The organism is Kribbella sp. NBC_01510, from assembly GCF_045040325.1.
In the GTDB taxonomy this organism is placed as follows: Bacteria; Actinomycetota; Actinomycetes; order Propionibacteriales; family Kribbellaceae; genus Kribbella.
The window spans coordinates 5,428,500-5,543,842 of record NZ_CP109418.1 but is presented as its reverse complement, the minus strand read 5'-3'; the positions used below and the strand labels follow the sequence as shown (position 1 = coordinate 5,543,842).

The 115,343-nt window shown below is 69.2% G+C and carries 91 protein-coding genes, 1 tRNA gene and 1 other RNA gene (2 of these 93 cut by a window edge); 41 read left to right on the top strand and 52 right to left on the bottom strand.

Annotated elements, in window-relative coordinates; translation table 11 throughout:
• Positions 1 to 941, bottom strand: the 5' portion of a protein-coding gene (locus OG558_RS27795; RefSeq protein WP_405065639.1) for a DUF418 domain-containing protein. 235 nt of this gene lie to the left of the window's left edge; 941 of the gene's 1,176 nt are visible here — the first part of the coding sequence; its start codon is at positions 939 to 941; the stop codon falls past the left edge of the window.
• A 639-nt stretch (positions 942 to 1,580) separates the two neighbouring features.
• Here OG558_RS27795 and OG558_RS27790 point away from each other — a divergent pair.
• The 3 genes from OG558_RS27790 (at position 1,581) to panB (ending at position 6,110) form a co-directional block, all read left to right on the top strand.
• Positions 1,581 to 2,102 (top strand): AAA family ATPase, encoded by a 522-nt coding sequence (locus OG558_RS27790; protein ID WP_405065638.1) that lies wholly within the window; start codon positions 1,581 to 1,583, stop codon positions 2,100 to 2,102.
• A gap of 28 nt (positions 2,103 to 2,130) precedes the next feature.
• Positions 2,131 to 3,903 (top strand): NAD+ synthase, encoded by a 1,773-nt coding sequence (locus tag OG558_RS27785; protein ID WP_405065637.1) that lies wholly within the window; start codon positions 2,131 to 2,133, stop codon positions 3,901 to 3,903.
• A 185-nt stretch (positions 3,904 to 4,088) separates the two neighbouring features.
• A complete protein-coding gene (gene panB, locus OG558_RS27780; RefSeq protein ID WP_405065636.1) occupies positions 4,089 to 6,110 on the top strand; it encodes a 3-methyl-2-oxobutanoate hydroxymethyltransferase in 2,022 nt (673 codons plus the stop codon).
• Here the strand turns inward: panB and OG558_RS27775 are convergent.
• Both OG558_RS27775 and OG558_RS27770 read right to left on the bottom strand, forming a co-directional pair.
• Positions 6,107 to 6,847 (bottom strand): class I SAM-dependent methyltransferase, encoded by a 741-nt coding sequence (locus OG558_RS27775; RefSeq protein ID WP_405065635.1) that lies wholly within the window; start codon positions 6,845 to 6,847, stop codon positions 6,107 to 6,109. The two genes, panB and OG558_RS27775, sit on opposite strands and share 4 nt — an antisense overlap.
• Positions 6,848 to 6,857: 10 nt before the next feature.
• Positions 6,858 to 7,442: a TetR/AcrR family transcriptional regulator gene (locus tag OG558_RS27770; RefSeq protein ID WP_405065634.1), complete on the bottom strand. Its 585-nt coding sequence runs from the start codon at positions 7,440 to 7,442 to the stop codon at positions 6,858 to 6,860.
• Between the two features lie 58 nt (positions 7,443 to 7,500).
• On the opposite strand from OG558_RS27770, the gene pdhA reads away from it, so the two are divergent.
• From pdhA to OG558_RS27755, 3 genes are read left to right on the top strand one after another with little or no spacing between them, the layout of a single operon-like run.
• Positions 7,501 to 8,562, top strand: coding sequence for a pyruvate dehydrogenase (acetyl-transferring) E1 component subunit alpha (gene pdhA / locus OG558_RS27765; RefSeq protein WP_405065633.1), 1,062 nt, complete (start codon positions 7,501 to 7,503; stop codon positions 8,560 to 8,562).
• Between the two features lie 5 nt (positions 8,563 to 8,567).
• Entirely contained in the window at positions 8,568 to 9,569 is a 1,002-nt protein-coding gene (locus tag OG558_RS27760; RefSeq protein ID WP_405072225.1) for an alpha-ketoacid dehydrogenase subunit beta, read from the top strand.
• The gene (locus tag OG558_RS27755) at positions 9,566 to 10,963 is read left to right on the top strand and encodes a dihydrolipoamide acetyltransferase family protein (protein ID WP_405065632.1); all 1,398 of its coding nucleotides are present in this window, start codon (positions 9,566 to 9,568) and stop codon (positions 10,961 to 10,963) included. The genes OG558_RS27760 and OG558_RS27755 overlap by 4 nt, the downstream gene beginning before the upstream one ends.
• Before the next feature lie 213 nt (positions 10,964 to 11,176).
• Here OG558_RS27755 and OG558_RS27750 read toward each other — a convergent pair whose 3' ends face one another.
• Complete coding sequence (locus OG558_RS27750; RefSeq protein WP_405065631.1) at positions 11,177 to 12,076, bottom strand: aldo/keto reductase; 900 nt, start codon at positions 12,074 to 12,076, stop codon at positions 11,177 to 11,179.
• 90 nt (positions 12,077 to 12,166) lie between these two features.
• Here OG558_RS27750 and OG558_RS27745 point away from each other — a divergent pair, with 90 nt between their 5' ends.
• Positions 12,167 to 12,664 (top strand): NUDIX domain-containing protein, encoded by a 498-nt coding sequence (locus OG558_RS27745; protein WP_329475534.1) that lies wholly within the window; start codon positions 12,167 to 12,169, stop codon positions 12,662 to 12,664.
• 138 nt (positions 12,665 to 12,802) lie between these two features.
• On the opposite strand, the gene OG558_RS27740 is transcribed toward OG558_RS27745, so the two are convergent.
• Positions 12,803 to 13,549 carry a helical backbone metal receptor gene (locus OG558_RS27740; protein ID WP_405065630.1) on the bottom strand — a complete coding sequence of 249 codons (747 nt, stop codon included), beginning with the start codon at positions 13,547 to 13,549 and terminating at the stop codon, positions 12,803 to 12,805.
• Between the two features lie 295 nt (positions 13,550 to 13,844).
• On the opposite strand from OG558_RS27740, the gene OG558_RS27735 reads away from it, so the two are divergent.
• Positions 13,845 to 14,429, top strand: coding sequence for a histone H1-like repetitive region-containing protein (locus OG558_RS27735; RefSeq protein WP_329475532.1), 585 nt, complete (start codon positions 13,845 to 13,847; stop codon positions 14,427 to 14,429).
• Positions 14,430 to 14,554: 125 nt separating this feature from the next.
• Here OG558_RS27735 and OG558_RS27730 read toward each other — a convergent pair whose 3' ends face one another.
• On the bottom strand, positions 14,555 to 14,743 hold the full coding sequence (locus OG558_RS27730) for a hypothetical protein (protein WP_328522093.1): 189 nt from the start codon (positions 14,741 to 14,743) through the stop codon (positions 14,555 to 14,557).
• A 53-nt stretch (positions 14,744 to 14,796) separates the two neighbouring features.
• Here OG558_RS27730 and map point away from each other — a divergent pair, with 53 nt between their 5' ends.
• Positions 14,797 to 15,645 (top strand): type I methionyl aminopeptidase, encoded by an 849-nt coding sequence (gene map / locus OG558_RS27725; RefSeq protein WP_328522094.1) that lies wholly within the window; start codon positions 14,797 to 14,799, stop codon positions 15,643 to 15,645.
• A gap of 174 nt (positions 15,646 to 15,819) precedes the next feature.
• On the opposite strand, the gene OG558_RS27720 is transcribed toward map, so the two are convergent.
• Positions 15,820 to 17,298: a S10 family peptidase gene (locus OG558_RS27720; protein WP_405065629.1), complete on the bottom strand. Its 1,479-nt coding sequence runs from the start codon at positions 17,296 to 17,298 to the stop codon at positions 15,820 to 15,822.
• Between the two features lie 44 nt (positions 17,299 to 17,342).
• Between OG558_RS27720 and OG558_RS27715 the strand changes: the two genes are divergently transcribed.
• On the top strand, positions 17,343 to 17,705 hold the full coding sequence (locus tag OG558_RS27715; protein ID WP_405065628.1) for a DUF952 domain-containing protein: 363 nt from the start codon (positions 17,343 to 17,345) through the stop codon (positions 17,703 to 17,705).
• 9 nt (positions 17,706 to 17,714) lie between these two features.
• An RNA gene (rnpB, locus tag OG558_RS27710) (RNase P RNA component class A) lies at positions 17,715 to 18,113 on the top strand.
• Positions 18,114 to 18,273: 160 nt separating this feature from the next.
• Here the strand turns inward: rnpB and OG558_RS27705 are convergent.
• Positions 18,274 to 19,008 carry a DUF899 domain-containing protein gene (locus OG558_RS27705; protein ID WP_405065627.1) on the bottom strand — a complete coding sequence of 245 codons (735 nt, stop codon included), beginning with the start codon at positions 19,006 to 19,008 and terminating at the stop codon, positions 18,274 to 18,276.
• Between the two features lie 117 nt (positions 19,009 to 19,125).
• On the opposite strand from OG558_RS27705, the gene OG558_RS27700 reads away from it, so the two are divergent.
• Positions 19,126 to 20,283 carry an alpha/beta hydrolase family protein gene (locus tag OG558_RS27700; RefSeq protein ID WP_405065626.1) on the top strand — a complete coding sequence of 386 codons (1,158 nt, stop codon included), beginning with the start codon at positions 19,126 to 19,128 and terminating at the stop codon, positions 20,281 to 20,283.
• A 51-nt stretch (positions 20,284 to 20,334) separates the two neighbouring features.
• On the opposite strand, the gene OG558_RS27695 is transcribed toward OG558_RS27700, so the two are convergent.
• Positions 20,335 to 20,820 carry a GNAT family N-acetyltransferase gene (locus OG558_RS27695; protein ID WP_405065625.1) on the bottom strand — a complete coding sequence of 162 codons (486 nt, stop codon included), beginning with the start codon at positions 20,818 to 20,820 and terminating at the stop codon, positions 20,335 to 20,337.
• Positions 20,821 to 20,871: 51 nt separating this feature from the next.
• Between OG558_RS27695 and OG558_RS27690 the strand changes: the two genes are divergently transcribed.
• Positions 20,872 to 21,441: a TetR/AcrR family transcriptional regulator gene (locus tag OG558_RS27690; protein WP_405065624.1), complete on the top strand. Its 570-nt coding sequence runs from the start codon at positions 20,872 to 20,874 to the stop codon at positions 21,439 to 21,441.
• Between the two features lie 49 nt (positions 21,442 to 21,490).
• Here the strand turns inward: OG558_RS27690 and OG558_RS27685 are convergent, their stop codons facing one another.
• The 5 genes from OG558_RS27685 to OG558_RS27665 are packed head-to-tail and all read right to left on the bottom strand — an operon-like array spanning position 21,491 to position 27,650.
• A complete protein-coding gene (locus OG558_RS27685; protein WP_405065623.1) occupies positions 21,491 to 22,924 on the bottom strand; it encodes an RNB domain-containing ribonuclease in 1,434 nt (477 codons plus the stop codon).
• Between the two features lie 35 nt (positions 22,925 to 22,959).
• Entirely contained in the window at positions 22,960 to 24,087 is a 1,128-nt protein-coding gene (locus OG558_RS27680; RefSeq protein WP_405065622.1) for a bifunctional RNase H/acid phosphatase, read from the bottom strand.
• Positions 24,084 to 24,860 carry a zinc ribbon domain-containing protein gene (locus tag OG558_RS27675; protein ID WP_405065621.1) on the bottom strand — a complete coding sequence of 259 codons (777 nt, stop codon included), beginning with the start codon at positions 24,858 to 24,860 and terminating at the stop codon, positions 24,084 to 24,086. The genes OG558_RS27680 and OG558_RS27675 overlap by 4 nt, the downstream gene beginning before the upstream one ends.
• Positions 24,861 to 24,869: 9 nt before the next feature.
• Positions 24,870 to 26,003 (bottom strand): Nif3-like dinuclear metal center hexameric protein, encoded by a 1,134-nt coding sequence (locus tag OG558_RS27670; RefSeq protein ID WP_405065620.1) that lies wholly within the window; start codon positions 26,001 to 26,003, stop codon positions 24,870 to 24,872.
• Between the two features lie 18 nt (positions 26,004 to 26,021).
• Positions 26,022 to 27,650 carry a glycoside hydrolase family 13 protein gene (locus tag OG558_RS27665; protein WP_405065619.1) on the bottom strand — a complete coding sequence of 543 codons (1,629 nt, stop codon included), beginning with the start codon at positions 27,648 to 27,650 and terminating at the stop codon, positions 26,022 to 26,024.
• A 111-nt stretch (positions 27,651 to 27,761) separates the two neighbouring features.
• On the opposite strand from OG558_RS27665, the gene OG558_RS27660 reads away from it, so the two are divergent.
• Entirely contained in the window at positions 27,762 to 28,976 is a 1,215-nt protein-coding gene (locus tag OG558_RS27660) for an ROK family transcriptional regulator (RefSeq protein WP_405065618.1), read from the top strand.
• Positions 28,977 to 29,931: 955 nt separating this feature from the next.
• Here the strand turns inward: OG558_RS27660 and nagZ are convergent.
• Positions 29,932 to 31,449, bottom strand: coding sequence for a beta-N-acetylhexosaminidase (gene nagZ / locus OG558_RS27655; RefSeq protein WP_405065617.1), 1,518 nt, complete (start codon positions 31,447 to 31,449; stop codon positions 29,932 to 29,934).
• A gap of 230 nt (positions 31,450 to 31,679) precedes the next feature.
• Between nagZ and OG558_RS27650 the strand changes: the two genes are divergently transcribed.
• From OG558_RS27650 to OG558_RS27640, 3 genes are read left to right on the top strand one after another with little or no spacing between them, the layout of a single operon-like run.
• The gene (locus tag OG558_RS27650) at positions 31,680 to 36,020 is read left to right on the top strand and encodes an NEW3 domain-containing protein (RefSeq protein ID WP_405065616.1); all 4,341 of its coding nucleotides are present in this window, start codon (positions 31,680 to 31,682) and stop codon (positions 36,018 to 36,020) included.
• Positions 36,017 to 36,697 (top strand): hypothetical protein, encoded by a 681-nt coding sequence (locus OG558_RS27645; protein ID WP_405065615.1) that lies wholly within the window; start codon positions 36,017 to 36,019, stop codon positions 36,695 to 36,697. The genes OG558_RS27650 and OG558_RS27645 overlap by 4 nt, the downstream gene beginning before the upstream one ends.
• Before the next feature lie 10 nt (positions 36,698 to 36,707).
• Positions 36,708 to 37,637: an ROK family protein gene (locus tag OG558_RS27640; protein ID WP_405065614.1), complete on the top strand. Its 930-nt coding sequence runs from the start codon at positions 36,708 to 36,710 to the stop codon at positions 37,635 to 37,637.
• A gap of 586 nt (positions 37,638 to 38,223) precedes the next feature.
• On the opposite strand, the gene OG558_RS27635 is transcribed toward OG558_RS27640, so the two are convergent.
• Positions 38,224 to 38,475, bottom strand: coding sequence for a hypothetical protein (locus tag OG558_RS27635; protein ID WP_405065613.1), 252 nt, complete (start codon positions 38,473 to 38,475; stop codon positions 38,224 to 38,226).
• A 358-nt stretch (positions 38,476 to 38,833) separates the two neighbouring features.
• The gene (locus tag OG558_RS27630) at positions 38,834 to 49,648 is read right to left on the bottom strand and encodes an amino acid adenylation domain-containing protein (RefSeq protein ID WP_405065612.1); all 10,815 of its coding nucleotides are present in this window, start codon (positions 49,646 to 49,648) and stop codon (positions 38,834 to 38,836) included.
• Between the two features lie 378 nt (positions 49,649 to 50,026).
• Here OG558_RS27630 and OG558_RS27625 point away from each other — a divergent pair, with 378 nt between their 5' ends.
• On the top strand, positions 50,027 to 51,514 hold the full coding sequence (locus OG558_RS27625; protein WP_405065611.1) for a carboxylesterase/lipase family protein: 1,488 nt from the start codon (positions 50,027 to 50,029) through the stop codon (positions 51,512 to 51,514).
• Here the strand turns inward: OG558_RS27625 and OG558_RS27620 are convergent.
• The 3 genes from OG558_RS27620 to OG558_RS27610 all read right to left on the bottom strand — a co-directional run bounded on the left by OG558_RS27620 (position 51,494) and on the right by OG558_RS27610 (position 53,661).
• Entirely contained in the window at positions 51,494 to 51,724 is a 231-nt protein-coding gene (locus OG558_RS27620) for a hypothetical protein (protein ID WP_405065610.1), read from the bottom strand. The genes OG558_RS27625 and OG558_RS27620 overlap by 21 nt on opposite strands.
• 153 nt (positions 51,725 to 51,877) lie before the next feature.
• A complete protein-coding gene (locus OG558_RS27615) occupies positions 51,878 to 53,464 on the bottom strand; it encodes a hypothetical protein (protein WP_405065609.1) in 1,587 nt (528 codons plus the stop codon).
• Entirely contained in the window at positions 53,461 to 53,661 is a 201-nt protein-coding gene (locus tag OG558_RS27610; RefSeq protein WP_405065608.1) for a hypothetical protein, read from the bottom strand. The genes OG558_RS27615 and OG558_RS27610 overlap by 4 nt, the downstream gene beginning before the upstream one ends.
• 205 nt (positions 53,662 to 53,866) lie before the next feature.
• On the opposite strand from OG558_RS27610, the gene OG558_RS27605 reads away from it, so the two are divergent.
• Positions 53,867 to 53,943: transfer RNA gene (locus OG558_RS27605), tRNA-Val, on the top strand.
• Between the two features lie 114 nt (positions 53,944 to 54,057).
• Here OG558_RS27605 and OG558_RS27600 read toward each other — a convergent pair.
• Together OG558_RS27600 and OG558_RS27595 are read right to left on the bottom strand one after the other, a co-directional pair.
• Positions 54,058 to 54,522, bottom strand: coding sequence for a peroxiredoxin (locus OG558_RS27600; protein ID WP_405065607.1), 465 nt, complete (start codon positions 54,520 to 54,522; stop codon positions 54,058 to 54,060).
• A 1-nt stretch (position 54,523) separates the two neighbouring features.
• A complete protein-coding gene (locus OG558_RS27595; protein ID WP_329475512.1) occupies positions 54,524 to 54,967 on the bottom strand; it encodes a DUF3052 domain-containing protein in 444 nt (147 codons plus the stop codon).
• 296 nt (positions 54,968 to 55,263) lie between these two features.
• Here OG558_RS27595 and aceE point away from each other — a divergent pair, with 296 nt between their 5' ends.
• The 5 genes from aceE to OG558_RS27570 all read left to right on the top strand — a co-directional run bounded on the left by aceE (position 55,264) and on the right by OG558_RS27570 (position 61,767).
• Positions 55,264 to 57,993: a pyruvate dehydrogenase (acetyl-transferring), homodimeric type gene (gene aceE / locus OG558_RS27590; RefSeq protein ID WP_405072223.1), complete on the top strand. Its 2,730-nt coding sequence runs from the start codon at positions 55,264 to 55,266 to the stop codon at positions 57,991 to 57,993.
• A 106-nt stretch (positions 57,994 to 58,099) separates the two neighbouring features.
• Positions 58,100 to 58,621, top strand: coding sequence for a GNAT family N-acetyltransferase (locus OG558_RS27585; protein WP_405065606.1), 522 nt, complete (start codon positions 58,100 to 58,102; stop codon positions 58,619 to 58,621).
• 104 nt (positions 58,622 to 58,725) lie between these two features.
• Positions 58,726 to 59,031: a hypothetical protein gene (locus OG558_RS27580; RefSeq protein WP_329475510.1), complete on the top strand. Its 306-nt coding sequence runs from the start codon at positions 58,726 to 58,728 to the stop codon at positions 59,029 to 59,031.
• Positions 59,028 to 60,113 carry a flavin-containing monooxygenase gene (locus OG558_RS27575; protein WP_405065605.1) on the top strand — a complete coding sequence of 362 codons (1,086 nt, stop codon included), beginning with the start codon at positions 59,028 to 59,030 and terminating at the stop codon, positions 60,111 to 60,113. Before OG558_RS27580 ends, OG558_RS27575 begins: the two co-directional genes overlap by 4 nt.
• A gap of 34 nt (positions 60,114 to 60,147) precedes the next feature.
• Positions 60,148 to 61,767 carry a LuxR C-terminal-related transcriptional regulator gene (locus OG558_RS27570; protein ID WP_405065604.1) on the top strand — a complete coding sequence of 540 codons (1,620 nt, stop codon included), beginning with the start codon at positions 60,148 to 60,150 and terminating at the stop codon, positions 61,765 to 61,767.
• A 512-nt stretch (positions 61,768 to 62,279) separates the two neighbouring features.
• On the opposite strand, the gene OG558_RS27565 is transcribed toward OG558_RS27570, so the two are convergent.
• A complete protein-coding gene (locus OG558_RS27565; protein WP_405065603.1) occupies positions 62,280 to 63,317 on the bottom strand; it encodes an alpha/beta hydrolase in 1,038 nt (345 codons plus the stop codon).
• A 60-nt stretch (positions 63,318 to 63,377) separates the two neighbouring features.
• Between OG558_RS27565 and OG558_RS27560 the strand changes: the two genes are divergently transcribed.
• Positions 63,378 to 63,908: a MarR family transcriptional regulator gene (locus OG558_RS27560; protein WP_329475506.1), complete on the top strand. Its 531-nt coding sequence runs from the start codon at positions 63,378 to 63,380 to the stop codon at positions 63,906 to 63,908.
• 73 nt (positions 63,909 to 63,981) lie between these two features.
• On the top strand, positions 63,982 to 64,515 hold the full coding sequence (locus OG558_RS27555; RefSeq protein WP_405065602.1) for a hypothetical protein: 534 nt from the start codon (positions 63,982 to 63,984) through the stop codon (positions 64,513 to 64,515).
• On the opposite strand, the gene OG558_RS27550 is transcribed toward OG558_RS27555, so the two are convergent.
• Positions 64,481 to 65,491 (bottom strand): pirin family protein, encoded by a 1,011-nt coding sequence (locus tag OG558_RS27550; protein ID WP_405065601.1) that lies wholly within the window; start codon positions 65,489 to 65,491, stop codon positions 64,481 to 64,483. The two genes, OG558_RS27555 and OG558_RS27550, sit on opposite strands and share 35 nt — an antisense overlap.
• Positions 65,488 to 66,531 (bottom strand): PHP domain-containing protein, encoded by a 1,044-nt coding sequence (locus OG558_RS27545; protein WP_405065600.1) that lies wholly within the window; start codon positions 66,529 to 66,531, stop codon positions 65,488 to 65,490. The genes OG558_RS27550 and OG558_RS27545 overlap by 4 nt, the downstream gene beginning before the upstream one ends.
• 128 nt (positions 66,532 to 66,659) lie before the next feature.
• On the opposite strand from OG558_RS27545, the gene OG558_RS27540 reads away from it, so the two are divergent.
• The 6 genes from OG558_RS27540 (at position 66,660) to OG558_RS27515 (ending at position 73,435) form a co-directional block, all read left to right on the top strand.
• The gene (locus tag OG558_RS27540; RefSeq protein WP_329475502.1) at positions 66,660 to 67,859 is read left to right on the top strand and encodes a helix-turn-helix domain-containing protein; all 1,200 of its coding nucleotides are present in this window, start codon (positions 66,660 to 66,662) and stop codon (positions 67,857 to 67,859) included.
• A gap of 78 nt (positions 67,860 to 67,937) precedes the next feature.
• The gene (locus OG558_RS27535; RefSeq protein WP_405065599.1) at positions 67,938 to 69,131 is read left to right on the top strand and encodes an acyltransferase domain-containing protein; all 1,194 of its coding nucleotides are present in this window, start codon (positions 67,938 to 67,940) and stop codon (positions 69,129 to 69,131) included.
• 118 nt (positions 69,132 to 69,249) lie between these two features.
• Positions 69,250 to 70,245 (top strand): beta-ketoacyl-ACP synthase III, encoded by a 996-nt coding sequence (locus tag OG558_RS27530; protein ID WP_405065598.1) that lies wholly within the window; start codon positions 69,250 to 69,252, stop codon positions 70,243 to 70,245.
• A gap of 78 nt (positions 70,246 to 70,323) precedes the next feature.
• The gene (locus tag OG558_RS27525; RefSeq protein ID WP_130446978.1) at positions 70,324 to 70,572 is read left to right on the top strand and encodes an acyl carrier protein; all 249 of its coding nucleotides are present in this window, start codon (positions 70,324 to 70,326) and stop codon (positions 70,570 to 70,572) included.
• Positions 70,573 to 70,686: 114 nt separating this feature from the next.
• On the top strand, positions 70,687 to 71,922 hold the full coding sequence (gene fabF / locus OG558_RS27520) for a beta-ketoacyl-ACP synthase II (protein ID WP_329475499.1): 1,236 nt from the start codon (positions 70,687 to 70,689) through the stop codon (positions 71,920 to 71,922).
• A gap of 73 nt (positions 71,923 to 71,995) precedes the next feature.
• Positions 71,996 to 73,435, top strand: a complete 1,440-nt coding sequence (locus OG558_RS27515) for a carboxyl transferase domain-containing protein (protein WP_405065597.1) — start codon at positions 71,996 to 71,998, stop codon at positions 73,433 to 73,435.
• 65 nt (positions 73,436 to 73,500) lie between these two features.
• Here OG558_RS27515 and OG558_RS27510 read toward each other — a convergent pair whose 3' ends face one another.
• The 5 genes from OG558_RS27510 to OG558_RS27490 all read right to left on the bottom strand — a co-directional run bounded on the left by OG558_RS27510 (position 73,501) and on the right by OG558_RS27490 (position 78,370).
• Positions 73,501 to 74,208 carry a hypothetical protein gene (locus tag OG558_RS27510; RefSeq protein ID WP_405065596.1) on the bottom strand — a complete coding sequence of 236 codons (708 nt, stop codon included), beginning with the start codon at positions 74,206 to 74,208 and terminating at the stop codon, positions 73,501 to 73,503.
• A gap of 255 nt (positions 74,209 to 74,463) precedes the next feature.
• Positions 74,464 to 74,961, bottom strand: a complete 498-nt coding sequence (locus tag OG558_RS27505) for a DUF3145 domain-containing protein (RefSeq protein WP_329475496.1) — start codon at positions 74,959 to 74,961, stop codon at positions 74,464 to 74,466.
• A 265-nt stretch (positions 74,962 to 75,226) separates the two neighbouring features.
• The gene (locus OG558_RS27500; protein ID WP_329475495.1) at positions 75,227 to 76,180 is read right to left on the bottom strand and encodes a VWA domain-containing protein; all 954 of its coding nucleotides are present in this window, start codon (positions 76,178 to 76,180) and stop codon (positions 75,227 to 75,229) included.
• A complete protein-coding gene (locus OG558_RS27495; RefSeq protein WP_329475494.1) occupies positions 76,180 to 77,142 on the bottom strand; it encodes a DUF58 domain-containing protein in 963 nt (320 codons plus the stop codon). The genes OG558_RS27500 and OG558_RS27495 overlap by 1 nt, the downstream gene beginning before the upstream one ends.
• A 193-nt stretch (positions 77,143 to 77,335) precedes the next feature.
• Positions 77,336 to 78,370 carry an AAA family ATPase gene (locus tag OG558_RS27490; RefSeq protein WP_405065595.1) on the bottom strand — a complete coding sequence of 345 codons (1,035 nt, stop codon included), beginning with the start codon at positions 78,368 to 78,370 and terminating at the stop codon, positions 77,336 to 77,338.
• A gap of 458 nt (positions 78,371 to 78,828) precedes the next feature.
• Between OG558_RS27490 and OG558_RS27485 the strand changes: the two genes are divergently transcribed.
• The gene (locus OG558_RS27485) at positions 78,829 to 79,692 is read left to right on the top strand and encodes a hypothetical protein (protein WP_405065594.1); all 864 of its coding nucleotides are present in this window, start codon (positions 78,829 to 78,831) and stop codon (positions 79,690 to 79,692) included.
• Here OG558_RS27485 and OG558_RS27480 read toward each other — a convergent pair.
• From OG558_RS27480 to OG558_RS27460, 5 genes are all read right to left on the bottom strand, one after another.
• A complete protein-coding gene (locus OG558_RS27480; protein WP_405065593.1) occupies positions 79,689 to 80,471 on the bottom strand; it encodes an aldo/keto reductase in 783 nt (260 codons plus the stop codon). The genes OG558_RS27485 and OG558_RS27480 overlap by 4 nt on opposite strands.
• Positions 80,472 to 80,647: 176 nt before the next feature.
• The gene (locus OG558_RS27475) at positions 80,648 to 82,237 is read right to left on the bottom strand and encodes a CocE/NonD family hydrolase (RefSeq protein ID WP_405065592.1); all 1,590 of its coding nucleotides are present in this window, start codon (positions 82,235 to 82,237) and stop codon (positions 80,648 to 80,650) included.
• A gap of 57 nt (positions 82,238 to 82,294) precedes the next feature.
• Positions 82,295 to 83,230, bottom strand: a complete 936-nt coding sequence (locus tag OG558_RS27470) for an oxidoreductase (RefSeq protein WP_405065591.1) — start codon at positions 83,228 to 83,230, stop codon at positions 82,295 to 82,297.
• 37 nt (positions 83,231 to 83,267) lie between these two features.
• Complete coding sequence (locus OG558_RS27465) at positions 83,268 to 84,731, bottom strand: M36 family metallopeptidase (protein WP_405065590.1); 1,464 nt, start codon at positions 84,729 to 84,731, stop codon at positions 83,268 to 83,270.
• 232 nt (positions 84,732 to 84,963) lie between these two features.
• On the bottom strand, positions 84,964 to 85,419 hold the full coding sequence (locus tag OG558_RS27460) for an Lrp/AsnC family transcriptional regulator (protein WP_329475486.1): 456 nt from the start codon (positions 85,417 to 85,419) through the stop codon (positions 84,964 to 84,966).
• Positions 85,420 to 85,505: 86 nt separating this feature from the next.
• On the opposite strand from OG558_RS27460, the gene OG558_RS27455 reads away from it, so the two are divergent.
• Together OG558_RS27455 and OG558_RS27450 are read left to right on the top strand one after the other, a co-directional pair.
• On the top strand, positions 85,506 to 86,048 hold the full coding sequence (locus OG558_RS27455) for an RBBP9/YdeN family alpha/beta hydrolase (RefSeq protein WP_405065589.1): 543 nt from the start codon (positions 85,506 to 85,508) through the stop codon (positions 86,046 to 86,048).
• Positions 86,049 to 86,111: 63 nt separating this feature from the next.
• Positions 86,112 to 87,215 (top strand): winged helix DNA-binding domain-containing protein, encoded by a 1,104-nt coding sequence (locus tag OG558_RS27450; RefSeq protein ID WP_405065588.1) that lies wholly within the window; start codon positions 86,112 to 86,114, stop codon positions 87,213 to 87,215.
• Positions 87,216 to 87,302: 87 nt separating this feature from the next.
• On the opposite strand, the gene OG558_RS27445 is transcribed toward OG558_RS27450, so the two are convergent.
• The 8 genes from OG558_RS27445 to OG558_RS27410 form a co-directional block, all read right to left on the bottom strand.
• Complete coding sequence (locus OG558_RS27445; protein ID WP_405065587.1) at positions 87,303 to 88,130, bottom strand: M48 family metalloprotease; 828 nt, start codon at positions 88,128 to 88,130, stop codon at positions 87,303 to 87,305.
• Between the two features lie 291 nt (positions 88,131 to 88,421).
• Entirely contained in the window at positions 88,422 to 89,567 is a 1,146-nt protein-coding gene (locus tag OG558_RS27440; protein ID WP_405065586.1) for a hypothetical protein, read from the bottom strand.
• 15 nt (positions 89,568 to 89,582) lie between these two features.
• On the bottom strand, positions 89,583 to 90,368 hold the full coding sequence (locus OG558_RS27435) for a hypothetical protein (RefSeq protein ID WP_405065585.1): 786 nt from the start codon (positions 90,366 to 90,368) through the stop codon (positions 89,583 to 89,585).
• Between the two features lie 156 nt (positions 90,369 to 90,524).
• The gene (locus tag OG558_RS27430; RefSeq protein WP_405065584.1) at positions 90,525 to 92,522 is read right to left on the bottom strand and encodes a hypothetical protein; all 1,998 of its coding nucleotides are present in this window, start codon (positions 92,520 to 92,522) and stop codon (positions 90,525 to 90,527) included.
• The gene (locus OG558_RS27425; RefSeq protein ID WP_405065583.1) at positions 92,519 to 95,692 is read right to left on the bottom strand and encodes an ATP-binding protein; all 3,174 of its coding nucleotides are present in this window, start codon (positions 95,690 to 95,692) and stop codon (positions 92,519 to 92,521) included. The genes OG558_RS27430 and OG558_RS27425 overlap by 4 nt, the downstream gene beginning before the upstream one ends.
• A complete protein-coding gene (locus OG558_RS27420) occupies positions 95,689 to 96,252 on the bottom strand; it encodes a hypothetical protein (protein ID WP_328522146.1) in 564 nt (187 codons plus the stop codon). Before OG558_RS27420 ends, OG558_RS27425 begins: the two co-directional genes overlap by 4 nt.
• Positions 96,253 to 96,540 carry a hypothetical protein gene (locus OG558_RS27415; RefSeq protein WP_329475477.1) on the bottom strand — a complete coding sequence of 96 codons (288 nt, stop codon included), beginning with the start codon at positions 96,538 to 96,540 and terminating at the stop codon, positions 96,253 to 96,255.
• Positions 96,541 to 96,589: 49 nt separating this feature from the next.
• Positions 96,590 to 97,504 carry a conjugal transfer protein gene (locus OG558_RS27410; protein WP_405065582.1) on the bottom strand — a complete coding sequence of 305 codons (915 nt, stop codon included), beginning with the start codon at positions 97,502 to 97,504 and terminating at the stop codon, positions 96,590 to 96,592.
• Positions 97,505 to 98,294: 790 nt separating this feature from the next.
• Here OG558_RS27410 and OG558_RS27405 point away from each other — a divergent pair.
• A complete protein-coding gene (locus OG558_RS27405) occupies positions 98,295 to 99,170 on the top strand; it encodes an aldo/keto reductase (RefSeq protein WP_405065581.1) in 876 nt (291 codons plus the stop codon).
• 148 nt (positions 99,171 to 99,318) lie between these two features.
• Positions 99,319 to 99,708 carry a thioredoxin gene (gene trxA / locus OG558_RS27400; RefSeq protein WP_405065580.1) on the top strand — a complete coding sequence of 130 codons (390 nt, stop codon included), beginning with the start codon at positions 99,319 to 99,321 and terminating at the stop codon, positions 99,706 to 99,708.
• A gap of 10 nt (positions 99,709 to 99,718) precedes the next feature.
• Here the strand turns inward: trxA and OG558_RS27395 are convergent, their stop codons facing one another.
• The 3 genes from OG558_RS27395 to OG558_RS27385 form a co-directional block, all read right to left on the bottom strand.
• Positions 99,719 to 100,453: a hypothetical protein gene (locus OG558_RS27395; protein WP_405065579.1), complete on the bottom strand. Its 735-nt coding sequence runs from the start codon at positions 100,451 to 100,453 to the stop codon at positions 99,719 to 99,721.
• A gap of 307 nt (positions 100,454 to 100,760) precedes the next feature.
• The gene (locus OG558_RS27390; RefSeq protein WP_405065578.1) at positions 100,761 to 101,162 is read right to left on the bottom strand and encodes a VOC family protein; all 402 of its coding nucleotides are present in this window, start codon (positions 101,160 to 101,162) and stop codon (positions 100,761 to 100,763) included.
• A 269-nt stretch (positions 101,163 to 101,431) separates the two neighbouring features.
• Positions 101,432 to 102,697 (bottom strand): NAD(P)/FAD-dependent oxidoreductase, encoded by a 1,266-nt coding sequence (locus tag OG558_RS27385; protein WP_405065577.1) that lies wholly within the window; start codon positions 102,695 to 102,697, stop codon positions 101,432 to 101,434.
• Positions 102,698 to 102,787: 90 nt separating this feature from the next.
• Between OG558_RS27385 and OG558_RS27380 the strand changes: the two genes are divergently transcribed.
• Positions 102,788 to 104,335 (top strand): helix-turn-helix domain-containing protein, encoded by a 1,548-nt coding sequence (locus OG558_RS27380; RefSeq protein ID WP_405065576.1) that lies wholly within the window; start codon positions 102,788 to 102,790, stop codon positions 104,333 to 104,335.
• A gap of 294 nt (positions 104,336 to 104,629) precedes the next feature.
• Here the strand turns inward: OG558_RS27380 and OG558_RS27375 are convergent, their stop codons facing one another.
• From OG558_RS27375 to OG558_RS27365, 3 genes are read right to left on the bottom strand one after another with little or no spacing between them, the layout of a single operon-like run.
• Positions 104,630 to 105,727 (bottom strand): NAD(P)/FAD-dependent oxidoreductase, encoded by a 1,098-nt coding sequence (locus tag OG558_RS27375; protein WP_405065575.1) that lies wholly within the window; start codon positions 105,725 to 105,727, stop codon positions 104,630 to 104,632.
• A gap of 55 nt (positions 105,728 to 105,782) precedes the next feature.
• Positions 105,783 to 106,301 carry an isoprenylcysteine carboxyl methyltransferase family protein gene (locus tag OG558_RS27370; protein WP_405065574.1) on the bottom strand — a complete coding sequence of 173 codons (519 nt, stop codon included), beginning with the start codon at positions 106,299 to 106,301 and terminating at the stop codon, positions 105,783 to 105,785.
• Positions 106,301 to 107,347 (bottom strand): type III polyketide synthase, encoded by a 1,047-nt coding sequence (locus OG558_RS27365; protein WP_405065573.1) that lies wholly within the window; start codon positions 107,345 to 107,347, stop codon positions 106,301 to 106,303. The genes OG558_RS27370 and OG558_RS27365 overlap by 1 nt, the downstream gene beginning before the upstream one ends.
• 18 nt (positions 107,348 to 107,365) lie before the next feature.
• On the opposite strand from OG558_RS27365, the gene OG558_RS27360 reads away from it, so the two are divergent.
• Positions 107,366 to 108,178 (top strand): UbiA family prenyltransferase, encoded by an 813-nt coding sequence (locus OG558_RS27360; RefSeq protein WP_405065572.1) that lies wholly within the window; start codon positions 107,366 to 107,368, stop codon positions 108,176 to 108,178.
• On the opposite strand, the gene OG558_RS27355 is transcribed toward OG558_RS27360, so the two are convergent.
• A complete protein-coding gene (locus OG558_RS27355) occupies positions 108,175 to 109,047 on the bottom strand; it encodes a LysR substrate-binding domain-containing protein (RefSeq protein WP_405065571.1) in 873 nt (290 codons plus the stop codon). The genes OG558_RS27360 and OG558_RS27355 overlap by 4 nt on opposite strands.
• Positions 109,048 to 109,171: 124 nt before the next feature.
• On the opposite strand from OG558_RS27355, the gene OG558_RS27350 reads away from it, so the two are divergent.
• Entirely contained in the window at positions 109,172 to 110,695 is a 1,524-nt protein-coding gene (locus OG558_RS27350) for an MFS transporter (protein ID WP_405065570.1), read from the top strand.
• Positions 110,696 to 110,751: 56 nt separating this feature from the next.
• On the opposite strand, the gene OG558_RS27345 is transcribed toward OG558_RS27350, so the two are convergent.
• Entirely contained in the window at positions 110,752 to 112,317 is a 1,566-nt protein-coding gene (locus OG558_RS27345) for a N,N-dimethylformamidase beta subunit family domain-containing protein (RefSeq protein WP_405065569.1), read from the bottom strand.
• A 132-nt stretch (positions 112,318 to 112,449) separates the two neighbouring features.
• Positions 112,450 to 113,997: a lysyl oxidase family protein gene (locus OG558_RS27340; RefSeq protein ID WP_405072222.1), complete on the bottom strand. Its 1,548-nt coding sequence runs from the start codon at positions 113,995 to 113,997 to the stop codon at positions 112,450 to 112,452.
• Between the two features lie 173 nt (positions 113,998 to 114,170).
• Between OG558_RS27340 and OG558_RS27335 the strand changes: the two genes are divergently transcribed.
• A protein-coding gene (locus OG558_RS27335) for a fibronectin type III domain-containing protein (protein WP_405065568.1) crosses the window boundary here: on the top strand, positions 114,171 to 115,343 show its 5' portion. 879 nt of this gene lie beyond the right edge of the window; 1,173 of the gene's 2,052 nt are visible here — the first part of the coding sequence; the start codon lies at positions 114,171 to 114,173; the stop codon falls past the right edge of the window.

Genomic DNA, 115,343 nt, shown 5'->3' with positions numbered 1-115,343 from the left:
TGGGACAGATAACAGGTCAGCGAGCGCTGGCCGACGGCGGCGATCGCCAGGGTGATCGGACCTTGGCGATCGTTCAGCCGCAGCGCGATCAGGACGATCAGGGCGGCGTACCCGAAACCGCCGAAGACACCAGATGCGTCGTGCAGCGGACCGAGGATATTCAGCGCGTGGTCGCTCGGCTGGTCGATCACTCCGCCGACGACCAGCGACACCGGCAGGGCGCCGGCCACCGCGATGGTGAGGCCGACGACCGCGGTCGTGGTCAGCAGGGTGAGGTGCTCGGCGGGACGCTCGAGGATGCGCCGCCGGCCGGCCCAGAGCCCGATCAGGAACGGGGTGACGAACCCGATCCATCCGAGCCCGGCGATGAACGGCTGCACGACGATCCGGTCGCCGAACTGGCCGATGAAGTCCGGCGGCAGCATCGAGGGATCCGCCGCGTCGGAGGCGGTCGCCATCGAGTCGTCACTCGGGAGCGCGGTGAGCACGAGCACGAACGCGGCCACGATGAACAGCCAGCGGTCCTTCCAGCGCAGTGCCCAGACCCCGAGGAAGAGGAGTACGCCGTACGCCGCGAGGATGTCGCCGATGTAGAGCAGCATCGCGTGCAGGAACCCGAGCACCACCAACACCAGACTCCGCCGCCACAGCAGCTTGCGGATCCCCCACCACTCGGTCCCCGCATCCCGCTGCCGCCGCACGATCTGTGCCACGCCGTACCCGAACAACACCCCGAACATCGGAAACGCCCGCCCATCCACGAACGTCGAGATCCCCATCCCCACGACGCCAGCCTCGACCGGAAACCCCCCGAACACCCGGTCGCCGTAGATGAAGTAGTGCGAGTTGGCCAACGCAATGAACAGCAACATGAACCCCCGAGCCAGATCCGGCCCCAAGGCCCGCTCACTCAACCCGGTCGGTCCACCCTGAACGCTCATACCAGCGAGTCAAAGCCGCGCGGCCCCGCTCTCGCATCCGCCGAAAGTCCCCGGGCGGCGAACCTTGGTCGCTGGTGCCACGTCAATAACCGGCTCTTCTGCTGGATGTGTGGGCGAAGTGAGCGAGGTCGGCTGATGTGCAAGCTCGACAGGACGTGTCGGTCCGGGGTGGTGGTCAGGCGAGCCATTCACGCCTGACCTCGCCCGGCCCGGGGCGGACACCTCCTGTCGACCTTGCACACCCGCCGACCCGCCCACGACCGGAACGCGTTGCGTACCTCAGGATCTGATGCCTGCCTTGACGATGTGTACTTCGCCCACACATCCAGCAGGAGAGCCGCATAACCGTTGGGCAATCCACCGGACCGCGCCGACCACTGCACCAGCCACGCCGACATCCCGCAGCGCCGCAGCCCACACCATCGCGATCGGTCACTTTGTGCACGAGATCCGCACGGCGACTGCCTCGGCGTACGCATCTGGTGCACAAAGTCGCCCCGTGACCGGCGAGCGGAGTGGGGGGAGGATATCTGCCCGATTCAGAACACAGCCCGATTCGGGAGGGAAAGCCTCCCCGGTCCAGAGGAACCAGGGACGACGACAGAGGCGACCTTCAGGTGCGTCGCTAGATTCGTCGGCATGGGAAGCGTCATCGCGTTCACCGGGTTGCCCGGCACCGGAAAGTCGACCCTGGCCGAGGCCCTCGCCACCGAGACCGGCGTTCCCGCTTTTGCCGGCGACTGGTTGCTGGGAGCGCTCAAGCCGCACGGCGTGCCGACCGGGCTCAGCCGGCCGACCTTCCTTGCGATGTACTACGACCTGCTGGAGGCGTTGATCAAACGACAACTGATGCTCGGACAGTCCGCGATCGTGGACGGTCTCATCGACGATCTGGTCGCGGAGCGCTGGCAGAAGACGGCGGCGGAGTACGACGCTCGGCTCGACGTGATCATGTGCGTTTGTACTGACGAGGTGGAGCATCGGCGGCGGCTGGAGGGCCGCACGCGGGGCATCCCCGGATGGCACGAGGTCGGCTGGGATCACGTTGAGCGGATGCGCGTGGAGTTCCCGGTCCTGACCCATGAACACCTGACCGTGGACGCGCTGGATCCGGTCGACGGGAACCTGCGACTCGTCCGCAAGTACATCTCACGTGGGTAAGAGCCGGGGGAACCAGTAATGTGCTCCCGTGCCTCAGCTTCGGGTAGCTCTTGCTCAGCTCAATGTGACCGTGGGTGACATTGACGGGAACGCGGACAAGATCGTCGCGTGGACCCGTAACGCTGTCGAGCGCGGTGCCCACGTCGTGGCCTTCCCGGAGCTCGGGCTGACCGGCTACCCGGTGGAGGACCTGGCGCTGCGGGCGTCGTTCGTGGACGCGTCGCAGGCGCGGATCCACGACCTCGCCCAGCGGCTGGCCGACGAAGGGCTCGGCGACATCGTGGTGGTCTGCGGCTACCTCGACCGCGCCGGCGGTACGGCGATGGGCATCGACCGGCTCGGCCGCCCCAAGGGCTCCCCGACGAACTCGGCCGCGGTGATCCACCAGGGCCGGGTCGTGACCAGCGCGGTCAAGCACCACCTGCCGAACTACGGCGTCTTCGACGAGTTCCGGCACTTCGTCCCCGGCAACACCCTGCAGGTGATCCGGATCCACGGCATCGACGTCGCCCTGGTCATCTGCGAGGACCTGTGGCAGGACGGCGGCCCGGTCGCCGTCACCAAGGCCGCCGGCGCCGGTCTGCTGCTCGTCGTCAACAGCTCGCCGTACGAGGCGAACAAGGACGACGTCCGCGGTGACCTGGTCCGCCGCCGCGCCCGCGAGGCCGGCTGCTCGCTCGCCTACGTCAACCTGGTCGGCGGCCAGGACGAGCTGGTCTTCGACGGCGACTCGCTGATCGCCGACGCCGAGGGCAGCGTCTTCGCCCGCGCCCCGCAGTTCGAGCAGGGCAGCATGGTCGTCGACCTCGACCTCCCGGCCGCATCAGGTACGCCGTCCGGCACGCACGAAGGCATCGAGATCGTCCACACCGTCCTGCACGAGGACGCCCTCGAGCCGTACGAGCCGATGGACTCGGCCGTCGCGCCGCGGCTGTCCGACGAGGCCGAGATGTACGGCGCGATCGTCACCGGCCTGCGCGACTACGTCCAGAAGAACGGCTTCAAGTCCGTCCTGCTCGGACTCTCGGGCGGCATCGACTCGTCGCTGGTCGCGGCGATCGCGTGTGACGCGATCGGCCCCGAGCACGTGTTCGGCATCTCCAACCCGAGCGTCTACTCCAGTGACCACTCCAAGGACGATGCCGCCGATCTGGCGGCCCGCACCGGCCTCAACTACCGCGTCGTACCGATCCAGCCGATGGTGCAGCCGTTCCTCGACACGCTGGGCCTGACCGGCCTGGCCGAGGAGAACCTGCAGGCCCGGGTCCGGGCGGTCGTCTGGATGGGCCTGTCGAACGCCGACGGCCACCTTGTGCTTGCCTGCGGCAACAAATCCGAGCTGTCCGTCGGCTACTCGACCATCTACGGCGACGCGGTCGGCGGCTACGCACCGCTCAAGGACGTCCCGAAGACGCTGGTCTGGCGGCTGGCGAAGTGGCGGAACCAAGACGCGATAGACCGCGGCCAGCAGCCGCCGATCCCGGCGAACTCGATCGCCAAGCCGCCGTCGGCCGAGTTGCGCCCGGGACAGCAGGACACCGACTCACTGCCGCCGTACGATCTGCTCGACGACATGCTGGACGACTACGTCGAGCAGGACCGTGGCAGTGCCGAGCTGGTCGCCGCCGGGTTCGACACCGAGCTGGTCACGAAGGTGATCCAGCTGGTCGACCGGGCGGAGTACAAGCGCCGGCAGTATCCACCAGGCCCGAAGATCACCCACAAGGCTTTCGGCCGGGACCGGCGACTGCCGATCACGAACGCATGGCGTGAGGACGCAAGGAAGGCAGCCGAGCACTGAGCGACTCCTGGCGGTACCGCCCATCCACCGACACCCCGTGGGGCACCCCTGAGGAGCCCACCGGCCGTTCCGGCCTGCCTGCTGACGACCGCGGCGGTCGGGCGGGGAGGGAATTCACCGATGTGAGCGATCGCTCACCCACAGGCGGTGGCGCTCACCCTCCGCAACGGTGGGACGATGAAGGCATGGTTGACAACTTCCTGTCGGCCGGTACCCCGGGTGACGACGAGGAGCTGCCGTCGCCGTACGGGACCGGACCGAAGAACCGGACAACCGAGGAGCACCGCCGCTCGGACTACGACAACGACACCTGGCGGGACCGGCCCAACGGGCTCGGCCTCGACCCGTCACCGTCCCTGCCGAACGCGCCACGGTCGTACGAGCGCGGCCCGGTGCCGCAGCAGCCGTACGTCCCCAAGCCGCCGTACCTGCCCGCCGCACCGCCACCACCGTCACAGCAACCCCAGCAGCGGCAGTACGGCGACCACCCGCCGAACCGGCCGTACGGCGATCAGCCGCAGAGCCGACCGCAGGCCGACCAGCCGCACCGGCCGGAGTACTACGCCGAGCGTGAGCAGTCGGCTGCTGACGAGCCGACGTACGGACAGCCGGCGTACCCGGAGCAGAACCCGTTCCGGCCGCAGCAAACGCCGGCCCAGCCGACGCCGCCGCCATCACAGGGCCGCCCGAGTCCGTTCGGACCGGGCAGCAACGGCACATCGCCGAGCCGCCAGCCGCAGCCGCCGGCCGGACCGCCGGCGCAGCAGCGCCCGCCGGCACCGCCGCAGTCGAGCAATGGCGTGACGCAGCGCCCCGCCGCACCGCACAGCTCGAACGGCAGCACCAACTGGAGCAGTCCGGCCCCGACGCCGAGTCCTGCTCCGCCACAGACCCCTGCCCAGAGCAACGGACACGCCAATGGGCCGAGCAACAACGGGGTGACCCCGCAGCAGCCGTCGAACCCGGCGCCGCAGCCGCAGACACCACCACCTGCTCCAGCTCAGAACCAAGCACCGCAGCCGCAGCAACCGCGACCTGCCGCGCCCGCCACTCCCCCGCCGAACTACCCGGTGGACACTCCGACGATCACGGCGTACGTGCCGGAGGCGATCGAGTCCTACCAGCAGGAGCCGGGACAGAAGCAGGACAACGGCTACCTGTCGGATCCGAGCGCGGAGTACGAGAGCAACACGCCGGTCAGCGAGGAGCCCAAGCGGCTCGGCGCTCGGCGGCGTGCGGACGTCCAGCAGGACGCTCCGAGCCAGGTCGCCAACGAGCCCGGCGCATCACACCGCGCGGCGCGTCGGGCCCAGGCGACGGCGAGCAATGCGCCGTCCGAGCTCGGCGGTTCCCCCGCGTCGGCGGAGAACAAGCCGGCCGGTGGCAATGGTCCGGGTGAGGGCAGCAAGCGGCCGCGGCGCTACCGCGTCCACCACCTGCGCGACATGAAGAACCATGGCGAGAAGTGGGCCATGTTGACGGCGTACGACCAGTACACCGCCGAGATCTTCGACCAGGCAGGCATTCCGGTGCTGCTGGTCGGTGACTCCGCCGCTAACAACGTGTTCGGGTACGACACCACTCTGCGCGTCACCGTCGACGAGTTGATCCCGCTGGCGCGGGCTGTCGCGGGTGCGGTCGAGCGGGCGCTCGTCGTCGCCGACCTGCCGTTCGGTTCGTACCAGGCGTCACCCGAGCAGGCCTTCCACACCGCCGTCCGGTTCATGAAGGAAGCCGGCGTACATGCGGTGAAGCTCGAAGGCGGCCGGAACATGGTGCCGATGGTGGAGAAGCTGACGCAGTCCGGCATCCCCGTGATGGCGCACATCGGCTTCACGCCGCAGAGCGAGCACAGCATCGGCGGCTACCGGGTCCAGGGTCGTGGCGACCAGGCGGCCGGGCTGATCGACGACGCGGTCGCGCTGGCCGAGGCGGGCGCGTTCTCCGTCGTACTGGAGATGGTGCCGGGCGATGTCGCCGCGGAGATCACCAAGCGCGTCTCGATCCCGACCATCGGCATCGGCGCCGGCCGCGACACGGACGCCCAGGTCCTGGTCTGGCAAGACATGGCCGGCCTCCGCTCAGGCACGATGCCCCGCTTCGTCAAGCGGTACGCCGACTTACGCGGCATCCTCACCTCCGCAGCCACCACCTACGCCGCCGAAGTAGCCTCCGGCACCTTCCCCACCGACGAACACACCTTCTAGCCCAGGCGGCAGACGACGTCGGCGGCGTCCGAGGTCTGCAGGCTGAGCACGTCGAAGCCTGCCGATATGAGCTCGGCGCGGAGTGCGTCGGCCGTCAGGTGTCTTCGGTGGGGGATATGCCAGCGGCCGTCGATCTCGACGACCTGATCGGCAACCGTGCCGGCTGGGACCTCGCGGTAGTACATGCCGGTAGATGCGTCGTAGCTGAAGCCAGGCTCAGCCCGGCGTCCCGGCGCATGCAATGCCGTCGAGACGATGTAGTAGCCGCTCGGCTTCAGGCGTGCGCGGACGGCCTCGAAGACAGCGGCGCGATCTTCGTCAGTGACGATGGACTGCAGGCAGAAGCTGTCGAGGACGAGGTCGTAGCGGCTTGTCACCGGTTCGGATGCGAGGGCACAGATGTCCGCCACGCTGAATTCGACCTGCACGCCCCGCTCCTCGGCCATCCGTCGCGCGAGCGTGATCGCCTCGGGGATGAGATCCATCGCGTCCACTTGGAAGCCACGAGCGGCGAGGTAGCAGGCCGCGGGACCGGTGCCACAGCCGTACTCGAGCACACTGGTCGCAGTCGCTGCCGGAAGATCGAGGCGGGGAATGATCCGCTCGAGGAACCCGCGGTTCTGGAAGTTGTCATAGGTCCAGGCGCCGCTCTGGTCGAACAGGTCGTTCCACTGGGTGTACCCGAGCTCTTCGATCTTCCGGTAGGCGGACTCATGCTCAGCTTGGTAATAGCGCATGCCGATCTCCTCAGCTGTCCAGGCCTAGGGCTTTGAGTGCTGCGAGGGCCTGGGCCTTCGCTCGAGGGCGGGAGGTGGCGGGGTCGAGGCCGAGCAGGCGGCGGCGGTGCGGTTCGCCGAGCAGTAGGCCGAAGAGGTGCTCGGCGGTGACCGCATCACCGTCGAGCAGTTCCGTGAGTACGTCGAGGTAGCGGCGCGGGCCGTTCGCGTAGAACGCCGACGCGAGTTCGGGGAACTGCCGGGCCTCCGCGATCACCAGTCGGTGCAGGTCGATCGCTTCGTCCGAGTGCAGCGTGGTCACCAGCCGGGCCGCGACCTGCTCGAGACTGTCGGGTTCCGCCGACGGCAGGACCTGGGTGTTCAACCTGGCCACGACCGCGGCGAAGACCTCCGCCTTGTCACCGACATAGGTGTAGATCGTGCGCTTGGTCACCTGGGCCTCGGTGGCCAAGCGGTCCAACGGCACCCCGCCGTACCCGTGCGCGAGGAACAGCCGGACCGCGGCGTCGAGGATGTCCTCGCGCCGCCGCTCCCGCTCCGCACCCGTCGGCCGGCCGAGCTTGCGCCGTTCCTGCTGGCTCACGTGATCTCTCACCTCATAAGAATGATACTATTCAGTGTCATTATCCGTCGTTCCGCCTGAAGGACAGACGATGTCCCCTGACGTTGCCACATCCCGGAGTCGCTCCCGGCGCCGCACCACGCCGCCGGACGTCCTGCTCGAGTACTACCGGGAGATGTTGTTCATCCGCCGCTTCGAGGAGCGCGCCGCCCGCGCGTACACCGAGGCCGAGATCGGCGGCTACTGCCATCTCAACCTGGGCGAGGAGGCGACCGTCGTCGGGCTGATGCGCGCGCTCGCCCCGGACGACTACCTGTTCACCAACTACCGCGAGCACGGCTACGCGCTGGGCCGCGGGATCGAGCCCGGCCGGGTGATGGCCGAGCTGTACGGCCGCAGCGACGGCGTCTCCAAGGGCTGGGGCGGGTCGATGCACCTGTTCGACTTGGAGACGCGATTGCTCGGCGGCTACGGCATCGTCGGCGGCCAGTTGCCACTCGCCACCGGCGCCGCGCTCGCGATCGCCTACCGCGGCGGCCCGGAGGTGGTTATGTGCCACATGGGCGACGGTACGACGAACACCGGCGCCTTCCACGAGTCACTCAACCTCGCCGCCCTGTGGCAGCTGCCGATCGTCTACGTGGTCGTGAACAACCAGCTCGGGATGGGTACGACGGTGGAGAAGTCGTCGGGCGAACCCGAGCTGTACAAGCGCGGCTCGTCGTACCGGATCAAGGGCGAGCGGGTCGACGGAAACGACGTGGTCGCGGTCCGGGCCGCGGCCGAGCGGGCGATCGCGGCGGCCCGGAAGGGGCGGCCGATGTTGCTCGAGACGGTCAGCTCGCGGTTACGCGGTCACTCGGTGGTGGACCCGGCGGCGTACCGGACGAAGGAGGAGACGGCTGCTCTCCGGGCGGCGGACCCACTGTTCGCGCTGGCGGACGATCTGCGGGCGTCCGGCGTACTGACGGAGGTCCTGGCCAAGGAGATCGAGGCGGACACGGTGGCGCGGGTGGCGGCTGCGGTCCGGTTCGCCGAAGCGAGCCCGCCGCCGGACATCGGGACGTTGTTCGACTACAACTACGCGACGCCGGCCGCCAACGACTCCCGCCGGCTGCCTGCTCAGCCGCTGTTCACGGCGGTGAACGCGTGACCGAGATGACGTACCGGCAGGCATTGCGGGACACGTTGCGGGCGGAGATGCTGCGCGACGAGAACGTGTTCCTGATCGGTGAGGAGATCGGGATCTTCGAGGGCTCGTACAAGATCACCGCGGGACTGCTGGCCGAGTTCGGCGAACAGCGGGTGCGCGACACCCCGATCTCGGAGGAAGGCTTCACCGGGGCGGCGATCGGCGCGGCGATGCTCGGGCTGCGGCCGGTGGTCGAGCTGATGACGATCAACTTCTCGCTGCTCGCACTGGACCAGATCGTCAACCACGCGGCGAAGATCCACGGAATGTTCGGGGGCCAGTGCCGGGTGCCACTGGTGATCCGCACTCCGGGTGGCGGAGGCCAGCAGCTTGGCGCCACCCACTCGCAGAACATCGAGCTGTACTACGCGTTCGTGCCCGGACTGAAGGTCGTTGCCCCGAGCAACCCTGCGGACGCGAAGGCGTTGCTGCTGGCCGCGATCCGCGATGACGACCCGGTGCTCTTCTTGGAGAACCTCGCGCTCTACAACACCCGCGACGAGGTGCCGGACCACGACGAGCCGGCCGAGATCGGCCGCGCCGCGATCACCCGGCCAGGGACGGACATCACTGTGATCGGGTACTCGCGGATGGCCGCGGTCGGATTGCAGGTCGCCGAGGAACTCGCCCGTACCGAGGGCATCGACTGCGAGGTGATCGACCTGCGCAGCCTGCGGCCGCTCGACCGTCCGACGGTGGTGGAGTCGGTACGACGTACGCACGCGGCAGTCGTGTTGGAGGACGACTGGCTGACGTACGGCATCGGCGCCGAGATCGCGGCGACGATCTCCGACGGGGCGTTCGATCAGTTGGATGCGCCAGTCCGGCGGGTGGCGATGGCGGAGGTGCCGCTGCCCTACGCGAAGAGCCTGGAGACTGCGGCATTGCCGTCCGCGGATGACGCCGCGACGGCGATCCGGGAGACGTTGTCGGCCGTCGGCCGGTTGCGCCGAGAGGAAGCACGATGAGCGCGATCCTGATGCCGCGACTGTCGGACACGATGGAGTCCGGCGTGATCGCGACCTGGCACAAACGTCCCGGCGACGAGGTCCAGCCGGGCGACATCCTGGCCGAGATCGAGACCGACAAGGCGGTGATGGAGTACGAGGCGTACGAGCCCGGCACCCTCACTTCTGTCCTGATCGAGGAGGGCGCGGAGGCCGCGATCGGTACTCCCATCGCCATCCTCACCACGGCGGACGACGCGACAGCCGCTGTGCCCGCGGAACAGGACGACGGCGCAGGTGCCTCTGATCGGCCGCTGGCGTCGCCATTGGCTCGGCGGGACGCGAGCGAGCACGGTGTCGATCTGCGGCGCGTGACCGGCTCCGGCCCCGGCGGCCGCATCATCCGCGCCGACGTGCTCGCAGCCGCAGCCGGCACGGCGCCAACACCGACGCCGACCGCAACCGTGCCATCGTCCACGGCAGCCCTCGCGGCCTCCACTCCACCGCCCCCGGCAGCAAACCCTGCGGCGTCCACAGCACCCGGCCCCGCGAACAATGCGGGGTCCACAACACCCAGCCCCGCGAACAATGCGACGTCCGCTGCACCCGGCCCGGCGGACCGCGCGACGGCCACGCCACCGGCCCCGGCACCTCCTGCGGCGTCCGGTCCATCGACCCCTGCGCCCCACGCTTCCCCACTGCCTGCAGCTTCATCCCCTGTCTCCGGGGTGGTTGAGCCGTTGGGGTTGTTGCGGCGGACGAGTGGCAGGCGGTTGGCGGAGAGCGCTCGGGAGATCCCGCACTTCACGTTGACCGCCGTGGCCGACGTGGAGGATCTGGTAGCACTGCGAGGCGAGCTCAACGAGCGCCTGCAACAGGCGGGCCGGCCGAAGATCAGCGTCAACGATCTCATCGTCCGCGCCTGTGCGTTGACGCTTCGGGACCACCCGGACGTGAACTCGTCCCTCGTGGACGACGGACTGCTCAGGCACCCCGACATCAACATCGGCGTCGCGGTCGCCACCGCCGAAGGTCTGCTGGTCCCGGTGATCCGGAACGCGGACCGGCGAAGCGTGAGCGACATCGCCGCGGCGAGCACGGACCTCGCCGTACGGGCGCGGGAGCGACGGCTCCAGCCGGAGGAGATGACCGGCGCCACGTTCACCGTCAGCAATCTCGGCATGCTCGGGATCGAGGAATTCACCGCGATCATCAACCCGCCCGAGGCCGCGATCCTCGCCGTCGGCGCGGTCCGCCGCGAACCGGTCGTCCTCGACGACGGCACGATCGGTCCCCGGACCCGCGTCCGGTACACCCTGTCCGCCGACCACCGGATCCTCGACGGCGCGACCGGCGCCCGCTACCTCGCCGACCTCACCGAACTGCTGCAGAACCCGTGGGTCATCACCATCTGAGCTAGATCCACGTCAAGCAAGGTTAGGGAGGTATCCGGCGTAACCACTGCCTCGAAACCGGCCCCGGCGGACAGGTGCGGGGTTCACCCCTGATCTGGTCCCTTCACCCCGGGGATGCGGTGGGTAGAAGGGTGCAACTGCGAGGTTCTCCCCCGAAGTTGACCCCGGGCGGAAGCCACGTACGGAACGACCTCACCGTTTCGTGGCGAGGGACTAGATCCAAGGCAGAGCGGAGCGTTCGGTCCAGTACTCCTCGGGTTGCTGGACGAACTCGGTCAGCGGGCCGTCAGTGCGGTAGGCGAGGTTGCTCTCGAGTTGTTCGGCGGTGATGGCGCCGCTGAGCACGATGTCGGCCCACGGCTGCTGTACGGCGGCTCCGATGGCCAGCGCGTCGGGCGCGATGCCGTGCTGACGGGCGAACTCGTTGAACGGCGTCTCACCGGCCCTCGCCGTCAGACGGCCGTTGGCGACAACTTCCTTCACCACCACGAACCAGCCGGCGTCGTGCGCCTCGGCCAGCGCTTTCCCTGCTGAGGTCTCCAGCACGTTCCAGGTCGCCTGCACCGCCGTGAACGGTCCCCCGAGATCGACCGCCTTGCGCAGCGTCTCCGCCTGCTGCGGTCCGCTCGTCGACAATCCGACGCGTACGCCGTCGTCCGCGAGTTGCCGCAGTCGATCAAGCAACTGTTTGTCGCCGAGTGCGGGGCTGTCCGCCGTGAGGCTGTGCACGAGGTAGTAGTCGGGCGGTCCACCAAGCGCTCGAAGTGTCTCCGGCCACTGCCGCTCGAAGGTCGCGAGGGTGTGGTCCTTCACCTCGTGGGTGTCGACGTCGTTCCGCCAGTCGGCGACGTACGTGTAACCCCACTTCGAGCCGATGGTCAGCTCCGAACGGCGCTCCGGCGTCAGCCACTCACCGAGGAACTTCTCCGCAAGACCGTACGAACGCGCGGCGTCGAAGTACCGAACACCTGCCTGCCAGGCCTGCTCGAGCAACTGATGCGTGCGCTGCCGAAGGTCCTCGACCGCCCGCCCCGGCGGGAGATCCTCGTCATGTCCGAGGTTGATGTACCCAGGTCGCCCGAGTGCCGCCAGTCCGAGGCCGATGCTTGCCATGCATCTGATCCTAGGTGTCTGCGGCAACTAGTGTGAGACGCGCCGCATCGGACGGCGCGGAACCGCCTGTGTCGTCTAGCGTTTTGTTGTGTGAGCGAATCCCGATTGCCACCGCCCGGCACCGTCGTACGGCGTACGACGGCGCGCGTGCTGCCCGTCCGGCCGGACGGCAAGGTGTTGCTGCTGCACGGCTGGGATCCGCTGAAGCCACAGACGCCGTACTGGTTCACCATCGGTGGTGGCGTGGAGGCCGGCGAGACGATCGCGCAGGCGGCCAGCCGGGAACTGCTCGAAGAGGTCGGCATCCGGATGCCGGTCGACGCGCTCGGCGCACCGGTGGCGACGAACACGATCGAGTTCGAGTGGGGCGGGTGCCCGATCATCCAGCACCAGACGTTCTTCGCGGTCGCGGTGGACGGCGTCGACGTGACGTTCGCCAACCAGGAAGAGCTCGAGCTGCAGACGATCAGCGCACACGGCTGGTGGTACGGCGACGACCTCGAGGCGACCGGTCAGGCCGCGCACGTCACCATCCCAGGTCTGCTCCGCCAGGCCGCCGACGCGATCACCCTGCGCCGCGCGTCCTGAGTCACCCCTCTCCCGATCAACGCTGCCGGGCTTGTTTCAGCACTTGTCCGTGCAGCACTTCTTCTTCGCGGTCATCGACGGCACGCAGCGACTGTAGGTGAGGCATACCTAACGGTCTAGCTGAGACGGCAGCGATCGTCACCGCAACTGAGCGCTGAGCAGCGACCGCGCCTCGACCAGCGACGGCCCGTACCAGGTGAGATGGCGCCCGGACACACACTTCGCCGGCCGGGTGAATGCTTCTGGCCCGTCGGTCGGTGAAAAGGCATAAGGCTCATCCGGCAACACCACGATGTCGTAGTCGGGTAACACGTCCGGGTCGATCCGCGGATAACGTTCACCGGCATCACTCAGCACGTTGTCGACGCCGATCCGCGACAACAGATCACCCGCGAACGTGTCCCGGCCCAACGCCATCCACGGCCTCCGCCAGATCGGTATCACGGCCCTTCGGCGCATTTCGACGTACGGCGAACTCCACACCGTCCGCGCATCACGTAACCAGGCCGGCACGTCGCCGATGATCGCGGACAGCATGCGGTCGAGTGAGTCGAGTGATTCGGCGACCGTCGTCGGTGCGGTCACCCAGACCGCGATTCCACTCGCGCGCAACGCGTCGAGATCGACGGCGCGATTCTCTTCGGCGTTCGCGAGTACGACGTCGGGTGCAAGCTCGCGGATGCGTTCGAGATCGGGATTCTTGGTGCCGCGAACACGTGGTACGTCGAGGTCCGCGGGATGTGTGCAGTAGTCGGTCGCACCAACGATCAGCGACGCATGTGTCACCGCGATCGACTCGGTCAACGACGGCACGATACTCACCACGCGCGTCACGTCGACGGGCAGTGTGACGGTGTCTTCGAGGTCGTCTCGAGCACTCCGCATCGGTCTGTACCACCTCACGTTCGCAGGACGTTGCCGACGACAACACTCGCCGATTGCACCGTTCGGCACGCAGTTTGTGCGCGTGTCGCCAAGAAATTCTTGAGCACCTCAGGCATGCTCGGACCGCGACGGAATCCCTTCTGCACAAGGATTTTCGGCATTTGCGCACCGCTTTGCGGCTCACACGCCTTAACCTGCGGACGTTTCGGGTGCTTTACGTAGGCACCAAGTGTTGTCATCATCATGACGACGAGGAATCCACCGTGGTTTTCCTCAGCCGCACCAAGGAGGCAGAGTGCCAGCCAAGAAGGCAGCCGCAGGGAAGGCGACAGCCAAAAAGGCTTCTCCCGCCAAGAAGACTGTCGCGAAGAAGACCACTGCAGCGAGGACGACGTCCACGCGCAAGGTCAGCGCAGCGAAGAAGACAGTGACGAAGAAGGTGAGTGCGGCAAAGACGACCGCCGCCAGGAAGACGGTGGCGAAGAAGGCCCCGGCCAAGAAGGCCACCGCGAAGAAGACTGTCGCGAAGAAGGCCCCGGCCAAGAAGGCTCCGGCCCGCAAGACCGTCGCGAAGAAGGCGCCGGCGAAGAAGACCACCGCCAAGAAGACGACCACGACGGCGAAGCGGACGGTGGCCAAGAAGGCGCCCGCGAAGAAGACGGTCGCGAAGAAGGCCCCGGTCAAGAAGGCTCCGGTCAAGAAGACCGCCGCCACGAAGGCGCCCGCGCGCAAGGTCGCGGCGAAGAAGGCCCCGGTCAGGAAGACCGCCGCCACGAAGGCGCCCGCGCGCAAGGTCGCGGCGAAGAAGGCGCCGGTGCGGAAGGCCGCCGCGAAGAAGGCGCCGGCCCGCAAGGCCCCGGCCCAGCGGGTCACCCGCTGAAGCGGACGTCCGCGCGACGTCGACTGACACCAAACACCAAGGGGCACCACCGGCCATCGGTGGTGCCCCTTGCTGCACAACCAACCACAACCATCGCGCGCAGCGGGGTGTGGTGTGTTGCTTTGTCAGTCGTCGTTCCACTTGGGGTCGTTGTCCCAGGCCTCGTTGCGTTCTTCGACCTTCTCCAGCGCCCGCGCGGCTTCTTCCGGGGAGCTGTACGGGCCGAGCCGGTCGCCCGACTTCGCCCCCGAGTACGGCTCGACCTTGCCGGTCTTGGTGTTGTAGTACCACTCGTTGCTGTGATCGTCGCTCATCTGGATGACCACCTCCTGGGAGTCTTGTCGCAGCTCACTAGAATGATCTCACCATGTCGACTCTCACTCCCGGCATCATCTCGCCGCGCCGCGAAGTACCCGCCTCCATCCCGCGCCCCGAATACGTCGGCAAGCCGGCCCCGACGCCGTACGACGGTTCGTACGTGACGGCGCCCGAGGTGGTGGACAGGATGCGGGTCGCGAGCAAGCTGGCCGCGCAGGCGCTCCAGGCGGTCGGTGCGGCGGCGAAGCCGGGAGTCACCACCGACGAGCTCGACAGGGTCGGCCACGAGTACCTGATCGAGCGCGGCGCGTACCCGTCGACCCTCGGCTACCGCGGCTACCCGAAATCGCTGTGCACCTCGGTGAACGAAGTGATCTGCCACGGCATCCCCGACGACCGCCAGCTCGAGGACGGCGACATCGTCAACGTCGACATCACGGCGTTCCTGGACGGCGTGCATGGCGACACCAACGCGACGTTCCTGGTCGGCGATGTGGACGAGGAGAGCCGGCTGCTGGTCGAGCGCACGCAGGAGGCGCTGAACCGCGGCATCAAGGCGGTCAAGCCCGGACGCCAGGTCAGCATCATCGGGCGCGTGATCGAGTCCTACGCCAAGCGCTTCGGGTACGGCGTGGTCCGCGACTTCACCGGCCACGGCATCGCGACGTCGTTCCACTCCGGCCTGATCATCCCGCACTACGACGACGAGCGCTTCGACGACGTGATCGAGCCCGGCATGACGTTCACCATCGAGCCGATGCTCACCCTGGGCACGTACGACTACGACCTGTGGGACGACGGCTGGACCGCCACCACCAAGGACAAGTCCCGCACGGCCCAGTTCGAACACACCCTGGTAGTCACCGACACCGGCGCCGAAGTCCTCACACTGCCCTGACATCACGCCCTCTGAGCACGCTCATCTGGCGGGCATCTACGCGTCCTTCCAACATCGCGGGGCCAGTCCGGGGAGGGTTTTACCCCCTTGAAGGGACATTTCCCTCCCCAGTCCACCCATTCCCGGACCCCACAAACAAGCCGCAGCCTGCCGTGCCCACCTCGAGCGGCATGGTCACCGGTTGGACGCCGAGTTGACGAAGGCGGCAAGGTCCTCGGACTGTTGCAGCCGGGATTCGTCGTGGACGTACATCATGTGGCCGGCCGCGTAGTACTTCGTTTCGATGTTCGCGACCAGCTCGGCGGGGAGCTGCAGGCGGGCGAGGGTGTTCTCGGTCGCGAAGTACGGCGTGGCGCCGTCGTAGTGACCCGATGCGACGTGGAGCTTCAGATGCGGGTTGGCGCGCATCGCTTCCGCGAGCTTCTCGGCGACGGTGATCTGCTGGCCCTCGAACTCCTTGAACGACCAGTTCTTCGCGGCCTCGAAGTTGAGGATCTCGTAGGGCAGGTCGTTCTGGTAGCCGAGCTCCATCCGCACGTAGTGGTTCAGCGCCGCCGTGTACGGCCCGATGATCGCGGCGAACGACGGGTCGTTGCCCTGCTTCTCACCACCGGAGTCCGCGTCCCAGCCGACGAAGCGGCCGTCCAGCCGGCCGACGACCTGGCGACGTGACCGCAACAGTTCGGCGAAGAAGCGCATGTGCTCGATCCGCAGGTTGACCCGGTCGATGTAGTCCTCGCTCAGCCCGGTCAGCGCGGCCAGCCGGGTGGCCACCTCGGCCCGGTAGTCGGCCGGGATCCGGTTGCCCTGGGCAAGCGCATTCGGATACCGGCCGGCCGCGAACCGCTCGGCGTCGGCCAGCACTTCATCCAGAGAACGATCCGGGACGAGACCGTGGTAGTGCGCGATCGCGGCGTACGACGGCAGGAACAGCGTGTACGGCAGATCGTTGCCCGGCGTGAAGTCGAGTGTGCCGAACTCGAGCACCGCGGAGATCAGCATCACCCCGTTCAGGTACATGCCGTACCGCTGCTGCAGGTGCGACGCCAGCCCGGCGGCGCGCGTCGTACCGTACGACTCGCCGGCCAGGAACTTCGGCGACATCCACCGCCCGTTGCGCGAGGTCCACAGGCGGATCACCTCGCCGACCGACTCCAGGTCGCGGGTGAACCCGTGGTACTCCCCCGGCTTCTCCCCTTCGACCGCCCGCGAGTATCCGGTCGACACCGGGTCGATGAAGACCAGGTCGCTGTGCCGCAGCAGCGTCTCGGCGTTGTCGACCAGCCCGTACGGCGGGGGCGCGAGCTGACCCGCGTCACCCGACACGACGCGGCGCGGACCGAGCAGCCCGAGATGCAACCAGATGCTCGACGAGCCCGGTCCACCGTTGAACGCGAACGTCACCGGCCGGTCGGCAGCGTCCGCGTCGTCCAGCGTGTAGGCGGTCAGGAACACCTCGGCCTTCGGCTGATGCCCGTCGAACTTGCCGTCGGTGAGCACCTCCTGCCGCAGCACGATCCGCCCGGTACTCGCGGTGTACTTCAGTTCGCGGCCGTCGATCGTCAGTGAGTGCTGCGTCGTCACCAGGTCGTCCACCGGCTTCTTCGGTTCTGCCGTACTGGACGGGGACTCGGTGCTCTCATCCTTGGCCATGTCGAGCACCCTAATCCAAGCGTTCAACCATTAGCGTGGGGACTATGGCGACGATTCTGCATATCGCGTTCATGGAGCAGTGGGAGGCGGCTCGGGAGGCCGGTTGTTATCGGTGGTCGACGCGCGGGACGAGCCTCGACGACGGTGCGACGTTCATCCACGCGTCCCGCCCGGAGCAGGTGGCCATGGTGGCGAACTTCGTGTATGCCGACGTGACTGAGCCGCTGTGCTTGCTCGTGATCGACACCGAGCGCTTGGTGTCCGCCCTGTGTGAAGAGCCGGTGGGCGACCAGTTGTTCCCGCACATCTACGGACCGCTCAACCTCGACGCGGTGGTCGACGTACGGCGTTATGAGCGGGGCGCCGACGGGCGCTGGCCGGCTGTGACCGCGCAGGCCGTATCCTGAGAGCAGGAACGGGTCGGTCGGGCGATCGCGTCGCCCGCGACAGCGGGCGCCGAGGAAAGTCCGGACTCCACAGGGCAGCGTGGTGGGTAACACCCACCCGGGGCAACCCGCGGGACAGTGCCACAGAGAACAGACCGCCAGCGGCTCCGATGAACCCCGTGGTTCATGGGAGTGCGGGTGAGGGTGAAACGGTGGTGTAAGAGACCACCAGCTCCGCAGGTGACTGCGGAGGCTCGGTAAACCCCACGTGGAGCAAGGCCAAGAAGGACGGTGGGCAACCACCGCCCGCGCGAGCGTTCGAGGGCTGCCCGCCCGAGCTCGCGGGTAGGCCGCTGGAGGTGCCCGGCAACGGCCACCGTAGATGGATGATCGCCACCACAGAATCCGGCTTACAGACCGACCCGTTCCTCCGTCCGAGGCGCTCCCCGGCCAGCCGACTCTCGGGGGCTGGGACACCTCCTGGGGCGCTGAGACAAGGAATAACCTGTCTCAGCCCACCAGGACCTGTCCCAGCCCCTCAGAGAGCGGGACGACAAGCCTCCGCCGGCGCGCGCTAGAACCAGTCCGCCTAGTGGCAGCGGTCGTCGTGGGGTGGTTCGGGGATTCGGCCGGCTGGCTTCTCCCAGGGTTCTTGGCGGCCGAGGGCGGTGAGGTCGAGGGCGGTGGGGGTGAAGGTCATGGCGTCGGGGCCGCGGCCGTAGGTGGAGTAGGTGTGGTGGATGGCTTCGCCGACGCGGAGGAAGCAGCTGAGGCCGTGGAGGTCGAAGGGCTGTTGCGTCTGGGTGTGACCGTTGTCGGGGTGGACGTCCCACTCGGCCTTGGTTCGGTAGTTGTACTCGAACGGCAGGACCGACTCGTCCAGCGTGACGTGGTAGTCGTAGTTGAAGTCGCTGCCGGACGACGAGTACCACGGGAAGTTCCAGCCGCGCTTGGCCCGGTAGGCGGCCAGTTTCTCGTACGGCGCCCGAGACACCAGGGCGAACGTGGTGGTGGTGCTGTGGAGGTACTCCAGCGACCCGATCTCGTCCACGAAGGCGGTGCAGTTCGGGCAGCCGGCGTCCCACTCGGGCTGGAACATGAAGTGATAGACGACCAATTGCATCCGGCCTTCGAACAGGTCCGCCAGGCCCACCGAGCCGTCCGGTCCAGTGAAGACGTACGGCTTGTCCACCAGGACCATCGGCAGTTCGCGACGCCGCGTGTTCAACGCGTCCCGCCGCTTGGTGAACTCCTTCTCCTCGGCGAGCAGCGCCTTACGCGCGACCAGCCACTCGTCCCGGGACACGACATCCGGAAGGTTCATCCCAACTCCTCCATCGATCAGCACTGATACCGGGGACGTCGGAGCCGATCTCCCGCTTTCGACACAAGGTCGTGTCGGGACCACCAGACATGACCTCCGTGGTGGCACGCTTGGACTATGGCGCGCAGAGGACTCCGCCGGATGCGCACGGGGATCGTGATCCTGGTGCTCGTCGCGCTGCTCGCGGGCGCCGGGTACGCCGGCTGGATCATGGTGAAACGGTCTGAGCCGGTATCGCTGCCCGAGCCGACGGGGAACTTCCAGGTCGGGCGGCGTGGGTTCGAGTGGACCGACACACCGCGCCGCGATCCGTTCGCCGACGGTCCGCGGAAGCTCTCGGTCTGGCTCTGGTACCCGGTCGCCAAGGGCACGACCGGACGCAAGGTCGAGTACGCCCCGGACCTCTGGAGCGGACTACACCTGAAAGCGCCGCTGTCGTTGTTCCAGGGACCGTTCGACACGCTGGAGGATCGCGCACTGGATCGCGTCGCCATCGCGCCCGGGCGCTTCCCCGTCGTCGTGCTGATGCCCGGGATGGGACTGTCCGCGCCGATGTACGCGAGCCTCGCCGAGGATCTCGCCAGTCACGGCTACCTGGTCGCCGGCGTGACACCGACGTACAGCGCGAACCTCACCGTGCTTGGCGGCCAGCCGATCGGGAGCAAGGAGGCGGCCAACCCGCCGAACCTCGGCGACAGCAGCGAGCAGGCGCAGAACGTCGGCGATCATCTCGTCGGCACCTGGGCCGCCGACGCGCGTTTCGCGGCCGGCATGCTGGCCAAGCAGTTGCCGGCCAGCGTCGAGACCGGGCTCGGCACGTCGTACGTCGGCCACTCGTTCGGCGGCGCGGCGTCACTGGAGGCGTGCCGGCTCGACCCGCGCTGTGCGGCGGCGGTCGATCTGGACGGCAGCCAGTTCGGTGACGTGGTGACCAAGGGCGTGCGGGCGCCGATCATGCTGCTCGGCGCGGACGACTCGTGCATCACCAGCGTGTGCGGCCCGGACGCCAAGAACGACGCGGACCGCAACCGCGCCCTCTCGTTGCTCAAGGCAAGCACCGGTACGTCGTGGTGCGCGACCGTCCCCGGCAGCCGGCACTTCAACTTCACCGATTACGGCGCCTACTACCTGGCGTACCCGCTGCGGAAGTTCCTGCCGCTGGGCAGTGTCGGCCCGCGCCACGCCCTCACCGTGCAGAACGGCTACGTCACCACCTTCCTGTCCCACGCCCTCTACAACACTCCGGCTCCCGGCGCCCCCGCCTGCGCGACCTAACTTTCCGGCCATCGCTGACCACGGACACGCTGCCGCTGAACGGCGAGTAGCTCAGAGGTCGAGCTCGTACGTCTGCCCGACCAGGCTCTGGCCCCACATTTCGTGGGGTTCGGAGCCGGTCAGGCGGAACCCGCGGGTCAGGTAGATATGCCGAGCCGCGACCAACGGCTCGTTGGTCCACAGGACCATCCGCTTGTAGCCGGCCGCGCGGGCGAACGCAAGACAGGTGTCGACCAGCTCGGCTCCGAGGCCGACACCGCGGGCGGCCGGCGTCACCAGGAGCAGCCGCAACTGGGCCGTCGTCTCATCCGGACCCCGCACGCAGAAGATGCTGCCGGCCCGCTCCCCGTCCACCTCGGCGATCCAGGCGGCCTCACGCTCGTCGTCATGCTCGGACGCGTACGCCGAGACGATCTGCGCGATCAGCACCTCGTACGACGGACCCCACCCGTACTCGGCTCCGTAGATCTCGGCATGCGACTGCACCACCCACCCGAGGTCCCCCGGCGTCCCCAGCTTCCTGATCAGTTTCGTCATCACCCTGCCCGTTCTACTGACACGACTGTTTCAGTGAGCGATACTAGCCCCGTGCCGACCACGAAGCCAGCCCCTTCCGCGCGCCAGCTGGAACTGCTGGAGCGCGCGTACGCCTACTCGCTCACGCACGGGCTGGCCGACCTGTCGCTGCGTCCGCTCGCCACCGCGATCGGCTCGAGCCCGCGGGTGCTGCTGTTCCTTTTCGACAGCAAGGACGGCCTGATCCGCGCCCTGCTCGCCCGCGCCCGCGTCGACGAGCTCGAACTGCTCCGCCAGCTCGACGAGCGGTACGATGAACCGCCCGGGCTGACCGTGGTCGCGCGGGAGCTGTGGACCTGGCTGGCGGCGCCGGAGCGGCGGCCGCTGATGACGTTCTGGGTCGAGGCGTACGGGCGGTCTCTCGTCGCACCGGACGGCCCGTGGGTGGATTTCGGCCGCTCGACCGTCGACGACTGGCTGGAGCTGCTCAAGGCCAGTCAGCCGGATCCAGGATCCGCCGCGGCCGAGGCACGGCGTACCGGCGTGCTCGCGATGCTGCGGGGCGCGCTGATCGACCTGCTCGCGACCGGCGACCTCAACCGCACAACCGCGGCCGTCGACGACTACCTGGCCAGAATCTAACGTCCGAGGACCTGAGGGCTATGGCGCACAGATCTTCGGACGCAACGGGTCAGGCGAGTTCGAACGCGATCGTGCGCTTGGCGATGTCGGCCTCGACGAGCTTGACGCGAACCGCCTGACCGAGCGGCAACGGCGCCGTACCGGTGATGCGGCCCTCGACGGCGAGCGTGGTCAGCGCGACGACGCCGCGCGTGTTCTCGCGGTCGTCGACGTCGGTGATGACACCGTCGAACTCGGACCCGATCTTGTCGGCCACCAAGCCGGCCTCGACCATACTGACGATCGAGCGGTCGTACGCGTGCGCCCGCCGGTCGGCCTCGTCCATCACCTTCGGGATCTCGTCCATCGACTCGCGGACCCAGGCCGGCACCTCGGCGCCGGCGGACAGCGCGAGGCAGATCTCGCCGGTCCACCGATCCACCAGTCGCCGCAGCGGCGCGGTGACATGCGCGTACTCCGCCTTCATCGCGGCGTGCTCGGGTTTCGCCGGCACACTCCCCGCGAACGCCGTGTACCCGGCGCCGCGGAACAGCACTGTGCACGCGGCCAGCATTGCCGCGTGGGCCGGCACCTTCGGATCCAGTGCGTGGATGAATGCGGCGTACGACGTCTCGTCCGGCCAGGCGAGCCCGAGAGCCTTGGCGGTGTTCCCCAGCTTGCGCCGCAGGTCGTCGTGCGACTCGGGCAGCGTGCGCAGGATGCCGATCCGGCCCTTCATCATCAGCTCCGCGGCGGCCATCCCGGTGAGCAACGAGATCTGCGCGTTCCAGCCCTCGACCGGCAGCGGCGCGCGGAACTCCAGACCCCAGCCGTGGTTGGAGGTGACGACCTCCTGGTCCGGGATGGGCAGATTGACGCCGCCGCGGTCGAGCTCACGCTGCTCGCGGAGCTTGCCGACCCCGCGGAGCAACTGCAGGGACTCCGGCGCGTTGCCGGCGTCGAGGTCCTTCTGCACGCCCGCGTAGTTCAGCTTGGCCCGCGACTTCACCAGCGCTCGCTCGCACACCACGCCAGTGCCATCGCCGGACGCGTCGACCGTGATCGTCCACAGCACCGCGGGACGCACCTGATCGGGCAACAGCGACGCCGCACCCTCGGACAGCTCCGGTGGGTGCAGCGGGGTCCGCTTGTCCGGTGCGTAGAGCGTCTCGCCGCGGCGGCGCGCCTCGGCGTCGATCGGGTCACCGGGCTGGACGAAGGCGGCGACGTCGGCGATCGCGTAGTACACGGTGTAGCCATCGCCCGTCCGCTCGATGTGCAGCGCCTGGTCGAGGTCCATAGAATCCGGAGGATCGATGGTCACGAACTCGATGTCGGTCCGGTCGAGTTCGGGCAGCCGCGGACTCTTCACCGCCTGCAGCGCCGCCGCGACCACCTCGGCCGGGAACTCCGCCGGCACCTCGAGCTCACGCCGGATGTCCTGCAACGACGCCCGGAACACCTCGGGAACGTCCTCGGCGAAATGCACCCTTTGCAGCGGCACGTGAGCTCTCCGTCCTTCTCAGCGTTGTGCTGAGGTCAGACTAGCGAGGGTTGCACGTTGAACGAACGCAATGACGCGAGGCCGTCGGCGTACCAGTGGATCTCGGTCAGCGTTGCCGGGCGCAACTCCATCCGGAACAGTGACGACATCGGGGCCTGCAGCACCGACCGGACCATCAGCTTGATCGGCGTGACATGGGTGACCACGACCACGGTCTTGCCCGGATACCTGGCCAGGATCGCGTCCCGGGCGGACCGGGCCCGCCGCGCGCAGGTGTCGAACGACTCGCCGCCGGGCGGCGCGACCGCGGTCGACTCCAGCCACGCGTTCATCGCGTCCGGCCACTTCTGCTGGATCTCGGCGAACGTGTGCCCGTCCCAGTCGCCGAACGCGACCTCACGCCAGCCGTCGTCCACGACCGCGTCGAGCCCGAGCCGATCGGCCACCACGGCCGCCGTCTCCCGCGTACGCCGCATCGGCGACACCACGAGCGCGTCGACGCCACCGATCCGGGACAGATACTCCGCGGCCGCCTGGGCCTGCAGCCGACCGGCCTCACTCAGCCCGGGGTCGTCACCGCCGGAACCCGAGAACCGCTTCTCAGCGGTGTGCGGAGTCTCGCCGTGCCGCAGGAAGATCAGTTGCGTCGGCGGTTCGGCCTGCGCACCCCAACCCTGCAACGCCTTTTGCAGGTCCGACGCCTCCTGGGTCACCGCCGGTCCCGGTCCGGGAGCCTCCGGCTTCAGCGGGATCGGCACGCCGTCGAGTGCCATGTTCGCGAGTGCGTCGGCCGCGGCGTTCTGTGCCCGCGGCACCCAGGTCCACTCGGTCCCGAACGGCGCCAGGCCCTGCGCCTTGATCGCCAGCGGCTGCAGGTCCGGGTGCTTGATCTTCCATCGGCCGGCCATCTGCTCGATGACCAGCTTGGAGTCCATCCGCACCTCGATCGACGCGTTCGGCGCGTACTCCGCGGCCAGTTCGAGTCCCGCAATCAGACCGGAGTACTCGGCGACGTTGTTGGTCGCGATCCCGAGCGTCTTCCCGTCCTGCGCGATCACCTCACCGGTCGCGGGGTCGCGAACGAGAGCGCCGTACGCCGCCGGTCCCGGGTTCCCGCGCGAGCCACCGTCGGCCTCGACAATGACATGGCTTAGACCACTCATGCCGCGCTCTCCGACGTACGCACGAGAATCCGTCCGCACTCCTCACAGCGCAGTACGGCGTCCGGCGCGGCCGCCTTGATCCGGTTCAGGTCGGACGGCGCGAGCTCCATCCGGCAGCCCATGCAGCGCTTGCCGACCAGCGGCGCGGCGCCGATGCCGCCGTTGTGCTCACGCAGCCTCTGGTACTGCGTGACGAGGGCGTCCGGCAGCTCGGCGGCGATCGTGGCGCGCTTGTCGCCGAGCTCGGCCCGCTGCTCGTCCAGCTCCTTCAGCGCGGCGCTGCGGGTGGTCTCCAGCTCGGTCTGCCGGCCGGCGAACGCCTCGGCGCGGGTGCGCAGGTCGGCCTGGACCGCCTCGGCGGCCTCCAGCTTCTCCATCACCTCGAGCTCGGCGTCCTCCAGGTCGGAGATCCGCCGGTCCAGCGACCCGATCTCGTGCTGCAGGTTCTCCAGATCCTTCGGCGAGTTGATCTGACCGGAGTCGATCCGCTGCTGGTTGCGCGCCTTCCGCTGCCGAACCTGCTCGACGTCGGTATCGGCCTTCTTCTGCTCCCGCTGCAGGTCGCTGACCTCGGTGTCGGCGGTGACCAGGTCGTGATCGACGACGGTCTTCTCCGCGACCAGTTCGGTCAGGGCCTGGTGCTCGGGCAGCGATTTGCGCTTGTGCGCGACCTGATCCAGCTGCAGGTCGACATCCTGCAGGTCCAGCAACCGGCGTTGGACGGCGGGCTCGGCGTTCAGGATCGGCTCCTTAGCTCGTTCAGTTGTGTTCATGCCGCGGAATCAGAGCCGCAGGTTCCACGCATCCGTGCGGAGCGTCGAGATGTGAGTGTCCACGGTACTGCCTAGCGCTGCCAAGCTTTCGAGCAGGAGGCGCTCGGCGTCCCGCAGCCACGGCCACTCGCTGGCCCAGTGTGCGACATCGATCAGCGCCGGACCCTCGTCGTACGCCCGGGCCTCGGTCGCGGGGTGATGCCTGAGGTCGGCGGTGAGATAGGCGTCGACGCCGGCGGCACGGACTCGCTCGAACTCCGAGTCACCCGCTCCCCCGACCACGGCGACGGTCTCGATCGTCCGCTCCAGGTCGCCGGACACCCGTACGCCGTGCTCCGTCTGCGGAAGGCTCTCCGCAACCAACCGGGCGAAGTCCGCGAGCGGCAGCGGCTCCGGGAGTACGCCGACGCGCCCGCCACCGCGCTCACTCGGCAACTGCGCCAGCTCGTAGAGGTCGAACGCCGGCTCTTCATAGGAATGCGTGGCGACCAGCGCCTCGACGACGATCCGGCGGTTGCGGCGCGGCAGGATCATCTCCAGGCGCTTCTCCGGTACGACCTCGATGTCCCCGACCTGACCGATCGTCGGGTTCGCGCCCTCGAGCGGCCGGAAGGTGCCTTCGCCGACGCCGCTCCAGGCGGCCCGGTCGTAGTCACCGATCTGTCCGGCGCCGGCCTTCGCCAGCGCGTCGATCATCGCCTGCGTCTCGTCGACCGGCACGAACACCACGAGCTTGTCCATCGGCTCGGACGGCAACGCCTTCAGCGGCCGGGTGTCCAGCAGGCCGAGGGCCGCTGCGAGCGCGTCGCTCACGCCGGGGTTCGCGTTGTCGGCGTTCGTATGGCAGACATGCAGCGCGGTGTTGCTCCGGATCAGGTCGTGCACGACCCGGCCCTTCGGCGTGGTCGCGGCCACGCTGTTGACCCCGCGCAGCAGGAGTGGGTGGTGGGTGACGAGGAGATCGAAGTCGCCCTCGATCGCCTCGTCCACCACGGTCCGCATCGGATCGACCGCGAACAGGATCCGTCGTACCTGCTGCTCCGGATCGCCGGTGACCAGCCCGACCGCGTCCCAGGACTCCGCCCAGGCAGGGTTGTAGAGCCGGTCGAGGACGGCGATCACATCAGCAAGCGTGGGGGTCACGACCCCCATCCTGCCGCATCAGATCAGCCAGGCAGTGGTGTCACTCGGGAGCTTGTCGCCCTCCAGCGGACCGCTCGACAGAACCACCGCGGCGTCGGGCAGCTCGACCGGCGCGGCACCGAAGTTCGTGACGGACTGCCAGCCGCCGGGCCGGGTGAAGTGCAGGACCCAGTCGGTGCCCTCGACCCAGCTCAGCGAGTTGCTGGCCTGAAGACCCCGGCGGACGGCGAGGGCCTTGCGGTACAGGCTCAGCGTCGAGTCCGGATCGCCCACCTGCGCCTCCACCGAGTACGCACCGAACCACTTCGGCTGCACCAGGTGCGAGCCACCGGAGCCGAAGCCGAAGGACAGTCCGCCAACGGTCCACGGGATCGGCACCCGGCACCCGTCGCGGCCCTTCTCGGCACCCTTGGAGCGGAAGTACGCCGGGTCCTGCAGGTTCGCCGCCGGCAGTTCGCCGACCTCCTGCAGACCGAGCTCCTCACCCTGGTACAGGTACGCCGATCCCGGCAGCGCCAGCATCAGCAGGACCGCGGCCCGGGCGCGGCGCGATCCGAGTGCGACGTCGTTCGTCGGGTCGGTTCCGTCGCTCAGCAGCCAGTCCTTGCCGTCCTGCCAGCCGCCCTTCGGGTTCTTCGGCAGGCCGTACCGGGTCGCGTGCCGGACCACGTCGTGGTTCGAGAACACCCAGGTCGAGGACGATCCGTTCTGCTCGGCCAGCGCGAGGTTCTCCTCGATCACCCGACGGAACTTCTCGTACTCCCAGTCGGCCTGCAGCAGGTCGAAGTTGAAGGCCTGCCCAAGCCCGTCCGCACTGGCGTACCGGGCCCGCCGCGCCGCCGGTACGAACGCCTCGGCGACGGCCGACCGGGGCGGGTCGTACTCGTTCAGCAGGTTCCGCCAGTCCCGGTAGATCTCGTGGACGCCGTCCTGATCCCACAACGGGTGCTCGCCGTTCGACTCGGACTGCCGGGGCAGCGTCGTCTTCGACGGGAAGGGCTCGGACAGGTCCTTCACCAGCGCGCTCGCGACGTCGACACGGAAGCCGTCGACCCCTCGATCCGACCAGAACCGCAGTGTCTGCAGGAAGTCCGCGCGGACCTCCGGGTGCTCCCAGTTCAGGTCGGGCTGCTCGGCCGCGAACATGTGCAGGTACCACTGCCCGTCGTCGGTCCGCGCCCAGGCGGATCCACCGAACACCGACTCCCAGTCCGACGGCGGCTGGTCGCCCTCGCCGTCGCGGAAGATGTACCGCTCCCGGGCGGGCGTGCCCTTGGCGGCCGCGAGCGCCTCGGTGAACCACTCGTGCCGGTCGGAGGTGTGGTTCGGGACGATGTCGACGATCAGCTTGATGTTCGCGGCATGCAGCGCCTCGACCAGGTGGTCGAAGTCCGCCAGGGTGCCGAGCCGCGGATCCACGTTGCGGTAGTCGTCGACGTCGTACCCGCCGTCGGCCAGGGCGGACGGGTAGAAGGGGCTCAGCCAGACGGCGTCGATGCCGAGCTCGACCAGGTACGGCACGCGGCTGATGATGCCCGGCAGGTCACCGACGCCGTCGCCGTTGGAGTCGGCGAAGCTGCGCGGGTAGATCTGGTAGACGACGGCCTGCCGCCACCAGTCGGGGTCGGTCGTCTGCGGACTGGTCACGTTCGCCTCACTCGAGTGTCAGTCTTGCGCGGTTGTTTATATAGGCTCTAAATTTAGATTCTGCAGTATTCTGCGCTCGGATTCACGATCAGGTCAAGGGGCTTCTTTTTCATGGCGAAACCACCGGCTACACCGCCCACGGCCACGCCGCCGATGCTGCGCCGGGTGAACGCGGGGAAGGTGCTCGGCGTGCTCACCCGCGCCCGGGTGATGACCGGGACCGGCCTGATCGAGGCGACCGGTCTGACCCGGGCGACCGTGCACGCGGTCTGCAACGACCTGATCTCGATGGGCTGGGTGGTCGAGCACGATCCGGGCCGCAACGACGCCTCCGTGGGCCGGCCGTCGCGGCGGTTCGAGTTCAACAGCCGCGCGGGCTATGTGCTCGGCATCGACATCGGCGCGGCCAGGACCACGGTCCTGGTCAGCGATCTGCGTGGCGAGACGATCGCCAAGGCCGGGCGGTCGGTGGCCGGGGCGCAGAGTCCCGCTGAGCGGACCGAGATCGTGCACGAGACCGTCGTCGAGGCGCTCGCCGGCGCGGAGATCGCCAACGACCAGGTGATCGCGGCCGGTGTCGGGGTCGCGGCGCCGGTCGACCGGGACGGGAACATCCTGGTCGACGACGAGTTCTGGCGGCGCTTCGACGCAGGATTGGCCACGCGGCTGACCGACCTGCACGGCTGGCCGGTCCTGCTGGAGAACGACGCGAACCTGGCGGCGCTCGGCGAGCACTGGCTCGGCGTCGGGCGGAATGTCGCCGATCTCGCCGTACTGCTGGCCGGTGAGCGGTTCGGTTCCGGGCTGATGGACTCCGGCCGCCTGCTTCACGGCAGCCGCGGCGGTGCCGGCGAGATGGTCTACCTCAAGCTCGTCGAGGGCGTCGGCGACACCCACGGCATCGCCAGGATGGCCCGCGAACAAGGCGCCGCGGCGGTCGCCGACCCGGCCGTCGGGACCGCCCTACGCGAGCTCGCCGGTGACCGCCCGGTCACCGCGGAGCTGGTGTTCGCCGCCGCCGAGGCCGGCGATGCGGTTGCCCTAGGCATCCTTCAGCACGTGGCCGGGCGAACCGCCCGGGTGGTGGCGACGCTCGGCATCCTGTTCAATCCCGAGCTGGTCGTCCTCGGCGGTGCGGTCGCCGAGGCGGCCCAGGCGCTCCTCCCGGACATCGAGAAGCACCTGGCCGGTTTCACCAGTACGCCGCCGCGCGTCGCCGTCTCGTCCCTCGGCGAGGCGATCGTCTCGGTCGGCGCGGTCCGCCACGCCCTCAACTACGTCGAGCACCAGGCGCTGGACCTGCAGCTCAGCTGCCGTCCCGAGTGAGCGCCCGCCGACCCGAGTGAGTGCCCGCCGACCCGGTCATGAGCTGGCCGGGGGTTGCCGGGTCGCCTTGTGCATGGGTCAGCCATGCCGGTGGGGACACCCGCTCGTGGGTGGAGACAGGAAATAGCGGGTCTCCTGCTCATTGTGTGGCTGGTGGCCGGCCTGCCGCGTCCTGGTCGGAGGCCTGACCCGGATCCGGTGACCTGAGACAGCTTGCGGTGGGCCGAGACACGCAATACCAGGGCCCCGCCCACCACGTCCTGTCCCAGGGCCCGGCCACCACGTCCTGTCTCGGGCCTCGACCACCACGTCCTGTCCCAGGCCCTCCCACCACGTCCTGTCCCAGGCCCTCCCACCACGTCCTGTCCCAGGCCCTCCCACCACGTCCTGTCCCAGGCCCTCCCACCACGTCCTGTCCCAGGCCCTCCCACCACGTCCTGTCCCAGGCCCCGGCCACCACGTCCTGTCCCAGGCCCCGGCCACCATGTCCTGTCTCGAGGCCCGGCCGACCGCGGGATCCGCCGCGACCTCGCACAGGTACCGGGGACCGCGGACAAGGCACAACCTGTCCGAGGACCCCAGAGGGTGTCCCAGGTCCCGCAGCTCGGCACCGATCCCACCGCCACCAGCACGAACCCCGCCCCGTCGCGGCAACCGCCGGTGTGGTCCACCACGATGGCGGCCGCTGCGCGCGGGACCGGCTGGACGGAGGCTGATCGGATGCCGTTGGAGGCGGGGACGTGCAGCTCGACAGGAAGTGTCGGCCCCGACCCCGGCCGGGCGGCCGGTTTCAGGCGTGAATGCCTGACCCGGCCAACACCCCGGCACCGACACATCCTGTCGAGCTGCACATCCCAACCGACCCTCACTCAAACCACCCCACACACATCCAGCAAGAGAGCCGAAATGGCCTGCACCAGCCCACCACGACCCGTCCCAGGTCCCGTCATGCTGTCTAGCGGGCTCCGGTGAGGGCCTTCGCGACCGCCTCCAGCACGATCACGTTGCGACCCGACGTCGTGGCAGTTGCAACACCGGCCGGAACCAGTGCCCGGTCCTCGGGAATCCCAGTGCAGAGCACGAAGGTGTCGCCGTCGTGGCCCTGCAAGAGGTGCGTGAGTGCCTCGCGCATCCACGGCGTACGCACGGCGTCCTGCACCGCGATCACCAACGGCCGGCCGGCGGCTGCCTTCGCCGCCTCCGCGATCGCGTTGCCGGCCGGTGAGTGGGTATCCGTCAGGCGATGCTCGCCACGCAGGACCACACCGTCCGAGCCGGGCGCGACCCGGGCGAAAATCTCCGGAAGCCCACTGAAATAAGGATTCCAAGCCGGGTGCAGACCCTGGGTCAGATCGATGACGTACGTCGACGCGCCCAGGGCGGGGAACGTCTGGCCGGCCACGACGCGGGCGGCGACCTCGCGAATCGGTGCACCGTCGAGACCGGGCTGACGGGTGCGCCGGGCGAGCGTGGCGGCGAGTGCGCGGACCCGGGTGGCGGCGTCGGCGACCCGCTCGGCGGCGAGCGTACCGTTGCCGACGGCATCGACCACGCGGGCGATCAGCGCCTGCGGATCGGCGGATCCGACCGCGATCATGGCGAGGTCGGCCCCGGCCCCGATCGAGGCGACCGCCGCATCCTCGATCGAACGGGTCCTGGTGATCGCCTGCATCTCCAGTGCGTCCGTGGTGATCACGCCGGTGAAGCCGAGCTCTTCGCGCAGCAGCCCGGTCAGCAGGCGATGCGAGAGGGTGGCCGGCTGGTCGTCGTACGCCGAGAACACGATGTGAGCGCTCATCACCACGTCGGCGCCGGCGGCGATCGTCGCCCGGAACGGTGCGAGCTCGACCGCCGAGACCTCCTCGATCGAGCGGTCGACCCGGGGCAGGCCGACGTGGGAGTCGACGGCGACGTCGCCGTGGCCGGGGAAGTGCTTCGGGCAGGCGGCGATGCCGGCCTCGTGCACGCCCTCGACGAATGCGACGCCGTGGCGGGAGACGAGTTCGGCGGTGGCGCCGAACGAGCGGGTCGAGATCACCGGGTTCGCCGGGTTGCTGTTCACGTCGACCGACGGCGCGAGCATCAGGTCGATGCCGAGACTCGCGAGCGTCGCGGCGGCGTCCCGGGCGGACGCCCGGGTCAGGTCGACGTCGTCCAGATCGCCGAGCAGCCGCGGCGAGGCCAGCGGCCACCGGTTCGCCGGCGCGAGGTGGCTGAACTCGCCACCCTCGTGGTCGATCGCGATGATCAGATCGGGTCGCTCGGCCCGCAGCGACGCGGTCAGCGCGGTGACCTGGTCGGCGTCGACGACGTTGCGGGTGAACAGGATGACCCCGCCGAGTCCGCCGGCGACGGCCCGGCGCAGCTCGTCGGTCGCGGTCGTCCCGGGGAGACCGACGATCAGGGCGCCGGCGGCATCACGATCCAGCGACTGGGGCGACGGGGCGGGGAAGGTCTTGGGCTGTTCACTCATCCCCCTACCCTCTCCCGGCGCGCGGTCCGGGCGCCACCCCGTCACCCAGAGCTAATGACCAGCAGCTGACAACGGGAGTCAGGGCGATCGTTGTCAGGCGTTGTCAAGGCGTTCCCCGAGCGTATTCCTGCGGGTTTGCGGGGATTCCTGAGATTGACCCCTCGCTGTCCGGGCCGACTACGGATAACGTTGTCTCTCGACCTTGACCGCTCTCGACGGAGCCCGACACCGTGACCGTACTGATCACCCACGTCTCCTCGCCCGAGTTGTTCGCCGGCAGCGACGACGATCCGCGCCAGTTGCTGCGGGTCGAGCTGACGCGTGCCCGCGGCGACGGCGCCCTGTCGGTGCGGGTGAGCGGCGACGGCCTGTCCGGTACGGCGGACCTGCCGCCGGGCGACGGGCCGGCCCGGGTCGAGGTGCCGCTCGACATCGCGGGGCCGCTGCGCTCGTCGTACGGTGCGAGTGTCCCGGCGACCGTGATCGTGTCGGCCGAGGACCGTGACGTCGCGTCGGACAGCGGCACGGTGGTGATCGCCGAGCCGGGCTGGACAATGGTGATGGTCTCGCACTTCCACTACGACCCGGTCTGGTGGAACACGCAGGCGGCGTACACGACCAGCTGGGACCTGCAAGGCCCCGACGGCACCACGCGACCGGTCTACACGCACAACGCGTTCAGCCTGGTCGACGCGCATCTCAAGCTGGCGCTGCGCGATCCGGCGTACTGCTTCGTCCTGGCCGAGCTCGACTACCTCAAGCCGTACTTCGACACCTTCCCGGAGAACCGCGCGGTCCTGCGCCGGCTGATCGCGGAGGGCCGGGTCGAGATCATCGGCGGCACCTACAACGAGCCGAACACGAACCTGACCGGCGCCGAGACCACCATTCGCAACATCGTGTACGGCGTCGGCTACCAGCGCGACATCCTCGGCGGCGACCCGCAGAACGCCTGGCAGCTGGACGTGTTCGGGCACGACCCGCAGTTCCCCGGCTACCTCGCCAAGGCTGGGCTGACCGGCTCGGCGTGGGCTCGCGGACCGTTTCATCAGTGGGGACCGCTGCGGCAGGCCTGGAGTGAGCCGAAGGCGGGCACGGCCGCGGTGATGCAGTTCCACAGTGAGTTCGAGTGGATCAGCCCGAGTGGGGACGGCGTACTGACGCACTACATGCCGGACCACTACGGCCCGGGCTGGGAGCTGCAGAACGCGCCGAGTGTCGAGGCCGCGGGCGACACGGCGTACCAGCTCTTCGCGACGCTCAAGACGGTCGCGGCGACGCGCAACACGCTGCTGCCGGTCGGTGGTGACTACACCCCGCCGAACAACTGGATCACCGCGCTGCACCACGACTGGAACGCGCGCTACGCGTGGCCGAAGTTCGTCTGCGGTACGACGAAGCACTTCATGGACAGGGTCCGCGCCGAACTGGCCGCCGAGGGCCGCCGGCCGTCACCGCAGTCGCGGGACATGAACCCGATCTACACCGGCAAGGACGTGTCGTACATCGACACCAAGCAGGCCCAGCGCGCCGCTGAGGTCGCGGCGGTCGACGCGGAGAAGCTCGGCACGTACGCCGACCTGCTCGGGCTCGGCCGGTTCGCGGAAGCCTCGCTGGACAAGGTGTGGCGGCAGCTCGCGTACGGCGCTCACCACGACGCGATCACCGGGTCGGAGTCGGACCAGGTCTACATCGACCTGGTCACCGGGTGGCGTGAGGCGCATGACTTGTCGGATGCCGCGCGTACCGCGTCGTTGTCGGCTTTCGCGGCGCGGATCGACACGTCGGCCTTCGGGTCATCTGGCTTCGGGTCGTCGGCCGTGGTCGTCACGAACACGCTGTCGTTCACGCGGACCGACCTGGCTCGCGTTGCGGTGCCGGGTGAGGGGCCGTGGCGGATCGTCGACGCCGACGGTGCCGAGGTGCCGTCGGTGGTCGAGGGCGACAAGCTGACCTTCCTCGCGCGGGACGTGCCGTCGCTGGGGTGGCGGAGCTACGGCCTGGTGGCTGGTACGGCGGCCGCGGTCTGGGGACCGGGCTCGGGCGAGACGGTGGAGAACTCCTACTTCAGCGTGACTGTGGATCCGTCGCGGGGCGGCGGAGTCAGCTCGATCGTGGAGAAGGCTTCGGGGCGCGAGGTTCTCAAGGGCCTCGGCAACGAACTGCGGGTGTACGAGGAGTACCCGGATCACCCGCGCTTCGGCGAGGGTCCGTGGCATCTCATCCCGTCGGGTCCGGTCGTCGGGTCGGGTGCGGCGCCGGCGAAGGTGTTCACGCAGGTCGGGCCGCTCGGCAGTCGGGTGATCAGCCGCGGCGAGGTCGACGGGATCTCCTACGAGGCGGTCGTCGCGCTGTACGACGGTCTCGACCGAGTCGAGTTCACGACGCGGATTCTGGACCACGCGCAGTCGGACCGCCTGGTCCGCGTCAAATTCCCCGCTGACGTACCGGGCGCGCTGCCGCTGAGCGAAGTAGCCGGCGCGGTCGTCGGCCGCGGCTTCGGACTGATCGACGTCGACAGCGCCGCCGCGCCCTGGACCCTCGACAACCCCGCCAACACCTGGTTCGGCCTCGGCACCACAGCGCGGGTGGACCTGCTGGATGCCGACGGCAACCAGGTGGGCACCCGCCCGCTCGCCATCGCCGAGATCGTCGTCCCCGACGACTCCGAGCCCGCCGACGTCCGCGACCTGGTCGTAGCCCTGGCCCGAGTAGGTGTAACCGCCACCACGTCATTGGCCGGTGGCTCTCGCTACGGCCACCTCAAGGTCGACTCCAACCTCCCCGACCTCCGCATCCTGATCGGCACAGCAGCCGCGCTGCTGCAGGAAGCTGAGGAAGAGCAGCCGACCACCACCGCTGCCAGCACTTCGGCGCCCGCTGGACTCCTCCCCACTTCCGCCGCCGCAGGCGGCGCTGTGTTTGTTCCGCCGCGGACTGCGTTGGCGGACGTGTGGCAGCCGAATGCGGATGTGCGGGATGTGCGGGCTATTCCGGCGGTGGTGCTGCCTACGGCGGAGGCTGTTGCGACTGCTGTCGTGGAGTTGGGACAGGCGCGGATCAGCGCGACTGTGGTTGGTGACGGCGTGATCGAGGAGTTCGAGGATCGGACCGTCGCACTGCTCACCTACGGTCTGCCGGGATTCGCGGTCGACGCGACCGGCGCTCTGCACGCATCACTGCTGCGGTCGTGCACCGGCTGGCCGTCGGGGATCTGGATCGACCCGCCACGGCGTACGGCGCCGGACGGGTCGGCGTTCCAGTTGCAGCACTGGACGCACGAGTTTCGGTATGCGTTGACCAGCGGTGACGGCGACTGGCGCAAGCAGCAACTGCCGAGCCGCGGCCAGGAGTTCTCCTCGCCGTTGCTAGCGGCAACCACCACAGCGCACGACGGGACCCTGCCACCCACGCACAGCCTGCTGCAGGTCACGCCCGAGCGAGACGTGCTGGTTTCCACCGTGAAGCCGGCCGGCAATCCCATCGCCCGCGGGTCGGGTGTCCCGGCCGACCCGCGGGACGGTGTCACCGTACGGTTGATCGAGGCAACAGGTCTGGGTTCGACCGCAACGATGACCTCGGCACTGCCGATCACCACCGCCCACCACGCCGACCTACTGGAGAACCGCGGCGCCCCGATCGACGTTGCCGACGGCAACTTCACGATCGACCTGGCCGGCTCCACCGTCGACACCTTCGTCCTCGGCCTCGACCACACCGAGCCCGCCAACCCCGCCGTACTCGGTCAACCGGCCGAGCTGGCCCAGCCGTCGTACGCGCGCTACTGGCTGCACAACCGTGGACCCGCCCAGCTGGGCTTCCTCCCGGTCAGCCTGTCCGTCTCCCCCACGGTCGCTCGGACCGCCGGCAAGCCGGTCGAACTCTCGATGGTGATCGCCAACCAGTACGCCGACAGCCCGGCCGCAGGATTGTTGACAATCCAACTCCCGGACGGTTGGACAACAGAACAATCCGATCGTCAACTCCACCTCGAGCCCGGCGGCTACATCCGCCATCTCACGACCGTCACCCCACCGGAGAACTGCGCACCAGGCCAGTACTTCGTCGCCGCCCAGGTACTCACCCACACCGACGACCTCGCCGGCGGCGCAGGTGTGACAGCAGTCGAGGACGTGGTCACGGTCTTCGTCGGCGAGAGCCCGGAGCTCACTGCCACCCTCGGCTTCGGCATGCCGCCGTCCGAGGCGCCAGATCACGGATCTGGTGCACCCGACAACGAGCCCGGCCGCCCCACCGGCCTCACCGTGGCCCCATCCACGCAGGACATCCGGCTCACACCCGGTACGTCGGAGACACTGGACTTGGTCTTCACCAACAACACGTCCGCCGAGATCCGCGCCGAGCTCCAACTGGCATCGCCGTACGGGACCTGGTCCTGGTTGCCTGACCCCGTCCGCCCGGTCGTCGTACCTCCGAAGTCGTCCGTCACCGTCGCCGTGCCGATCCACGCACCCGCCGACGCGACGCCGGCGCACGCGTGGGTGCTGCCGAAGGTGATGTGGTTCGGCCGCGCGCAGTACGCACCCACCGTCCGCCTGGAGATCCGATGACGGCGGCTCTGACGGTGGGCCATGGTCATGGGCACAGTCACGCGCCGGTGGCGCCGCCGGAGGTGATGGCGTACCTCAACGGGGAACCTGTGCTCCGCGAGCTGCTCGACGATCGGCTCGCGGTTCTGCGTGCGGGTGACGCCGCCTGCGTGCTCCCCCGGCCCGACAGTCGTGAAGGCCGTCAGCTCATCCGGTGGGTCGCGCAGATCGTGCTCACCGAGCAACTCTGCCTCGACGAGCTCCGCCGCCGTGCGGACGCCGTACCTGCGACTCGTGTCGGGCCGGCAGGCGAAGCCGAGGCGATCGACGGGGTCGAGCTGGTCGACGGGGCCGGCGAGCCGGATCCGATCGACGTGTCGACCGCGATCGCCGTCGGGTCCATCACGGCAGCGGCGCTGGCTGGTTCTGAGGCGGTACGTCGGGTCGCCGCGCTGGTGACCGCGGACGTCCGGATCCCGGCGGAGCAGTTGGCCTACGCGGCCGACGTCCTCGGGCAGGAGCCGCCGGCCGATCCCGCCGTACCGGTGGCGGACTGGCATCGCGAGCTTCTGCAGAGCGCCCGGCTGGAAGCGTTCGCCCGCTGGCTGAACGCTGCCATGCACGACCGGGTCCAGCTGGTCCACGGGCTCGAGCACCCGGGCGACAGCAGCCAACCTGACAACCTGCACCGGCACTGACTGGGGGACCATGAGCGACGAGGCAGAGACGAATCAGGGCACGGTCCTCGGGATCGACATCGGCGGCACGAAAATGGCCGCCGCTCTGGTGTCCGCGGACGGCACGATCGGCACCGGCGACCGGATCCTCACGCCGCCCGGCGGTGCGGACGAGGTGTTCGCCGCGCTCGCCGAGCTGATCGAACGCGTGCGGGGCGACGCCACTCCGCTGGCGGTCGGGATCGGTTCGGCCGGACCGCTGGACCAGGAGCACGGGCTGGTCTCGCCGGTGAACATCACCGGCTGGCGGAACTTCCCTCTGGTCGAGCGGGTACGGGCGCTGGCCGGCGACGTACCGGTGACGCTGGGAGTGGACGGGCACTGCTTCGCGCTCGGCGAGTTCTGGACCGGAGCCGGGCGGGACGTCGACACGCTGCTCGGCATCGTGGTGTCGACCGGGGTCGGCGGTGGGCTGGTCGTCGACGGCAGGCCGATGATCGGTCAGTCGGGCAATGCCGCACACATCGGTCACATGGTGGTCGACCAGGACGGCGAGGCGTGCGCGTGCGGGTCGTACGGGTGCGTCGAGGCGTACGCGAGCGGGCCGCGGATGGTTGCCCGGGCCAAGCGCCGCGGCTGGCGGGCGGACGAGGACGTGGACGCCGCCGTACTCGCCGCTGACGCGGCCTCCGGCGATGAACTGGCGCTCGCGATCTTCGACGACGGCGCCCAGGCATTGGCTGCCGGCATCGTCGCCACCGCGGTCACGGTCGACCTCACCACAGTCGTCATCGGCGGCGGCGTGGCAAAGGCCGGCCCAGTCCTCTTCGACCCGGTCCAAGCCTGGGTGAAGCGCCTGGCCCAGCTCCCCTTCGTCGCCGACCTGACCGTAGAACCCGCCCAACTAGCCAACGCCGGCCTCCTGGGCGCCGCCCACCAAGCCTGGTCCACCCTGCCCTAACCCCGCCCCGCTCCGACGTCGGCCTGGTCGACGAGCTGCGGTTGATCCACCGCCCCCGCCTGCTCCACCGCCCCTCTCCCCGGCACCACCAGCCGCCTCGGCAAACCCGGCCGACCCTCACTCCCCACGCCGCCCCCCGCCGCCCCTCCACTCCCCGCCTATCCCCCTCACCTCGGCCGACCTCACCCGCGAGCCGGGGTTCTCAGACTTGGCACACAGTGATTGCGCTCGGAAAAGGTTGTCTCGCGCACCTTTGCGCAATTTTTACCCAATCACCCGAAACCGTGTAACGACGACCCCGTTCCACGCGATGCAACGGATGGATGGGGTGGGGGCACGTCATCCACGGTCGGTCAAGGGGGCCTTGGATCGGCCGGAAGCGGTTGGTGAGGGGGGTCTGACCAACCGAACGCGTGAGCGGCGGGCGAGGAAACTCGCCCACCGCCCTCGCAGCACCACCGAGTACAGCAGAAGAGGCACCACCGTCCGCCAGCGTTGTCCGGGGCAACGCTCGACCAGAGAGACTCGGTCCCGATGGACGTCGCGGTACTCCCCCTCTTCGCCCTCTTTTTCACCGCCCTGGTCGTCACGACAACGTCGAAGTACGACGTCCTGCGCGTCTCGATCCGACGACCCCGGGTGTGTCCAGCTCGCCGCCATCTGCGCCGCCGCGGTCACTGTCCCGGTCGACCTGTACGCGCTCGGGTACGACGCGACCGGCCCAGCTGGCGCATCGCTCCAGGATGTCGCCGCCCGCCTGCTGCTGCTGAACGTTGCCGCCGCCTGCGGTCTCGCCTCCCTGCACGGCGCCCTGCGGATACCGAGTGACGACTGGCACGGGATGGGTGTGCTCGGGTGGAGCGGCCCGCTGATCGCGCTGGTCGTGGTCACAGCCGTGGTAGCACTCGGATCCGATGGGAACGGATCCGGTCCGGACAGCGTCGGATCCACGGCCGGCAGTGCCGGGGCGGCGCTTGCGATCTACTCCTTGCTCGTCTGCGTGATCAGTGCCTCATCGCTGTTCCGCCGACGAGTGCGGGGTGCGATCGATCCTCAGGAGGGATGAGGATCGTCGCGGGTTCTGCACCGTGGACGGTGGGCGGTGGTTGCGGGAGGGCCTCCACCGCCACAGCCCCGTCCACGGTGCAGAACAGGTCTGCCCGCCGTACTGCGAGGGCTCGAGCCACGCGGTGCTGCTACGGCTTGAGCCACTCCGGCTCGGGGAGGAGACCGCGGTCCAGCCGGCCGTTGTCGTCGAGCGGGAGCTCCTCGATCGGGATCAGATCCGCCGGGACCAGGTAGATCGGAAGTTCCTTGCCCAGGTCAAGCATCAACCGGGCCAGCACCGCCGGGTCACTGTCCTCGAGGACGACGTACCCGATCAAGCAGGTGTCTCCCCCGGGGTCCGCACACGCGACCACCACCGCGTCGACCACACCAGGCTGGTCGGCCAGCACATGTTCGGTCTCGCCCGGCTCGACCCGGTGACCGCGGATCTTCACCTGGTCGTCAGCGCGGCCGAGGTACTCCAGCGTCCCGTCCACGCGCCAACGACCCAGATCACGGCTGCGGTAGAGCCGCCCGCCCGGATGACCCGGGTCCGGCACGAACACGCGTTCGGTCTCCTCCGGCCGCCCGATGTAGCCCTGGGCAACGGCCGAACCACCGAGGTGGATCTCGCCGACCGCACCGACCGGCACCGGCCGCAGCGCCTCGTCCAGCAGGCGTACGACGACGCCCTCGACCGGACGCCCGATCGACGGCCGGTCCTCGGCCGGGTCGACCGCGTGGATCGTGGTCACGATCGACGCCTCGGCCGGCCCGTACTCGTTGAACAGCCGACACTCCGGATGCGCCTCGAGGAAGTCCCGCACCTTGTGGGTGAGCACCATCGCCTCACCACCGGCGACGATCTCGCGCAGCGCTGGCAGTTCGGGCAGCCGGCGCATCGTCGCGAGCAGCGCGGTCAACGGGCTGAACGCCATGAACAACCGCTCGACCCGGTGATCCCGCAGCGCCGCGATCACCGCGTCCGGGTCGTACCGGTCGTCCTCGCCGATCAGTACCAGCGCGGCGCCGGACGCGAGCGTGGTGAACATCTCCTGCACATGCACGTCGAACCCGAACGATGTCCACTGCAACGTCCGCAGCGATCGCCGGGTCCGCAGGTAGTGCCGGGCCAGGTTGACCGGGCCGCGGTGCGGGACCACGACGCCCTTCGGATTCCCCGTCGAGCCGGACGTGTAGATGCAGTAGGCAACGTCATCGGCCGCGGCGCGCACTGGCGGCGCTTGCCGCGCCCGCGGGTCTCCATCCGTCGCGGCGACTGGGACCAGCCGCAACCCGAGCCGATCGGCCAGCGCCGCGTCGTCACCGACCAAGGCGACCGCGGACGCGTCCTGGATCATGAAGGCCCAGCGCGACTCCGGTACGCCGGGGTCCAGCGGCAGGTATGCCGCACCGGACTTCAGTACGGCGAGCACCGCGACAACCAACTCGGTGCCTCGGGCAACGCGTACGGCGACCAGCTGCCCGGGCTTCACGCCGAGGTCGGTCAGCTGCCACGCGACCGCGTTGGACCGGCGGTCCAGTTCGGCGTACGTGAGTTCGCGCTTGCCCTGGATCAGCGCGATCGCGTCGGGGGTGCGGGCGACCTGCTGCTCGAAGAGGGTGTGCAGTCCGCTGAGTTCGCCGGCGACCACGGCGTCACGTCGTGCCCGACCGACTGGGCCGGTGGGCTCGAGGTCGCCTTCCAGCTCGCGGAGTGTTTCGAGGTCGGACTCGATCGGGAGCATCAGCTCGGGCAGGCGCAGGTGTGGCTGGGTCGTTGCCCGGCGCAACACTGCTTCCAGGTAGGCGAGCAGGCGGTCGATGGTGGTCTGGTCGAACAGCCCGGACCGGTAGTCCGCCGTACACGTGATGCCGGCGCCGTGGTGGGTCAGCCGCAGGCGCAGGTCGATGGAGTCCGGGAGTTCGTCGTCGCCGTCCTCGAACTCGACCAGGATCTGGAAGAGCGGGTCGCGTTGCATTAGGGCGAGATCGGTGCCGGCGTGGTCGAACGCGCCGGTGGTGACGTCGCGCACCCGCTGCGCGAGCTCGCCGAGGTCGGGTTCCCCGGACAGATCGATCCGCAGCGGTAGCGGCCGCCGGATCGTCGTCGAGGTGTCGCCCTGCGGCCGGATCAACGCCGACCCGATCGTGACGTCGTCCTGCGCCGCGAACCGCCCGAGCACAGTCCCGACCGCCGCCAGCATCGTCATCAGCGGGCTGACCTTCCGCTCCCGGCTGAACACGAACACCGCGTCCCCGAGCTCCTCCGCCAACTCCTTCTTGACCGAGGCAACCGCTCCCTCACCCGCCGGCCGCCCCCGATCCGACGGCAGAACCAAGGGCTCACTCCCCGCCAACGCCAAACTCCAATACCCAAAATCCCGCCGCCACACCTCCCCTTCAGCCGCATCCTCGTCGACAGCCCGACCCACCCGACCGCCGGCCCCGTCCCCACTCGCCACGGCGGGCTCGTCGGTAGTCGCACCTTCGCCGGGTCCGGCGGCGGACGTACCTTCGCCGGACTGCTCGACGGCCTGCTCGGTCGCAGCGACGACGGCCTCATCGCCGCCCACCTCGGCCGGCTCATCACCAACCAGCTCCGTCGACTGGGCAACCGCCCCATCACCGCTCAGATCGGCGGCCGGCACGACCGACTCATCGCCGCCAACCACGGCCGACGCCACGGCGGGCTCACTACCGGCGAGCTCAGTCGACTGCGCAACGGCCTCATCACCGCTCAGCTCGGTGGCGGGCACGGCGGACTCACCGGCCGCCGGCTCGGACTCCGGCGATACGCCGACCTCGTCTGCGGACGCGCCTTCGCCGGTCCGGCCTGCGGCGGGCGTGTCTTCGCCGGGCTTACCTGCAGTGGAACCGGCATCTCCGGGCTCATCTGCGGTGAAAGTGGCATCGCCTGGGTTGTTTGCGGCGGATGCGGCGTCGCCGGCATCGACCAGTGGTGCGACGGGCTCAGTTGAGGTCACATCCGTGTCGATGTCCTCGGCGACCTCTGGTGTGAGGAGTGCGAGTTGTTCGCGCATCAGCTTGGTGACGCCGTCGACCAGTTGGCCTGCGACCCGAAGCTGCTGCGACATGAGCGCGGCCATCCCGCTCCCCGGCAACTCGGCTTCACTCGTCGCGGCCGCAGCCTCGTCGACCTTCGCCGCCAGCTCAGCCAGCCCGGACCCCAGCACCGCCAACGCAGCCCGCGGATCCCGCGCTCCCGCCTCACCCCGAGCCCCACCACCGACTGCCGCATCGGCAACTACCCCCGACGCCCCGGCCCCCACCACCGAAGCGGCCGCCACCTCCGCGTCAGCTTCCATCGCTGCCACAGTCTCCGCCACCGAACCAGCGCCCGCCTCCGCGTCAGCTTCCGCCGCTGCGTCAGCCTCGGTCACCGGACCATTGGTGGTCCGCCCAGCAACTTCCGCCGTCGACAGAGCCTGCTCCGCCGGCTGCGCGGGCGTCTGCAAACCGGCTTCTGCGACCGACCCGGCGTCTACCTCGCCGACTGCCTCGTCGGCCGCAGCACCGTCCTCTGCCTTCAAGCCAGCGCGATCCTCTGCACCGTCCACTGTCTGCGAGGCAGCGCGATCTTCGGCGCCGTCCTCGATCCGCGAGGCGGCCGCTTCCGCGCCACCATCCTCGACCCGCGCGGCACTCTCTCCCGCGACACCGCCCTCGGCCCGTACGACGGTCCCCGCCGCAGCACCACCCTCGACTCGCACGCCAGCCGCGTCCGCAGCACCATCGTCGGACTGCGCGGCAGCCTCCGACGGCGTACCGTCCTCGGCCTCCGCAGCGACGCCTGTGGGCTCGACAGAACCACTGACCGACTCGGTGCCCTCGGCCTTCGTGGACTCGGTGCCTTCGGCAACGTTTGCGGTGTGGATGGCTACGGCGGTGGCTAGTTTGTGCGGGGTGGTGTAGGTGGCGAAGAGTTCGTCGGGGGTTAGTTCTACCGTGAAGCGGGTGTTGATCTGGGTGATGACGGGCGCCATGGAGGCGGGGGTTGCGCCTAGTTCGGCGAAGGTGTGGTCGACGGTCAGGTCGTAGGGGTCGAGCCTGAGTTCGGCGCAGGTCAGGTCGAGGACTGCGTTGAGCGCATCGCGGTAGCGTTCGGCGGATACCTCGTCGCCGGACAGCGATCCGGCCTGGGCCAGGTAGTCCGCGTCGATCTGATGTGTCTCGGCCGGCAGCGCGAACGGCGAACGCTCGGCGACCTCATCCACCGGCTCGACCTCGGCGGGAGCCGATTCGTCCGGCGGGTCCAGCGGGATCCGCTTCACCGCGGCACTCGACGGCGGGGCGAACACCATCTGCGCGCGAGCCGCACGCTCGAAAGCGTTCGGCTGCACCCGCCCCCCACCAGTGCTCGCGTCCCCGGCAGACGCCGTACCAGCGACCACCGTCACGGAGGCGTCGACCGGGTGGTGCACGCGGCGGAAGGGGTACGTCGGCAGCGGCACGCGGCCGCCGTCCGGGTACACCTTCGACCAGGCGATCTCCGTGCCCTGCTCGTACAGCTCGGCGAGGCCGTTCATCGTCGCAAGGACGGGGTCCTGGCCCAGCCGCTGCGCCGGGATCCACGTGCTGTTCGGCGCGATCCGGCGTCCGGCGGGACTGAGCACCGCATCCGGCCCGAGCTCCAGGAAGCGCCGGCAACCGGCCGCCGTCACCGCCTCGACCGCGTCGCCGAACAGTACCGGCTGCCGCAACTGCCCGACCAGATAGTCGCCGTCCAGCACGGTCCCGGATTCGAGCAGATCACCGGACCAGCTCGACACCATCGGCGTACGCAAGGGCTTGAGCGTGATCTCCCGGACGATCTCCGCGAAGTCGGCCAGTATTGGATCCACCAACGAACTGTGGAACGCCCGATCGACATCCAGCCGCTGCCAGGCGACCTCCAGCCGATCCAGCTGCGCCGCGAGCTGCCCGACGATCACCTCGGACCCGGTCAGCACGAACGACTGCGGACCGTTGCCCGCGGCAACTTCCACACCGGTCGTCTGCGCGAGTTCACGGACCCGGTCGGCATCCGCGCGTACGGCGACCATCGCGCCCGGAACCGTGCCACGCTGCATGAGTTGGCCGCGCTTCGCGGTCAGGCGTACGCCGTCCGCCAACGACAACGCGCCCGCCACGCACAGCGCGGCGTACTCCCCCACGCTGTGACCGACGACCAACGCCGGCTGCACGCCGAACGACTGCCACAACCGCGCCAAAGCCAGCTCGAACGCGAACAGCGCCGGCTGCGCGGTCTCGGTCGGCCAAACGCCTTCCGACGTACCAGCAGGCGTCAGCAGCAGCTCTAGCAGGCTTCCGCCGGTCTCCTCGTGGTAGACGCGGTCACACTCGTCCAGCACCGACCGGAACGCCGGGAAGCGCGCAGCGAGCCCAGCCGCCATCCCACGACGCGCAGCGCCCTGTCCGGTGAACGCATAGCCCAGTGGGCCGGGTCCACCCCGCGGCACCTCGGCTGCCTGAGCTGAGCCGAGTGCGTCGACCAGTTCGGCCTCGGACGAGCCCGCGACCGCGATCCGGTGCCGATGCGCCGGGCGGCCGAGTGCCGCCGTACCAGCGAGGTCGATGAGGCGGAGACCGGTGCCATGGCCGAGGTCCGTGCGGTACAGCTCGACAAGGTCGGCCAGTGCGTCCGGGTCGGGGGCGGAGAGCGGCAGTACGACGGGGCCGTCGTCGCCACGGCGGATCTGCCGCGGGGCCTCCTCCAGGATCACGTGCGCGTGGGTGCCGCCGGCGTCGAGGGCGCTGACGCCCGCGCGCAACGTCGTACCGGCCTCCCAGTCGCGGACGTCGGTGCCGATCACGAACGGGCTACCGTCGAGGGCGAGCTCCGGGTTCGGCGCGGTGTAGTTGATCGTCGGGACCAGCATCCGGTGCTGCAGCATCAGGATGGTCTTGATCAGGCCGGCCATGCCCGCGGCGCTGTCGAGGTGGCCGATGTTCGGCTTCACCGAGCCGATCGTGCAGAAGCCGACCTTGTCGGTGTGCCGGCGCAGCGCGGTCGTGAGGGCCTTGACTTCGGCGGAGTCGCCGGTGGTGCTACCGATCGCGTTGGCCTCGATGTAGCTGAGCGAGTCGGCGGCGAAGCCGGCCCGATCCAGGGCGCGCTCGATCAGCTCGACCTGGTTGCCAGCCGGCATGTCCTCGTTGCTGACCGCGGTGCCGCGGATCACGGCGTACACGGTGTCTCCGTCGGCGATGGCCTGGTCGAGGCGCTTCAGCAGTACGGCGGCGACACCGTTGCCGCCGACCGTGCCGTCGGCGTCCGCGGCGAACGCGCGGACCTTTCCGCTCGGCGACAGGATCGACTCCGGACCTGGGTGGTAGCTCGTTGCCTGCGGCATCTGTACGGCGGCGGCGCCGGCGAGCGCGAGGTCCGCGTCGCCGGAGCGGAGGGCCTGGCAGGCGAGGTGTACGGCGACCAGCGACGAGGACCACGCGGATTGGACACCGATCGCGGGCCCGGTCAGACCGAGGCGGTAGGCGACGCGGGTGGCGAGCGAGTCGCGGGACTGGTGCTGGCGATTGTAGAGGTTCATTCCGGAGCCGGCGAAGACGCCGACGCGGCTCGACGTGCCGGCGTACCCGCCGTGCTCGAGCGCCTGGTGGCAGACCTCGAGGAACAACCGCTGGGCCGGCTCCATCAGCTCGGCCTCACGATCGCTGAGCCCGAAGAACTTCGCGTCGAACGACTCGACATGGTCGAGCACCCCGCTCACCGCGACCATCCCGTCGCCGACCTGCCCGCCCGCCTGACTCACCTCCTCAGGCGAGAACCGGCGAACACTCTCCACCCCACCCACGAGGTTGTCCCAGAACTGCTCCAGCGTCTCCGCCCCCGGGAATCGCCCAGCCACCCCCACCACAGCCACCGGCTCGACCACCACAGCAGCCTTCACCCCAGCCTGCCGCACTGCCACGGGCTCCGGCTGAGCTGCCTGCGAGGAGGCCGCAACACTCTCGCGAGCCGACGCAGACTCACGCACCGGCTCGGACTCGGTGACTTGCGCAGGCGCCGCAACGCTCTCCGCAACCGATGCAGACTCACGCACCGGCTCGGACTCGGTGACTTGCGTGGACGCGGCGACGGACTCGGCGCCTACCTCCGCTTCAGCCTGGTCTGCGGTCTCTTCGGTGGGATCTGCAACTGCCACGGCCTCAGCTGGTACGTCGTCCTCCGGCTGCTCCACCACGGCTGCAACCTGCTCAGGGGCGGCGTCGGCCTCAGTCTCGACCTCCGCAGTCGGCTCAGCGTCGGCGATCGACTCGTCGTCGGCTTCCGCACCTTCGCGAGGCTCGGCGTGCTCGCCGGACTCTGCGGTGGGCCCGGTCGGCTCAGGCTCCGCTGACGCAGCCTCGCCCGGAATGTCGGCCGCCGACTCACCAGCCAGCCCGCCCACCGGCTCCGGTACGTCGGCAGACTCCGGCGCCTCCGCAGGCTCCGGCACCTCGGCAGACTCAGCGACCGACTGCGGCTCCGCCTTGGCAACGTGCTCCGGCTCGTCCTCCCCAACCGGCTCCGACTCCACACCGGCGATCGACTCCGGGCCGTCCTCCGCGACCGGGTCCGACTCCACGTCGGCGATCGGCTCCGGGTCGACCTCCGCGACCGGCTCCGACTCCAGGTCGACGATCGGCTCCGGGTCGACCTCCGCGACCGGCTCCGACTCCAGGTCGACGATCGGCTCCGGGTCGACCTCCGCAACGGGTTCTGACTCCCCGTCGGCGATCGGCTCCGGCTGCACCTGCGCGACCTGCTCGGGACGCACCTCCGTGCCCGCCTCCGGCTCTACCGCCGCGATCGGCTTCGCGTCCGCGCTCGGGTCCGGCTCGGTCAGCTCCGCCGCTTGCGCATCGGGCTGACTCTCGGCAGCCGCGCGTACCTCAGCAGTCTCGGCCTCGGCGAGCTCGGTCTGGGTGGCCTCAGGTCCGGGCTCCGATACGTCGGCGGGCTCCGGCGCCTCGGCGGGCTCAGCAACCGGCTTCGGATCCAGCTCCGAAGCCGGCTCCAGCTCCACGTCTGCGATCGGATCCGGCTCGGTGAGCTCTGCTGCTTGCTCGGTCGCCTGACTCTCGGCAGCCGCTTGCACCTCGACGGGCTCGGCCTCAGCCGCCTCGGCCTCGTGCTCGGCAGTCCCGGCCTCAGCGGCGTCGGGCTCGGGCTCGTGCTCGGTGGACTCTGCCTCGGCGGCGTCGGGCTCGTGCTCGGTGGTCTCGCCGGCCTGGACCCGGATCTCGGGCTCAGCGGCCTCGGGCTCGTGCTCGGCAGTTTGCAGCGCTGACTGCGGGTCGGCGGATGCTGGTTCCTCGGCGGGCTCGGGCTCATCGGGACCCTGGTGCTCGTGCGAGACCGCTTCGTCCTCGGGCGCCTCGTCTTCGGCGAGTGCGGGCTCCGTGGCCTCGGGTTCAGTCAGCCCTGGAAGCTCCGGCTCGGTCAGCTCGGTGGCCTCAGGCTCGTGCTCGGTCGCGTCGGACTCGGGCAGGTCAGCAACAAGCTCAGCCGGCTGGGCATCCGCCGGCGCCAACTCCTCGGCCCGCGCTGCCTGTTCGGCGAGTGCTGGCTCGTCGCCGGGTGCTGCCTCCTCGGCGAGTCCTGCCTCTTCGGCGAGTGCCGGCTCGTCGCCGAGTGCTGGCTTGTCGGCGGGCTCGGGCTCGGTGGGCTTGGGCTCGGTCAGCTCGGCGGCTGGCTGGTCGTCTGCTGGTGCCAGTTTGTCTGCGCGGGTTGGCTCGTCGGTCGGCTCGGGGTTGTGCTCGGGCGCGACGTGGTCCGCGTCGGGCGCAACGTGGTCGACCGGCTCGGGCTGCGCGTCCGGCGCGGTGAGTCCGTCAGGCTCGGTGGCCGGCTCGGGCTTTGCGGGCGGCGCGTTGAGTGCGTCAGGCTCGGTGGCCGGCTCGGGGTTCGCGGGCGGCGCGTTGAGTGCGTCAGGTTCGGGGGCTGGCTCGGGCTCGGGTGGGGCCGGCTCAGAGGGGTGGGCGCCGAGGGTGGGGCGTTGGGGTGGGGTCGGGATGGATTGCTGGAGGGTGCGTTTCCAGGCCAGGCGGACGACGGGGAGTTCGGTGGTGCGTTCGGAGGGGTCCTCGTCGGTGGTGAGCGTGGCAGGATCGGCGAGGGGGCCTTCGCCGGCAGGGCCGGAGTAGGAGCTGGCTCCGGCAGGGTCGACGTACGCCCCGGGTGGGGATTCGAGGGTGCCGTCGATCCAGCGTTGTTTGAGGAGGGGGCGGAGGATCTTGCCGCCGGGGGTGGTCGGGAAGTCGCGCCGCGGGACGCCGACGACCTCGGCGGACAGGCCGAGCCGGCCCTGGATCAGGCTGCGGATCGCCTGGTCCATGCCGGGGATCGACTCCGGCGTGAGTGCGTAGAAGACGACCAGCCGGTCGGTCCCGCTCTCCGCGTCCGCGACGCCGCAGGCCGCGACCAGGCCGTGCTGGGCGCCGACGACCGTCGCGGCGACCGACTCGATGTCGTGTGCGTAGTACAGCTTCCCGGACATGATGATGCGTTCGCTGTCCCGGCCGGTGATGACGACCTGCCCGCCGGTGATGAAGCCCTGGTCACCGGTCGCGAGCCACTTGCGGGCCGGCCAGTTGCCGATCGGGAACGCGGCCCGGTCGGCCTCAAGGTTGCCCAGATACCCGGGCGTCACCCGCGCTGATGCGACCTGCAGCTGACCGATCCGGCCCTCCGGCAGGACGGCGCCGTTCGGCGCGACGATCCGCACGGTCGTCCCCGGCGCGGGCGCACCCACCGACACCAGGCTCAGCACGCCCGGCGCCTCGGCCCGCGGCTTGCCTGGGCGCGCGACCGCGACCTTCCCGGTCGCGGGCCGCTGGTCGACCCACTCGACCACGCCGGTCGGTGGGATCCGGACGCGGTGCACGTTGGGCGTCAGGCCGGGTCGGGCGAACGTGATCCCGGTGACCGTCTCGGTCATCCCCCAGGCAGCGACGAAGGTCTCGGGTACGACGCCGAACCGATTCGTCAGCCGGAGGAAGTCCGACACCACCGGGACCGTGATCTGCTCGCCACCACTGACCAGGCTGCGCAGCGCCGACAGATCCCAGTGCCGGTCGGGCTCGCCGGCGATCGCGGCAGTGGCGAGGCGGTAGCCGAAGTTCGGCGACCACGAGTGGTTGACGCGATGCTGGTCCATCAGGTCGAGCCAGCGCAGCGGGTTGGCGAGCACCCAGCCCGTGTTCACGTGGATGTTCGTGCAGCCGGTGAACACGGGCAGCAGGTGGTACAGCAGGAAGGCGCCGCTCTGGTCCAGCGGCAGCCAGTTGAGCGTGGTCTGACCGGGCCGGACCGGCAGCATCGCCGGCGTACCGGCGGCGAACTCGACGAGCCCGCGATGCGTCAACTGCACGATCTTCGGCGCACCGGTGGAGCCGGACGACAGCATGAGTACGGCGACGTCGTCCGCGGCCGGGCGGTGGAAGTCCGAGGTCGGCTCGTGGCCGGCCATTGCGTCCGGGTCGAGGACGGGCAGGCCGAGGTCGTTCGGGAGGTCGGACGGCCGGCCGATCAGGACGGTCCAGCCGAGCAGGTCGGTGACCTTGCGGAGCCGCTCGCGGCCGGCCTCGGTTCGGTCGCCGTCCGGGCTCGGGGCCATCAGCAGCGGCCGGATGCCGCCAAGCGTGCAGGCCCAGAACGCGGCGAAGAATCCGACCGGCTCGGTGCAGTGCACGACCGCGGGGTCCCCGGCGCGTACGCCGTTCGCCCGCAGGCCGGCCAGGATCCGGGCGGCCAGCTCGAGCAGGGTCGGGAAGTCGAGCTTGGTCTCGCGGCCGTCCGGGCCGATCTCGACCACGCCGGCGCCGCCGAAGTCGCGGGCGGCCCGCAGCAGCGCGCTCGGCAGGTCGCGCGGGTACCCAGCGGGAATCATCAGGGCCGGCCCGGTGGAGATCGCCGGCCGGTCCACACTGCTCCTCACCACTCCGGTCCCACCACCACGACACGGTGAGCAACAACGGTGGCGCCAGCCAGTTGGCGACCCACGGACACGCGCCTCCCGAACTGGACGGAGCCGGGCTCAGGGCACACCCGTCTCGCTCTCACCGACGACAAGCCCCGTTTCCGCCTGCCGGAACGATGCCGTCTCCGGGCGGACCCGGTGCGTCATCGCGCCGACCGACAGCCGTGAACCCTACCAGCCGCGACCGGCCCAGGTGGAGTCCGTTCTCACCAGCCGATGGTTAAGAATTCCATCGATCACCGACACCGATCACAACGAGTGCCGGCCGGTTCCGATACGGCCCGCGGCTCAAAACCTCCGCGACGGATCGTGCGGCAACGCGAGAGCATGGTGCCCATGATCGACAGGGGCCCAGAGGTGGTCCGCACGACCACCGGACTGGTGCGGGGAAGCATCGAGAACGGCCTCGCGGTCTTCCGTGGCATCCCATTCGCCAAACCCCCGGTGGGCGAGCTGCGGTTCGCAGCCCCGCAGGCGGCCGAGGGCTGGGACGGAGTCCGCGCGGCGGCCTCGTTCGGGCCGCCGCCGCCGGAGTCGATGATCTTCGGGCCGTCGTCGAACCCGGTCACCGGCGACGACTGGCTAACGGTGAACGTCTGGTCGCCGCAACCCGGGACGGGCGCCGCGCTCCCGGTGATGGTGTGGATCCACGGCGGTGGCTACCAGTTCGGGCAGTCCGGCGATCCGACGTACGACGGAGCACGGCTGGCCGGCGAGGGTGGGGTCGTCCTGGTGACGTTCAACCACCGGGTCGGTGTCGACGGCTTCGGGCTGCTGGAAGGCGCTCCGGCGAACCGTGGTCTGCTCGACCAGGTCGCCGCGTTGGAGTGGGTGCGCGCGAATATCGCCGCGTTCGGCGGCGACCCGGCTCAGGTGACCGTGTTCGGACAGTCGGCCGGCGCCGGCTCGATCGCCGCTCTTCTCGCGATGCCCCGTGCGGCCGGTCTGTTCCGCCGGGCTATCGCGCAGAGTGCGCCCGGGACGTACTTCTCGGAGTCGGTGGCCGCCGACCTGATGACGGCGATCGCCGCTCGGCTGGGCCGCCGGCCGACCGCCGACGACCTGCGTGGGATCCCGACGGCCGACATCGTCGCCGCCGGGGACGCCATGAACACCGCGATGGTCGCGCAGGTCGAACGCTGGGGCACAGCCGCCTACATGAAGATCCCGTTCGCGCCGGTCGTCGACGGCGAGGTCCTGCCCCGGACGCCGTTCGAGGCCCTGGCGGCCGGCGCCGGCCGCGACGTCGACCTGATCGCGGGCCACACCCGGGACGAGTACCGCCTGCTCCTCGCGGCCGACGGCCGCCTCGGCAACCTCACCGACGAGGACGCCGCGACGGCTCTGCGGATGCTCGCGCCGGATGGCTACCGCGAGGCCTACCCGACCGCGAGCGCGGAGCGGCTCTACGAGCTGGTCCACTCCGACTGGCTTTTCCGGATGCCGAGCCATCGGCTGGCCGAAGCACAGGTCGCCGGCGGAGGCCGCGCGTACGCCTATGAGCTGGCCTGGCCGGACTCCGGGCTCGGCGCGTGCCACGGCCTCGACTCTCCGCTGGTGTTCGGCGCCACGCAGGGAGCCTTGCTCGGCTTCCTGCTCGACGCCGAACCACTCGCTGCCGCGGAGCAGGTCTCGCGGCACTTCCGTACGGCGTGGACCGCCTTCGCCAACTCCGGCGATCCAGGCTGGCCGGCGTACGACGCGACCCAACGGCTGGTCGCGGTCTTCGGCTCCGACCTCACCGTCACGCAGTACCCCGAGGAGCCGTCCCGCCGCCTGTGGGCCAGGCACGCTTTCGCACCCCTACCGCTGCTGAGCGCCTAGGTCAGCTGCGCAGGGCGAGGTCGATCCGGTCCAGACCGTTGGCCCAGGGCGCAGGTCCGCGATCTTCGCCGGCAACCAGCCACCCGTCTCCGGGTGGCTGGCCCAGTAGTGCAGCAATGGCTCCTGTTCAGGCGTGGTGAACGCCTTCAGCGCTGTGTAGATGTCGTTGGCCTCACCGAGCGGCACGCCGTATTGAGTGGCCAGCCGCACGGCGCCCGACCTCTTCCCGATCGCGGGCGCCACACAACGGCGCGACTGTCCAGCGCAGCGCCGCACCGGCAGCCAAGTCTTTCCCATCGACCACAACTGGTGGGCGAAGAGGGAATCGAACCGTACCTGAACACTGAGCAGGACTGGTCCTGGTCAGTGGGCGGCCCCGAACGGTGTTGGGTCGCCTGGTTGCCCGCGTACTGACTCGGTCGGCGCGACGGATCGTGTCCGTGGTCCGGGTCCGGGTTGGCGGGCTTCCTCGCGTCCCCGGGTGCCTGATCCAGCCTGGAGGTTCCGATGCCCGGCAGCATCCGTCTGGTGCTGTCGGGGCGGTGCCGTCCGTCGCCGGATCCGGTGACCGAGTGCGCGCCTCCCGATCGCGATGGCTGCTGCCTCGTGTCGGGTGGTTTTGCGGGTGGGAGTGGTGGTGGGCTTCTGCCAGTGTTGGGCGCCCCACCGGCTGGTATAGGCCGGGTCGACGGCGATCACGGCGATCCCGGTATCCGTGGCCATCGCGAGCAGTCGTGCCCGAAGTCTGCTGGTGGGCATGCCGGACACAAGATGCCGGAACCGTTTGCGGTGACCGTGGTGTTCGCGGGTCTTGGAGCCGTTGAAGTCGAGGTCTTCCACGGCGATCGCCTTCGCCCCCGTGTCCGTCGCCCAGTGCAAGAGCCGGGTGAGGGCGTGCCGCACCTGGGCGTCGCGGTGGGTGGCGGTGCCAGTGAGGCCATAGGTGAAGGTGCGTGGCTTGCCGGTGGGGTTGCCGTGGGGGTCGAGCCGCCAGGCGGCGAGGTGGTCGGCGTTCATATCCGCTCCGATCACCTCGCCCGCCCACAGTGTCTCCAGGAGCGCTACTGGCGTGTCCTTGCGGCGCCAGGAGGCGTCCAGATACCAGCGGTCCTTGCCCGGGTTGTGGTGAATCCGGTAGGCCACGGCCTGGTTCGCTGCCACACGGTCGCGCCATTCGTCGCCGCGGTGGGCGAAGGCGATTCGCCCGCCGAGGACGTACCTGCCGTGCGGGGCATTGGTCAGATGTGCCAACGGCGTCGGGAGGCGCAGCGACACCTCCCCGTCGGAGGTGACCCGGATGGTTTCGTTGCCGCACCGTTTCCCGGACTCCCCGTCCGCGGATATGAACCAGCGACTGGCTTCCCACTCCTGCCGCCACTGGGCTACGGTCAGCCCGGCGGCCCCCAGATTGTGCCGCTTCCGCAGCAGCCGTTTGCCGCCGCGCACGACCGAGACGTGCCGCGCCGCACGATCGGCCTCCACAGCAGCGAGGCGTGCCTCATGAGTCACGAGGCGGCGGGACTTCGCGTGCCACTCCTGCTGGGAGCGGTACCCACCCGGCTGCCCCCTGCTGCCCCGTTCCCCGACAGGCAACGACAACCGGTGCCGGATCATGGCGACGCCCGCCCGCAGCGATTGGACATGGGCGTGCTGGGCTCGTCGGGCCAGACTCCACTGGTCGTTGGTCGCCTTGGTGATCGACCCCGCCCATCGAGACGACGACAACGGCGTCAGGTCCCGCTTCCGATCCGCCCACCGTTCGCTGTCATGGTCGAATCCGTCGTGCACGCGGCGCGCCAAATCTGCCGAGGCGAGCCGCCCCAAATGCTCACCGACCAGACGCAGCACCTGCTCGTCGGCAGCAGTGATGCCCTTGATCCGGTCGCGGATACGTACCCCCGTCGACGGGGATGCCACAAACGGATCCGCGATCACGCGGAGTCGAGTCATTCGAACGCGTGCTCCGTAGACCCCCACACCACTTGACCGGTAGCCGCGTCGACGACGCGAACCTCATCAACCTCGGGGGCGCCGACACCCTCGATCGCCGTGGCCACGGCCGCAGGCTGCGACGCGTACAGAGTCGAGAACGCCTCCGGCGGGAGCCAGTCACTCGACAACTCCACATCACTTTCGATCCGATACATGACCGCCGCCCCTCCACCAGCACCGAAACCCGCTCCGCCAGATCAAACAATCGCTGAACACATATTAGAACATGTGTTTGCTTACTGACGAATTGGCGTTGGTCCGCACCCGGCCGGGGCGGGATGATAGTGTCGGCTCGCCTGCTCCTCAGGAGTAGTGAACTCCCCGGCTCTTCGTGGCCGGGGCTTCGTTTGCTGTGGACATGGGCTGTTAGCTCAGTTGGTTAGAGCACCTCGTTTACACCGAGGGGGTCGGGGGTTCGAGTCCCTCACAGCCCACCAAGTGGAGCCACGGGTCCGCGTAGCGCGGCGACCTACGGGTCTACTCCGACTGTCAGGACAATTTCGCCCCGGCCTGTCCAGCCGGGTCGGTGATGAATCCACTCATGCCGCCGCCTAGCCGTCCGCGTTCAGACTTGCCAGTGCCGCGGCGTAGTCGTCCAGGTCGCGGGCCTCGGGGATTGGGTTGACGACGGACCAGCGGATGACGCCGGTCCGGTCCACCACGAAGGTGCCGCGGACGGCGCAGCCGCGGTCCGCGTCGAAGACGCCGTACGCCGAGGCGATCGCCCCGTGCGGCCAGAAGTCGCTGAGCAGACCGAACTCGAGCTTCTGCGCGTCGGCGTACGCCCGCAGGGTGTACATCGGGTCGCACGAGATCGCCAGGAACTCGGCCGCCGCGAGCAGTTCCGGCCGGTCTCGCAGCGCGGCCAGCTCACTCGTGCAGACCTGACTGAAGGCGTACGGATAGAAGACCAGTACGACGTCCCGCCGGCCGGCGTAGTCGCTCAGCCGGACCTGCTCGCCGTGCTGGTTGCGGGCGGTGAAGTCCGGTGCCGGGCTGCCGACGGCAGCGGCCACCTCAGCCTCGGCGGCCCGACTTCGGCACCACCAGTTTGGTCGCCGACCAGTCGTCCGTCACGCTCAGCGTGCTCGTCGTGGACAGCCCGGCGACGGGAGCGGCCTCGGCGATGTCGCTCGTCTCGACGTAGCCGTCCCGCCCGACCTTGGGCGTCAGCAGCCAGACGACCCCGCCGGCCTTCAGGTCGGTGAGGATGTCGAAGAAGGCGTCGACCAGGTCTCCGTCGTCCTCGCGGAACCAGAGCAGTACGACGTCCACGACCTCGTCGGTCTCGTCGTCGACGAACGCCTCTCCGGTGATCGCCCGGATCGCATCGCGGAAGTCGTCGTCGCTGTCGTCGTCGTACCCGATCTCCTGAACGACCCAGCCGGCCTCCAGGCCGAGCCGGGACGCCATGTTCGGCACCCCGCTCTTGCCGTCCGCGTGGTCCGCGGTCGCGCTCACGTGTCCTCCTCCGTGGTCCCCGTCTGCCCGGGGGTAGGTTTCAGTAGCGATAGTCCATCGTGACGTACCGCGTCGCGCAAGTATGCACCAGGGATCCGTGACGTGTCCGGTATCCGCGTGGTGGGTACGGACCGTGTCCGCTCACATCACGCGCGGGAGACCGGAATCAGGCCCCTGTGGAAGGCGAAGTAGAACGCATTCCGAACAGGTGACAGGATTGCGGTGAAGACAACCAGAGAGAACGGCAGGACACCGTGGCTTCCGGACACGAACCACCAGCCATCATCACCGAGGGGATGCCCACCCAGCTCCCCGACATCGACCCCGACGAGACGCGCGAGTGGGTCGAATCGCTCGACGCCGTCCTGGACGAACGGGGCAAGGCGCGAGCGCGCTACCTGATGCTCAAGCTGATCGAGCGGGCCCGGGAGCGACAGGTCGGGGTGCCCGCGCTGCGGAGCACCGACTACATCAACTCGATCCCGCCCGAGCGGGAGCCGTGGTTCCCCGGCGACGAGCACATCGAGCGCCGGATCCGGGCCTTCATCCGGTGGAACGCCGCGGTGATGGTGAGCAAGGCCAACCGCAAGGGCCTCGAGGTCGGCGGCCACATCGCCACCTACCAGTCCGCGGCCAGCCTGTACGAGGTCGGTTTCAACCACTTCTTCCGCGGCAAGGACCACCCCGACGGCGGCGACCAGATCTTCATCCAGGGTCACGCCTCCCCCGGTATGTACGCGCGGGCGTTCCTCGAGGGCCGGCTGTCCGCCGACCAGCTGGACGGCTTCCGCCAGGAGGTGTCCCGCGGTCCGCACAACGGCCTGTCGTCGTACCCGCACCCGCGGTTGATGCCGGACTTCTGGGAGTTCCCGACCGTCTCGATGGGTCTGGCCGCGCTGAACTCGATCTACCAGGCGCGCTTCAACCGGTACCTGCACCACCGCGGCATCAAGGACACCAGCCAGCAGCACGTCTGGGCCTTCCTCGGTGACGGCGAGATGGGTGAGCCGGAGTCGCTCGGCGCGATCGGCCTGGCCGCCCGCGAGGAGCTGGACAACCTCACCTTCGTGATCAACTGCAACCTGCAGCAGCTGGACGGTCCCGTCCGCGGCAACGGCAAGGTGATCCAGGAGCTGGAGGCGTACTTCCGCGGCGCCGGCTGGAACGTCATCAAGGTGATCTGGGGCCGGGAGTGGGACGCGCTGCTCGCGCAGGACCACGACGGTGCGCTGGTGAACAAGATGAACACCACGCCGGACGGTCAGTTCCAGACCTACTCGGTCGAGTCCGGCGAGTACATCCGGAACAACTTCTTCGGCGGCGACCAGCGGCTCCAGCAGATGGTCAGCAACCTGTCCGACGAGGACCTGCGCAAGCTGCCCCGCGGCGGTCACGACTACCGCAAGGTGTACGCCGCCTTCAAGAGCGCGACCGAGCACGTCGGGCAGCCGACGGTGATCCTGGCCCAGACCATCAAGGGCTGGACGATCGAGGCGCTGGAGGGCCGCAACGCGACCCACCAGATGAAGAAGCTGACCTCGGACGATCTGAAGGCGTTCCGCGACCGGCTCTACCTGCCGATCGAGGACTCCGCCCTCGAGGACGCGTACAACCCGCCGTACTTCCACCCCGGCACCGACTCGCCGGAGTATCAGTACATGATGGATCGGCGCCAGCAGCTCGGCGGTTCGCTGCCGCAGCGGCGGGTGGCGCCGAAGACCTCGCTGAAGCTGCCGGGCGACGATGTCTACAAGCCGCTGGCCAAGGGCAGCAACTCGCCGGTGGCGACCACGATGGCGCTGGTCCGGCTGTTCCGCGACCTGATGAAGGACCCGGAGATCGGCCAGCGGATCGTCCCGATCGCCCCGGACGAGTACCGCACCTTCGGCATGGACTCGATGTTCCCGACGGCCAAGATCTACTCGCCGCACGGGCAGCAGTACGAGGCCGTCGACCGCAACCTGCTGCTGTCCTACAAGGAGTCCGAGCAGGGCCAGTTGCTGCATGAGGGCATCAGCGAGGCCGGCGCGATGGGCTCGATGATCGCGGCCGGTACGGCGTACGCGACGCACGGCGAGCCGATGATCCCGTTCTACATCTTCTACTCGATGTTCGGGTTCCAGCGGACCGGTGACTCGCTCTGGGCGCTGGGCGACCAGCTCGGCCGCGGCTTCCTGGTGGGTGCCACCGCCGGCCGTACGACGCTGACCGGTGAGGGACTGCAGCACGCGGACGGCCACTCGCCGCTGCTCGCCTCGACCAACCCGGCGGCGGTGCACTACGACCCGGGCTTCGCCTACGAGGTCGCGCACATCGTGAAGGACGGCCTGCGCCGGATGTACGGCTACGGTCTGGACAAGGACAAGCCGTTCGGCGAGGACGTCTTCTACTACCTCACCGTGTACAACGAGCCGGTCCCGCAGCCGGCCGAGCCGGAGAACCTCGATGTCGCGGCACTGCTCAAGGGCATGTACCGCTTCAACCAGTACGAGACCGCCGAGGGTGACGACGTACCGCGGGTGCAGCTGCTCGGGTCCGGTGTCGCGCTGCCGTGGGTCCGCAAGGCCCAGCAGATCCTCGCCGAGGAGTACTCGGTGGCCGCCGACATCTGGTCGGTGACGTCGTGGAACGAGCTGCGCCGGGACGCCGTGGCGGCCGAGCAGCACAACCTGCTGCACCCGGAGGAGCCGGAGCAGGTGCCGTTCATCACCGAGCAGTTGAAGGACACCCAGGGTCCGGTGGTCGCGGTCAGCGACTTCATGCGCGCGGTGCAGGACCAGATCTCGCGCTGGGTGCCGAACGACTACACCTCGCTCGGGACCGACGGCTGGGGCCTGGCCGACACCCGGGCCGCGGCGCGGCGCCACTTCCAGGTGGACGCCGAGTCGATCGTCGTCGCCACGCTGGAGATCCTGGCCAAGCGCGGGGACGTCAAGCCGGAGGTCGCCGCCGAGGCGGCCCGCAAGTACCGCATCGACGACCCGACCGCGGTCGCCGGCGTCAAGCAGGAGGGCGCCGGCGCCTGACCCGGCCGGCTTCCTGAGGGCCGCTCGCCCCACCGGGGTGAGCGGCCCTCGTCTTCGCGGGGAAACTCGGTGGGATCGCCGCCTGGACCGGCCCTACCCTCGGACCATGCCTGAACTCATCGAGCCGACCGTCGAACTGCGGGACTCCTGGCTGGAGTCGTCGCACGAGTGGGGCGACGCATCCCAGGACGGCGCTGGAGTATGGGAGGCCGACGACCTGACCACGGTCGAAGGGTTCGCCGTGTGGGTCGAGCGATTGCGCCGGCAGAGCGACGACTCCAGGGCGCTCGCCCCCGATCGGGTGCACGCGACGTACTGGTGGATCGTTGAGGACGGCAACTACCTTGGCGCGATCACGCTCCGGCACGCGTTGACCGACAGGTTGCTCGAGGGCGGCGGTCACATCGGGTACGGCGTCCGTCCGTCGGCACGGGGTCGCGGGCTGGCGGCGTGGGCGCTCGGCGAGGTGTTGGACCGAGCCCGCAAGCGCGGCATGGATCGGGTCCTGGTCACCTGCGACGACGACAACACCGCGTCGGCGAAGACGATCGAGCGCAACGGCGGCGTTTTGGAGGACATCCGCGAGACCTGGCTGGGTACCACCCGCCGCTACTGGATCGAGCTCTGACACCCCGTCGATCCGGCGTACGACAAACCTCGTAGGAACAGGCGGGGCAGGTTGCGTAGTCCGTCCGACGCGGCGGGAGGGCCCGGATCCCTAGCGTCGGTGGCATGACTGGCGCAAGCGTTGCTCTGCTCGCGGGGACGGTGTCCACCATCCTCTTCGCGTCGAGCGCGCTGCCGATGGTGATCAAGGCGCTCCGGACCCGCGACCTCAGGTCGTACAGCCCGGCGAACCTCGTCCTGGCCAACGTCGGCAACGCCGTCCACTGCATCTACGTGGTGCACCTGCCGGCGGGGCCGATCTGGGCCCTGCACGGCTTCTACGTCGTGACGTCCGCGCTGATGCTGCTGTGGTGGCTGCGCTACCGCACTGGCCCGCGCGGCGTCGTACCGGACGAGCGGAGGCTCGCATGAACACCATCGTCATCGGCGCCGGACAGGCCGGACTGTCCACCGGCTACCATCTGCGCAAGCTCGATCAGCCCTTCGTCATCCTGGACGGCAACGCCCGGGTCGGCGACCAGTGGCGGGCCCAATGGGACACCCTCAGGCTCTTCACCCCAGCCAAGTACGACGGTCTGCCCGGACTACCGTTCCCCGGCGACCGGTGGAACTACCCCGGCAAGGACGAGGTCGCCGACTATCTCGAGTCGTACGCGGCCCACTTCGACCTGCCGATCCGGTCCAGCACCCGGGTGGACACGCTCGAACGCGTGGACGGCCGGTGGGCCGTGGACGTGGGCAGCGAGCAGATCCTGGCCGACAACGTCGTCGTCGCGACCGGAACCTTCGGCCGGACGCCGAGCCTGCCGGACTTCGCGGTCGACCTCGATCCGGCGATCCGGCAACTGCACTCCAGCGAGTACCGCCGGCCGGGGCAGCTGAAGCACGGACCGGTGCTGGTGGTCGGCGCGTCCCACTCAGGCTGCGACATCGCCTACGAGGTCGCGGAGACGCACAAGACCGTGCTCTGCGGGCGCGACCCCGGACAGCTCCCGGTCCGGCCCGGCCAGCGGGGTCAGGGCCTCTTCTGGCCGGTCTTCCTGTTCATCGGCCGGCATCTGGTCACGCGGCGGTCGCCGATCGCCCGCGCGGCGATGGAGGAACTGCGCTTCCACGGCGGCCCGATGATCAGGGTCAGGCGGGCGGACCTGCTCGCGCGAGGGGTCGAGCGGGTCCACGACCGGGTGACCGGTGTCCAGGAGGGCCTGCCGGTGCTGGGCGACGGCCGGGTGCTGGACGTGGCGAACGTGGTCTGGGCCACCGGCTTCCGCCAGGTGTTCGACTGGATCAAGGCCCCGGTGACCGGCGAGGACGGCTGGCCGCGCGAGCTGCGCGGTGTGGCCGCGGATGTCCCCGGCCTGTACTTCTGTGGTCTGTCCTTCCAGTACGCCTTCGCTTCGATGACACTGCCGGGGGTCGGCCGGGACGCGGCGTACGTCGCCAACCGCATCGCGGCCCGGTCCCGCGCGGACCGAAGCCTTGCCCCCGCCTGAGCGCAGCGTGCATGCTCGCGGAGAGGGGCATCTGATGGGGATCGTCGACGATCTGGAGCGGGCCAGGGCGGCGTTCGAACGGCGCGACTGGGCGACCGCCTACGACCGGCTGTCGTCGAACGCCAGCCTGAGGGCCGGTGATCTGGAAACCCTCGCCACCGCGGCGTACCTGGTCGGTGACGTTGACGCCTGCATCCGCGCGCTTCAGCGCGGCTACCGCCTCCAGGTCGACGACGGCGACACCTTGGGCGCGGTCCGGTTCGCCTTCTGGCTCGCACTGGTCCTCAACACCAGGGGTGAGGTGGCCATCGGCACCGGCTGGGCAGCCCGCGCAGAGCGGTTGCTGGCGGACCAGCCCGAGGACGTGGTGGAGCGGGGCTATCTGCGGATCCACGACTTCTTCCGGCGCCTCGACCAGGGCGACTTCCCCGGGGCGTTGCGGGCGGGCGAGCAGATCGTCGAGGCGGCGCGCCGGTTCGGCGATCCCGACCTGCTCGCGCAGGGGCTGGTCTGTCAGGGGCGGCTGCTGATGTACTCCGGCCAGGTGCCGGAAGGGCTGGCCATGCTGGACGAGGCGATGGTCGGGGTCGCCGCGGGTGAACTCTCGCCGATCTTCGCGGGCAACGTGTACTGCGCGATGATCGAAGGCTGCCAGGAGGTGCAGGACTTCGCTCGCGCGTCGGCGTGGACGGCTGCGCTGACCCGCTGGTGCGACACCCAGCCGGACCTGGTCCCGTTCACCGGGCAGTGCGCCGTACATCGAGGTCAGATCCTGCGACTGCACGGCGCCTATGGGAAGGCGTTGGCGGAGTTCGACGACGCGTGCCGTCGCTATGCGGCGTCAGGTGCGCAGACGGCCGCCGGGCTCGCTTTGAGCGAGTGCGGCGACGTACTGCGGATCCGTGGCGAATTCCCGTCGGCCGAGACGGCCTATGACCAGGCGGCGGGGTTCGGCTACGAGCCGCAGCCGGGTCGAGCCCTGCTGTTGCTGGCCCGGGGTCGCGTGCCCGGTGCCGTTGCCGCCGTACGGCGTTTGCTCGGTGAGACCGGTGGCGACGTGCACCGGTCGCGGCTGCTCGCGGGAGCGGTGGAGGTGCTGCTCGCCGGTGGGTACCCCGACGAGGCCTCCGCGGCCGCGGCCGAGTTGGCTGCGATCGCCACTGGCTTCGGGTGTGGCGGATTGCGTGCGTCGGCGGCGTACTGCCTCGCCTCGGTGGCGTTGGCGGGTGGCGATCCGGACGACGCGCTGCCCCAGGCCCGGGCGGCGACGCAGCAGTGGAGTGGGCTTCAGGCGCCGTACGAGGTGGCGCGGGCGAAGGTGCTGGTCGGACGGTCGTTCCGGCTGCTCGGCGACGAGGACTCCGCGACGGCCGAGCTGACCTCGGCCGCCCGGACCTTCGGCGAGCTCGGCGCGGTCCCGGCCCGGCAGGAGGTGGAGCGACTGCTGCACCGCGAGACGGCCGGCGGTCTCACCGGACGCGAGCTCGAGATCCTCCGCTTGGTTGCTGCAGGCAACAGCAACACCGAGATCGCCCATCAGCTCGTGCTCAGCGACAAGACCGTCGCCCGTCATCTCACCAACATCTTCGGCAAGCTCGACGTCCCCTCCCGCACCGCCGCGGCCGCCTACGCCCACGACCACGATCTCCTCTGAGATGCAACCACGTGCTTCATGACAACCTCCAGCGCGCTCACCCGGTTGGTCAGGTCGCGAAGGACTGCTGTTCTCGATCCCGGTCGTCGTGCTGTCTTCGATCTGACCGAGACCGCGGAGCGGGACTGACTCAGGCAGGCCGAGCGCGCCGCCGGTGCGGCGGGTTTGATCACGAGCGAGAAGCCGAGCTCGCACAGTTGCGGCAGGACAACCTGCGGGTGCACGAGGATGTCGGGATCCCCAAGCGGGCAACGGCATCCACACCCGTCCAGGCGACGAGGGCGCGTGCAGCTCGACAGGACGTATACGTCCACTGAAGTGGCAACGGCCGGTCACCTGAGCGTGCGTTGCACCCTCCGACCCGGACACGTCCTGTCGACCTGTCCCCTGCGGACAAGCCAACTCACGAGTCGACCGACTTCAGGCACCATCCTTGGATGGCGGCCTTGGGCCCCCTGTGAACGTTCATTGAGGCGGACGACCCGACTGCGCCCCGGACGCACACACCCTGATCACCTGCGCTCAGACGCGAGCCGATCAGCGAGCCAGGCGATCGCGAGAGGCTGGCGATACTCGACCGCGCGATGCCCACCGTCGAAGAGTTCGAAATGCACGTTCTCATCGCGGACCCCGACCTCGGTGAGGGTACGACGGAACGCCTCGGCGCCCAGGTCGAGGAACCACTCGTCGCTCGTGCCGGCGTCGATCCAGATCGCCCGCTGGGACCGGAGTGCCTCGGCGTGGCCGGACGCCATCCGGACCGGATCCCAGCGCAGCCAGCGCGCCCACTCCTCCGGTCGCAGCGCACCCGTCCGGGGATCGAACGGCAGTCGAGGCGTGCCGTCCGGCGCAGGCGAGAAGCAGGCCGATACGCCGAGCAGCTCGAGCAACCGCTCGTCTTCGGGCTTGGTGAAGGCGACCCGCTCGGAGAAGTCGCTCCACCACCGCAGGATGTCGCCGTCGTACGCGCGCAGATGGCGGACCGCCCAGAGAAAGTGCGGGATGTACTGCGCCTCGGACAACGCATCGCCCGAGTGGGTCGCGAAGGCACCGAACAGGTCCGGCCGCAGCATCGACGTGATCATCGCGCCCAATCCGCCGCTCGACTTGCCGGCGATCGCCCGATGGTTGCGGTCGGCAACGGTTCGGTACCGGGCGTCGACCCAGGGCACCACCTCGTCACACAGGTACGAGTGATACCGGCCGGTGCCGGGCGAGTCGACGTACTGGCTCCCGCCGTACTTCGTGAACGCGTCGACGTAGACCACGATCATCGGCGGGGCGTCGCCGTGGGCGAACAGGAGGTCGATCAGCTCCGGGACAGGCCGGCGGTACGGCATCCGGTTCCGCCACAGCGGCAGCGTGCCGCCGTACCCGAGGAGCATGTAGACGACGGGGTAGCGGTCGGTGCCGTCGTCGTACCCGGGTGGTGTGTAGACCCAGATGGGTCGCTGGTGCGGATCGTCCAGCGGGTTGCCACGCAACAGATGGCTGTCGACGACTCCTTCGTCGATCCGGCCGGTCAGCTCGAGAACGTCCGGCACAAGCATGGCCTCCTCAAGTGGTTATTTTGAAATCATAGTATATGAATTCGTAGTAGGCTGACGGGCGTGGCTGAGGACTCGATCGATCGGCATATCGCGTACTGGCGGGACGAGGTGCCGGACCTCGACGACGAGATCGAGGGGATCGTCACGCGGATGCAGATGCTGGTCCGCCATCTGCGGCAACGGCGGGCCGAGGCGCTCGAGGAGCATGGGCTGCGCGCGTGGGAGTACGAAATTCTGTGGCAGTTGCGGGCAGCCGGGCCGCCGTACCGGGTGACGCCGACCGCGTTGGCGGTCGCGCTCGACACGCACCCGGCGACGCTGACCAACCGCCTCGACCGGCTGACCCGCGCGGGGCTGGTGGACCGCAGCCGCGACGAGACCGACCGGCGGAGCGTAGTCGTCGTCCTGACGCAGCAGGGTCAGCGTGCCTGGGAGTCGGCGATCGGTTCGCAGGCCGACGCGGAGCACACCCTCCTGTCGCCGCTGTCGGAGCGGGAGCGGCAGACCATGACGAAGCTGCTCCGCAAGGTGGTGCTGGCCGCCGAAGCGGACGGCTCTGAGCTCATGAGGGTGCCGCAGGCCCGGGGCTGACCGCTCTCCAGAGGGACCCGATTCACTCTGGCGAGTGAGGTGTGGACGGAGGGCCACACCGGATGCTCGGAGGGTGAATACGACTGAGCGTCCCGTCCCCCGCTGGGCTTACCGCCTGGCACACGCGATCCCGTTCCTGACGTTGCCGTCCGGGCTGTGGCGGCTCGGGCTGGTCTTCGGATCGTCGATGGGCATGCTCGGCACCGACGGCCAGCCGGCCTACCTCGTCGGTTTCGGCGGGAAGGTGTACGTCGTCTGCCTGACGATCTTCTCCGAACTCGTCGCCCTGACCGCGCTCGGCCTGGTCCAGCGCTGGGGTGAGATCGCGCCCGGGTGGCTCCCGCTCATCGGCGGCCGCCGCGTCCACCCGTACGCCGCCATCGTCCCGGCCGTCCTGGGATCGCTGTCCCTGATCGCCATCTGGACGTTCGCCTTCCGCGACGTGTTCACCGACCACTTCATCCCGTTCTCGAGCCCGGGATGGAAGGCGCTGATGATCACGTGCTACGCCCCGCTGTACTTGTGGGGACCAGCTCTCCTCGTGGTCACCTGGGCCTACTACCGGCGCCGGGTCAGCGCGCCCGCGGCCTTGGCTTCAGCGCGATAGCCGGCAACGCCGGGGCCGGCAGCGCATCGCCGTCGTACCCGGGCACCATCGGGAAGCGGTCGTTGCCGTGCGCGGCGATGGCGGACTGCCAGGCGTCGCGGGCGGCGACGATCTCCTCGTGCGAACGGCCGATGAAGTTCCACCACATCACCAACTCCTCCTCGAACGGCTCGCCGCCGAGCAGGAGGAAGCGGACACCGTTGTCGGAGGCAACCAGTTCGACCGACTCCCGGCGATCGCCGAGGTAGGCCATCTCGCCGAAGCCCGGCGCCAGGTCCCCGACCGAGAGCGAGCCGTCGACGATCAGTACGGCGTACTCGTTGGACGGAGTCAGCGGCAACGACAACGTGCGGCCGGGGTCGATGGTGATGTCGGCACCGACGAGTGGGGTGTAAGTCGGTGCGGGTGAGGTGACGCCGGCGACCGTGCCGATCATCACGGTGGCATGAGCGCCGTCGAAATCGAGCGCCGGCAGATCGGCGTACGCATTGAAGGCGGGGGCGACCGTCGTCCGTGCGGAGTCCGGCAGCGCGACCCACAACTGGGCGCCGTGCAGCATCGGCGGCGCGTCCGGCGTCGACACCTCCGAGTGTGCGATGCCGTTACCGGCGGTCATGATGTTGAGCTCGGCCGGCCGCACGAACGCATGCGACCCGACGCTGTCGCGATGCTCGATCTCACCCTCGAACAACCAGCTGACGGTCTGCAGGCTCGTGTGCGGATGCGGCGGGACCAGCATTCCCCGCTCCCCCGGTACGTCGTACGAGTCGACCCGGTGACTGAGATCGTCCGGTCCGTAGTGGTCGACGAAGCACCACGCCCCGACCATCCGGCGGTCCTTGTTCGGCAGCAGGCGCCGTACTTTCGTCGTCCGCCCGAGCACCACCTCGCGCGGCTCCAGCAACTCCAGCGTCGGCCCGTCCCCGTCCCCACACGTGCTGACGACCTCAGCCGGATCCTTCTCCAGATCGCTCATGACGCTGTCCATTCCACGAGTTGCCGCTGATCCCAGGTGTTGATGACGCGGTCGGGAGTGACGCCGCAGTCCTCGGCGCGTTCGCAGCCGTAGACCTGCCAGTCGAGCTGGCCGGGAGCGTGGGCGTCGGTGTCGATCGAGAACATGCATCCGGTCTCGACCGCGAGAGACAGCAGACGCTTGGGTGGGTCGAGACGCTCCGGCCGGGAGTTGATCTCGACCGCCGTACCGAACTGGCGGCACGCCTCGAACACCACCTCGGCGTCGAACTCGGACTCCGGCCGGGTGCCGCGGCCGCCGGTGATCAGCCGGCCGGTGCAGTGGCCGAGGATGTCGACGTGCGGGTTCGCGATCGCGCGGACCATCCGCTCGGTCATCGGCTCGGCGGCCATCCGCAGCTTGGAGTGCACGCTGGCGACCACGACATCGAGCCGGGCCAGGATCTCGGTATCGCTGTCGAGGGAGCCGTCCTCGAGGATGTCCACCTCGATCCCGTTCAGGATGGTGAACCCGTCCAGCTCGTCCTGCAGCCTTTTGTTGAGTTCGGCAACGACCTCGAGTTGCTGCAGACGGCGCTCGCGGGACAGTCCGTTCGCGACGGTGAGCCGCGGTGAGTGGTCGGTCAGGGCCAGATACTGGAGGCCCAGGCGATGCGCCGTCCGCGCCATCTCCTCGATCGGGCTGCCGCCGTCGGACCACTCCGAGTGCAAGTGCAGATCGGCCTTCAACTCCGCGCGCATCGCCGTACCGGCGGTGGTCAGCGCGCCCGCGGCCTCCTCCAGCTTGACCAGGTACGACGGGGTCGCGCCGTCCATCGCCTCGAGGATGACGGCCTCGGTCTTCGGCCCGATCCCCGGCAACTCGGTCAGCGTTCCGGCCCGGCGGCGGGCGCGCACCTCGGCCGCCGGCAGTGCCGCGATGGTGTCGGCCGCGCGCCGGTACGCCTTGACCCGATGCGTCGGCTGCTGGTCGCGCTCGAGGTAGTACCCGATCGCCCGCAACGCCGCCACCGCGTCAGCAACCCCAGCCTTGTCACTCATGCCGTCCATCATGGCAGTGCGGACGCCCAGGCCATCACAAATGCGTCCGTCGAGACCGCCCACGCCGGGGCCGCGCGCCGGGTCCGCGATTGTGATGGCGTGGCGGTCCGGAGAGCTAAGGTCGGGGCGTGGCACAGCGGACGGCCGAAGCGCATCTCGCGCGAGCGGAGCGGTTGCAGAACGCGACCGGGGCGCTCGCCACTGCGGCCATGGCGGCGATGGAGGCGAACCTGCCGTGGTTCGGGAAGCTGTCCGCCCAGGACCGGTCCTGGATCGGCTTGGTCGCACAGTCCGGCATCACGGCGTTCGTCGAATGGTTCCGCGACCCTGACGCGCACTCGTCGATGCCGACCCGGATCTTCGGTTCCGCGCCGCGGGAGTTCACCCGGGTGATCTCGCTGCACCAGACCGTCGACCTGGTGCGGACCACGATCGAGACGATCGAGGACACCGTCGGCGACCTGCTCCCGGCCGAGGACATCCCGATGGTGCACGGCGCGATCCAGCGCTACGCCCGCGAGGTCGCGTTCGCCGCCGCCACCGTCTACGCACAGGCCGCCGAGATGCGCGGCGCCTGGGACGCGCGACTCGAGGCGCTCGTCGTCGACTCGGTGATCCGCGGCGAGGCGGACGAGTCGGTCCGCTCCCGCGCCTCCGCCCTCGGTTGGTCCGGAGCCGCCGGTACGGCGGGATCCGCGGAGGTCGCCGTCGTGGTCGGGCGGGCCCCGGAAGGGACCACCAACGTGGCCGACGCGGTCCGGCACGCGGCTCGCGAGGCGGGCGCCGACGCGCTGTGTGCGATGCAGGGCGACCGCCTCGTGGTGGTGCTCGGCGGGACGAGCAAACCTGTGGAGATCGTACAAAAACTGGCGCACTTTTTCGGACCCGGACCGATTGTCGTCGGCCCGATCGTGAAAGACCTGATGGCGGCCGTGACGTCGGCCCGGGCGGCCGTCGCCGGGCTCCGCGCGGCACCTGCCTGGCCGGGTGCGCCGCGACCGGTCCAGGCCGACGAACTGCTGCCCGAACGGTCACTCTCCGGAGACGGCCACGCGCGCCGCCAGCTCGCCACCGAGGTGTATGGCCCACTCACCGTAGGCGAAGGAGTACTGCTCGACACGGTTTCGGCGTACCTGGACTCCGGCGGCTCGATCGAGGCGACCGCCCGGGCGATGTTCATCCACGCCAACACCGTCCGGTACCGATTGAAGCGTGTGGGCGATATCACGGGCTACAATCCGCTGGACCCGCGAGACGCTTTCACACTTCGTGTCGCACTGGCCTTGGGCCGCCTGCTCAATCCCGAGCCGGGAAGCTACGTTTTGTAGGATCCCTACAAGTGTTGCCCGGTAGAATTCGTGCTGCTTCCCGGGTCGGAACAGGCCCGCCTGAGGGAGAGTTGTCACGTGCTCGTCATCGTCGCGCCCGGTCAGGGTGCCCAGACCCCAGGATTCCTCGAGCCGTGGCTGGAAGAGCCCACCTTCGAGAGCCGGCTCAACTGGCTCTCCGCGGTGGCCGGCCTCGACCTCGCCCACTACGGCACCCAGGCCGACGCCGACACAATCCGGGACACCGCGATCGCGCAGCCGCTGCTGGTCGCGTCCAGCCTGCTGGCCGCGCTGGCGGTGATCCCGCACCCGGCGGACGCCTTCTCCAAGGTCGGCGCCGTCGCCGGCCACAGCGTCGGCGAGATCGCGGCCGCGGCGGGCACCGGCGTACTCACGGCCGAGCAGGCGATGGTGCTGGTCCGCGAGCGCGGGAAGGCGATGGCCGCCGCGGCGGCCCAGACCGCGACGTCGATGACCGCCGTTCTCGGCGGCGACCGGGACGAGGTCCTGGCCAAGCTGGCCGAGCACGGCCTGACCCCGGCGAACGACAACGGCCCCGGCCAGATCGTCGCCGCCGGCACGGTCGAGGAACTGGCCGCACTGGCCGCGGACCCCCCGGCCAAGACCCGGCTGATCCCGCTGTCGGTCGCCGGCGCGTTCCACACCCGGCACATGGAGCCCGCGGTCCAGACGCTGGCGAAGTACGCGACCGCGATCAGCACCCACGACCCGCGGACCCGCCTGATCTCGAACCGCGACGGCCAGGTCGTGCACGACGGCCAGGACGTGCTGCGGCGGCTCGTCACGCAGGTGAACGCACCGGTCCGCTGGGATCTGTGCATGGAGACGATGGCCGATCTCCAGGTGACCGGCATCCTCGAACTGCCGCCGGCCGGCACGCTGACCGGCATCGCGCGCCGGGCGCTGAAGGGCGTCGAGACGTTCGCGCTCAAGACGCCGGACCAGCTCGACGACGCCCGCGCGTTCGTGGACAAGCACGGCAGCCCGTCCGAGATCGACGCCTCGCCGACGTGGCGGCTGCTGGTCGCACCGATGAAAGGCACCTTCACCCGCACCGACCAGGTCCGCCGCGAGTCCGGTGACACCGTCGAGACCGGCGAGGTGGTCGCGAAGGTGAAGAGCCTGCGCGACGAGCTCGACGTGAAGGCCCCGCACGGCGGCATCGTCGTCGAGTGGCTCGTCGAAGAAGGCGACCCGGTCGCCCCGGGCCAGCCCCTGGTCCGCCTGCACCCCAACGGAGGCAACGCATGACTCTGCTTTTGGCCGGGCCTTCGGCGCCGGCAGGGTCATGGGGCTCTACCTCCCGGCCTTCCCTCGTCACTCCAGTCGCTTCGCTCCCTCCGCTCCTCAGTCCAGGCCGGGAGGCCCCATGACCACGATCACTGCTTCGACCGGAGCTACCTACGCCGGGGTGCTCGGTATCGGGTCGTATCGGCCGCGGCGCGTCGTACCGAACTCGGAGATCCTGGAGCAGATCGACTCCAGCGACGAGTGGATCCAGACCCGGTCCGGGATCAAGGAACGGCGCTGGGCCAGCGACGACGAGACCGTCCTGATGATGTCGGTGAACGCGGCCAAGGACGCGCTGGCCGAGTCCGGGATCGACCCGGCCCAGATCGGCTGCGTCATCGTCGCCACCGTCACGCACCTGTACCAGACTCCCGCGATCGCGACCCAGGTCGCCGTCGGTGTGGGCGCGCCGACCGCGGCCGCGTTCGACATCTCCGCGGCCTGCGCCGGCTTCTGCTACGGCATCGCGATGGCCAACGACATGGTCCGCGGTGGCAGTGCGAAGTACGTGCTGGCGATCGGGGTCGAGCGACTCAGCGACATCACCGATCGGACGGACCGCGGGACGGCGTTCATTTTCGCCGACGGCGCGGGTGCGGCAGTGGTAGGCCCGACCGACGAGCCTGGCATCGGCCCGGTCGTGTGGGGTTCCGACGGCACGCAGCACAAGGTGATCAGCCAGAAGGAGTCGTGGCAGGAGGCGGCCGGGAGCTACCAGTGGCCGCACCTCACGATGGACGGCAACCCGGTGTTCCGGTGGGCGTCGTTCGAGATGGCGAAGACCGCACAGCAGGCGCTCGACGTGGCCGGCGTGAAGGCCGACGACCTCGACCTGTTCGTGCCGCACCAGGCGAACATGCGGATCACCGACGCGATGCGCCGGGCGCTCAAGCTGCCCGAGCACATCAAGGTGGCCCGCGACATCGAGCGGCAGGGCAACACCTCGGCCGCGTCGATCCCGCTCGCGATCACCGCGATGCGCGAGTCCGGCGAGGCGAAGAGCGGCGACGTCGCGCTGATCATCGGCTTCGGCGCCGGCCTGGTGTACGCCGCGCAAGTGATCCGCCTCCCGTAGCCCATAGTTGTCCGGGGCGGCTCAGGTGGCCGGCCCGGCTGTAGTCAGCCAAGAGAATCCGAAAGGGAAACCGAGAAGATGGCCAGCACCGAAGAGATCCGTTCCAACCTCGCCGAGATCGTGAACGAGATCGCCGGCATCCCGGTCGAGGACGTCCAGCTGGACAAGTCCTTCACCGACGACCTCGACGTCGACTCGCTCTCCATGGTGGAGGTCGTCGTGGCCGCCGAGGAGAAGTTCGACGTGAAGATCCCCGACGACGAGGTGAAGAACCTGAAGACCGTCGGCGACGCGGTCGCGTTCATCGAGCGCGCCCAGAACGGCTGACACCGCCGTACCCGTGCTGGCCGGTGTTCATCGGGCCCAGGTCCGATGAACACCAGCACCGGCGCACCCACCCCTCGCTCCTGTCCCCGATCTCTCGCAAAGGATGAGGTAAAGATGTCGAAGACCCGAGTCGTGATCACCGGGCTCGGAGCCACCACCCCGCTCGGGGGTGACGTGTCCAGCACCTGGGAAGGCCTGCTGGCCGGTCGCTCCGGCGCCCGGCGGCTGACCGAGGATTGGGTGCAGAACCTCGCGGTCCAGATCGCAGCCCCGGCCGCGGTCGATCCGACCGACGTGCTCGAGCGGGTGAAGGCCCGGCGCCTGGACCGGAACGCCCAGCTGGCCGTGGTCGCCGCCCGTGAGGCGTGGGCCGACGCCGGCCTGGCGGACTCCGGACTGGACAAGGAGCGGCTCGGCGTCGCGGTCGCTGCCGGCATCGGCGGCCTGGGCACCACCCTGACGAACTACGACGCGCTGAAGACCAACCCCCGCCGGGTGTCGCCGCTGGCGATCCCGATGCTGATGCCGAACTCGGCCGCGGCGTACGTGAGCCTGGAGTTCGGCGCGAAGGCCGGTGTGCACGCCCCCGTGTCCGCCTGTGCCTCCGGCAACGAGGCGATCGCGCTCGGCCTGGACCAGATCCGGCTCGGCCGCGCGGACGTCGTACTGGCCGGTGGCACCGAGGGCGTGATCATGGCCCTGCCGCTGGCGGCGTTCGGCCAGATGATGGCGCTGAGCAAGCGCAACGACGAGCCGGAGCGCGCCTCCCGTCCGTGGGACGTGGACCGTGACGGCTTCCTGCTCGGTGAGGGCGCCGGGGTCCTGGTGCTGGAGTCGTACGAGCACGCGAAGGCGCGGGGCGCGAAGATCTACGCCGAACTGGCCGGAGCGGGGATCTCCGCCGACGGTCACGACATCGCGCAGCCGGACCCGACCGGTTCCGGTGCACGCCGGGCGATGGAGCGGGCGCTGGTCGAGGGCGACCTCACCCCGGCCGACATCTTCCACATCAACGCGCACGCCACCTCGACCCCGCAGGGCGACATCGCCGAGTCGCTGGCGATCCGGCTGGCGCTCGGCAAGGACGCCGACCACGCGGTCGCGACCGCGCCGAAGTCGATGATCGGCCACCTGCTCGGCGCGGCCGGTGCGGTCGAGTCGATCGCGACCGTGCTCGCCCTGCACCACCGGGTGGTACCGCCGACGATCAACGTGGACAAGCTCGACGACCAGATCGACCTGGACGTCGCGACGGAGCAGCGCAAACTGGCCGACGGGGACCTCGCGGCGCTGAACAACTCGTTCGGCTTCGGCGGCCACAACGCCGCCATCGCCTTCAAGACAGTATGAGCAGCAAGACGGTATGAGCAGCAAGACGGTCTAGCAGCACTCCCAGCAGTTCCCTTCTCCCCCGGAGGACGCCATGACCACCGCCCCCGCAGCACCCGCACCGCCGAAACCCACCAAGCTGCCCCGCGAGCAGGATCCGCGCAACCCGGTCACCCGGCTGACGAACCTGCTCGACCCGGACAGCCTGGAGCTGATCACGCCGGACAACCTGTCCGGGATGATCGCGGCGCGCGGGACGGTCGCGGGGGCACCGGTCATCGCGTTCTGCTCCGACGCCACGGTGATGGGTGGTGCGATGGGCGACGAGGGCTGCGACGTGGTGGTCAAGGCGTACGAGGTCGCGCGGCAGGAGCAGGTGCCGATCATCGGCCTGTGGCACTCCGGTGGCGCCCGGCTGGCCGAGGGCGTGCTCAGCCTGCACGCGGTCGGCAAGATCTTCTACGCGATGACCCAGGCGTCGGGCAAGATCCCGCAGATCTCGGTCGTCCTCGGTCCGGCCGCGGGCGGAGCGGCGTACGGCCCGGCGCTGACCGACATCGTCATCCTCGGTCCCGAGGGCCGCATCTTCGTCACCGGCCCGGACGTGGTCCGCTCGGTCACCGGTGAGGACGTCGACATGCTCCGCCTCGGCGGGCCCGAGCCGCACGGGCGGCGGTCCGGCGTCGTCCACATCACCACCGACTCCGAGGCCGCGGCCATCGAGCGGGCCCGACAGCTCACGGACCTGCTCGCGAACCAGGGCATGGTCTGCACGGACGTTCCGGACACGGATCTGTCTGGATTCCTGCCGGAGTCGGCCAAGCGTGCGTACGACGTCCATCCGCTGGTCGGAGGGGTGCTCGACGAGGACTCCTCCGTCGAACTGCATCAGCGGTGGGCGCCGAACATCGTCACCACGCTCGGCCGGCTCGGTGGGCGGACGGTCGGCGTGATCGCCAACAATCCGCTCCGGCTGGGTGGTTGCCTGGACGCCTTGTCGGCGGAGAAGGCATCGCGGTTCGTCCGGATGTGCGATGCGTTCGGGGTCCCGCTGGTCGTGCTGGTCGACGTACCCGGGTATCTGCCGGGTGTCGGTCAGGAGTGGGACGGCGTCGTACGGCGTGGCGCCAAGCTGCTCCACGCCTTCGCGGAGGCCGTCGTACCGCGGGTGACGCTGGTGACGCGGAAGACGTACGGCGGGGCGTACATCGCGATGAACGCACGATCGCTGGGCGCGACCCGGGTGTTCGCGTGGCCGCGGGCCGAGGTCGCCGTGATGGGTGCGGTCGCCGCGGTTCGGGTCCTGCACCGGCGCAAGCTGGCCGAGGTCGACCCTGAGCTCCGCCCCAAGGTCGAGGCGGAACTCGCCGCCGAACACGAGAAGATCGCCGGCGGCCTCGACCGGGCCCGCGAGATCGGCGTCGTCGACGAGGTCGTCGTTCCCGAACGGACCCGCTCAGCCCTGGCCACCGCCATCGCGAAGGCCGAGTCCACCGGCACGGTCCGCGGACAGCACGGCAACATCCCGCTGTAGCCGCACCACTCGCCGTGGCCCGTCGGACCAACGGCGTCCGCCGGTGTCCCTGACGCCGGCGGACGCTACAGCCCGGGGCCGATGTCGCCCATTCCGTTGGCCATGCCGCCGTCGGCGATCCGATGAAGCGGACCGGTGATCTTCGCCTCGGAGATGTACTGGGCCCCACCGCCCTGGGCGAAATAGCCTGAGCTGTAGGGCAGGACCGCCTTGCCCGCCTCCCAGTACGGAACCCGGCGGTTGCCGATGACAACCATGCGGACCTCGGGCTCCTCGCCCTCGTGCAGCCGCGCCGCGTCCTGTGCACAGACCGCGATCCTGCGGGTCCCGTGCTTCGGCTGGTTCCAGACGACGTCTGTGGTCGACGGGCCGTGCTGCGGGTTGAAGAAGCACGGCACCCGACGCACCGGCACCGGCTGACCAGCACTCCGCGCGAGCACGCAGACGATCGCGTACCGCCCGGTCGCGAGCGTGTCCGTGATCGTACTGACGTCGTTCGCCGATCGGAGCTTGGCAAGAGCCTGCTGTGCCGCCTCGTACGCCGCCAGCGCCCGTTGATAGTCGAGCCGCCCGTCCGCGTCCAACTCGTCCGCCTGCACCCGCTCCCCCAGCCGGGCCAGCTCCTCCCCGAACTCCGTCACATCTTCCCCGGCCAGCCGCTCGATCTGAGCCAGCTCCTCAGAGTCGACCTTCCGGGCGGCCCGCCGTACCAGCAGTTGCCGCCCAGCTCCGACCAACGCCCCACCCGCCAAGACCACGAGGATCCACTCCATCGACCCACCATAGGTCGGACATCCGCCCACGTCAGCGGCGGTTTGGTCACGACGCACGAAGGGCGCGGACCCTGAGGTCCGCGCCCTTCACGTGGTGCGGCCGCTGTTGTGCGACAACCGGGGGTGTCCCGACACCCGGTGGCCCAGCGGCCACGGCCCCTCCCACCCTGGTGAGATGTCTGATGCTCAGTCTCATCGAAAAGTTCGGGGATGTCCTGCCGTTCACAGCTTTCTTCTGAAGTTCTCAGGAACCGTTCAGACGACCTGGTGAAGCCACCGCACCGGCGCACCGTCACCGGCGTACCGGAAGGGCTCCAGTTCGTCGTCCCATGGCCGGCCCAGCAAGCGTTCGACCTCCTCGGTCAGGTCGGCTTCGCCGCTGACCGCCTTCAGCATCGCCGCCTTCAGCCGCTCCTCCGGCACCATGATGTCGCCGTGGATACCGGTGGTGGCGTGGAAGACACCCAGCGCGGGCGTGAACGAGTACCGCTCGCCCTCGACACCGTTGCTCGGCTCCTCGGTCACCTCGAACCGGAGCTTCTGCCATCCGCGCAGGGCGGACGCCAGCTTCGCCGCGGTCCCCGCCTCGGCCTGCCACGACAGCTCGGCCCGGTACTGACCCTGGGCCGCGGGCTGCGGCGTCCAGTCCAGTTTCACGGGCACGCCAAGGATGCCACCCGCGGCCCACTCGACATGCGGGCACAACGCTGACGGCACCGTGTGGACGTAAAGAACGCCACGAGTCGTCGCCACCGGGACCTCCTGTGCTCGAGGGGCGCCTTCCCCAGCGTTCTCGAACAACCGTCGTCGATACCCGGCGGTACCAGCATCCCACCGGGCACAACCACACCCCGCGGAACACTGCGTACATCTTGCACCACCGCCCCCTCCAACACCAGCAACCTCGCCGTGTCAACTACATCACCGTCGTGTCGCGATTCTGATCAGGCGGAGGAACGCTGAACCAGGCGGGTCGGCAGGATCAGCGGGGTCGGGCGCTCGCCGGCGCTGAGCCGACCTACGGGAAGCGGGTGGCCAGCGCGATGCAGGCTCCGGCGGCGGCCAGGGTCAAGAGCATCGCGATGCCGGCGAACCGGGCGGTGACTTCCTTGTCCACCTTGTCGTAGCCGACCGAGGAGCCGATGTCCTTGTAGACGTCCTTCAGCTCGCCCGCGGACTCCGCGGTGTACGCCTTGCCGCCGGTGGTCTCGGCGATGCTGCGCAGCTCGGTCCGGTCCGGTGGGACGCGCTGGCGGATGCCGTCCATCTCGATGAAGCCGGAGTCGGTGCCGAAGCAGATCGTGTAGATCGGCGTGTTCTTCGCCTTCGCCGCCTGGGCGCCCTCCTGCGCGGTCCGGCCGACCGTGCGCTTGCCGTCGGAGAGCAGCACGATCCGGGCCGGGGCCGGGTCGTTCGGGTGCGCCGGGTCCGCCGGGACCTGGGTGAGCGCCTGCAGCGAGGTGAAGATGCCTTCACCGGTCGCGGTGGACTCGGCGAGCTCGAGTCCGTCGATCGAACGCAGCACCGTGGCCCGGTCGGTGGTTGGCGGCACGATGATGGACGCCGTACCGGCGAAGTTGACCAGGGCCACGTTGAACTTGGCCGGCAACGAGTTGATGAACTCCTTGGCCGACTCCTTCGCCGCCTCGAGCCGGTTCGGCTCGATGTCGGTGGCCATCATCGACAGCGACACGTCGATCGCGACCACGATGGTGGCCCGCTCCCGCGGCACTTTGACCTCGTCCTTCGGCTGCGCGAACGCCACGATGCAGGCGAGCGCGGCCAGCAACGCCAGCGTGACGGCCAGGTGCCGGCGCCATTGCGGGCGGCGCGGCGCGACCCGGTCCAGCAGGGCGATGTTGGTGAAGCGGAGCGCGTACTGCGCCCGGCGGTGCTGGAGGTAGATGTACCCGGCGACGACGACCGGGATGAGGAGCAGGAACCACAACCTGGCCGGAGACAGGAACTGCATCAGCGAGCCACTCCCTTCGGCGGTTGGTGCAGGCGGGGCGCGACTCGCCGGTAGGCGAGGACGAACCGCACGGTGTCGGCGACCCAATCGCGATCGGTCCGCAAGACCAGATGCCCCGCACCTACCCTACGCAGAGCGGCCCTGGTTCGTTCCCGTTGCGCCAGCGCGGCCACCTCGAACGCTTCCCGGACCTTGCGCCGGCGGGTGTCGATCTCCCGCACCGCACCCGTCTCCGGGTCACCGATCGTGACGACGCCGATGTTGGGCAGCTCCAGCTCCCGCGGGTCGACGACCTCCACCGCGAGGACCTGGTGCTGCGCGGTGAGCTTGCGCATCGGGCGCTCCCAGGACGGCTCGAGCCGGCTGTCGACCTCGCCGTCCTCGGGCGTGAGGAAGTCGGACACGATCACCCGGAGACCACGCTTGCGCTGGGTCCGGGCCATCGACTCGAGCGCGGCGGCCAGGTCGCTGCGGTGCGCTTCCTCGTCACCGCTGAACTGCTCGGCGAGCAGTGCCCGCAGCAGACCGTAGAGCGCGAGCCGCCCGGACCGCGCCGGCCAGCGCCGCAGTGCCGAGTCGCGCAACATCAGGCCGCCGAACCGGTCCCCCAGCCGGTGGGTCAAGAACCCGACCGTGGCGACGGCCGCGACTGCCAGCTCGCGCTTCTCGAGTTGCGACGTACCGAAGTCCATCGACCCGGACAGGTCGACCAGCGCCCACGTCTCGAGCTCACGGTCCGCGATCAGGTCCCGGACGTGCGGGATCGTGGTCCGGGCGGTCACCGCCCAGTCCATCCGCCGTACGTCGTCGCCGACCTGGTACTCGCGGGCCTCGGCCAGCTCGGTGCCGGGACCGGGCAGCAGGCCCAGGTGCTCTCCGTGCAGATAGCCCTCGAGACGCCGTACGACGGTCAGCTCGAGCCGTCGGAGCGCACGTTCGGGAGCGAGCTGCGAGATCGTCATCGCAGCTCGTGGATCGGGGCGGTTGGGCATCAATGCTCCGGACCAGGGGGTGCTTGAGTGATTGCGGCGTTCAGGTGCGTGCATCGCGGTGCCGGACGAGCGTCCTCGATGCGGAGCATCGTGGATGCTCGGCTGGTGCCGTGAGGTGCGTGCCTGGGCGTCGCAAGCGCCAAGCACCCCCTGGTCCGGAGCATCACACGAACTCCGGGCGGCCGGTGCCGTCGGCTCCGTCGCGCCAGACGGGCTGCGGCGGCGGGACGGTGGCCAGGATCCGCTCGATCACGGCCCGCGGGTCGATGTTGTCCGCGACCGCGTCGAAGGTGAGGCCGAGCCGGTGGCCCATCACGTCGAGAGCGACCGTCTGGACGTCGCTCGGCAGCAGGTAGTCCCGGCCGTGGATCAGCGCCAGCGCCCGGCCGGCCGCGATCAGGCCCAGCGTCGCGCGGGGGCTGACGCCGAGCTCGATGATCGGCTCCAGGTCGGGCAGGTGGAAGTCGGACGGTGTCCGCGTCGCCATCACCAGGCGTACGGCGTACTCCGCGACCAGGTTGTGGACGAAGACCTGCTCGGCGGACCGCTGCAGTTCCATGATCGTCTCCGGCTTGAGCACCTGCCGCGGCTCCGGCGGGTCGACGCTCATCCGGCGGAGGATCTCGAACTCCTCGTGCCCCCGCGGGTGCGGTACGTCGATCTTGACCAGGAAGCGGTCCCGCTGCGCCTCCGGCAGCGGGTAGACGCCCTCGGACTCGATCGGGTTCTGGGTGGCGATCACGATGAACGGCTTCGGCATCGGGAAGGTCTGGCCGCCGATCGACACCTGCCGCTCGGCCATCAGCTCCAGCATCGCCGACTGCACCTTGGCCGGGGCCCGGTTCACCTCGTCGGCGAGGACGAAGTTCACGAACGTCGGGCCGAGCTCGATGTCGAACGTCTCCCGGGTCTGCCGGTAGATCCGGGTGCCGACGATGTCGGAGGGGACCAGGTCAGGGGTGAACTGGATCCGGGCGAAGGTGCCGCCGACCACTGAGGCGAAGGTCCGGACCGCGAGCGTCTTGGCGACGCCGGGAACACCCTCGAGCAGGCAGTGACCCTTGGCGAGCAGCGACACCATCAGGGTCTCGACCATGTGCTCCTGGCCCACGATCACCCGCTTGACCTCGCTGATCGCCTCGCCGATCAGCCGGGACTGCTGGGCCACCGATCCAGCCGGCACAGTGGTTTCGGTCATGCCTGTCCTTCCGGGGTCCGCGCTCGGACCTTGTCATTCCCCACTTCACGCAACACCGGTCATTCCATCAGATCCCCGGGTCCCCCGGGCGCACGGCCCACCAGGGTGCTTCCCCATCCTCCCCGGTTGATCAAGTCGCCGCACCCGACCCACTTCGCGCCGACTTTGTGCACGGGATCCGTACGTCGCTGCCGTCGCCGTACGGATCCCGTGCACAAAGTCGCCGGGGGCTGGGCTCCGGGTGGGCTGGGTCTGGGTCCGGGGGGCCGCGGTCCGGGTGGGCTGGGGCCGGGGGTCCGGGTGGGCTGGGGCCGGGGGTCCGGGTCGCCTGGGTCGGGGTTCGGGTGGGGTGGGCCGGGGGTCCGGGTCGTCTGGGGCGGGGTGCGGTTGGGGTGGGGCGGGGCTGTGAGGGCGGCTGTGGCGACAGTGCTACCAGGGATGTGGTGGGATTGGGGGTGATGACTGCGACCGAATCACAGGCCGAGGTGCGGTCGGCGGAGACGCCGGACGACGCGCCCGCGCGGGTGATTCCGGCGGCGCTGCCGTTGCAGCCGGAGGATCCGCCGCGGGTCGGCGAGTTCTGGCTGCGCGGGCGGCTCGGGGCGAACGCGGCCGGCTATCTGTACACGGCCAGTGACGAGACCGGCCGTGACGCAGTGGTCGCGATGATGACCGAGGGGTCCGCGGACGACGCGGCCGCCCGGGAGCGGTTCGTGAACGCCGTCGACGACTTGCCGACCGAGGCCGTCCTGGCGCACAACGATTCCGATGACGACGACCTCGCGCTGTGGGCCGCGATCGGGCCGATCCGATCCGACGACGGGACGAGCGCGGCGTCGGACGAGCGGCTGATCGCGGAGCGTCGCGGCGAGGAGGTGCTGTCCGCCGTCCTGATGGACCGGGTGCCCCAGCTCGGCCGTTTGCGCGGGCCCGACTTCCGGCACTACTGGGAGAACCGGCGCCGTCCGGGCCTGTTCCGGATCTGGCCGCTGCCGTGGCCGGCCGTGCTGCGCCCGGCGTCGCGATTGGCGCTGGTCCTGGCGCTGTTGATGATGGCGGTCATCATGGCGCTGGCGGTGTTCCTGGCCTGGCTGCTGTTCCGGCATGCCCAGCCGCTGGAGCCGGAGCCGGTGATCCCGACGCCGACCGGCACGGTCACGGTGACGATCACCCCGACCACCCCGCCACCGGGCACCGGTTCCGGTTCCCCGACGACGGGCACGACGCCGAGCCTGACGCCGTCGCCGCTGCCGACCAGCGGGATCCCGACCGACGTCCCCAGCTCACCGGGATCGCCGGGCTCCCCGGGCGACAAGTTCTAGGACAGCAGGCGTTCGAGTTCGGGATCGCGCCACAATTGCGCCGGCACCGGCTGCCGGACCAGCGCCGCGTCCGCCCGGATCTCGGCCGGCGTCGAGGCCGCGATCAGTACTGACGTGACCGCGGGATGCCTGCTGGGAAAGGCGAGTGCGGCCTGCGGCAGGGACACGCCGTACCGCTCGCACACCGCGGAGATGCGGCGCGCCTGAATCGCCGCGGGGTCGCTCGACTCATCGGCTTGCAGCACCTGCGGCGTCAGTACGCCCGACACGATCACCGACACCCCACGCGCCAGGCAACGATCCAGCAATGGCGCCGCAGACTGGTCTAGCAGCGAATACTGCCCGGCGAGCAGCACGCAGTCGAGCTCGGCATTGCGCACCAGTCGATCGAGCTGTCGCCAGTCCGCCGACGCCGCCCCGATCGCCTTGATCACACCGTCGCCCCGCATCTCGTCCAGTGCCGGGTTCGGCGCTTTGTCCTGGGCGAGCACGAGGTCGACTGCGAGCCCGAGCCGCTCGCTGCTCGCCCGCACGGAGGCCCGGGCGTCATCGCCGGCCACCTTCGTGGACACAATGAACTCACTGCGGGGGCGCCGCTGCAACGCCGTACCCAGTCGCGCTTCGGAGTCGCCGTACGACGGTGAGGTGTCGAAGAACCGGATACCGGCCTGGTACGCCGCGTCGACGGTGGCGATCGCGGTCGCGTCGCCGTCCGGGCCCGGTGACTCGCCGAGATGCGATCCGCCGAGCCCGAACCGGGGAGGCCGGAATCTGCTCATCGACCGAGGCGCGAGCGCGTGACTGGGAGCGGCCATCGCACGGTCACCTCCCTGGTCGATGCTACTTACAGGATCCTTGGTGTGCGACGTGTTCGCATCCCGAGCGTCCGGGCCGAACGGCGGCTGTTCCCCCGGTGTCACGCCAGCCGCACAAGAGTCCGCGCGGGATCGAACACTCACGCCGTCGGGACGGTGATCCAGGATGGGTCGGCCGCCGGTGAGCTGAAGGTGACTGAGGTGCCGATCGTGCTGTGGCCGAGATAGCGCGGGTCTACCGTGTCGACCACCAGGATCAGGTGATGACCGGCGGGGACCTCCCAACTGGTCGCCTCCAGTCTGAGGTCGATGGGCAGCGACTTGCCTGGGGTCGCGCCGCGGAGGGTGAACGGTTTGTGCGAGATCAGTGAGCCGACGCCGAGCGAGTCGACGTCGTACAGGTAGGCGAACAGCGACGTGTCCGGACCCGTGGGCTTCACGGTGAGATGGAGCTTCGGTGTCCCGTTGACGACAGTTGCACTGGTCGAGATCGGACCAGACCAGACCCCGGCGAACGACCTGTCCACCAACGGCGTCGCGACCCCGGTCGGAATCGACAGAAGCCCTTGCAGTGCGCCCGAAACCAGCGCCACCCCGCTGTCCGCGATGGTCGGTACGCCGGCCTCGATCCCACTCGTCCAGCCCGTCGACGACTGCGGTTGCAGAGCGCCGGTCCGCGACAACCCGCCCGGCTTGGTGAGGTACGACGTATGCGATTGTCCGACCGCGGCCCAGCTCGGGTAGCCGCGCCAGACGCCGCGCTGCGACTTCAGTTGGACCGGCGCCTCGGTGTCAGCGCCGTTGTCCGCGCCGGTGAGGTAGTGCCGCAGCCAGGCGGTGAGCTCGTCCCAGGTCTCGTTGGGCAGGCCGATCGCGCCGGTCACCTCGGGGGTGGCGTGATCGCCATGGGCGAGCAGCAGCCGCTTCGGGCCGGTCAGCCGGGTGAAGAAGTCCGTGTACTGCGACGGCGGGAAGATCGAGTCCTCGAAGGCGTTCGCGAGAAAGACGGCCGGGTGGTTGGCGTTGATCTGGTCGACCATTGTCGCGGCCGACCGTTGCGGCGCAAGTTGTCCGGCCTCGGCGATCGCGCCGTCGAAGTCGCCCGTGACGAACTTCGTCTGCAGCGACGCCATCTCCGGACCGGGCCGGCCGGTGATGTTGCCCAGGGCAAGCAGTCCGGCGACCGACTGGAGCGCGACGGTGTCGTTGGGGTCGAGGGACGCGATCAGGTCGGCCCAGCCGCTCATCGCGCCGACCGCCTTGATCCGTGGGTCCTGCGCGCTCGCGAGCAGCGACGTACCGGCGCCGTACGAGATCCCGACCGCGGCGACCCGGCTGGTGTCGGCCGGGGTGTGCTGATCGGCCCAGTCGATCACCTTGGTGACGTCGGCAACGGTCGGCGGGCCGGCGATGTCGATGCAGCCACCGGAATCCCAGAAGCCACGACTCGAGTACGCGATGACCTGGACCCCGGCGGTCGCCAGCTTCGTCCCCTGACCGACGTACTCGACGTTCGGCACACCCCAGCTCGACGGCATCACCACGAGCGGGAACGGCCCGTCACCCTGGCCGGTCGGCGTCAGTACGACGGCGCCGAGCGAGATCCCGTCGGCGCCGGGGATGCGCTGGTACGACGTACTGAAGCCTGCCCCGGTCTGGTCGGCGTCCGCGCGGGAGCCGACGGTGAGCAGGATGACGGCGACTGCGACGGCGGCTGCGAGTCTGCGCACGGGGCGACCTCCGGCTTGGGATTACCGGAGGGTAACCACAAAGTTGGCCCTGTGTCACTACTTTGGCACGGTGAGTGCCGGATCCACGCCGGTCGCCTCGACCGACCACTCCCAGAGCCGCTTGGCGAGCTCCGGGTCCTGCGCCGTCTGGCTGGGCAGCACGATCTTCGGGGCACCGCGGTACTCGAGGAAGCCGGGACCGACGTACGAGCCGGGGCGCAGATCGGGGTTGGTCGCCGCATAAAGGCTCGGCCAGGCACCGGCGGCCGCGGACTGCGCGAACAGCCGGTTCCCGACACCCATCAGCTTCACCATGAACTCCTGCCCCGCCAGCTCCGGGCCGGCCGCCTGCAGGTGAGTGGACGCGTAGCCGGGGTGGGCGCCGGCGCTCAGCAGGTTGACGCCGGCGGCCCGGGCGCGGCGGTCGAGCTCGAACATGAAGAGGAGGTTGGCGAGCTTCGACTTCCCGTACGCGTCCCACTTGCGGTAGCCGCTCGCCGGGCGGCGCAGGTCCTCCCGCGTGATCCCGCGAACCGTCTTGTGCATGAAGGAACTGACCGTCACCACCCGAGGATCCGGTGCCTTCAGCAACAACTTGAGGAGGCGCCCCGTCAAGGCGAAGTGGCCGAGATGGTTGGTGCCGATCTGCAGCTCGAACCCATCCGCGGTCTGCCCGTACGGCGGCGCCATCACGCCGGCGTTGTTGACCAGCAGATCGAGCTTGTCGTAGCTCTTGGAGACCTCGTCGGCCGCCTTCTCGACACTCGTGAGGTCGGCCAGATCCAGCTCGACGACCGTCGGCTCCCGTCCGGACGCCTGCGCCAGGTCGGTCGATGCCTGGGCGGCCTTCGCGGGATTGCGCGCCGCGACGAGCACGTCGGCGCCGTGTCTGAGCAACTCGAGTGCGGTCTCGTAGCCGAGGCCGCTGGTGGCGCCGGTGACCAGCGCCCGTCGTCCGGTCAGGTCAGGGATGTCCGCCGTACTCCAGGTCATGCGCCCACGGTAGCTGTGGGCGCACAACCTGGTGTCACTACGGGAGAATCTTGCGGTCCTGGAAGGCCTTGGTGACCTGAGCGGCCGCGGGCTTTCCGTAGAGCAGGCGAGCGGCCTGGACGACGTTGCGGGCCGCGGCGGCGAAGTCGGTGTCCGGCGCGTAGAAGAACGTCGACTCCAGGATCACCTTGTTGGCCTTGTTCCGGCCGAGGGCCTGGTGGATGTCCCAGAGCGCGTTCGACCAGATCTCACCGTCGTCGTGCACCTCGCCGGTCATGTCGTCGGTGGTCTTACCGGTGTCGGTGCGACGCAGGCAGTGCGGCTCGGTGGACGTGTACGACGTCGCGTCCCAGTCCATCACGCACGGCAGGTTGAAGCCCTTGCTGACCGGCACGGACATGGTCACGGCCCAGTAGTCGCCGAAGCCCTCACCGATCGCGCCGCCCTCTTCGGTCTCGCCGAAGCCCGGGACGATGTCGTCCTGGATCGCGTGACCGTACTCGTGCCAGATCACCTCGGCGTCCTCGGCGTCGTCGACACCGCCGTCACCGGTCGTGATCATGTCCGTCGACGGGTCGTAGAACGAGTTGTCGTCGCGGATCGTGTCGACGGAGAAGTCCTGGGACTCGTTGTTCGCCTCGGTGAAGCCCAGCTGCTGGATGTACTCCTGCGCCTGGTTCACCTGGTAATACACCATCACCTGCTCGAACTTGTTGTTCGCGCGCTGGTAGACGAACGTGTTGGTCTTGCTCTGCGCGAGCCCGCCGTTGCCTTCCTTGATGTTCACGAAGGCGCCGTTGAGCTTGCCGGAGCCGTCCAGATTGCGCAGGACCACGTTCTTCTGCGCGAGGAACAGGACATCCTGGTTCTTGTCGTTCATGTCGGTCAGCTTCTCGTTCTTCTCGCTGACCACCGGGTTCGGGTCGAAGACCGAGCCGCGGCCGTCGACGTTGTCGCTGACCACCTTCGACTCCACCACCGAGCCGGTGTCGGCGTCGACCAGCGAACGGCTGACGCCCTCGGCCGAGCGGGACGTGACGGCCCAGACCAGGCGCGCGTGCGGGCCACCGATCACGGCGAGTTGCGCCGCGCCCTGGGACGCGGCCGGCGCCTGCGGGGCGCTCTTGCCCGGCGCGGCGATCCGGGCCCGCTGGGCCTTGGCGGTGACCACGGCATTGGCCGACTGGGTCGCCGTCGCGGGCGTCACCTTCGCACTCACGTCCAGGTTCGCCGGTACGGCGTCCCGTCCGTCGGCGATCTCTACTCCGCCACCGGTGGTCACGTGCTTGGCGTAGTACCCGTCGATCACCGGCAGGCCCTTGAAGGTCTGCTGGTACCAGTAGTGCTTGCCGAGCAGCGACGTCTTGGTCTTGATCAACTTGAGGTCGCCCAGGCTGTTGGCCTCCGGCGCGGCCCCTGCGGCGCTGGTGAAGGACAACCCGAGCGAGATGGTGGCCAGTCCGGTGGTGACGGCCACGACCGCCTTACGGCGTTTCGTCATACGTTCCCTTCCACGTTCATGTTGCGTAACGCATCCACTACGGTCCGTCGAGACCCTAGTTCGGCTAGGTGCCCGCTGGGAAGCAGAACCGCCCGTCATTCCGCGGCGGCAAGGGAAAACCTGTCAACCCCCGCGAACAATCGGATGACACCGGCCAGCACCTCGACGCCGGGATCGATCGCGGGCTGCACACCCCGCCCGGCGGAGATCGCCGTACCGTGCTGGAGACTCCTCACCCAGTCGGGAGAGGCTTGGCCGGGTAGTTGCGCAGGACGAGCGAGGTACTGACCGGCCCGAGCCGCCCGATCGCGTCGACGACCTGCTCCAGCCGGCCGGCGTCGGGCGTGTGCACGTCGAGGAGGAAGCAGTCCTCGCCGGTCAGCCGGTACGTCGCGGTCACCTCGGGGAGACCGGCGAACAGTTCGAGCGCCTCCGGGATCCGCGCATGCATCGTCCGGACCCGAACCGCCGCATGGATGTTGAGCCCGATCCGGGCCGGATCCACGACCGCCTGGTACCCGGTGATCACGCCGGACCGCTCGAGCCGCTGGATCCGCGCCGACACGGCCGGCTGCGACAGGTTCACCTTCCGCCCGATCTCGGCGCCACTCAACCGGCCGTCGGTTTGCAGGATCGCCAGAATCTCGCGGTCGATCGGGTCCAATGAATTCGTGGTCGGTTCGCTCATCTGCCTTCAATCCATCAGATCGGGCCCTTGCGAGCCGATGATCGGCCTCATGCTGGCAGCACTCATCACCGACTGGGAGCTGCCTCATGCACTTCATCATCATCCCCGGCCTCGACGGCTCCGACGACAACCATTGGCAATCGCGCTGGGAATCCGGCTGGCTGCGCGGCGCCACCCGGATCGCGCCCGCGTCCTGGACCCATCCCGAGCTTGACGACTGGGCCGCCGCGATCGACAGCGCGGTACGTCGCCACCCGGACGACGACGTCGTCCTGATCACCCACAGCCTCGGCTGCCTCACCGCCGCCCATTGGCTCACCACTGCGTCGCACACCGTGCGCGGGGTCTTCCTGGTCGCGCCACCGGACCAACGCGCCCCCACCTTTCCGACCGCGCTCCTCTCGACTTTCGCCTCGATCGACCACGCTCCCCTTGGGCTCCCCGCCGTACTGATCGTCAGTGAGGACGACCCGTACTGCACGGTGGACGCAGCCGACCGCCTCGCCACCGCCTGGACGGTCCCGCTCATCACGACCGGCCGCCACGGCCACCTCAACTCCGACAGCGACCTCGGCGAGTGGCCGGTCGGCCAGCAGCTGCTGACCAGCTTCGTGGGCCAGTTCGAGTAGAGGACTGATCCTGACCGCTTCCACTCCTAGCGTTGGCGCCAACGCACAGGAGAGGATCCCGCCATGACGAAGCTGAGTCTGCAGGCCCTGAACCGCGCCACGCTCCACCGCCAGTGGCTGATCGAGCGCCAGGACGCGACCGCGCTCGACGCGATCGAGCATCTCGTCGGCCTGCAGGCCCAGTCGCCACTCGCGCCGTACGTCGGGCTGTGGACCCGGCTGAACGGATTCCAGCCGGCCGAGCTCGTCACGTTGCTGGAGGAGCGGCAGGCGGTCCGCGGTTCGATGATGCGGGCAACGATCCATCTGATGTCGAGCCGCGACTTCCTCGCGTTCCGCCCACTGATCCAGCCGCGGCTCGAACGCGAGGTCTTCCAGAACATCACGTACGGGCGCCACCGGCTCGAGGGCCTCGACATGGACGCCGTACTCCGGGCCGGCATCGACCGGATGACCGAGGGCCCGGCGACCGCCGTACAACTCCGCGAACACCTCGCCCCGCTCTGGCCCGACCGCGAGCCGGCTGCCCTCGCCCACGCCGTACGCTGCCTGCTCCCCACCATCCAGACCCCACCCCGCGGCATCTGGGGCAAGGGCGGCAACCCCGCCATGTCCACCGCCGAGCTCTGGCTCGACTCCCCCGTCGATCCCAGCCCCGTGGTCGACGACTTGGTCCTCCGCTACCTGGCCGCCTACGGCCCCGCCTCAGTAGCCGACGCCCAAACCTGGTCCGGCCTGACCCACCTATCCGAAGTCTTCGACCGCCTGGACCTCCGCCAGTACACCGACGCGAGTTCGGGCCGCCCCCTCTACGACCTCCCCCACATCACCCTCCCCGACGAGTCCCTCGAGGTCCCCACCCGCTTCCTCCCCGAATACGACAACCTCCTCCTCTCCCACGCCGACCGCACCCGCTGGATCGACACAGCCACCCGCCAACGCCTAACCCTCCAAGAGGTCCTGACCAAAGGCTCCCTCCTCCACAACGGCCAAGCCAAAGCCCTCTGGAAACTCACCAAACCCACCAAAACCAAGTCCGTCCTCGAGATCGCCCCCTTCACCAACCTCCCCCGCAAAACCTGGCAATCCATCGAATCCGAAGCCCACAACCTCCTAACCTTCACCACCCCAACCGCCACCCACGAGATCACCCGAATCGACACCTAAACCCACAACAGCCCGACCACAAGAGGCCGGGCTGTCGTTACGCGCGATTGAGCCCGCCGCTGCTTGAGGCCGGGCGAACCGCGGGACTCAGCCCCGAGTGTGCGGGGGAATCCCGCCAGATTGCTCGAGCGTGCGGACTCGGTCCACCAACGACGGGGTGTTCGACATCACCTGCGCTCGCCGGCTCTGGTCGCGCCCCAGCATCTGCTGATGCTGCATCTGCCATCCGTACAGGACCTGCACCAGCGTGCTGCCGTAACCCAGCAGCGCTGCCCTTCGGTCGGCCTGCTTGACCTGCCAACGATTCAGCCATGCAAGGAAAGGCGGTGCAATGAACGGCGTCAGGAACAGGACTGGCCAGATATACCCGTGCCCTAGAGCAAAGACGGCGAGGACGAGTCCGATGTAGGCCAGGACAAGGAATCCCCCGATGATGCAACCGACCGCGGGTATGCGCCTCATCAGTCGGGCAACGGCGCGGACGACGATCAATCCACAACGAGCCGGTATCGAGTACCAGAAGCTGAGCATGCTCAGCCATGAACGTCCGCCCAGATGATGACCGAGCTCATGAGCCAGGACTGCTTCCAGATGCGACGGCGGCAGAGTGTAGAGCGCCCACCGCGTCACTGCGACCACGTGACCAGGGGTTGGAGTCGCATTGACCTCATCCGACTCCTGGATCCACAGCGACAACCGTCCATCTCGCACCTCGGCGTGCTGCAGAAGGTGATGCCAGATGGGACCGAGTCGTTCTTGCTCGATCAGAGTCGGTTGGCGTAGGCGGAACAGATACCTGGCGAACAGCGGCTCCGCGGGAGCCACGAAGATCACAGCCCCTGACAACACCCAGAGGACAACAACGATCCAGCCCCAGCCGAAGCCGATCGCACCTGCAATCCAGATGACGAGCACCAAACTCCAGAAGAACCACGGGACGGCTGTCAGCAACGACGTCCACGCGGAAGGTTCCGGGAAGAATGCAGATGCACGAGGGCCTGGACTTGCGGACCCACCATCCGCCGGGCCAGGTGGCGGCAGTTCGCGCGGCGGCTGACCGCCACCTGGAACGCTGTGGTTCGAAGGCGGAGGAGGCCCGGGATAGGAACCACCGGCCCAGCCACCATTTGGGTCGTTGGGTTCACCGGGGCCGGTCATTGGAGACTCTCCTTGTGCGGGTCGAGCGGATCGGCGTCCGGTCCATTATCAGTACAAGGACACGTGGACGTGGTCGAAGTGGCCGCCGGTGGCGTCGGTGGGGTTGTAGACGCCGCCGCCGTTGTAGGGGATCCAGGTGCCGCGGCGCGCGGACCAGATCTTGCCGTACCAGATTACGTAGTGCACGCCCGTCTGGGCGGCTGTCTTGAGGGCCCAGTTGGCGATCTGGTCGCCTCGGGCCTTGGCGGGCGCCGATTTTCGCGCGTCTGTGCCGACCATGACGTCGCACGCCTTCCCTCGAGGATGGTCGCTCGTGGGGTTCCAGGCGTGCGCGTCCCAGCAGCTCAGGCTGAGGGTGCCGAGGTTCTTGCGGGCCCCTGCGACCCAGGCCGCCGTACGCGGAGTGACCATGCCTCCGGTGCCACTCGGGTCTGTCACCGTCGCCTGCTCGTCGGGCCAGACTCCGTTGACCGGTTGGCCGTTGACCAGGCCGCCGCCCTGCTCACAGTTGTCGACCTGCTGGAGTCCCTCGTCGGCCGAGCCAGGCGGTGCTGAGCCCGCCCGGCCGGCGTACGGGTTACCCGAACGGCTCAGGTCGATACCGGCTGCCGACGCGATCTGTCGCGCTTCTTGTTCACGCACTGCATAGCGATCGGGGAAGGCAGACACCTGGACGGCCTGCGCCGCGTCGCCGAGAGCCATTGACGGCCAACCATTGATGTCGACCAGGCCAGGCGGGTTCGGCGCGGCTGAACCTCCGAAGAACGCCTCGGCTGCGTAGTGCGGATCCATGATCTGTTCCCTTGATCCCCAGCCGGCCCCAGGTCGCTGCTGGAACAGACCGACTGAGTCCGCATCGCCGTACGTGAGGTTTTGTAGGTCAGACTCCACCAAAGCCGTCATGAGCGCGATCAGCGTCGCCTGACCGGGCAAGCCGCGCTGAACGGCGACATCGTCGATGAGCTTGGCGAAGGCGACCTGGGTGGCGCGAAGGGGACCGGTCGGATTCGGATTCTCAGCCTGACCGGGACCGAGTGGGAGGCAGGCCGCTTGCGGCTGGCCGGTACCGCCGAAGGGCGCCAGCATCAGCAGGCTCGCGACGCCGATGACCGCCAGAGCTGCGGCGCCTTTGACGAAAACGCCCCTGCTCGCGACCGCTACAAAACCCCGACCGAGATCACGTTCGTCGAACATCGCAATCCCCTACCGTCATGGCCCGGTACCGCCAGACACCTCGCTGATGAGCCATTGGCCGTTCTGATTCACCAGCGTGACGAGCAGGGGTACGTCGAAGCGCTGGGGATGCTTTCCGGTGACGTCGATCGTGACCTTGACGAACCGCGTGATCCGGGCCGGAGTATCGACCGGAGCCTCTGCGTTGGCCGGCGGCGCACTGACCGGCCAGGCGATGACTGTCGACTTCCCCCCGTCGCTCTTGAGTGCGTCGTACGTCGGATCACCCGCCGACGTAAAGCTGGCTGCCACCTCCTGAGTCATGTACTTGGCGCACTTCGCCACCAGCGCCGTATAGGTCTCCGCACTCGGATCGCGGGTGTAGAACGTTCTCGCCCAGGCGCCGACCTTGTCCGTAGCCATAGCCGTCGATTCCGCCGACGGGCGCTGGGTCTGCGGCGGTGGAGTGGTGAGCGGTGGAATGGTGCTGGACGGCGTGGGCTGAGCGGGCAGGGTGTTCGACGGCGCGGTCGGAACGACTACGGAGCGCCCCGGAGTCAGCACGCCGATCGGTGCTCCGTCGCCAGTGCTCTTGCCTCCGAACAGCCGCGGCAGACCGCCGCCGAGACCGAGGATGAGGATCGCCAGAACGACAACGGCCGCCACGATGACCGCAGGACTCATCGGCTCCGCCTGCCGCTGGTCGCGCAACCAGGCCATCCGCTGCGCGTGATCATCACGCCGCCAGTTCTTCTTCGCGCGGCGCCGATCACGAGCCTTGAGCTCGTCGATCTCTTCGGGGTAGTCGTAGTCCGCACTCATCAGCGAACGCCAACTCTCCGGCGCATCCGGGCGCGTCCTGCCCGCGGGATCCTGCCGATCGGCATCCGAGTGGCTAGGTTCTGGGCGGCGCTGGCGTGATCGACTCGCGCCTTCGCGACGGTCTCCTGGAGATCGTGGGTTCCGGGCCATCCGATATCACCGACGCGTCGGCACGTGCACCGTCACGCCGTCCTTCGTGACAGCGGAGTACTCACGGAACCTCCGCTGTTGTGAGGTCGGCGCCTTACGCCGGCTGCGCTGCCCCTTCGGCGGCCCTTCACGCAGGCTCGCGGAATGCGTGTGAATCCTCGGCTCGTACCTGATCTCATTGGCCGGCGCCGGAATAGGCCGCCGAGGATGCCGAGCCTTCGACGCCTCACCGCGCGAGGCCTTCGCCGCAGCATGTCCTCCTGCGGCCGCGACCCCGGCAGCCGTGACCGAAATGGTCCGACTCCCCTCGCCCTTGGACTGCATTCGCGCTCTGGCGAGATTCAAAGCGGACGTGCCCCGGCTCGGAGATGCGCTCGCGGCCACTCTGCCGCCATCACCAGCCGCGGGCTGACCACCCGGTCCGGGGCCGCCGGGCGTCGAGGTCGCATCTGCGCGGCGCCGTTCTGCACCAGTCGTGAGCTCGTACGGCGAACTCCCCGTGGACGCTCGGCCCAGAGAGCCGACAACGGGAGCCTGGCGGTACACACGCACAGACGACACCCGCTGCGGACTCGAGTCTGCCGTCCTGGTGCGATCTCGGTTCCGCTCAGTCGGCGCCGGCGCCGCACCACGGCTGCTCAACGCGCCCATGAACTTTTTGACCGCACCCATTGCGCCACGACGGGCCATCCCACCCAGCATGATGCTGCCCGCACCAGGCCGCATCATCGTCGTAAGGCTGTCGAGCAACCGTCGGAGCCGGAAGCCGACGATCAGCACAACGATGGCCAAACCGGTCACAGGCAGCCAACCGAGCGACCCGGTCAAGGTGAAAACGGCGGTGACAAGGGTCAGAGCCGTGCCAAAGACCAGCATCGCCAAGAATGACTGGAGCACCAGACCAATCAGAGCTTCGAACCAGTTCAGTCCCCACTGACGTGGGCGCCCAGGAATGATCCACAGGCAGGCGAAGAACACACCAACAACAAGTAGCAGGAGCGCACCGATAAAAGCCATCAGCGCCGTGAATGCCAATCCGATGTTCAGGAATCCGAACAATGTGGCTGCGATCGCCGCGAGCATGACCACGGCGGTCCGTCCGAAGGGATTGTCACCCTTGACCCACTTCGCCGTCGGAGAATCCTCACCACCTTCAGCGGGCACGACGACCTTGTTCACGTAGTCCGCTCGGTCCTTCGCATTGACGCCGACGTCGAGCATGCCCTTTCCATATCGCTCGCAGGCTGCGATCGACCCAAATTCCGCGATGCACCACGGGGTAACCGCGAATCCTCGCCAACTCGCGTCCGCTGACTTCCGGAGCAATGTGTCCCTCGGCGTACCCGTGAATCCAGGCTCCGGCCATGGGATGGGGCTCTGCATGGTCGGCCCCAAGGCGTCGGACGAGGCGGACATGACGGCACTCGCACCTAACTGCCGGGCGCCATCGACCCCGCGCAACCAAGTGGCTGGCGCAAGCGCGAAACTGATGCTGAGCACACCAGCGACCAGGACCCATACCAGCTGCCCTAGGGCACTTCCGGTCGCACGCCGCTGGGTGTACGCAACTACGGCGCCGAACGCGAGCGCCGAAGGTAGCAGCCAGCCAACCAATTGACTCCCAGTCGCGCCGATCGTCGCAGATGTGGCGTCCGTCAACGGCTTCACATCGGTGAACGAGAAGAGCCACCATCCGACAGAAATCGCCGCTCGAGTGATGGCGACGATGTACATCATCACGAGGTACGCATATCCGTTGAAGATCATGTTGAAGGTGTCGGATATGCCGGTGTCGAAATCCAGCCCATAAGCCATCGGGCTGTACTGCTCGAAGAGGGTGCGGGTGTCGCCATGGGTCAGGTCGGGGGTCGGGAGTAGGTCGGCGAATCCGGTGGGGTTCGTCGGGCCTTGGTTGGGGTCGGCGGCCAGGGCTACCTGGCTGGTGACGATGAATGAGATTGCAAGGACGGTCAGCGCCGTTCTCGTGCGGCGCTGCCATCTCATGCGACGTGCTCCTTGTCTCCGGAGCTTGGGCGGGCTTCGTCGGTTGAGGTGGGGTCGTTGTAGGCGGGGTACATCGCCTCGTTGTAGGCGGCTTCGTCGGCTTCTTGGTCGTAGACCTCGTCGGGGCCGATGGGGGATTCGTAACGGGCGGGGTGGGCGCGCTGGTGGTCGTAGCCGTTGGGTGTGGCGGAGTTGTTGTGGCCGTTCGATGTGGCGGGGTGGTCGTGGCCGTTGGGGGTGCCGGGGTGATCGTGGCCGTTGGGGGTGCCGGGGTGATCGTGGCCGTTGGATGTGGCGGCGTGGTCGTGGCCGTTGGATGTGGCGGGGTGGCCGTTTTGCTGGGCCACGGGTGTTGCGGCGGCTGGTTCGGCTGAGGCTGGGTGGGGCTCGGCCGGCGCCATCGGGGGGTTCGCCGGGACGGGGGCGTTGGCTGGGGCCGGCGTCGGAGGGGTGGCTGCCGCCGGTGTTTGGGGCTGGGCGGCCGGAGCGTAGGGCCGGGCTTGGGGTGGGGGTGTGGGGGCCGACGAGTGGTTCAGGGTTGCCGGGGCCGGGGTGGTGGGCGGCGTCGCCGGTGTGTCGGCCGGGAGCTTGGGGGCCTGGGTGTGGCCGTTGGCTTGGGCGGTGGCGGCAGGGGCCAGGGTTTCGTCCAGGTCGTCGGCGAAGGGGTCGACGGGGTCCTGGGGGGCCGCGATGGGCTGGGTGGGCTGGTTGGCGTGTTCGGATTCGGGGGTGGTGCGGAGGAGGGCTGCTACGCGCTGGCTGGGGATATCGATCTGGACGGTGGCGACTTCATCCCAGCGGTCGCGCATGATGCAGTGGCCGTGGCGGATGCTCTTGCCGTTGGCGGCGGTGTTGATGCCTCGGACCAGGGTCTGGTACGGCGCGGTCTGCGGCCGACCCAGTAGCTCGAGCAGCGAGTCCACCTGCTCGCGGGAACGCAGGCTGAAAGCGAACAGGGTAGTGATCTGCTCCACCAGGCCAGGAAGCTTCAGGATCGACGCCGGGTCCTGGGTGTCCAGGACCAGGGAGGCGCCGAGCGCGCGGCCGACACGGGCGATGTAGTCGAGGAAGGACGCGCCGTCCGGCGTCTTCGTCAGCAAGTGCACCTCGGGGACGATGACGACCTTCGAGCGACCGCGGAACTCGCGGCGGCCCGTCGTACGGACCATCCAGGCGAGGCAGCCGCGCAGGCAGGCCATGCCGACGCGTTCGATCGGGGACCAGGACTCCGGCGCCGACTCGGGTGAAGGCAGCGTGAGGCCTGGCATCTGGACGACCCAGAGACCTGGGTTCGTGGTCAGGGAGGACAGACCGGACGGCGGACCGGCGACGACCGAACCGAGGCCGGTCTCGACCAGGTCGCGGAGCGCGAAACCGACAGTCCGGGTGGTCTCCGAGTCGGCGGCGCACAGCCGCTGGATCACGCCCCACGACGACGGATCGGGCGACTGGATCTCGGCTCGCGTGGCGGCCATGACCGGCGCTTCGGCCGCGCCACGCAGGTGCGGAGGAAGCAGCAGCATCAGCTGTGACGGAGCCTGCAGCAACGCGTCGTCAACAGGCAACACGCGCAGCAGGTCAGCAGCGCCGGAGAACTGGGCCGTGATCTCAATGAGAGCAGTGGGTACGCCGTACTCCGCAGCGACCGCGGACACACCGGCCGCGTCACCCTTCAGGTCGAGCAGCGGCACCCACGCACCGGCGAAAGCGGAGTCGAGACCACCGAGCATCGCGGCTGTCGTCTTCCCTCGACCGGATCGGCCCAGGAAGAGCGTCGTCGTCGCGTCACCCAGCGCGGATCCGGCGGCCGCGTCGAAACGCACCAGACCGGGCGTGGACCCGGTCAGGTAGCCGATGGCTGGCCCGGTCGCGTCACCGATCGACGCGCCGCCCCAGAACCAGGACCCGAAGAACGCGGTCGACTCCCGGACGTGGCCGAGGTCGGGCACACGCAACTGGTCACCCGGCAAGGACTCCAGCCACAGGTCACGCTGCTCGTCCGCGCCGGCGGCCACGGTGATGCCGCGGTCGGCGTAGTGCGCGATGACGGCGTCGACGTACGCCTCGAGGTCCTCGCGGCTGTCCGCGCTGACCAGCAGGCGCGGGTGGTCCTCGACCAGGGTCAAACCGCTGCGGTTGATGTCGCGCTTGACCTCGCGCATCACACGCTCGGTCTCGACGATCTCGTCGGCGGTCTCCTCCGCGGTGCCCTTGGCTGCGGACCTCCGTTGTTCCTTGGCGCTCTTGCGGGTCTCGTCGACCAGGCTCCGCGCGGTCTTCTTGGTCAGCACCCGGAACCGGACGGACGCCTCGACGGTCACGTCGATCTCGTCGCCGTCGTCGTCGATCGCCTTGATCTCCGACAGCGTGCGCAGCCACTCCCCCGCGCCCGGAGTCTCGAGCTCCTCGGGGAAGTCGGTCATCGCGAGAACGGTCGTGTACGCCGCGATCTGGCCGCGCGCGTCGTAGATGCGCAGGTGATCGGTGTACGGCACGACGCGGCCGGAGGTGAGCCGGGCCAGCGAGGCGCCGGTGATCAGGCCGCGACGCGGCGCGGCGACCGCACCACGGTGCATCTCGCGGCTGATCAGCCAGGAGATCACCTCGGCCGGCGCGGTGTGCGCCCGCCAGACGGTCGAGCCGAGCTGCCGGCCGAGCTTGCGGACCCGCTCGTCCAGGTGGGCGAGCTCACGGGCGCTGACGCGCCAGGACGTCGTACCGAGAGCGTCGCTGATCGAACCCCGCACCTGGGCGGTGGCGCGGGGGTCGCGGTCACTGAGGTGTACGCCGAGGGCGACGTACCGCTCCGGCATCCGCATCTCGTCGATCCGGTCGGCCCGCGTCTGGGCCCAGTCCTCATGGTCGCCGAGCCGGTAGTGGCCGGCCACGGAGTCGATGTAGTCCTGGCCGGTCGAGCGGCCCCAGACCACCTTCAGGTGGCTGAGGCGGTCGCCGAGGATGGTCGCGGCGGCGCTCACGGCCGCGTCGAGGGCGGCGTCCTGCTCGGCCTCGGTGGCCAGGTCGGTGTTCGCCACCGAGATCAGAAACCACGCCTCCGCGCTGCGCTCGGTCACCAGCAGACCGTCGGCGATGGCGACGAGACGAGGTGGCGGCAGGCCGCGCTCGCGGCCGACCCCCACCAGGTTCAGGAGCTTGTCAGCGATCTTCATCTGTCCCTCTTCCCAGACGACGTCCTGCGACTCACCCGTTGCACATGGTCCGCCCCGAGCAGGCGGGCACGCTGGTTCACCGTGATGTCCGCGCCGGCGCGGACCATCGGATCCAGTTCGACCACGACCTCGCGTTCCCACTCCGGGGTGACCCTGGCCTTCGCCAGGTTCGCCACCTTCTGCGTCGCGATGCGCTCACGCCATGGCAGGTACTCCGTCTTGTCGGCGGCCCGGGCGCCGAGACCGATGATCGGGCGGTGGGCGCGCAACGCATAGCGGACGGCCAGCGCCCACTCGGTCACGCGGCGGCGGCGTTCGTGGAACTTGCCGGCCCGCCAGCCGAACGCGGTGATCACGAACGGCGGCACGACGTACAGACTGACGGTGCCCTTTTGCGGCACCCCGATGAAGGGGAACAGCAACGCGATCCAGAGCAGGATGATCACCGCACCGAAGATGATCATCCGGCGCCGGGCGCCTTCACCCAGGTCGATACCGAGCAGGTCGTACTGCCGGGTCTCGATTTCGAAGTGGTGGGTCAGGGTACGACCGACTCGCATTCAATTACCTCCGGAGACCAATCCCCAAAAGCCCTTGAGCACATTGATGGTCTGGTTATTGGCGTAGATCAGCCCCCCGACCAGCACACCGGCCGCGATATGGCCGAACAGCTCACCCCACTCCCGTTTGAAGTAGTGCCCGATCGCGCGCAGCACGAGGATGGCGATGAAGATGTTCCCCGCGATGACCAGGACCCAGTCCTTGAAATCCGCGCCCGTCGGGACGTTGCTGTTGGCCAGGGGCACGGCGAGCTGAACAACGCTCGCTGCCAGTTCGTGCGTGATCATTGCGGTGTCTCCCTTGTTGCCTCGGTCATCCGACGGCTGGTCGCTGGTGTCATCCGACGGCGGCCACTTGCCATCGTTGCGCTCCGTCCGTGGCGACAGTACGCCTCAGCGTGAGCGTGTAGGTCTGGTCGAGGGTGGTGTCACCCGCCCCGTCCCAAGTGACGGCGGCGGTCGCCTGCCGCTCGTCGTCGTTGCCGGTGAAGACTTGCCAGTCCTTGAGTTCGCCGAACTTCACCGCACCGTTCAGGCTGCGGATGGTCGAACCCGGTGAGGTCACCGCCGACACCTTGTTGTCGGACTCGGCGTACGCACTGAAGAACGCTTCCGCATCCTTCCGCGTCGCGCCGGTCAGATCGTCGTCCGGTGCGCCGGCCTCCGGCATGTTGTCGGGCAACGCTGCCCGCACGTCCGGTACGAACGTCGGCGGCCCGCTGGCCACCACCCGTGAATCGGTCCGGGCGACCGGGACGGACAGTCGCTCCCAGGTGACCGGGCCGGCCGCCCAGTTCTTGCCCTGCTTGACAAACGAATGAATCTTGACGCGTACGTCGACCGCCGCGGTGACTCCGTTGGCGTCGGGCTTGACCTCACCCGGGTACGCGATGTCGGCGGTCTGCTTGCCGCGACCGTTCCACCCCGCGCGGGTGTCCAGGCCGGCGGCCAGGTCGAGACCGATCTGGTTGGGCCGGGCGTCCGCATTGTCCTCGTCCCAGGTGAGGTACGAAACGGCGTACCGGGTCGCGACGGCCCGAGCCTCGTCGGACGGGAAGCTGCTCTGCCCGCTGACAACCGTCTCCGGTGTCCGGTTCGGGCTGATCCAGGAGCGAACGCCGCTGATCGCAGCCAGCAGCAGTACAACGACCACCAGGCCGCGGAAAAACCGCCTCGCCCACGTCGAGAACGACGACTCCGACTCGGTCGACCAGGGTGCCTGCCCTGGCTCGACCACATCCCGGGCCGGCACCGGAGCCGAGCGAGCACCATGCGGCGATCGCTGTTTCAAACGTTCGGGTGGACGATGTCCAGCGGACTGATCCGGCGGACGGGCACCGGACGGCTCCGGCTGACGGGCGGCTGGACGGCGGGGCGGCGCCATCACGCCACCGGCCGGCGGCGGGGTCTGTGGTGCCGAGTATTGCGCCGCTACGCCCTGCGCCTGGCGAGGGGTGGGCGACACCGGACCATCGGGGTGGGCCCACCACTCCGGTGCGGTGCTCTGCGGGCGCTTCTTGCCCGGCTTCTTCGTACGCCGCTGTTCCGACCAATGCTCGCCTTTTGGCGGCAGATTCAGCAGCGTTCGCCACCAACTCATCGCCTACCTGCCCCTCAGACAGCAGTTACGCGGACAGTAGCCGAGAGGATACGGCAAGCAACTGTCCACTGGGAGACCTGAGACCAGGATCCGGATGCTCCATCGCCCCCCGCAGCCACACCGTCACCCCACTCGCAGGCAGTCTCACCCTCATCGGGCAAGAGTGCCACCTTCGGTACCGTCCTCATAGCTCCTCTCTCATGCCCGTTCCGGTCGATCGGGCAGCGCCACCCTGCCACACGCGGCCGGCAAGGTTCGAAGATTCGTGCGAACAATATGGTAAAGAACGCGTCAAATGCTCACACATAGTAACCGGTACCCTACGGCTGCCCGCGGAAAACTCTCCCGTGGCAAGGGGTCAAGATCCCTGTGGACAACCGCTTGCCAGTGCCCCGCTGGGGCATAAGGTCGGGGTAACCCCTGCTACCCCTGGAGGACCAGGATGGAAACTCGCCGACTGGGCAGACTCGGGCACGAGAGCTCAGTGCTCATCTACGGTGCCGCGTCATTGGGCGGTGTCGACCAGGATCGGGCCGACGCCTCGATCCAGGAGGCCCTGGATGCCGGCATCAACCACTTCGACGTGGCCGCGGACTACGGCGACGCCGAGCTCCGGCTCGGCCCGCGGATGCCGGAAATCCGCGATCGCATCTTCCTCGCCACCAAGACCGGCCGCCGGACCTTCGAGGAGGCCTGGAGCGAGATCAACCGATCACTGGAGCGGTTGCAGACCGACCACGTCGACCTGATCCAGATGCACGCGGTCTGCGACCTGGAGAACCTGGATCTCGTCACCGGCAAGGGCGGTTCGCTGGAGGCTGCGATCCGCGCCAAAGAAGAAGGTTTGGTCCGGGCGATCGGCATCACCGGGCACACCGCACAGGCGCCGTCGGTGCACACCGAGGGCCTGCGCCGGTTCGACTTCGACAGCGTCCTGACGCCGCTGAACTATCGCCTCTCGACCGATCCGCAGTATGCCGCCGACTACGCCGCCCTGGTGGAAGCGGTCAAGGCTTCCGACGCCGCGCTGATGACGATCAAGATGATTGCCCGGCGCAACTGGCACGAGGGCGAAGAGAAGGCGTACGACACCTGGTACCGGCCGTTCGACGAGCAGCGCTACATCACCGCCGCGACCGCCTGGCTGCTGAACGGTCACCCGGAGATCACCGGCCTGGCGACGGCCGGCGAGACCCGGCTGCTCCAGCAGATGGTTGTCGCAGAGCGCGAGCGAGCCGACCTCACGCCGGAGGCCGCCGCCGCGATCCTCGAGGAGGTGCACGACTACGCATCACCCTTCGTGGACATTCCGATCTGACAGCGTGGCCCAGGTCACAGCCTCCGATCCGCATTCCGGTCATCTCCTAGGCGTAGGACGTGGTGCGGTGTGACCGCTGTACTCCCGGGAACACTCGGGGACGGTCCGGTGTTGAAAGCGCTGTACTCGTCTACTTTCGGAGGTTGTAGTGGCAACGGTCGAGCTGACCCAGGAGAATTTCAACGAGGTGGTCGGTAGCGACGGCCTGATCCTGGTGGATTTCTGGGCAGAGTGGTGTGGCCCGTGCAAGATGTTCGGACCCGTGTTCGAGAAGTCGTCCGAGCAGCACACGGACATCACGTTCGGCAAGGTGGACACGGAGGCTCAGGTCGAGCTGGCACAGGCGTTCGACATCAGGTCCATTCCGACCCTGATGGCGGTCCGTGACGGCGTGGTCCTGTACTCCCAGCCCGGCGCGCTGCCGGCGGCGAACCTGGAGGACCTGATCGGCCAGCTGCGCGCGGTCGACATGGAGGATGTCCGGGCGCAGATCGCCGCGCACGAGGCGGAGCACGGCGCCGAGCCGCACACGCACTGATTCAAACAGTTCAACGAATCCGGGAGTTCTGAGCGAGCTCCCGGATTTGTTGTGCCAGGGCACTTCTGCTCGGCCCCCGCTGGATCTGCGGATCGGCCTCGATGACCGACAGCAGCCGGCCACGCTCGTCGGGTGACAGCCATCCCCAGCCGTTCCGGACGAGTTTCAGCGCGTGATACTGCTCGTTGCCGGTGAGCGATCGGTCGATCGCGTCCAGCAGGACCGAGCTGTCGATCAGCGAGAGATCGCCTTCTATCAGGCCCAGCGCGAGCACTCGGACGATCGGCGAACCGTGCAGGAAAAGCTCCTTGACCTCGTCCTTGTCGAACTTCTCGATCACGGACGCGTTCGCGACGCGCTGAACGATCCGGTCGAGCACTTCGCCGCGCACGACAACCAGCTCAGGCCCACGGAGCTCGTTGTAGATCGTGGCGTAGGCGTCGAGCTCGCGGTCCATCCCGAGTCGCCGCAGCGCGTCAGCGCTCTTGCGCGCGTTCGCCGCGATCTGGCCGATGAGATGGATCTCGAAGTATCCGGCCCTCCGCGAGCGAAGGCGATCCACGACCGCGGGCGTCAGTACGAGCAGGAATCCAGCGGCGAGTACCGGGATCAGCGCCGCGTCGTCGGAGTTGACGAAGAGGGCGACGATCGCCGCGACCAGCAAGGCGAGACCGGCTGACAGGCAGGCGATGCGGGCGATGATGTCCAGGCGCTTGCCCGCCGACTCCGCCCAGGGTTGTCGCACGCGCCGGGACTGCGAGGGATTCGCAGGCCGCCGCGAAGGGGCTGCACCCGGTCTCGGGGAGCCCGGAGCCGGCGGTTGCGGCCCGCCGCCCTGGTGCAGCTCGGTCGTCGGAAGGTCGATGCCGGGCGGCATCGGCTCCTGGGTGAGCGGCCAGGAGCCGCTCGGTCCGGTCGTCGAGCCGCGCTCCGGCCCTGCGGGACGTTCGTTCGGGTCGGGCATCAGCGGTTGCCTCTCACCTCGTCGGCGTGTTGCCGATGGTGCTCCGTGGACGGCCGTTCGGCAACCATCCGGCGCGGACGAGACGGCCTCAGGAGTCGCGGGAGCTGAGGACGCAGAACTCGTTGCCTTCGGGGTCGGCGAGGACGGCCCAGCTCGGCCCGTCCGGCTGGCCGACATCCACGCGGCGGGCGCCGAGGGCTTCGAGGCGGGCGATCTCGGCGTCGCGGTCCTGGCTGGTGTGCGGCGCGAAGTCGAGGTGCAGGCGGTTCTTCACCGTCTTGCCCTCCGGCACCGGGACGAACACCATCCCCGGCCCGATCCGCTCCCACGGGAGGTCGCGGATGGACTCCGGAGTCACCCAACCGGGGACGTTCACGCACTCGTCGTCGGTCTCGATGATCGTCTGCCAGCCGAACGCCTCCGCCCACCAGGCGGCCTGCTTCCGGACGTCGTTGCAGTCGATCACGACCGTGTACCACCGCAGCACCATGAAAGGCCTCCCTCGTCGTCAGGGAGGACACCATGCCACGGACCGCCGACAGAAACGGCGACCGGGCCCTGGGCAGGGGATCTGAGCCAGGGCCCGCTCGGGCCGACCGGAAGCGCCGAGGTGACCGGCGGTAAGGCTGGCGAACGGGGGTGGTGGTTGGACCGTCCGGAAGGGTCACCTGGCGCCCGAGGCATCGGTCAGCCGAGGGAGGGGTGGCGCCGCGAGGATCGCGTGGCTGTGGCGCGCGACCTCGGGGCAGTCACAACCCCTTACCGCAGGGGGTTGAAGGGCCGGAGCTCCTCCGGGGTCCGGCCGGTGGTGATGGTCTCGGCCAGCAGCTGACCGGTGACCGGGCCGAGCGTGATGCCCCACATACCGTGCCCGCCGGCGGCGAAGACGCGCGGTGACGCGGTCGCACCGATCAGCGGCAGGCCGTCCGGGGTGCACGGCCGCGGCCCGACCCATTCGAAGGTCCGGGCGTCCAGGTCGGCGTCGCGCAGCAGCGGCCGGGCGGCTTCGACGATCGCGTCGATCCGGCGCGGGTCGAGCTTGGCCTCAGGCTTGCGGAACTCCATCATGCCGGCGACCCGGAGCCGGTCGCCCAGCGGCGTGCAGGCGATCCGCTGCGCCGGGAAGTACACCGGTCCGGCCGGCACGTGCGCGATCGGCACGCTGAAGCTGTAACCACGACCGGCCTGGACAACCGTGCGTACGCCGAAGTCCCGAGCCAGATCGTTCAGCCACGCGCCGGTCGCCATCACCACGGCGTCGAACGGGTCGGTCTCGCCGTCGCCGGTGATCAGCCGGACGCCGCGGATCTCGTCCACGATGTCCACCACGTCGACCCCGCTGATGATCTGCCCACCGCGAGCGACCACCGAGTCGGCCAGCAGCTGGACGTACTCGCCCGGGTTGATGAACCGCTGCCCGTGCAGCCGGATCGCGGCCCCGATCTCGTCCGACAGCGACGGCTCGATCTCACGGGCGTCGTCACCGGTGATCGCCTCGAACTCGATGCCCTGGCCGGCGGCGTGGATGTGCTCGATCTCCTCGAGCAGCACGCTCCGCTCGGCCTCGGTCCGGTACGCGGCCAGGAACGACTTGGCCTCGTATGTCTCCGCCTCGACGCCGGCCTTGGCCAGCAGGTCGAACGCGCTCAGGGCCTGCCGGTTGATCGGGACCAGCGACTCCATCGCGGTCTTCCAGCGTCCGGCGGTGCTGTTGCGAGCGAAGCGGGTGAGGAATTTGAGCAGCCGCGGGCTCGCCGTCGGCGGAACGTACACCGGAGAGGACGGGCTCAGCACCGCGCGCACGCCGTACTTGAGGACGGCCGGTTCCGGCAGCGGGGTGGCCAGGCCCGGCGTGAGCCAGCCGGCGTTGCCCCAGGACGCGCCCGCGGCGACGCCTTCGCGGTCGAGCACGGTGACCTCGACGCCGGCCTCCTGGAGGAACCAGGCGGTGGCGAGTCCGACCATGCCCGCGCCGACGACGGCGACGCGATCGGGAACGATGTGAGTGGAACCAGCAGCGACCATGTATCGATGGTGCGGCCACAAGGCGCACCTGTCATGGTGCGATCACACCACTAATGGGACAAATGACTGTGCTCAGCGCACAATAACCTCATGATCACCGCGCCTGACCTGGTCGTCGCCGTTGGCCCAGCCCTGTTCGAGGTGGTGGTGACGGGGAAGGGCGACGGAGAGGTCCGCGACGTCTTCCTGGCCGACCCCCAGGAGCCCGCGACCGGTCAGCCCGGCGATCTGGTCCTGGGACTCGGCCTGCGCGACGCCGAGGACGCCGTCGAGCTGGTGGAGCGCTGTGCGGCCGGCGGCGCCTCAGGCGTGGTTCTGCGTACGGCGCTCGCCCACGAGCCGACCGTGGTCGCAACTGCCGAGCGAGAGCTGCTCACCCTCGTTGCACTGCAGCCCAGCGTCACCTGGGCACACGTGGTCTGGCTGCTGCGCGGCGTCATCGACAGAGCCGCCGCACCGGACTCCCCCGCCGCCGGTGACGCCGGCGTGCACCAGGAGCTCTTCGCACTGGCAGATGCCGCCGCAGCGATCGTCGACGCGCCAGTCACCATCGAGGACAACCAGTCGCGCGTGTTGGCGTACTCCTCCGGTCAAGACTTCACCGACCCCACCCGCGTCTCCACCATCGTCGGCCGCCGCGTCCCGGCCGAGGTGATCGCACATTTCCGGGCCCGTGGCATCTTCCGCCGGCTCGCGCGGTCGAGCGAGCCGTTCCTGGTGCCTGACGGGCCGAACGGCATCCGCCCGCGTCTCGTCGTACCGGTGCGGGCTGGTGGCGAGTGGCTGGGGTCCATCTGGGCTGTGGTGGACGGTCCGGTGAGTGATGAGGTCACTGCGGAGCTCAGCAACGCCGCATCGGTACTCGCGCTGCACCTGCTCCGACTGCGCGCACAGGCGGACGTGGCGCGGCGGAGTGCCATCGACCGGCTGCGGACGATCCTCCGGCAGTTCTCCCCGGACAATCCGGTGGACGTACGGCTTCCACCGCAGCCGTGGCGTGTGGTCGCACTCGGGTCGCCAGAGGGGTACGACGTACCGCAGCAACTCGACCTGTGGGAGTCGACCGGTCGTCGGTACGGGTGGAGCGAGCCACAGCTCGCGGACCTCGACGGGACCGTGCTGGCCGTCGTCACGGACAACGACGGCCCTGGGTCGTGGAACTGGTTGCGCAAGCTCGTCGTGGAACAGGCCAAGACCACACCGGGCACGATCGCCGCCGCAGGTGGTCCGGCCCGCGGACCGGCCGACCTTCCGAGCTCACGGGCCGAGGCGATCGAGCTGCTGGGCCTGGTACGACGGGGTGTCGCGCCCGGACCGGTGTTGCGGGTGGAAGAGGCGTGGCACGTGCTGACTGTTCACCGAGCGGTCACTTCGCTCGACACGACGAAGCTGGACGGTCCGCTCGCGACGCTGCTGCGCTACGACATCGAGCACGACACCAGCTTCGTGGAAACGTTGCAGGCGTGGCTCAACTATCCGGGTCAGCCGCAGCGGGCCGCGCGGGAGCTGCACCTGCACACGAACACCTTGCGGCACCGGATGAAGCGGATCGGCGAGATCGCCGAACTCGATCTGGCGGACCCGCGAGAACGCCTGGCGTTGCAGTTGCAGATCGCGGCAGTGCGCACCGAACACTGAGTCCCGGAGCGCTTCTCACGAGTTCCCACCAGCGCTGAGATCTTCGCCACATCCCTGTGTAACAAGGCTTCACATTCCGGCAACGGTTGAGCAACATCGGGCTGATTAAGTCTTCCTCAGAAACACCGAGCACCACCCCCAAGGACTGTCCCAGCTTTTCACCAGGAAGCTGGGGCACCGGTCCAGCCTTTCACCAGGAGGCTGGAACGGCCGGTCCGAGCTTTTCACCAGGAAGCTCGGGCCTCTCGTGGGCCCGGCGATTGTCTGAGCGATCGCCGGGCCCCGATTAATTGCTCAGGACAACCGGTTCACGATCGTCGCGTAGACGCCGGGCAGCAGCGCGGCGGCGGGGACGATACGGGGAGCGAGCAACGGCCGGTTGCGGGCCCAGAGCAACGAACCGGTGAGGAACCGGCACTCCCAGGAGACGCGCCGCCAGGCGGCCTCGTAGTCCTCCGGGCGATCCTTCCGGACGCACTCCACCAGCTCCGCCGACGTCCGGAGCGCCACCGCGATCCCTTCGCCGGTCAGCGCGTCGACGTACCCGGCGGCGTCCCCGACCAGCAGGACCCGGCCGGCCACGCGTCCGCGGACTCGTTGGCGCAGCGGGCCGGCACCCATGACGGCACCGGCGGGGCGAGCGTCGTGCAGGCGACGCTTGAGCGCCGGGAACGCGTCGAGGTGCGACTCGAAGCTGCCGCGCGCCGAGGTGAGGATCGCAACCCCGACGAGGTCCTCCGCGACCGGTGTCACGTACGCCTCCCCCAGCTGCGACCAGTAGACCTCTACGAGGTCTGTCCAGGGTGAGACGAAGAAGTGCTGCCGCAGCCCGCGGCGGACCTCGGAGGCGGGCGAGGAGAGGCGGGTGGAGCGGTCCGGCCGGGCGAGGCCCAGCTGACGCCGGATGGATGTGTGCAGACCGTCGGCAGCGGCCGGATGGCGGGCGAGGCCGAGTTGACGGCGGATGGGTGAGTGCAGGCCGTCCGCGGCCGCGAGGTAGCGGGCTGTGTGACCGGCGGCGGTCACCGAGGTGCTGTTCTGGATGATCGGTCCTACCCGGGTCCGAAGTACCGGCACTCCGAGCTCGGCCAGCCGATCAGTCAGAGCCTGGTGCAGGGTCGTACGGCGGACGCCCAGGCCTGGGCCGGCCCGAAACCGAGCGTCCACCTGGTGCACAGCGTCGAGGTAGCGGATGCCGTGAAACGGTCGTCCGGTCAGCTCCACACCGAGACGCGTGAGGTAGTCGGCGGCACTGTGGGCGATCCCCTCACCGCAGGCCTTGTCGATAGGAGCCGAGCGGGGCTCGACGACCACGACCGACAAGCCGGCCAGGGCCGCGCGGATCGCCGTGGCCGCACCGGCGGGGCCGGCGCCCGCAACCAGGAGATCCACATCGGGTCGAGCCCAGCCGGTGCCGGGGTGCGTCATGTGGGTGGGCCGGGAGCGATCACTTGACCAGGGCGGCGGTCAGGGCCGCGTCTTCGCAGCGGATGCGGATGGCGAGGAGGGGGATGTTGAGCACGGTGAAGACCAGGGCGGTGATCCAGGCGGTGTGGACCAGCGGGAGGGCGATGCCCTCGGCGACGACCGCCACGTAGTTGGGGTGGCGGATCCAGCGGTACGGGCCGCGCGCAACCAAGTGGAGGCCGGGGACAACGATCACCCGGGTGTTCCACTGGTGCCCCAGGACCGTGATGCACCACCAGCGCAGGCCCTGCGACAGGAGGACGACGGCGAGCATCGTCCAGCCGAGTGCCGGGATGAACGGCCGGTGCGCCGCCTCCACCAGACAGCCGGCGAGAAGACCGGTGTGCAAGACGACCATGAACGGGTAATGCCCGCGCCCCGACTCCACACCACCGTGCGCGAAGCTCCACCTGGCGTTGCGCAGCGACACCACCAGCTCGGCCACGCGCTCACCGCCGACGAGCAGGACCAGCACCACATACCAGGCGTAGGACGACATCACCACTCCAGGAGGACGAGCTCGGACGAGAAACCCGGGCCCATGGCGAGGAGCAGGCCCATGCCTGAAGGATCCAGCCCGAGCGTGTCACCGAGGACGTGCAGGACCGAGGATGACGACAGGTTGCCGACCGCATCGAGCGATTTCCAGGTCAGGTCCAGCGCTCCCGGCCGCAGCTCCAACGTCTCCGCCACGGCCTCCAGCACCTTCGGCCCGCCCGGATGACTCACCCAGGTCCCGATCTCCGGCACGGTCAAGCCATAAGACCCGAGAAAGCTCCGCACATCACCACCGAGATAGGTCCGAACCACATCGGGGACATCCGCTCCGAGGACGATCCGGAACCCGCCCGACCCAACGTCCCACCCCATCACCCGCTCGGAGTCCGGATACAACCGGCTCCGCGTCGCCACCACCGAGGGCCCCGACGCCAAGGGGTGCTCCGAGCCGGTCAGCACCACGGCCGCCGCGCCGTCCCCGAACAACGCCCCACCCACCAGGTTCGGCAACGACGAGTCGTCCCGCTGCAGGGTCAGCGAACACAACTCCACCGACAGCAGTACGGCGACATGCGTCGGCCAAGCGAGCAAGTAGTCGTGCAACCGGGCAATGCCCGCAGCCCCACCCACACAGCCCAGTCCGAACAACGGCAGGCGCTTGACGTCCTCCCGCAACCCCAGCCGCACCGCCACCCGTGCGTCGATCGACGGCGCGGCCACCCCGGTCACCGTGGTGAACATCAGGACATCCACATCGTCGAGCGTCAGCCCGGCGTCCGCCACCGCTCCCGCGACCGCCTCGGCCCCGAGATCCACGGCTGTCGCGATCCACGCGTCGTTCGCGTCCCCGAAGTCCTTGAGTACGGCGTACTCCTCGAGCGGCAACGCGAGGTGCCGAAACGAGACCCCGGCATTCGCGTGCAGCCGGCGGAGCAGCGCGGTCCCATTGCCGTCCGGCAGGCAGATGTCCGCGAAGGCGGCGGTCAGCTCGGACTGCGGATAGCGGTACGGCGGCAACGCGGGCCGGACCGCGGCGATCCGCGTCATCGTGGCATCGTTACGTTGGTGAGCATCCTGCGGACAGTCCGTGGTCTCGCCCTCGCATGCCACCCGGGACCGACAGTCGCCGTCACCGTGCTGGTCACGGCCCTCGCTTGGTCGACCGGGCGAAGCCCCGCCGGGTGTCTCCTCGTCGCAGCAACGATCCTCACCGGCCACCTCTCGATCGGCTGGAGCAATGACGCGATTGATGCCGCCCGAGACACCATTGTGAACCGTCAGGACAAACCAGTGGTGCGTGGACTGGTAAGTCGCCGTACCCTCGCCGTCGGCGCCGGCGTCATGCTGGTCGTCACCATCCCGCTCTCGCTCGCGAACGGGATCGCGGCCGGCCTGATGCATCTGCTCTTCGTCGCCTGCGCCTGGGCGTACAACCTCGGGCTCAAATCGACCGCGATCTCCTGGCTTCCGTACGCCGTCGCGTTCGGTGCACTGCCCTCGTTCGTCACGCTCGGCACGGCCGATGTCTGGGCTCCCTGGTGGGCGACCGCGGCCGGTGCCTTACTCGGGATCGGTGCCCATCTGGCAAACGTCGTACCCGATCTGGACGACGACCTGGCGACCGGTGTGCGGGGCTGGCCGCAGCGGCTCGGCCCCTATGCCCGGCTGATTGCGCCGCTGCCGCTGGCGGCGGCGACCGCGCTGCTGGTGATCGCGCCGGCCGGTGCGGTCGGAGTGATCGGGTGGATCGCGCTCGTAGTCGTCGCCGGTTTGCTCGTCGTGATCGTGGCGTGGCGGAACGCGCCGTTCCTGATCACGATCGCGATCGCCGCGGTCAGCGTGATCAGCTTGGTGCTCCGCGGCGACGCACTGGTCTAGGCGGCGTCCGGCTTGAGCGGTGCGTTGCTGCCCAGGATGGCGGCGGTGAGCGCCTCGGCCGGCTCCTTCGCGGCCCGCGGGTTGGTGATCAGCACCAGGTCGATCGACGGGAGCTCCGGCAGTCCGGCGCTCGGCGGCGGCTCGACCAGGTCGGCGGGCATCAGCGACCGGGCGAAGATCGCGATCCCCAGCCCGGCCCGGACTGCCGCGAGTACGCCGTTCACACCCCGGACGATGCAGGTGATCCGGCAGGACCGGCCCGCCTGCTCGAGCGTCTGCACGCCGAGCGACCGGCTGAGCGACGGTGCCTGATAGGCGACCAGCGGAACCGGGCCGTCGGGGGCGATCCGGGTCCCGGAGATCCCGGCCCAGACCAGCGGGTCCCGCCGTACCAGCCGTCCGTTCGGCTCGTAGCCGCCGCCGGCGCCGTGCTTCACGTACGCGAGGTCCAGGTGGCCGGACTCGACCCGGCGGAGCAGGTTCGGGCTCTGGGCAACGGTCAGCTCGAGGTCGATCCGCGGGTAGAGCTGGCGGAAGTCGCGCAGGATCCGCGGCAGCGGGGTGAGCGCCAGGTCGTCGGTCACGCCGAAGCGCAGCCGGCCGCGCAGCTCGGAGCCGGTGAAGTACCCGGCCGCCTCCTCGTGCGCGGCCAGGATGGTCCGGGCGAACCCGGCCATCGCCTCGCCGTCCGCGGTCAGCGTCACCGTCCGGGTGTCCCGCACGAACAACGGCCGCCCGACGGCCACCTCGAGTTTGCGGACATGTTGACTGACCGTCGGCTGCCGGATGCCCAGCCGGTCGGCGGCCTGGGTGAAGCTGAGCGACTGGGCCACCGCCAGGAACGTGCGCAGCTGGTCCGGGTCGTACATCGATGCACCTCCCATTACGTGACGCAATAAGACTAATAGGAGTAATTCGCTGTCAGAATTCAGGACCGAACCCTGAGGATGGAGATGTCCTCCCCTGACCAGTCCACTCGTGTAGGGATCGCTCTTGACCACCCGGGCCACCGGTACTGTCCCGTCCACCGACTTCCACACCCACCGCACCACCAACCCGGCCGAACTCCGCGAGACCCAGCGGCGTCCCGGCTTCAAGGACACCTTCAGCGCACTGCAGGTCCGCAACTTCCGCCTCCTGGTCAGCGGGTTGCTGGTCAGCTCGACCGGTGGCTGGATCCAGCGCATCGCGCAGGACTGGCTGGTGCTCACGATCACCGGCAGCGCCACCGCGGTCGGCATCACCACCGCGCTGCAGTTTCTCCCTACCCTCCTGCTCGGCCTGTTCGGCGGTGTGATCGCGGACCGCTTCCCGAAGCGGAAGGTCCTGCTCTGCACCCAGACCACGATGGGCATGGCGGCCGCCGTACTGGCGACCCTCGCGTTCACCGGCCAGGTGCAGGTCTGGCAGGTGTACACGATGGCCCTGTTCCTCGGCTTCGCCACCGCTGTCGACAATCCGACCAGGCAGTCCTTCGTCACCGAACTCGTCGGCAAGGACCGGGTCCGGAACGCGATCAGTATGGTGTCGTCGACGTTCCAGCTGGGCAGCCTGATCGGCCCGGCGCTCGGCGGCCTGCTGCTCGGCTCGATCGGCACCGGCTGGGCGTTCGCGCTCAACGCCTGCACCTTCTTCGCTTCGATCAGCGCCCTGCTGCGGATGCGGGAGAGCGAGATGCCCGGGCTGCACGCCGCCCGCAGGGCGAGCGCCGGGATGCGGATCCGGGACGGGCTGCGCGACGGTGTGCGGTACGCGTTGCAGGAGCCGGCGGTCCGATGGGCGATCGCGTTGGTCGGCATCTACGGGATGTTCACGATCAGCCTGCCGGTGACGCTGACGGCGTTCGCCGACCGGGTCTTCCACACCGGCGCGTCGGGGTACGGCGTACTCAACTCGGTGGTCGCGGCCGGGGCGCTGACCGGTGCGTTGCTGTCTGCGCGCCGGGTCCGGCCGACCCGCCTGCGCAACCTGACCGGTATCGCCTGCCTGCTCACGACCACCCAGGTGCTGGCCGCGATCCAGCCGTCGCTGTGGACCTTCATCCCGGTGCTGGCCTCGATGGGCATGGCGACCCTGATGTTCCTCACCGCGGCGCAGTCGATGGTCCAGCTGACGACGCCGGACGGACTGCGTGGGCGGGTGTCCGGGATCTACAACCTGGTGTTCATCGGCGGCGGCGCGATCGGCGGTCCGACGGTCGGGTTCCTCGCCCAGCACTTCGGCGCCCGCTCGGCGCTGCTGCTCGCCGGTCTGATCCCGGCCGTGGCGACCATCGCGATCGCCCTCCGCCTCCGCCGCGACGGCCGCTTCCGGCTGGTTGTGGTCCGCACCCGCTCGCCCTGGCATCAGGCCCCGGTCCGCCTCAACCTCGAGCAGGCCTCGATCCAGCTCTCGGCCCCCACCGGCATCCCGGCGCCGCGGACATCCCGGCCGTTCGTCATCGGACGCCGTCAGCACGCTCGCACGGACCCGCACACCCGGCCGTTGCGGCCGCGCCGCCGCCCGCAACACCACTAGCCGTCCGGGACAGGGCCGCGAAGCTGCCTCTCGGCCCTGTCCCGGGCAATCGATGATCAGCCGACGCGGCCACCCGTGCCGGTGGACGTGTCCGTCGACGCGCCCAGCGCGGCCAGGTCCCCGCGGGCGGGATGGCCATGGCCGAGCGGACCGGTCGCCATCGCCCGAACCAGGTTCAGCGTCACTGTCCGGGCGAACGCGACCGTCGGCGCTTTGAGCGAGTGCTTGGAGTCCGGCCCGTGGAGCGCGCGCACCCACTCCATCGAACCGGCGTCGAACACACCGGCTCCGGACGGCACCGTGTAGTACGTCGCATCCGAGAACGTACGCCGCCCCGGCCCGCAGGTGGCCGGCGAATGCGCTACCACCTGAAGGTTGGCCGGCGTACCCGCGATCGGATAGGCACGATCGATCTCCGTCGCCACCAGGCCTGGGTACGACGATCCCCTGGCCGCGCCGGTCCCGGCGAACAGGAAGAACCCGGGATCCCGGACGACGAACGATCCCTCCGCCGGGAAACACTCGTACAGCATGCCGGTCAGGCTGTTCTCCGGACTCGGGAACGGAACGCTTCGCCACTTCACCGTCGTGTCCGGCCGATTCGTCCGCGGATCCGCGGAAGCATCCTTGTAGCCGGCCAGTACACGCTGCGAGCCCAGCCGGCCAGGTTCGTAGCGGACCCGCCAATAGACCGCGTTGGCGCCGAGGAACGCGACATTCGTGCCCGCGTCGCGGGCCTTGGTGACGGCTGCCCGCATCCCGGTGGTCCAGTACTCGTCATGCCCACCCGACACGATCCCTCGCGCGCCGGCGAGCGCGTGCCGATCGGTGTCCAGGTCGAAGCTGGTCAGATAGGCCAGCGGTACGCCGCTCTGCTCGGCCAACTGGATCAGCGGCAACTCGGACTGCACCAGGAGATGCGCACCGTCACGGTCGTACGGCCGGTCGAAGCTCACCCGGTACGCGCGAGTCGCGAACGAGTTGTGCGGGCCGTGGTAGAGCGAGTAGCCACCCCAGGCGTTGTACGCCTGGTAGGTGTTGACGGCATCGACGATGACGACAGCCCCGCGCGTCGAGTCCGAGCGGATCGTGATCGGGACGTACTTCTCCTTGCCGTTCGCCGCGGTGAGCAGCAGCAGGTAGGCGCCGGCCGGCCAGCCTGTCGTGGGCACGGTGAGCGAGGGACGCCAAGTCGTACTGACCATGCGGTCAGCACCCACGGTCGGCGCCGGCTGCACCAGGCCGGGAACGGCCGGCGAGGTCCACACCAGTCGCGCCCCCTTTCCGCCGTACCAGCCGATCCGGAACGCACGCACGGTGAAGGCGCCGGCGGTCGAGGTCACGTACAGCCGGAACGATTGGCCGCTGCGGACACTGACCCGATCGGCGTACCCGGCGAGCTCGACGGGGCCGGCCAGCCGGTTCGCGGGCAGAACCCACTGCGTCGTACCGAGCTTCGCATTCTCAGCGAGGGCGATCCCGCCACTGGCGCGGACCGGTGGCGTCGGCGGTGAGCTCGGGCGACCCGTCGGCGACGCGGCCGGCGGCTCCTGACCGGCGGAGTGACACCCGGCCGCAGCGGCGACCAACGCCAGTACCGTCACCAAGACCCAGCGGCGCACTATCCACTCCTCTGGATCGTCGTTCGAGCATCGTAGCCACAGCTTGCCTTGGAAAACGCTGAGAGGCTCGCGCCCCCGGCCGGACCTAACCGGGGGCGCGAGGTGCTGGTCGACCGACCAGCGTGGGCGGCATCAGGGAACGTTGATCACGCCGACCGGCGGAACCTTGACGGTGCGGTGGTGCTTGGTGCCGCCGAGGACGACCTCGCGGAGCGCCACGTTGTTCTTGGTGCTCGCTTCGAACAGCCGGTTCTCCGGGTTGGCCGTCACCTGAACGTAGTACGTGCCGTTCGGCAGGTTCGTCACGTCGAAGGACTGGCCCGGCAGGGACTGCACGTAGGTGTCGCCGGAGCCGACGTCCAGGACCTCGCGGACCGACAGCGATCCGTGGTTGCCGCACGCCGTGTGCAGGTCGGTGTTCTGCGGGTGCCAGTTGGCGTTCTTCACCGTGTAGTCGATGGAGTCCGTCGCGGCCAGGCAGAACGCCTCCTTCTGACTGCGGACCACCTCGGTCTGCTTCGAGTTCAGCAGGCTGTAGCGGGCGAAGTCGGTGAAATGCCAGTGGTTGTGACCGTCGCGGCCGTCCCACTCGAGCGTGCCGGTGTTCTGGTAGCCGACCTGCTTGCCGTTCGCATCGTAGAAATACTGGTACGCGTCCATCAGGTCCTTGCCCTGCTGGCGGAACCCGTCCAGGACGAGCGGCGACGGACCCGCGTTCCACACGGTCGCCGAGAACTGCAGGAAGTCCTTCTGCGCGTCCGGCGTACCTTCGTCGCCCGGAAGGACCTCGATACCCCACGCGGGCACCGGCCGGAGATCCGGCTTCGGCCCGTTCGGCACACTCGGCTTCCCGGTCGGTCGGGTCGCGTTCGGCTTCGGCGCCACCGAGCCCGCCGCGGCCGTCTTCTGCTGAGCGGCGGCGAAGCAGCCACGGACACCGTGCCCGTCGCCACAGCCGTCACTCTCCTGCACGGTCACGTTCAAGCGGAGTGCCGCATCGGACGCACCGATCTTGAAGAAGTCGCGATACGGCTTGCTGACCGTGACGGTCGCCTTGTACTTGCCCACGGCAAGTTTCACCGGAGCGCCGTACCCGCTGAACGTGTTCGACGACCAGCCGGTCTGCAGACCCCAGACCGCGCCCTGCGTGAACGGGTTCGCCGAACAGCCTTCCGGGTACGGCGAGGTCGCCGGCGCATCGGGACGGGTCCGCGACCCCTCGCCGTTCAGGCACACCGACTGATCCTGGTCGAGCACCTTCTTGCCGGACGCATCGCTCATCGTGATGTGCAGGAACTTCCCCAGCCCGGAGAAGTCCGTGACCAGGCCCTTGGGCAGGATGCGCGCCGGCTTCCCGTTGACGTACTGCTTCGCAACGACCGGCGACTTGTACGACGCCCGCGTCGCCCGCACCTCGATCGGCGCGTTGCCGGCCACCACGTGGGTGCCGAGATCCAGGTCGACGCCGTAGTCGGGGATGCTGTCCAGCGTGACATCGGTGCTTCCGGCAACCAACTTCAGCGCCGGCCGCGCGGTCGCCGTCGTACTCGACGACGCTGCCGACGCACCGAGTGTCGCGATCGCGACCAATCCGGCCGCTCCGGCCGCGGCGATCGCCGTCCGGCCGAGTTTCCTTGAGGTACTGATGATGGAACCCCCTCCTGCTCTGCGGACCGGCATCCTCACGAGCCGGTCCCTTCGCTCGTACGACGTCCGGGCCGCGGAACGAAGTTGATGAAGGTTCGACGGCAGTCGTGTCACAGGAAGTCACGGGACCTGAATACTTGACGCAGTAAATTAAGCGACTCTAGGCTCGGCCGGGTCCGCCCTCTCCTCCCCTGGAGGATCATCGAATGTCCCTCCGCAACTGCACCACCATCGTGCTGGCCGCCGTCGCCCTGGTGTCGACCGCAGCCGCAATCGCTCCCGCCGACGCAGCCCAACCCGTTGTCGTCCAAGCCCAGAAGCCCGTACCAGCCAAGTACCCACAGGTCGCCGCCAAGCCGTACATGGGCTGGAGCAGCTGGAGTCTGCAGTCCACCAACTACCCGGGCGTGAACCCGGACGGCCCCGGCAGCTTCATCAGTGAGCAGAACATCCTCACCCAGGCGCAGGCGCTGGCGACCAAGCTCAAGCCGTACGGCTACGAGTACATCAACGTCGACGCCGGCTGGCAGGACGGCGGCGACGAGTACGGCCGCCCGGTCGCCATGGCGAAGCGCTTCCCCCGCGGGATGAAGGCGGTCGGCGACGACATCCACAAGCTCGGGCTGAAGTTCGGCATCTACACCACCGTCGGCCTCGGCACGGACGTCTACCGCGACGGCAACACGCCGATCTACGACGCACCTGGCTGCTTCACCCGCGACATCGTCTACCCGGACCTGCGCAAGACCAACGGCTGGGACGCGGCGTACAAGATCAACTACGAGAGCCCGTGCGCGCAGACGTACGCCGACTCGATCGCCAAGCTCTTCGCAAGCTGGGGCGTGGACTTCATCAAGATGGACGGCGTCGGACCGGGTTCCTGGAAGGGTGCTCCAGACGACCCCAACCACAACAACACCGAGGACATCGAGGCTTGGTGGCGCGCGGTGCAGAACGCCGGCCGCCCGATGATGTACACGCTGTCCTGGTCGCTAAGTCACCGGTACGCCGACGTCTGGAAGCAGAACTCGAACGGCTGGCGGATCGACACCGACGTGGAGTGCTACTGCGACACGATCGTCCGCTGGGACAGCTCGGTGAAGGCGCGCTGGTGGGACCTGCCGCAATGGATCGACGACGCCGGCCCCGGGCACTGGAACAACCTGGACGCGCTCAACGTCGGCGTCGGCGCGATGGACGGCCTCAGCGACGCCGAACGGCAGAGCTATATGACGTTCTGGGCGATCAATGCGGCACCGCTGTTCGCCGGTGACGACCTGACCAAACTCGACGCATACGGCCTGAAGCTGCTGACCAACCGCGAGGTCATCGCGATCGATCAGTCCGGCAACCCGGCCCGGCCGCTGAACCAGGACCAG

What these genes read in the sequence shown, in the direction of transcription:
- OG558_RS27495 (WP_329475494.1), bottom strand. Translation starts at nt 77,142, where the DNA reads ATGACGATCTCGCAGCTCGCTCCCGAACGTGCGCTCCGACGGCTCGAG.
- OG558_RS27420 (WP_328522146.1), bottom strand. Translation starts at nt 96,252, where the DNA reads ATGCGAGTCGGTCGTACCCTGACCCACCACTTCGAAATCGAGACCCGG.
- OG558_RS27515 (WP_405065597.1), top strand. Translation starts at nt 71,996, where the DNA reads ATGACCACCGCCCCCGCAGCACCCGCACCGCCGAAACCCACCAAGCTG.
- nagZ (WP_405065617.1), bottom strand. Translation starts at nt 31,449, where the DNA reads ATGAGTGAACAGCCCAAGACCTTCCCCGCCCCGTCGCCCCAGTCGCTG.
- OG558_RS27365 (WP_405065573.1), bottom strand. Translation starts at nt 107,347, where the DNA reads ATGACGCGGATCGCCGCGGTCCGGCCCGCGTTGCCGCCGTACCGCTAT.
- OG558_RS27610 (WP_405065608.1), bottom strand. Translation starts at nt 53,661, where the DNA reads ATGTATCGGATCGAAAGTGATGTGGAGTTGTCGAGTGACTGGCTCCCG.
- OG558_RS27575 (WP_405065605.1), top strand. Translation starts at nt 59,028, where the DNA reads ATGAACACCATCGTCATCGGCGCCGGACAGGCCGGACTGTCCACCGGC.
- aceE (WP_405072223.1), top strand. Translation starts at nt 55,264, where the DNA reads ATGCCCACCCAGCTCCCCGACATCGACCCCGACGAGACGCGCGAGTGG.
- OG558_RS27435 (WP_405065585.1), bottom strand. Translation starts at nt 90,368, where the DNA reads ATGAGTGCGGACTACGACTACCCCGAAGAGATCGACGAGCTCAAGGCT.
- map (WP_328522094.1), top strand. Translation starts at nt 14,797, where the DNA reads ATGTCGACTCTCACTCCCGGCATCATCTCGCCGCGCCGCGAAGTACCC.
- OG558_RS27340 (WP_405072222.1), bottom strand. Translation starts at nt 113,997, where the DNA reads ATGCCGGTCCGCAGAGCAGGAGGGGGTTCCATCATCAGTACCTCAAGG.
- OG558_RS27755 (WP_405065632.1), top strand. Translation starts at nt 9,566, where the DNA reads ATGAGCGCGATCCTGATGCCGCGACTGTCGGACACGATGGAGTCCGGC.
- OG558_RS27525 (WP_130446978.1), top strand. Translation starts at nt 70,324, where the DNA reads ATGGCCAGCACCGAAGAGATCCGTTCCAACCTCGCCGAGATCGTGAAC.
- OG558_RS27675 (WP_405065621.1), bottom strand. Translation starts at nt 24,860, where the DNA reads ATGAACACAACTGAACGAGCTAAGGAGCCGATCCTGAACGCCGAGCCC.
- OG558_RS27355 (WP_405065571.1), bottom strand. Translation starts at nt 109,047, where the DNA reads ATGTACGACCCGGACCAGCTGCGCACGTTCCTGGCGGTGGCCCAGTCG.
- OG558_RS27500 (WP_329475495.1), bottom strand. Translation starts at nt 76,180, where the DNA reads ATGCAGTTCCTGTCTCCGGCCAGGTTGTGGTTCCTGCTCCTCATCCCG.
- OG558_RS27465 (WP_405065590.1), bottom strand. Translation starts at nt 84,731, where the DNA reads ATGACGAAACGCCGTAAGGCGGTCGTGGCCGTCACCACCGGACTGGCC.
- OG558_RS27580 (WP_329475510.1), top strand. Translation starts at nt 58,726, where the DNA reads ATGACTGGCGCAAGCGTTGCTCTGCTCGCGGGGACGGTGTCCACCATC.
- OG558_RS27775 (WP_405065635.1), bottom strand. Translation starts at nt 6,847, where the DNA reads ATGCGCTATTACCAAGCTGAGCATGAGTCCGCCTACCGGAAGATCGAA.
- OG558_RS27405 (WP_405065581.1), top strand. Translation starts at nt 98,295, where the DNA reads ATGGAAACTCGCCGACTGGGCAGACTCGGGCACGAGAGCTCAGTGCTC.
- OG558_RS27490 (WP_405065595.1), bottom strand. Translation starts at nt 78,370, where the DNA reads ATGACCGAAACCACTGTGCCGGCTGGATCGGTGGCCCAGCAGTCCCGG.
- OG558_RS27680 (WP_405065622.1), bottom strand. Translation starts at nt 24,087, where the DNA reads ATGAGTGGTCTAAGCCATGTCATTGTCGAGGCCGACGGTGGCTCGCGC.
- OG558_RS27715 (WP_405065628.1), top strand. Translation starts at nt 17,343, where the DNA reads ATGGCGACGATTCTGCATATCGCGTTCATGGAGCAGTGGGAGGCGGCT.
- OG558_RS27625 (WP_405065611.1), top strand. Translation starts at nt 50,027, where the DNA reads ATGATCGACAGGGGCCCAGAGGTGGTCCGCACGACCACCGGACTGGTG.
- OG558_RS27425 (WP_405065583.1), bottom strand. Translation starts at nt 95,692, where the DNA reads ATGAAGATCGCTGACAAGCTCCTGAACCTGGTGGGGGTCGGCCGCGAG.
- OG558_RS27485 (WP_405065594.1), top strand. Translation starts at nt 78,829, where the DNA reads ATGACTGCGACCGAATCACAGGCCGAGGTGCGGTCGGCGGAGACGCCG.
- OG558_RS27645 (WP_405065615.1), top strand. Translation starts at nt 36,017, where the DNA reads ATGACGGCGGCTCTGACGGTGGGCCATGGTCATGGGCACAGTCACGCG.
- OG558_RS27585 (WP_405065606.1), top strand. Translation starts at nt 58,100, where the DNA reads ATGCCTGAACTCATCGAGCCGACCGTCGAACTGCGGGACTCCTGGCTG.
- OG558_RS27565 (WP_405065603.1), bottom strand. Translation starts at nt 63,317, where the DNA reads ATGCTTGTGCCGGACGTTCTCGAGCTGACCGGCCGGATCGACGAAGGA.
- OG558_RS27480 (WP_405065593.1), bottom strand. Translation starts at nt 80,471, where the DNA reads ATGAGCAGATTCCGGCCTCCCCGGTTCGGGCTCGGCGGATCGCATCTC.
- OG558_RS27460 (WP_329475486.1), bottom strand. Translation starts at nt 85,419, where the DNA reads ATGAGCGAACCGACCACGAATTCATTGGACCCGATCGACCGCGAGATT.
- OG558_RS27390 (WP_405065578.1), bottom strand. Translation starts at nt 101,162, where the DNA reads ATGGTGCTGCGGTGGTACACGGTCGTGATCGACTGCAACGACGTCCGG.
- OG558_RS27510 (WP_405065596.1), bottom strand. Translation starts at nt 74,208, where the DNA reads ATGGAGTGGATCCTCGTGGTCTTGGCGGGTGGGGCGTTGGTCGGAGCT.
- OG558_RS27740 (WP_405065630.1), bottom strand. Translation starts at nt 13,549, where the DNA reads ATGCGGAGTGCTCGAGACGACCTCGAAGACACCGTCACACTGCCCGTC.
- OG558_RS27640 (WP_405065614.1), top strand. Translation starts at nt 36,708, where the DNA reads ATGAGCGACGAGGCAGAGACGAATCAGGGCACGGTCCTCGGGATCGAC.
- OG558_RS27430 (WP_405065584.1), bottom strand. Translation starts at nt 92,522, where the DNA reads ATGAGATGGCAGCGCCGCACGAGAACGGCGCTGACCGTCCTTGCAATC.
- OG558_RS27380 (WP_405065576.1), top strand. Translation starts at nt 102,788, where the DNA reads ATGATCACCGCGCCTGACCTGGTCGTCGCCGTTGGCCCAGCCCTGTTC.
- OG558_RS27730 (WP_328522093.1), bottom strand. Translation starts at nt 14,743, where the DNA reads ATGAGCGACGATCACAGCAACGAGTGGTACTACAACACCAAGACCGGC.
- OG558_RS27660 (WP_405065618.1), top strand. Translation starts at nt 27,762, where the DNA reads ATGGCGAAACCACCGGCTACACCGCCCACGGCCACGCCGCCGATGCTG.
- OG558_RS27760 (WP_405072225.1), top strand. Translation starts at nt 8,568, where the DNA reads ATGACGTACCGGCAGGCATTGCGGGACACGTTGCGGGCGGAGATGCTG.
- OG558_RS27550 (WP_405065601.1), bottom strand. Translation starts at nt 65,491, where the DNA reads ATGAGCGATCTGGAGAAGGATCCGGCTGAGGTCGTCAGCACGTGTGGG.
- OG558_RS27545 (WP_405065600.1), bottom strand. Translation starts at nt 66,531, where the DNA reads ATGAGTGACAAGGCTGGGGTTGCTGACGCGGTGGCGGCGTTGCGGGCG.
- pdhA (WP_405065633.1), top strand. Translation starts at nt 7,501, where the DNA reads ATGTCCCCTGACGTTGCCACATCCCGGAGTCGCTCCCGGCGCCGCACC.
- OG558_RS27455 (WP_405065589.1), top strand. Translation starts at nt 85,506, where the DNA reads ATGCACTTCATCATCATCCCCGGCCTCGACGGCTCCGACGACAACCAT.
- OG558_RS27440 (WP_405065586.1), bottom strand. Translation starts at nt 89,567, where the DNA reads ATGTTCGACGAACGTGATCTCGGTCGGGGTTTTGTAGCGGTCGCGAGC.
- fabF (WP_329475499.1), top strand. Translation starts at nt 70,687, where the DNA reads ATGTCGAAGACCCGAGTCGTGATCACCGGGCTCGGAGCCACCACCCCG.
- OG558_RS27415 (WP_329475477.1), bottom strand. Translation starts at nt 96,540, where the DNA reads ATGATCACGCACGAACTGGCAGCGAGCGTTGTTCAGCTCGCCGTGCCC.
- OG558_RS27705 (WP_405065627.1), bottom strand. Translation starts at nt 19,008, where the DNA reads ATGAACCTTCCGGATGTCGTGTCCCGGGACGAGTGGCTGGTCGCGCGT.
- OG558_RS27370 (WP_405065574.1), bottom strand. Translation starts at nt 106,301, where the DNA reads ATGTCGTCCTACGCCTGGTATGTGGTGCTGGTCCTGCTCGTCGGCGGT.
- OG558_RS27750 (WP_405065631.1), bottom strand. Translation starts at nt 12,076, where the DNA reads ATGGCAAGCATCGGCCTCGGACTGGCGGCACTCGGGCGACCTGGGTAC.
- OG558_RS27790 (WP_405065638.1), top strand. Translation starts at nt 1,581, where the DNA reads ATGGGAAGCGTCATCGCGTTCACCGGGTTGCCCGGCACCGGAAAGTCG.
- OG558_RS27700 (WP_405065626.1), top strand. Translation starts at nt 19,126, where the DNA reads ATGGCGCGCAGAGGACTCCGCCGGATGCGCACGGGGATCGTGATCCTG.
- OG558_RS27530 (WP_405065598.1), top strand. Translation starts at nt 69,250, where the DNA reads ATGACCACGATCACTGCTTCGACCGGAGCTACCTACGCCGGGGTGCTC.
- OG558_RS27570 (WP_405065604.1), top strand. Translation starts at nt 60,148, where the DNA reads ATGGGGATCGTCGACGATCTGGAGCGGGCCAGGGCGGCGTTCGAACGG.
- panB (WP_405065636.1), top strand. Translation starts at nt 4,089, where the DNA reads ATGGTTGACAACTTCCTGTCGGCCGGTACCCCGGGTGACGACGAGGAG.
- OG558_RS27385 (WP_405065577.1), bottom strand. Translation starts at nt 102,697, where the DNA reads ATGGTCGCTGCTGGTTCCACTCACATCGTTCCCGATCGCGTCGCCGTC.
- OG558_RS27695 (WP_405065625.1), bottom strand. Translation starts at nt 20,820, where the DNA reads ATGACGAAACTGATCAGGAAGCTGGGGACGCCGGGGGACCTCGGGTGG.
- OG558_RS27450 (WP_405065588.1), top strand. Translation starts at nt 86,112, where the DNA reads ATGACGAAGCTGAGTCTGCAGGCCCTGAACCGCGCCACGCTCCACCGC.
- OG558_RS27720 (WP_405065629.1), bottom strand. Translation starts at nt 17,298, where the DNA reads ATGGCCAAGGATGAGAGCACCGAGTCCCCGTCCAGTACGGCAGAACCG.
- OG558_RS27615 (WP_405065609.1), bottom strand. Translation starts at nt 53,464, where the DNA reads ATGACTCGACTCCGCGTGATCGCGGATCCGTTTGTGGCATCCCCGTCG.
- OG558_RS27470 (WP_405065591.1), bottom strand. Translation starts at nt 83,230, where the DNA reads ATGACCTGGAGTACGGCGGACATCCCTGACCTGACCGGACGACGGGCG.